This window comes from Streptococcus parasanguinis (genome assembly GCF_009717775.1).
Classification (GTDB): Bacteria; Bacillota; Bacilli; order Lactobacillales; family Streptococcaceae; genus Streptococcus; species Streptococcus parasanguinis_AG.
The window spans coordinates 1-115,343 of sequence record NZ_WMZF01000002.1; the positions used below are offsets into that span (position 1 = coordinate 1).

The window sequence follows — 115,343 nt, forward strand, 5'->3', positions numbered from 1 at the left end:
GTGAAGAAAACAAAGATAGAACCCAATAAAACATTTTGGGCAATGATATAGATCGCCGTAATCAGCGCTCCAAATCCCCAACATGAAATAGTCATATAGCGTTCAAAAAAGTTATCTCCTAAAAATTCCATATCCTGTGTCAGCATGGTAATCTTTTCATCTTCACTATATTTCCTGTCTTCCATTAACTTCTGAAAAAGTGCTGTTCGGATATTCATGTGAATTTCACGTCGAAAGACATTATTTGCATGATTACAAAATAACATTAGACTATACAAAGCGAAATAGACAGAAAAACCAAAGAGAGCAAATTTCCAAATAGAGGAATAGGTAAGGTTATTTTGATCTATTGATAATGCTTTGGCGACAACCAAAGGTTGCCCTAATGCAAGACCCCCATTTGCCAGTGCTCCAATAATGGTTAGGTATTTTGTTTTTTTATCAAGATATTTAAAGATATTAATCATAAATCTCTCCTAGAAAATAGAACCCTATGATTGAGAAATATCAGATATAATCATTAAATCTTATTACATATTATTCTTTGTGATATATTTTACATGCTCATTATACATCTAAAAATAAGTCTGGTCAATGAATATTCAAAAAATTAGAAATGATTAAATCTTTAATAACTAATATTTTAAGATAAGCCTTTGAAAATGCTCTATTTGTCTGTCGGATGAAAATTTACTTTAGTCAATCTTTACAGAAATGAAATAAAAAGCACCCCCAAAGAAAGATATGAAAACATCTAACTCTAGGAGTACTGCTCAGTTTTGAGCCTTTTTTTATTCATCAAAAAATCCAGATAAGTCCAAGCCTCCGAAGGGGTTGGTGGAGAAGCTCTCTTGCTCTTCAAGGAGGGTGCGGCCTTGATCAAATTCGAGGAATTGTTCGTAGACAAGAGCTGTCATGCGGGCGTCCTCTAAGCTATCGTGTGATTTTCCTGCGACTCCCAAAAATTCTGCAACGGTGTGGAGTTGGAGATTTTTAATGCCGTGGAGGTCAGATGGACGACGTTCGAAAGCCTCGTCAAAGACATCGACAGCGTACTGGTCTTCTAGATCCAAGTCATTTTCAAGTAGGATGGGTAGGTCGCTCTTTTTGGCATTGTATCCGATCAAGGGCCGGTCTCCTACAAAGGCCTTGAATTCGCTGAGGACCTGCTCGAGTTGAGGGGCATTTTGGATCTTGTCCTGGGTAATGCCAGTCAGGCCGTTAATAAAGCTTTTTAGGGGCTTATCGGTGTAAACGTAGGAGTCGTAGTGATCGACTTCTTTACCGTTCGTAAAACGTACGGCAGATACCTGGATGATCTGATAGGCCCCTTCGTATTGGTTAAATTCGAGATCAAAGGCGATATAATCTTCTAATGCTTTCATGGGAAATCTCCTGTGGTAGAAAAGAAAAGGGACTGGTAGGATCCAGCCCCGGATTATCGACGGAAAACGCGTGCCCAGAAACCTTTGCTTTCTTGCTCTTGAACTTTTTCGTTGGCTTGTTCGAGTTCAAGTTTCAAGGTATCGCGGTCATTCATTGCTTGTAAAGTCAATTGTTGTTGTTGGTCCAATTGCTTGTCTTTTTCAGCAATTTGAACGTCTTTTACGCGCAACTGTTCATCTTTCTTAGCAAGTTGCTCGTCTTTAGCTTTGAGTTGCTCGTAGAGACGGACGATTTCAGCATTTTTTTCATCCACCAAAATTTCCATCAATTCGCGTTGTTTCACATCATCGCTGACGGGCTCATCTTCAAAAATAGTTTTTTTGTAGATTTCTTCGAGCTTGATCAAGCCACTACGGGTTACAACGGTAACCCCTTTTTCGTTCTTTTGTGTATCTTCTGGAGCCAGCGCTTTGACACGGTTATTGACCGCCTGGCGGCTGACTCCTAAAATTTCAGCAATTTCGCTGACAGTTTTTTCAATCGCCATAACTTCCTCTAATATCTTTTTCTATGAAATACTCTATTAGATAGTAACATAAGTAGGCTAAGCTGTCAAATGAAGCCGAGTAAGGGCAAGCCTTGAGACCACGATTAGCGGGTCTCTGTCATTTCAGGAAGATGGAGGCTGGATTGTGCTAAATCAATGGTCAGTTGGTAATCGGTTTGATCGCGCACAGTGATTTCAAAGTCCGTTGTGTAAAGGACCAGGCGAAGGGTCGCTCCTTTTTCGAGCTTGTAGATGGTTGGTTGAAGATCAAAGTCAAATTCCATCCACTCGCCTGGCGTCACAGCCTCAACCTCTAAGAGGTCATGACGATTTTGGAGGTTGAGATAACCTTTAGAAATGACTCGTTGGCCAGCTTCTTTGAAAGGCAACTCAGTCAAATTGTCTAGCATATGATAGCGACCGTTATCCAGCGTACGGACCGACAAGACAGCAGGATAGGGTTGGAGGTATTTCTTGCTTCCAAGCTCTAAGAGTTGGGCTGAAAGCAGGCCTTTATTGGTGCTGGAGTAAAGTCGCAGGTGAAGGCGAGCTTTCCCATTGAGGTGTAGGTCTTCTTCGATTGGAAGATCAATGGTCACCTGTTGCGCCTTATCCTGGTAGAGGTCCGTTAAGAAGGTCGGATAAGCCTTGCCATAGCGCTCGTAATCTTTTGTCTCGTAGCGGTTTTGGATGACTTTTTCGTCGTCTCCCAGGGAGAAGGTCCGCTGATTTGTTTGGTTGCCAAAATCATCCAAGGAAGTCCAACTTTGTTCTCCTGTATTGTCCTGCCAGATGACAGTAGGCAATTCATAGCTTAAATCGTAGCCCAGCAATTTTTTAGAGAGGAGGGCGTTCATGCTTTCGCGGAAGTCAATGGATTGCCAGTTGTTGAGATAGACATGGGCACCATTGTGATAGAAGAGGTGTTTCTTGATGCTTGTTGGAAGAGCCTGGAACATATTAAAGACGTGAAGAGGTTTCACGTTCCAGTCTTGCGAACCATGAGTGAAGACCACCTCAGCCTTCACCTGATCAGCATGTAAGAGATAATTGCGGTCGTGCCAGAATTGATTGTAGTCTCCAGAAGCGCGGTCCAGCTCTTTTTTCACGATGTCTAGATCGGCTTGGTGGGCTGCATTATGGTGCAAATAGTCTCCACCTAGAAGGTTGCGCGAGTAGGTCAATTCGGCAAGGGAATCGAAATCTTCACCTGGATAGCCACCAGGACTTGTCACGAGGCCGTTTTCGCGGTAGTAGTTGTACCAAGAAGAGATCCCAGCCTCTGCAATGATGACTTCAAGACCGTCCACACCTGTGGTCGCAAGGCCGTTAGACATGGTTCCAAGGTAAGAGATCCCGGTGGTTGCGACCTTTCCATTAGACCAATCAGCTTTGACTTGGCGTTTGCGTGTGTGATCTGTAAAGGCCCGGCAACGGCCATTGAGCCAGTCGATAACGTTCTTGTAGGCTTCGATTTGTTGGTAATTTCCATTGGTCATCAAGCCTTGCGAATCTTTTGTCCCCACTCCAGATACGTAGAGATTAGCGTAGCCGCGTGGAAGGAGGTAGTCGTTGAGGGTATAGCTGGAATTGATATGGGTGAGAGTTTCTTCAGCTTCATCGACTAGCTCAGCTGAACCGACAGGATCCACCAATTCTAATTGAGGTACTTCTACTTGAATGGTATGAGGTTCTTTGACCTCGAGGTCGACATTCATATTGTAGAGGGCCTTGTCGCTGGCCTTATCGTTGGTCCCTTGGTGATAAGGACTTGCGGTCATAACAGCTGGAATCTTGCCTTCATAGCGAGGACGGATAATGCTGACCTTGACCAAGTCTGGCAGACCATCTTTGTCGGTATCGACCCGACTTTCCACATAGACGACCTCGCGGATGGCATCATGGCTCGTAAAGGTTGCGAGGCTCTTGCCGTTAAAATAGTGATACTGGTTATCTTCAGGAATCAAGCCATCGCTGACCAACTGATCGATGAGTAAATTTCCTTTTACTGTTCGAGTATTGAGAAGGTGATAGAGGTTTTCTACCAAGTTTCCATACTCAATCGGAAATTGGACTTCTTTCAAGAAGCTATCCGTATCTTCAAAATCAATAAAATAGCGGAAACCGAGTAATTGGAGGGCTACTGTGTAAAAAATGTTCGGAGACCATTCGCAGTCAGATTGGATATACGTTAAAAAGTCTGTTTTAGAATCCACCACTAGGTTAGAGAGGGGATAATCTGTATCTTTATAGGTGAAGTAAACCTTGCGGACAAACCATTCAAACAGTTCTTTTTCTGGGAGGTGGGTGGGAAGGTCAAACCCAATTTCTTTTAGTTCCTTAAGAATGTCTTTTTGGTCAACAGATAGATAGCTATATTGATTGTATTTCATAGACTGCTCCTTTTATCAGTTTCTTTTTTCTTTACTTCTTATATTATACTTGATAAAATAGTATTTGTCTAAAGACCTTTCGTCTATAAGGAGAAGGAATATTGAAAAAAATATCTTTTGAACAAGTTGCAAGAAGACGGACCTTATTGTTTGGGGTTCTTGCCGTCATTTTTGGGATTCTCATTTTTCGAAACGGCGTTGGTTTCACCAAATTTTCCTTGGATCTATTAGCCATTTACTTTTTAGTTGATGGACTAGGAAGCTTTCTTCTTCGCTTTTTGTTACGTAGCAAGTCTATTTCCTATAGCCACTCTATTTGGTTTATTTTTCTTTCACTTGCGTTGATCTGGTTGAATCGACTGAGTAGTCTGCCCGTAAACTTAGTTGTGATTTGTTTAGGGGCATATCAGTTGGGGAGTGCCATTGTCTATGGGATCACATTTTGGCTTTATAAGGCCAATCGGGTAAAAGGAGGCTGGCTCTATTTATGGGATGCGCTTTTAAACGGTGGGCTTGGTCTAGCAACTGTCTTGGAACCTGGTTCAGATGGGCACTTCCAATTTATCCTCTTGGGGGCTTATCTGGTCTTGTTGGGGATTTCTAATATTCGAGATGGTATTTTATTTGACAAAGACCAACAAGGCCAAGAGTTAAAACGTCGCTTTCGTATTAGCCTACCGGTTATCTTTGCAGCCTTTATCCCTGCTAAGGAGTTAAAACGGTTTAACCAGTTTCTTCAAAAAGGGAGCTCGGCGGGACACACAGGCCCTTATCGATTGGTGAAAAAAGAAGAAGAGGCAAGGGAATTAGAAATTTTGGTTCATACTTCTGACAGCAACTTATTTGGAGCGATTGGGCATGTAGATATTTGTTATCAGGGGAAGGTCATTTCTTACGGAAGTTACGATCCCTTTTCAGAGCGTCTATTTGGGACGATTGGGGATGGCGTACTGTTTAAAGTGGATAAGGAACCATACATCGAACTATGTAAAAAAGAGAGTCAAAAGACGCTGTTTGGCTACAGCCTATCCCTTACCGAAGAAGAGAATCAGGCAGTAGAGAAGCGTCTAGCTGAAATTGATCAGTTGTTAGAACCTTGGGATCCACCTAGGAGGTTACTGGAAGACGGTCAGCCGACCTACGCTTACAAATTGAAATATGATTTAGGGGCTGAGCTATATAAATTTACTTCTTCGCGTTTTAAATCTTACTTTGTTCTGTCTACTAATTGCTGCCTGTTAGCAGATTCCATTGTGGGACAGGCAGGAACGGCTGTATTAGATGTGCGTGGAGTGATTGCACCAGGGACCTATCAGGATTACTTAGAATACGAATTTGAAGCTCCAAACGGGCGGGTCCATACACGAACAGTATACTAAAAAAAGAAAGACAGATTTTTATTTTTGAAAAATCTGTCTTTTTTGCACAAGATTTCTTGTAAAAAGCCAGAAAATCTTTTACAATAAAAAGTGCTTGGAGGAAAGTATGACAGCAAATCAGATCGTAAGAGTGATCCCAGTCTTGAAAGTGAATAACCGAAATGTCAATCAACGCTTTTATGAAGAGACATTGGGAATGAAAGTATTAGTGGAAGAAGGAGCTCTCCTATCTTTAGGAGATGCCTCAAAAGTAGAGAAAATTGTCTTAGAAGAGTCACCGAGTATGCGTTCGCGTAAGGTCGAAGGTCCAAAGAAATTGGGTCGCATCGTGGTGAAAGTGGCACAAGCTCAAGAAATTGATTATTTGTTGGCCCGCCAGCCAGAAACAAGCGCCCTTTACCAAGGAGCTAATGGTCGCGCCTTTGAAGTTGTGTCTCCTCAAGGAGATACCATTTTCGTGCATGCTGAAGAAAATCTTGAAAGCCTAGAACCGTTGGAGAAAGCGCCTCTTGTTGACGTGCCAGAAGATTTCAAAGGTTTGACCAGCTTTGATGTGGACTTTCTTGAGGTCAATGTGGCCGATTTTGCTGAGGCTGAGAAGTTCTATAGCAACTTGCCAGCTTTGGCCCACTTTATCCATTTGCAGGAAGCTCAAGGAGAAGATCTCCAAGTGGAGAACAAGGTGACTTGGGATTTGAGCATGATCAAGGTCGAATTGGCATCTTTTGATGTGGAAGTCGTGAAAGAACGCTTGGGAGAAACTGTCGATTTTGTGCACCGTAAGGGAACTTTCTTGATTGCCAAGGATCCAAGCCAGATTGAACTCTGGTTTGAAGCCAATCAAGATCAGGTCCATATTTCTTATGAAGAATAAGAATGGAGTGATGAGCGTGAATGCAATCATCGAAAAAATTACCGAACAAATCCAAGAAGGCATCTATCCAGGTGCCTCTCTTGCGCTTTACCGCAAGGGTCAGTGGAGTGAGCACTATCTGGGACTAGCGGATCCTGAAAAAGGAGAGTCAGTAGTGGCTGACCTGGTCTATGATTTGGCCAGTGTCAGTAAGGTCGTCGGAGTCGCTACCATCTGTGCTTTTTTGTATGCGAAAGGGGAGCTTCCGCTCGATCGTCCCTTTAAAGAGTTTTACCCGCGTTTTGCTCATGAGAAGACGACCATCCGGGAACTCTTGACCCATACTTCTGGGCTGGATCCTTTTATCCCCAACCGGGATCAATTGGATGCGAGACAGTTGAAAACAGCTCTTGAAAATTTGCAGTTGAAAGAAGACAAGAGTTTTCATTACACCGACGTCAATTTTCTTCTGCTGGGCTTTTGGTTAGAAGACAGGTTTCACCAGCCCTTGGATCGTTTATTTGAAGAGCTGATCTTTACACCTTGGAAGATGACAGAGACACGGTTTGGACCGGTCGAAAAGGCGGTGCCAACGGTCCGTGGCCTTGCTTCTGGAAGTGTTCATGATCCCAAAGCGAGAGTATTGGGCTGTCATGCGGGAAGTGCTGGACTTTTTTCAACTGTTGCTGATCTAGAGCGCTTCTTAGAGCATTATCTGAAGGATGATTTTGCGCGTGACTTGTCTCAGAATTTTGCGCGTGAAGAGGGCAAGACCCGCGCTCTCGGATGGAATCTAGAGGGTGACTGGTTGGATCATACGGGCTATACTGGAACCTTCATCATGTACAATCGAAAGAGGCAGGAAGCTGTGATCTTTTTGTCTAACCGGACCTATGAGAAGGACGAACGGGCCCAATGGATCTTAGACCGCAACTCTTTGATGGACTTGATCAAACAAGAATGTGAAAAATAGAAATGGATGGCTGGGATGACGGATCCCGGCCTTTTCTTGTCTGTCCATAAGAAGGAGCTCTTCTGGGTGATTCATTTTTGGACTCCGTCTTAGGTTGGATTTCCTTCAAAAGCATCGCTTTTTTGGCTGATTTATATTAAAATAGTAATGACCTTAGTAGAGCGAGATGAATATGCATAAAGAGATAGGCGTCGGAAAGGCGCATAGTAAAATTATCTTAATTGGAGAGCATGCGGTGGTTTATGGTTATCCGGCTATTGCCCTGCCACTCCATCATATCGAAGTGATCTGCCAGATCATCCCGGCAGACAGTCCATGGATTTTGTTTGAAGATGACACATTGTCCATGGCGGTTTTTGTGTCTCTTGAGCACCTCGGGATTCGTGAGGCCCGGATTCGCTGTCGGATTCAGTCTATGGTACCGGAAAAACGGGGGATGGGGTCCTCTGCGGCGGTCAGTATCGCAGCTATTCGTGCAGTTTTTGACTATTATCAAGAGGAGCTGGACGATGAGACCTTAGAAATCCTGGTCAATCGAGCAGAAACCATTGCCCATATGAATCCAAGCGGTCTGGATGCCAAGACTTGTCTGAGCGATCAAGCCATTAAATTCATCCGGAATGTCGGCTTTTACCCGCTGGAGCTGGGTATAAAAGCGAGTTTGGTGATTGCGGATACGGGGATTCACGGCAATACCCGTGAGGCGATTCAAAAGGTTGAAGCTAAAGGGCAGGAAGTTTTGTCCCATTTCCATGAGATTGGTCAGTTGACCCAGCAGGTAGAAGCGGCTCTGAAAGAAAAAGATCTCATTGGCCTTGGGCAGGCTCTTACAGCTTGTCATGACCACTTGAGAGCCGTTGGTGTCAGCTGTAAAGAAGCAGATCACCTGGTCGCCGTTGCCCTTGAAAATGGGGCCTTAGGGGCTAAAATGAGTGGGGGCGGTCTTGGAGGCTGTGTGATTGCCCTCGTCAAGGATTCTCGTGAAGCAGAAACCATTGCCCATGCATTAGAAAAAGAAGGAGCGCACCATACATGGATCGAAAACCTGTAAAGGCTAAGTCATATGCCAATATCGCGATTATCAAATACTGGGGAAAAGAAGATGCCAAACAGATGGTCCCTTCGACCAGTTCGATTTCGTTGACCTTAGAGAATATGTATACAGAGACCAGTCTCTCTCCCTTGCCAGCAGATGCGACTGCGCATGAATTTTACATCGATGGGGAATTCCAAAATCCAGCTGAGCAAGCCAAAATTGGAGCTGTGATTGATGGCTTGAAGCCAGCAGATGAAGCAGGATTTGTTCGGGTGGATACCAGCAACAACATGCCAACCGCCGCAGGCTTGTCCTCTAGCTCGAGCGGGCTCTCTGCTCTCGTCAAGGCTTGTAATCGGTACTATGATTTGGGCTTGACCCAGGAGGAATTAGCTCAAAAAGCCAAGTTTGCTTCGGGCTCTTCTTCGCGGTCTTTCTTTGGCCCTTTAGCAGCCTGGGACAAAGAAAGTGGAGAAATTTATAAGGTCCAAACAGACCTAAAACTCGCGATGATCATGCTGGTCCTCAATGACAAGCAAAAGCCTGTTTCCAGCCGCGAAGGGATGAAACGCTGCATGGAGACTTCGACTAATTTCAAAGAATGGATCGAAGAGTCTCGACAAGATTATAAGGACATGCTGGGCTATCTAGTTGCCAATGATTTTGAACGGGTCGGTCATCTGACAGAGCGCAATGCCCTTGCTATGCATGCGACGACTAGAACAGCCACTCCAGCTTTTAGCTACTTGACAGAAGAAAGCCATAAAGCTATGGACTTTGTCCGTGAGCTTCGCGCTGCAGGCCATGCTTGTTACTTTACTATGGATGCAGGGCCGAATGTTAAGGTTCTCTGTTTAGAAGAAGACTTGGATCAGCTGGTACCTTTATTTGATGCCCGCTATCGGACCATCGTATCTAAGACAAAGGACCCTCAAGATGAAGACTAAGTATCAGGTACAGACTGGAGGCAAGCTCTATCTAGCTGGAGAATACGCAGTGCTAACGCCTGGCTATGGAGCCGTGATTCAGTTTATTCCCATTTATCTGTCAGCTACTATCCAAGAATCTAGAAGCTATCAGCTAGTCTCAGATCTCTTTGGTTACCAGGTGGATTTGACCCCAAATAAGGACTACGCCTTGATTCAAGAGACCATTCAGCTCATGGAAAAGTGGCTGAAAGATCAGGGGATAGCCCCTAAACCGTTTGATCTTCACCTAAGAGGGACGTTGGGCGAAGAGAGGAAAAAGTATGGGATTGGTTCCAGCGGAAGTGTGGTCTTGCTCGTGATCAAGGCCGTGGCCGCTCTGTATGAACTAGACCTACATCCGGACCTGCTCTTTCGACTAGCAGCAGTGGTCTTGGTGCAAAGAGGGGACAATGGTTCCATGGGCGATTTGGCTTGTATTGCCTACGAGGACTTGATTTATTACCAATCCTTTGATCGGGCTTGGTTGCATGAAGTCTTGACTTCTCAGCCCCTGTCACAAGTTTTAGACCTGGATTGGGACTACCAGATCTGCTCGATCCAGCCAGCCATCGCTTATGATTTTCTGGTTGGTTGGACCAAGGAACCAGCGATTTCAAGTGATTTGATCCGTCAGGTCAAGGGAGCGATCAAGGAAGAATTTCTTCAGGAGAGCCAGAGCGCAGTGAAGAATCTTGAAAAAGGCCTCCGTGAAGGGAACCAAAAAGAAATTGAGACCAGTATCAAACGTGCCGATAAGAACCTAAAGTCTTTGAACCCTTTGATCTATACCCCAGCTCTGAAAGTTCTGCAAGAAGCGACAGAGGGTCTTTCTGCCTGTGCCAAATCTAGTGGTGCTGGAGGAGGCGACTGTGGAATCGCCCTTAGTTTTGACCCAGTTGAGACTCAGACCTTGATAGACCGCTGGAAGGAAAAGAATATTGAAGTCATTTACCAAGAAAGGATGGGAGATTCGTGAGCGAAAATCGAAAAGACCAGCATATTCGCTATGCCTTGGAGCAAAGCTCCTCCTATAATAGCTTTGATGAGATCGAGCTGATTCACCGATCCCTCCCCCTTGTGGATCTAGCGGAGATTGATTTGACAACCCATTTCGCAGGGCGTGATTGGGAGGTCCCTTTTTATATCAATGCCATGACAGGCGGGAGTAAACGGGCCAAAGAGATCAATCAAAAGTTGGCAGCGGTAGCCGAAGCCTGTGGGATTCTCTTTGTGACCGGCTCTTACAGTGCAGGGCTGAAGGATCCGAGCGATCAATCGTATGCGGTCAAAAAAGTCCACCCTCATCTTCTTTTAGCAACCAACATTGGCATCGATAAAGAGCCAGATTTGGGTTTGCGTACAGTGGAAGAGCTACAACCCCTCTTTCTTCAAGTCCATGTGAATCTGATGCAAGAGTTACTCATGCCCGAAGGGGAGCGGATTTTCCACACTTGGAAAGACCATCTCAAGAGCTATGGGCAGGGCTTTCCAGTGCCTGTAGTCCTGAAGGAAGTTGGCTTTGGTATGGATCCCAAAACAGTTCAGGCAGCGCTAGATGCTGGAATTAAAACCGTCGATATTTCTGGTCGTGGTGGAACTAGTTTTGCCTATATTGAGAATCGTCGTGGTGGCAATCGCGCTTATCTGGATGATTGGGGACAATCAACTGCGCAGTGTCTCTTACAGTTACAGGATCAGATGGATCAGGTTGAGGTCCTCGCAAGTGGGGGCATCCGTCATCCTCTTGATATGGTCAAGGCCTTGGCCCTTGGAGCACGTGGCGTAGGACTTTCCCGCGTTTTTCTTGAGATGGTAGAGACTAAGAGTATTGAAGAAGTAATCGCCATTGTCCAAGGCTGGAAAGAAGACCTCAGATTGCTCCTTTGTGCGCTCGGTTGTCAGAACCTGAAAGAGGTCCGTGAAGTCGACTATCTCCTCTATGGAAAGTTATGGCAAGCTCAGCAACAGAAAAAATGAAGAAAAATCATTTTAGAAACTTTCCTTAGGTGAGTACGGACGTCAGCGAACTTCTACGAAGTTCCATGACTTAGTTTTGAACCTAAGGTTTCAAAACTCCCGAGTGCCTGAAACAAAAACGTTTCAGGCACTTTTCTCACGGCGGAAAGTTTTCGTATATTATGATTCATTTTGAAAATTAGAACTCTTTTATAGTTCTTTGAAGAATCACTTAACTTATTTTACTTAAAAATTAGTTCCTATTCGTTTAGGATTGACAAAATAAGCCAATTTTTTCTTTTTTTTGAAAAAGTTTTCTCCTCAAAAATTCTGATAGTTTACGAATCGTTTACGGTTGCTGGAATCGCTTGCAAAATAGGCTTGTAAAAGAGTATACTAAATAAGGAAAAACATTTTTAAAAAGGAGTTTAGGATGAAGAAGCACTATTTTCGATCAGCTGTAGCAGCCTTGCTTCCGCTTTTGTTGATTGCTCAACCTGTTGAGGCTTGTACAGGGTTCATCATCGGGAAGAAACTGACGGCCGACGGTTCGACCTTGGTAGGTCGTACCGAAGATTTAGAGCCCAACCATAATAAAAATTTTGTGGTCAGAGAGCGTGTCTACAATAAAAAAGGAGCCATCTTTGAGGATGCTGCCAACGGTTTTCAATATCCCTTGCCAGAGATTAGCTATAAGTATACAGCGGTTCCAGATGTCACCCCTGATCAGGGAATTTTTGACGAAGCAGGATTCAATGAATATGGGGTTTCCATTTCTGCCACTGTATCTGCTTCAGCAAATGACAAGATCCAAAAAGTGGATCCCTACGTCAAGGATGGCCTCGCAGAATCGGGCTTGACCAGTATCGTTCTCCCTAGTGTGAAAACCGCAAGAGAAGGGGTTGAACTCATTGCTAAGATCGTCGAAGAAAAAGGCGCTGCAGAAGGAAATATTGTGACCATTGCCGATAAAGAAGGCGTCTGGTATATGGAAATCCTATCTGGCCATCAATATGCAGCGATTCTCTTCCCAGAGGATCGATTTGCGGTCTTTCCAAATACCTTCTTCTTAGGGCATGTCGATCTATCAGATACCGAACGCACGATCGCTTCAAAAGATCTTGAAAAAGTCGCCAAAAAAGCCAATAGCTATAAGGAAGTGGATGAAAAATTCCACGTTTCTCAATCCTATAATCCGCCTTTGCAAGAAGCAGATCGCTCTCGGGTTTGGTCGGGAATCAAATCGCTAGACCCAAGCTCTCCTGTTAAATATGACGATGCGTCCTTTGACCTTCTTCATACAACCGATCGAAAATTAACCCTCCGCGATGCCATGAATCTCCAACGCAATCGTTTGGAAGGAACCAAATATAAACCACAGGATCAAATGGAGTTGGATGGAAAAGGCATTCCGAAAAAAGGAGAGTTTGATGCGGTTTATAAATACCCTATTTCCAATCCAAATGTCATGGAGGCCCATATTTTCCAACTGAAAGATGATGTCCCAGCAAGTGCAGGTGGAGGCACCATGTGGCTGTCGATGGGTAGTCCACGAAATGCTCCATACCTACCCTACTATGGCAATATTCTCAACACCTATCAAGCCTACCAAGAATTAGGGGATCATTACAATGATCGCTCTTGGTATTGGACCATTTCAAGAATCAATGACCTTGTGGCCAAGTATCCAGATTTATTCGAAGATGGGGCGATTCGTACTGAAATGGAACGATTGGAGTCTCAGTGGATGGTCGAACAAGATCTGAGTGATCAGGAACAAATCGCCCTTGCTTCTCAGCCTGAAGAAGCTAGTAAGAAGGCAACAGAGGAAAGCTTGGCGAGAGCTGAGAAAACCTTCGAACGCTTGCAAGAAATCAGAAAAGAAGCAGAACAAAAGGTAGCAGATGAACACGGAAAAAGTGCCCTGCAGGATCTAGATGACGAAGAAGATGCTGCTTATGAAGAAAAGATTGATCTCGTTGATTTTGACTATGATTACATTTTAGCAGCAGGCTTGTTCGGAGCAACCCTTCTAGCGATTGTGATCTACTTGATTCGCTCAAAGAAACAAAAGGGAGGAAAACAAGATGACTAAAATTCAAAGAGCCTCGATCTATCTTTTTCTACTGTTTGCAGGAATTGGCTTGGAGTTTGAACTCGGTCATCTTTCTCAACAAGAATTTAGCCAGTCTGCAGGCAGAGACTTGGTCTTAAACTTGTCTGTTTTAGCTGCTATTATTATCCCGCTCTATCTCTTTTCAAAACGATTGGCCAAGCAGTTGACTGTCCCAACCTATCTCTTATGGATTGCCATGTTTGGAGGAGCCTTCATAGCAGGCTGGTTGAGCTTTTCAGGCAATAGCTTGATTGATATTATGAATAGCCATGTGATCAAGGATGCCACTGTCTTTAACAAGTGGACCGATGCCTTGACGGCCCCATTTTCAGAGGAATTCTTTAAGGCTCTAGTTGCCTTTTGGGTTGTCTTGATGGTTGGCAAGAAAGATCTAAAAGCGATTCTAATTGCAGGCTTGGGCTCTGGCTTTGGTTTTCAAATCATTGAGGATTTAGGGTATGTTGCCCGCCAAACCAAAACCAGCCAATTAGCCGCTGTCACTGAGGCCATCAACCGGATCTCTGGTGGATTAGCTTCACATGCCCTCTATACAGCTGTTGTATCAGTTGGTGTCTTCCTCTTGTTGTCTCAAGTGACCCAGCAAAAGGAAAAACTTTTTGGGCTCTGGTGTGTTCTCTCAACAGTAGCCAATCACTTCTTATGGAACTCTCCGTTTTATGAAACAGACCATCGGATTAATCTTCTCGTCGGACTGCTCTTTGCCGTCCAAGTAGGGACCTTTATCGAAGTGGTGCTCTATACCAAGAAAAAGCCTGATCTGCCATTTTTAAAACAATAAGAAATTTTTTTCAAACACAAAAGAACTAAGACGTGGGTCTTAGTTCTTTTAATGTATACAAACTGTTTTTTACATAAAACAAGCTAAGTGATGCAGAATAATTAAAACTGACACATACCAATAGGCTCATTCAAACATACACTGAAACTTTCCGCAGTGAGAAAAGTGCTAGAAATAGGATTGTTTCTAGCACTCGGGAGTTTTGAAACTTTAGGTTCAAAACTAGGTCATGGAACTTCTTCGAAGTTCGCTGACGTCCGTACTCACCTAAGGAAAGTTTCAAAAATGACTTTGTCTTCAATCTGAAAACGAAAACCTTGTCTTAGTTCTTTATTTTCTCAATTCTTGTAAGAGTGTTTGTGCCTTCTCTAAGTTAAAGGGTTTGTTTTCAAGGAGTTGGCTGACCAATCGGGGAACTTCCTCTTCTTTAGCACCTGCTAGAAGGGCTAGGGAGCGTGCTTGGAGTTTCATATGTCCTGCTTGAATTCCTGTGGTGACAAGGGCTTTGAGGGCCGCGAAATTCTGCGCCAAACCGAGCGAAGCAATGATACCTGCTAATTCAATAGCAGAAGGCTCTCCTAGCAAACGGTGGCTGACTTGAACCGTTGGGTTGAGGCCAATCGAGCCTCCTTTTGTCGCAACCGGCATTGGTAGGGTGATCTCTCCATAGAGTTTTTTCTCTTCCGGCTGACTTGTCCAGTGACTCAAACCCTTGTAAGAACCATTTTGTGCAGCATAGGCATGGGCTCCTGCTTCGATGGCCCGCCAGTCATTGCCTGTTGCAAGGACCAGGGCATCAATCCCATTAAAAATTCCCTTGTTATGAGTGGCTGCACGGTAAGGATCCACTTGGGCTAGTTGGCTAGCTAGCTCCATCCGGTGGGCAATCTCAATGGCTTCCTCAGGATTTCGACTCAGTGCTTTAAAATCGATGGCACACCTTGCACTCACCAAAGAGCGAGTGGCCAAGTTGGATAAAATTGCCATCAAGGCCTGACCACCAGAGAGTTCCTGGATGCGATCAGTCAGAGCTTCTAACATGGTATTGAGCATATTGGCTCCCATGGCTTCTTTAGGATCGACAGCCAAGTAGACAATAAGAAAGTCCCCCTTGTTTTCGACCCAAAGATCTCTCGCTCCACCTCCACGCTTAACGATAGAAGGATAGGCTTTATTAGCCAACTGAAGAAGGGTTTCCTTGTCTTCTAGGATGCGCTTGCTAGCAACTTCCACGTCTTCAACCTCCGTCAGAGCAATCTCTCCGATCATTTGGCGCTGGTGCACCTGGGTGGTGAAGCCGTCTGAACGTTGGATGAGCTTGGCTGCAAAGCTGGCAGCCGCAACCACGGAAGGCTCTTCTGTGACCATGGGAAGTACATAGTCACGACCATTGATCAGGAAATAAGGAGCGAGGCTAAAAGGCAAGTCAAAAGTCGACAAGACATTTTCTGTCAATTGATCTGCAATAGAAAGGGGAAGTCCCTTTTGTTCTTTTAAGATCTGTGCTTCATCCCAAGTTAAGAGGCCTTCCTTCAGTAAGGCCTCTATGCGTTCTGTGGGAGAAAGTTTTGCAAAACCTGGTAATCGTGCCATTATTTTTCTACTTTCTGGTAAGTGCGTTGGTGTTCCTTGATCTCTGTCAAAGCAAAAGTTTGATGCGTAGCAGGCTCAAACACTTGATTGCCACTAGGATCTAGATCTACTTCCTCATAAAAGAGTCGTTCGTAGTCAGCAACACTAAGAACCGTACGTTGGTCCAGTTTTTCCATGCGTTTGTGATCTAAGAGTTGCTCAAAACCAGGAACAAGGTTAGCACTAAAGATCTCAGAAACCGCTCCACTTCCATAGCTAAAGAGGGCGATTCGGTCCCCAGCTTTGAGTTGGGGGTCATTTTCCAGTAGTGATAGCAAGCCTAGGAAAAGAGATCCAGTGTAGATATTTCCCACGCGTTGGCTGTATAGAATCGATTGATCAAAGTTGTATTGTAATTGATCTTTTTTCTCTTCTGATAATGACTTATCCAAGATTTTTTTCAAGCCCTTGAGAGCTAATTTTGGATAAGGTAAATGGAAGCAGACGGACGCAAAGTCTGTCAAGGTAAGGCCAGTCCGTTTCTGGTATTCCGCCCAGGTTGTTTTCAGAGAATCTAGATATTGTTGCGTTGAATAAATCCCATTCACGAAGGGAGTTGTCGCATAATTTGGACGCCAAAAATCCATGACATCGCGTGTTTGGGCAACATTATCATCGTTAAAAGATAGAATACGAGGATTTTGGCTGATCAGCATAGCAACCGCTCCAGCCCCCTGTGTTGGTTCTCCAGGAGTTCCAATTCCGTATTTAGCAATGTCACTGGCAATGACCAAAACCTTACTCTGTGGAAATTTTTCAACATGGAGTTTAGCATAATCCAAGGCAGCAGTCGCAGCATAGCAGGCTTCTTTCATCTCAAAAGAGCGGGCGAAAGGCTGGATATCTAGTAAGCCATGGACAAACACAGCAGCAGCCTTACTCTGGTCAATTCCAGATTCTGTCGCAAGAATCACCATGTCGATCGCTTCTTTATCTTCGTCTGTTAAAATATCATCTGCTGCAGTAGCAGCCAATGTGACGATGTCTTCTGTGATCGGTGCAACACTTTGTTCTTTTAAGAGAAGACCCTTGCTCAGTTTTTCGGGATCAGTATCACGAGCAGCAGCCAAATCTTTTAAACGCAAGACATAAGGACTCGTCGCAAAACCAATCTTATCAATCCCAATTGTCATTCTTAACCTCTTTTTTATTTGATATCTACTAGTATATTTCGTTACTATTTTACCATATTTAAGGGTAAAACTCCCTTGAAAAAGCTAGATCAGCAAGGAAATCATTCTCGGGACCGATTTTGCAATGTTTCATAGAAAAAATAGAAAATCTATAAAAAAAGCCATCCTTAGATGACTTTTCAACTCTTATCCTTGCTTATCTTTTTTAGGATTGCTCATGATTCGTATGAAGAGTTCTTTGCATTTGTCTCTTAGAACTTTTTCGTAGAAGACGATTAAAGCGATGTACACAATCAGAAAGTTCAAGGTCAGATAGAACAAGTCAAATGAATTACGGGCATAGTAAGTCGCTGATTGATAGGAGGGGAAGGCTCCTAGGATCATCCAAGGAAGATACTTGATATACTTGTTTACCATCCTACAGCACCTCGCATCCTTTAAAGGATTTGTTATTTCACTATCATTGTACTACTTTTAAACAAAAATACAAGCGATTACATAGATAAGTTTTGAAAAACCAATGCTAGTTGGCATTGGTCATTTTTCTTTTTTGATGGCGTTGGTAAGAATGGTAGAGTTTCAAGACAACGGAGCCGCTAGCCATCCCGATGGAGATCACCAAGGCCAGAATAACCACCAGTGTCACGCTGGTTACTGCCTGGCGATATTGCCCACTGACAAAGAAGGAAGTGGTTCGATAGGAAATATATCCAGGAACCAATGGGGCTAGAATGGACAACATAAAGACCACGACAGGCGTCTTGAGAATAATACTTAAAATCTGACTGATACAGGAGCCGACAATGGCTGCGATAAAGGTTGCAACGATGACATTGGTAGGCCCTTTCAGGATATAGTAAAGTAGCCAGATGCCCATACCGAGGATTCCTCCAGGAATCAACATGGAGCGCTGCACATTTAGGACGATTAAAAAGGTGATGATGGCAATCAAACTGGCCACCGCTTGGATTAAAAATTCAGTTAGGTTCATCATTTTATTTCATAAGGACGAGGGCGACCGTTGTACCGGCACCAAGTGCAAGAGTAATGAGGAGAGTCTCAAAGAGTTTGCTCATCCCAGAATTGAGGTGGTAATTCATCAGATCTCGGACGGCATTGGTCATAGCGATTCCAGGAACGAAGGGCATGACACAGCCTGCGATAATGAGATCGGTATTGGAAGGAAAACCACTATAGCGCGTCCAGATATGGGCCAAAAAACCAAAGACAAAGGCGGCCGCAAAGGCAGTGGCAAAAGGAATGCGAACGTATTTCTCAACGACAAGAGAAAAAGCAAAGGCAAAGACAGTCGCAATACCCGCTCCAATCGCATCATAGAAATTTCCTCCAAACATGATGGAGAAGAAAGGAGCACTGAGGGTTGCCGCAATGGTCAACTGAAGATTGGTATAAGGAACTCGCTTCATTTTCAACTCGCTCAGGGCTTGGTAGGCTTGCTCGAGATCGATCTCTCCAGAGACGAGTTGACGAGAGATCTGATTGACATCACAGACCTTTTCGATATTGTAATTGGTCCGCAAGATCCGTTTCATGCGCGTGACATTGGCATTCTCAATTGAAAAGAAAATAGCGACTGGCATCGCTAAAACATTGCAATCGACGATTCCCTGTGAATGGGCGATTCGGATCATGGTATCTTCGACCCGGTGAATCTCAGAACCGCTCTCTATCAGGAGGGTTCCAGCTAACATCAGGACGTCGATCACTTGGTTGATCAGTTTTGACTCTTCCATAATATCCTTCTTACTAAATAATCTGTTTCTATTATAGCAAAAAAGGACGAGAGACAGAACTAAAATCTGACAATTCTAGTTTGTTTCTTATCCTTTCTAAATTCATTTAGAATAGCTATTGTTTAGGTTTATCATTCGTTAACTCAGGTGGTGGTGCTGCACGGTGCTATCCTGGACGAGAAGGGTTGCTAAAAAGATCAGTGCAATCAGGATAAAGAGCCAAATAATAGCGAAAATAAATGTTAAAAACATAGGATCACCCCTTCTATCTTATTTACAGCTCTACTATAACACTTGGAGAAAGCGCTGTCAAACCCTATATAGTAAGCTCTTAAACTCTTTCAAAATTCAGAATACTCTTGCGATGGGGATGAAAAAAACCAGCCGTTTCCGACTGGTTTTTTAAGATCTATTTGAATCTTAGTTCAAGGCATCATCCATTGAAAGAACTTCGTGGAAGACACGTTGTGTCAATTCAGTTTTTTGTTCTGGAGTGAGGTATTTAGTGTTTACACAGTATCCAGAGATACGAACGATGACGTCTTCACCTGACATGATCTTTTCGTAAACATCGTTCAAGTCCATAACGTTCAAGTTAACGTGTTGTCCACCGTTTTCGAAGTATCCATCAAGGATGGTTACCAAGTTATCAACTTGTTCGTCACGAGTTTTACCAAGAGCACGTGGTGAAACTTGAGTAGTGAGTGAGATACCGTCAGCTGCATAACCAAAGTCAAGGCTAGCAAGTGAGTTCAAGTTTTGCAACCATCCACCTTTCGCTTTGTTAGATGGGTTAGCACCTGGTGAGAAGAATTCCAATTTAGACAAGTTCACAGAACCATCTTCGTTGAGGTATACCCCTTTGTGGACTGGTGAGTTACCAGTTTGTTTAGAGTAAGCAACGTTAGAAGTGATGGTAAGAAGTGAAACTGTAGCTTCAGCGTTCTTGTAAAGTTTGTGGCTGCGAAGACGAGTAGTGTAAGCTTCGATCAACCATTCTGCCAATTCGTTAGAACGTGGGTCATCTTCACCCCAACGTGGGTATTCACCGATTGTTTCGTAGTCGTAGATGTAGCCATCTTCGTCACGGATTGGTTTAACAGTAGCGTATTTGATTGCTGACAATGTATCAACAGTGTTGGCAAATCCACAGATACCGAATCCCATGTTTGCGCGTTGGTGAGTTGGCAAGAAGGCCATTTGAACTGCTTCGTAGTTGTACTTATCAGTCATGTAGTGGATGATGTTCAAAGCATCTACGTAAGTGTCTGTCAACCAGTCAAGAGATTTTTCGAAGTTTGCTTTAACAGATTCGAATTCAAGAACTTCGTCACGGATTGGATCGATGTCAAATACTTTGTAGTCTTTATGAACATCGTCGTAACCACCGTTCAAACCAGTAAGAAGAGCTTTAAGCACGTTAACACGAGCACCGAAGTATTGGATGTTGTGGCGTTGTTCTTCGTTTTCTGGGTCAAGTGGAGATACACAACATGAGATACAGCTCATTTCACCGTATCCGTCTTTGGCCATTGTTGTTACACCTTCGTATTGGATAGAAGAGTGTTTGTGGCTCATGTGCATACAGTAGCGACGGAAGCTATATGGCAATTTGTCAGTCCAAAGAACTGTCAAGTTTGGTTCTGGAGAGTTACCGATGTTGTCCAAAGTGTTCAAGAAACGGTAGTCCATCTTAGTAACACGGTGACGTCCGTCGTTACCCATACCAGCCATAGAAGTTGTGATGAAGGTTGGGTCACCTGAGTACAATTGGTCGTAAGCTTTTGTACGAGCAAATTTAACAGTACGCAATTTCATAACGAAATCGTCAACGAATTCTTGGATTTCTGATTCAGTAAATGTACCACGAGCCAAGTCACGTTCAGCGTAGATATCCAAAACGATTGGCACACGTCCAAGAGAAGTAGCAGCACCGTTGATCACACGGCAGACAGCCATGAAGGCGATGTTTGTCCATTGGATCGCTTCTTTTGTATCGAAGGCAGGACGACGTACGTCTACACCATAAAGGTCACCCAATTTAACAACTTCTTGAAGTGCTTGGTATTGAAGGTTTACTTCTTCACGAAGACGGATTGATTCTTCATCGATTTCAGTAATAGAGTTCCAGTCGTTTGCTTTTTCAGCCATCAAGTAGTCAGCACCATAAAGAGCCAAACGAGCATAAACCCCGATGATACGTCCACGAGAGTAAGCATCTGGAAGACCAGTTACAGTGTGAGCGTGACGAGCACGACGGATGTTAGAAGTGTAAGCGCGGAAGATACCGTCGTTTACAGTTGTAACGTATTTTGTGAAGATTTCATGAACTGCAGGATCTGGTTCGTATCCATTTTCTTTCAAAGTAGTTTCCGCCATACGGATACCACCACGAGGCATGAAGTTCAATTTGAACAATTCATCATTTTGGATACCGAAGATGACTTCGTTTTCTTTGTCGATATATCCAGCTGCGATATCAGCGATAGATGTTGGACGGTTATCGTATGGGAAACGAGTTTCTTCATAATGAGCTTTTGTTTCTTCAACAATTTTTTTGATGTGAAGAGAACGTTCAGTTGGACCAGCTAGGAAGCTTTCATCTCCATCATATGGTGTGTAGTTAGCTTGAACGAAGCGAGAAACGCTTGCTTTTTCTTTCCAATCTTCACCTTTGAAGCCTTCCCAGGCTTTGTCAAAAATATCTTGTGCTTCAACGACTGTTTTAACAACCATTTTTATTTTCCTCTATTGTCTTTCTAGCAACTATATCTGTTGCACTTACAATAGTAGTATACCATACAGAAATCGGTTACACAAAGGCGAATTGCGAAAAACAACAGATTCTTTTGTAATACAGTTTCAAATCCTCTGTGATACTGTACTATATTTTTGAAAACAAACACAGTTTTTCATCAATTTTCATGTTTTCTGGGGAGTCGATTTTTGCAATTCTGAAATTTTCTTCCTATAATAGAAAGAAAGGAGGGTGAAAAATGCTGATATTTCCATTAGTGAATGATACCAGTCGCAAGATTATTCATATTGATATGGATGCATTTTTTGCTGCCGTCGAAGAAAGAGACAACCCTAGTTTGAAGGGCAAGCCTGTCGTGATTGGCCAGGACCCTCGTCAGTCAGGAGGGAGAGGTGTGGTCTCGACTTGTAACTATGAAGCAAGGAAATATGGCATTCATTCAGCTATGAGCTCTAAAGAAGCGCTGGACCTTTGTCCTCAAGCCATTTTTATCTCTGGAAATTATGAGAAATACCGAGAAGTAGGTGAGCAGGTCCGTGAGATTTTCAAGCGTTATACAGATCTCATCGAGCCGATGAGTATTGATGAAGCCTATCTAGATGTGACGGAAAATAAAATCCAGAGCAAATCAGCTGTCAAAATCGCCCGCTTGATTCAGCATGCTATCTGGGAAGAGCTGCATCTCACAGCTTCAGCGGGTGTTTCTTATAATAAATTTTTGGCCAAGATGGCAAGTGACTACCAAAAACCCCGTGGCCTAACGGTGGTTTTACCGGAGGACGCTAAGGATTTCCTGAGCCAAATGGACATTGCCAAATTTCATGGAGTAGGAAAGAAGACAGTAGAGAGACTACATGAGATGGGTGTCTATACTGGCGCGGATCTTTTAGCCATCCCGGAGATGACTTTGATTGATCGGTTTGGGCGATTTGGCTATGATCTCTTTCGAAAGGCGCGAGGGATTCATAATAGCCCTGTCAAGAGCCATCGTATCCGCAAGTCGATCGGAAAAGAGCGGACCTACCGCAAGCTCCTTTATGCAGAAGATGATATTTTAGAAGAAATTGCCAATCTGTCCAGTAAGGTGGCCCAATCGCTGGAAAAACATGGTAAGCAAGGAAAAACCTTGGTCTTAAAAGTGCGCTATGGAGACTTTACCACCTTGACTAAGCGTATCACCTTGACGGAGCCAACGCGAGATGATGAGCGCATCAATCGTTCAGCGCGTCACATTTTTCAAGAAATCGAATCGATAAATACAGGAATCCGCCTCTTGGGTGTCACCATGACCAACTTTGTTGATCATACTGAACTGTCTCTGGTAGAGGAAGAAAAAGACAACTAGTCTATTCACTAGTCGTCTGAGATTGATGACAAAGTCATCTTAGAAACTTTCCTTAGGTGAGTACGGACGTCAGCGAACTTCTACGAAGTTCCATGACTTAGTTTTGAACCTAAAGTTTCAAAACTCCCGAGTGCTAGAAACCATAGTGTTTCTAGCACTTTTCTCACGGCGGAAAGTTTCAGTTGTATTTGAATGAGTCTTAAAAAATATATTATTTTAATTTTTGGGGTATCAATTAGGTTGTTTGACGTCAAAGAAGGCTGCAATCTCTTCTTCTGTTAGTCCAATCATAGGCGAGATGGCGTGGAGATTGTCTTCTGTTAGTCGATAGACAGTAGGCTTAGACGTCTCTGCTTTCGTTTCAACAGTTTCTTCCTTGCTTCGTGCAGATTCGACTGTAGCAGAAGCCGTTGCAAGGGATGAAGAATAGTCTGTGGTTGCTTCGCCTCCGTCCAGGTCCTTGAAACGTTCAACCAAATAGGTCTTGCGCGCTGTACCTGTATTTTTAGTAGCGAAATCAAAGGCGCTGTATTCTCCTAAGAGAATCAGCTTGCTCTTTGAGCGCGTGATGGCGGTATAGATCAAATTACGCTGCAACATCCGGTGGCTTTGATTGGTAATGGGTAAAATCACCACAGGAAATTCGCTTCCTTGCGATTTGTGAATACTCATCGCATAGGCTAAGCGAATCTTGTACCATTCATTGCGCGGGTAGACGATTTCATTGCCATCAAATTGGATAGTCAATTCATCTTGCTTCGATTCTGTATATTTTCCGGGGAGAAGATCGGTAATGTAGCCAATATCTCCATTAAAGACATTGCTTTCTGCATCATTGACCAGATGGATAACCTTGTCTCCATCGCGGTATTGGCAGTCTGGCGTGTCAAAGACGACCTGATCTTTGATAGCTGGATTGAGAAGGTCTTGCATGAGTGTATTGATGTTGTCAATGCCAGCCTGGCCCTTGTACATAGGTGCCAAGACTTGGATATCTCGAGCCGGGATCTGACTGCGAAGGGCAGCTGAGGTGATCTGTTCGATCATCTTAGGGATGTGTTCGCTTCCGGCTTCGAAATAAGAGCGGTCGGCTTTTCGTTCTGTGAAATCTTGAGGAAGCTTGCCCTGGCGAATGTCTCCTGCAAGTGAGACAATGGTCGAATCTTCACTCTGACGGAAAATATGTTCGAGTTTGGTCTGAGGGATGCTTGGGATCTGCAAGAGATCAGCCAAGACCTGACCAGGGCTGACGGAAGGTAATTGGTCGGCATCTCCCACAATCAAGAGTTTGGTATCTGTTGCGATGTTGCTGAGTAATTGATTAGCCAGCCAGGTATCAACCATGGAAAATTCGTCCACAATGATGAAGTCTGCATCCAGATAGTCCTCTAAGTGGCTGGTGTCATCATCTCCTGTCATCCCCAAATGGCGGTGGATGGTGGCGCTCGGAAGTCCTGTCAGCTCATTCATGCGTCTAGCTGCCCGTCCTGTTGGGGCAGCCAAGAGGATCGGCAGGTCTTGTTTCTTCCGAAGATCCAGCTGGTGGAGTTGGGCATAGACACTGATCATCCCATTGATAACGGTAGTCTTTCCTGTCCCAGGACCCCCTGTGAGGATAAAGACCTTGTTTTGGATCGCTTGGTGAATCGCTTCTTTTTGAATCGCATCGTAGCGAATTCCCAGATCTTTTTCAACCGCCTCAATCGCCTGGTTGATTTTCTCAGGGTCAAATGAAGTCGACTTTCCTTTTTCCAATAATCGACCGATATGACTGCGAATCCCTTCCTCCGCAAAGAAGAGGCTGTTGTCAAAGATCTTGGTGTCCACGTTTTGGACCTTGTCTTCCTCGATGAGGCGTCCTAATTCTTGGGCGACAGTGGAAGGATCCAATTCTACTGGACGAGCGGATTCTAGAAGGTCAATGGTATAGCGCAGGAGGTCCTTGGCTTCGATAAAGGTATTTCCAGTCTCGATAGAGTAGCTAAAAAGGCTGTGGATCAGGCCCGCGCGGAAACGCTCAGGGGCGTCACTTGCAATCCCCAATTCTTCGGCTAGTTGGTCCGCGATTTTAAAGCCCATGCCTTGGATATCTTCCACCAATCGGTAGGGCTGTTGCTCCACGATCTGGAGGGTTTCTTCCTTGTAGAAATCCTGGATCTGAAAGGCCAATTTATTGGGAATGCCATAGTTGGCTAGTTGGGCGAGAATGCGCTCCGTTCCGTAATTCTGACGGAGTTTTTCCACAAAAGCCAGGCGGTTTTTCTTGGAGAGACCTGTGATTCCTTCTAATTTTTCAGGGGCCTCCAAAATTTTGTCAATGGTATCGTCCCCATAGAGGTCCACGATTTTTTGGGCTGTTTTGAGACCAATTCCTTTAAAGTGATCGCTGGAAAAATATTTCACCAAGCCCTTGCTAGAGGGTTTGGCACGTTCATAGCGACTGATTTTGAGCTGCTCTCCGTATTTAGGATGATGGACCAGCTCACCCCAGAAGGTGTAGTCTTCGCCTTCCATGATATCTGCCATGGTTCCTGTCACAATAATCTCAAAATCATCAAAATCTTCGGCATCGGTATCGCTGATGTCGAGCAAGAGGATTCGAAAAAAACTGCTAGGATTTTCAAAAATAATGCGCTCAATAGTACCAGAAAAATAATATTCCATCATTTCTTTCCTTTTTATGAAGCGAGGCTGGGACATACTTGTCTCAGCCTCAGTCTGTTAATCTATACTAATAAGTTTTGAAAGGGTAGATCGGCCAGAGTCTAAAGACGGCTTGCCCTTTGATTTGTTCTTTCTTGAAAGCTCCGACCTGACGGCTATCTTTTGAAACGATCCGGTCATCTCCAAGTAGGAGGTATTCATCGTCGAGCAACTTCAAGGTAAATTTAGGATTGCCATCCTTGTCTACTGTAAAAGCTTGGGCTGTATTGGCCAATTGGCGGAAGAGTTCTCCGTTTTCTTCGAAGCCTTTTCCAGTGTAGGTTGATTGCAATTTATCTTTTTTGAAACGAGCGATGTAGTCTTTCAAATAGGGCTCGTTGGTCTTTTTCCCATTGATGTAGAGGGTATCGTTGTCGTACTGGATAGTATCTCCAGGAAGACCGATGACCCGCTTGACGATGTCCTTGGTTTTGCCGTCGTCGTCTTTTTCATTGGCAACGACAATGTCGAAACGATCAATTGAGAGGTGGTTGACCACAAGGAGATACTCGCTATCTGCTAGGGTTGGATCCATCGAATGGCCATCCACCTTGACCGGAGCCCAAAGGAAGATGCGAGAGGCGATGATGAGACCAACGATGATGCTGAAGAGGCCCCATTCTTTAAGGAATCTCACCACTGGTGAGCTAGATGACTGTTTTGAACTTCTTTTTGACATAACTTATCTTTCTAGTAATTTCTTTGCTTTTTCTGTGTTTTTAAAATGGAGTTTGGCACAATAATCCAGAGCTTTCATCCCGTAGGTCTGAAGCAATTTAGCAGCGACTTGGTCAGATTTAGCCCCTGCTCCACTAGGGAGATTAAAGCCCAGTTCCTTGCCCAGATCTTCCAGATTTTGAAGGAAGAGATTGCGGGCGATGATGGAACTAACTGCAACCGCTAAATATTTGCTTTCTGCTTTTTCTTCCAACTCAATGGCTTGGGTGACCTGATTTTTTTCAGCTTTCACGTATTTTTGGTAGTTTTTAGCCGTCGTAAAGGCATCGATCACAATTCGCTCTGCTTGGACTCCCTTATTTAATAGAAGATAGATGGCCTGATTGTGCAGAGCCACTTTGACCGAAACAGCATTGTAGCCAGAAGCAATGACTTCATTGTACTTCTTTGGAGACAATAAGAGTGCTTGGTGCTGGATGTTTTCCTCAAGGAGAGGAGCCAATTGCTGAATTTTTCGATCATCCAAGGTCTTTGAATCCCCTACACCGAGCTTTTTGAGCCAGTCGTGCTGGTCAGGTGTGACAAAGGATGCAACGACGGTAAGTCCACCAAAATAAGAGCCGTTTCCGACCTCGTCGGTTCCGATCATGGCTAGATCTTGTCCTGCAGATGAAGTAGTAGAACCTTTAGGGTTCCCAGCATCTTGCCCGAAAAAGGCCAGGTAAGGAGTCAGGTCATTGCCCTGAAGCAAGACTTTTCCAGACTTGTAGATCGAAACGGTCGCTCCCTCTAGTCGAAAGAAATAATCCATATGAGGGTTCTTGCTTTGAGAGAGAGAACTGCGATAGGTATGGACAAAATCAAGGATTTGCTCCTGTGTTGGAGTGAGTGTCATACTTTCCATAACCACTATTGTACCACAAATTCAGGGAGAGAGGGAGCAAAAAGAAAGAAAGAATCCACTGGAAAATCCCTGTGAAGAGGGGCTTTGCTACTGACAAAGCTAGCCTTTTTTGGTATAATACCGTGAGGTGATTTTTATGGCGAGCTTAAATAGATATAAATTTACATTTGGAAACAAAGCGCTCACTTTAACAACCAACCATGATAATTTGTTTATGGAAGAAGTCGAACGTGTTGCGAAAGAAAAATACCAAGCAATTAAGGAACAAATGCCAGAGGCCGATGATGAAACCATCGCCATCTTATTGGCAGTAAATAGTTTGTCCATGCAGCTGAATCGCGAGATTGAGTTTGACGACAAAGAAACAGAATTAGATGATTTTCGTCGCAAAGCTTTAGACGACTTAAAGGATAAATCATCTAAATAAGAGGAGATACATGTTAACTTTCTTAATCTTATTGATTTTGGCATGGAGCTTTTATATTGGCTATGCAAGAGGCATCATCCTCCAGTCCTATTACTTTCTAGTGACCTTAGTGGCCCTCTTGATTGCAGGTGGTAGCTACAAGGGACTGGCTAAGGTTTTGTCTCTATGGGTTCCTTTTTCGAGTCCCACCCAGCAATCGGTGAATTATTTTTATGCCAACCGCTACCTGTTTCAATTAGATGACATCTTTTATGCAGGGTTAGCTTATGTGTTGATTTTTGTGCTGGTTTATTTGATCGGCCGCGTGATTGGAATCTTTATGCACTTGGTTCCCCAGCCAGAAAAATTGGAGGATCGCAAGTATCAAATTGGAGCGGGTGTGATCGCCGTCGTGATAACCCTCTTGGTGATCCAGATGGGCTTGACTATTCTCTCAACAGTTCCCATGGCTTCCATCCAAAATAGACTAAATGCAAGTGGATTGATCCGCTTTATCATCCTTCATACCCCGATCAGTTCCAGTCTGTTCCACAACTTGTGGGTGACTGCGATTATCGGAGCTTAAGGAGCAAAAATGAAGAAAGGAGTGAGACAAGTCCGATTCAAGGAAGGACGCTCACTTTTTTTGTAGGAGAAACATGAATAAAAAAATCTTAGATATTCTGGAGTTTGACAAGGTCAAGCAACTTTTTGAACCCTATCTACAGACAGAACAAGGGGAGATGGAGTTAGCAGTCCTTACTCCAACCGATAAAAAAGAAAGCATCGAAACGGCCTTTATTGAGCTAGAAGATATGGAGCAGATCCTCTTGGAAGAGCCTCGCTTTGCCGTGTCGACCATTCAAGATGTCCGTCCAGTGGCCAAGCGTTTGGAGATGGAAGCGGCCCTCAATATCGATGAATTATTAGCGCTAAAAGCAGTCCTTCGGGTGACACATGAGCTCAAGGATTTCTACGACAACTTGGAGAATGTCCGTCTGGAAAGGCTCCATCGCCTCTTTGACAACTTGGTGGATCTGCCCCGCTTACAAGGTGGGCTTCAAGCCATCAACGAAGGAGGTTTTGTCGAGTCTTTTGCCAGTGAAAAATTGGCCAAAATTCGTCGTCGCATCCAAGAGAATGAACACCAGGTCAGAGAGATTCTACAAGACCTGCTGAAAAGCAAGGCCGATATGTTAGCGGATGCTGTGATTGCTAGCCGGAATGGACGCAATGTTTTACCGGTAAAAAACACCTATCGCAACCGGATTGCAGGGGTGGTCCACGATATCTCAGCCAGTGGGAATACCGTTTATATCGAACCTCGTGCAGTGGTCAATCTCAATGAAGAAATCGCCAATCACCGAGCAGATGAACGGTATGAAATCATTCAGATTCTGGAGGAATTGTCTGACAGCCTGCGCCCCCATGCGGCAGAGATTGCTAACAACGCCTGGATTATCGGTCACTTGGACTTGATCAAGGCCAAGTATCGGTTTATGCGCGATTGTAAGGCAGTGGTCCCAGAGGTTAGCAGTAATCGCTCTATTCAGCTCTTGCAACTACGTCATCCCTTGATTGAAAATGCCGTCGCGAATGACCTGCATTTTACCGAGGACTTGACAGAAATCGTGATTACCGGTCCCAATACAGGGGGGAAAACCATCATGCTAAAAACGCTGGGACTAGCGCAAATTATGGCCCAGTCTGGTCTTCCCATCCTAGCGGATCCAGGTAGTCGTGTGGGCATCTTCTCACAAGTCTTTGCAGATATTGGAGATGAACAATCGATCGAGCAGAGCTTGTCGACCTTCTCCAGCCATATGACCAATATCGTATCTATCTTGAATCAAGTGGATACCGCCTCCTTGATCCTTCTGGATGAGTTGGGGGCTGGAACCGATCCTCAAGAGGGGGCTGGCCTTGCTATTGCTATCCTAGAAGACTTGCGCTTACGCGGGATTAAGACCATGGCGACAACCCACTATCCAGAGCTCAAGGCTTATGGGATTGAGACTGCAGGAGTGCAAAATGCCAGCATGGAGTTTGACACAGCGAGTCTGCGTCCGACCTATCGCTTCATGCAAGGAGTTCCTGGACGCTCCAATGCCTTTGAAATTGCCCGCCGTTTGGGCTTGTCTGAGACCATTATCCAGGATGCCATGAAGATGACCAATACGGATAATGATGTCAATCAGATTATTGAAAAACTGGAGGCGCAGACCTTAGAAAGTCGCAAGCGCTTGGATACCATTCAAGAGGTCGAGCAAGAAAATCTCAAATTCAATCGTGCTCTTCGAAAACTCTATAACGAATTGACCAGAGAGAGAGAAACAGAGCTTAATAAGGCGAGAGAAGAGGCCAAGGAAATTGTGGACATGGCCCTCTCAGAGAGTGACCGTATCCTTCAAGGCCTTCACGCCAAATCCCAGTTGAAACCACATGAGATCATTGAAGCCAAGGCTCAGTTGAAAAAACTAGCTCCTGAAACCGTCGACCTTTCTAAAAACAAGGTCTTGAAAAAAGCCAAAAAGGCGCGTGCTCCTAAGGTGGGAGACGAAATCTTGGTTATCAGCTATGGCCAACGCGGAACCCTGGTCAAGCAACTCAAAGATGGTCGCTGGGAGGCGCAAGTTGGCTTGATCAAGATGACCTTGGAAGAAAAAGAATTCAACCTTATCAAGGCTGAAAAAGAAGCAACTCAACCTAAGAAACGCCAGGTGAATGTCGTCAAACGCTCCAACACGAGTGGGCCGAGAGCACGTCTGGATCTCCGTGGAAAACGCTATGAAGAGGCCATGCAAGAGCTAGATGGCTTTATCGATCAGGCCCTGCTCAACAACATGGCCCAAGTCGATATCATCCACGGGATTGGAACGGGAGTTATCCGTGAAGGGGTGACCAAGTATCTCCGCCGCAACAAACACGTCAAAAGTTTTGAATATGCCCCCCAAAATGCGGGTGGAAGTGGCGCAACCATTGTTACGTTTAAAGGCTAATCGAATCCTAGCTGTTTATCAGCTAGGATTTTTAAAATCTGACATAATGAAAATGATTGAAAGTTGTTGAAAAGGATTCACTTTTAAATCTGATTTTCAGTAGGTCCTCCCTTTTAAAAGTGCTATAATAGAGGCAATGAATGATTTGGGAGGATACGCATGCGTAAACGTGAAAGTGCAGATTCGTGTACAACGATTCTAGTCGGAAAAAATGCTAGCTATGATGGTTCGACCATTGTAGCACGAACAGAGGATTCTCAAAATGGCGTTTTTACGCCCAAGAAATTGATCGTGGTCAAACCGGAAGATCAACCGCGTCATTACAAGTCTGTTTTATCAACTTTTGAAATCGACTTGCCAGATAATCCAGTTCGCTATACAGCGGTTCCAGATGCCATTCCTAAAGACGGGATCTGGGGAGAAGCTGGGATCAATGTCTATAATGTAGCCATGAGTGAGACAGAGACCATTACGACCAATAGCCGTGTGCTAGGGGCAGATCCTCTTGTAGAGAGTGGCATCGGTGAGGAAGACATGCTGACCTTGGTCTTGCCTTATGTTAAGACCGCCCGCGAAGGGGTCTTGCGTCTCGGAAAGATCTTAGAAGAGTATGGAACTTATGAATCCAACGGGATCGCCATTTCAGATGTGAATGAAATCTGGTGGTTGGAAACCATCGGAGGTCACCACTGGATGGCGCGCCGTGTTCCAGATGATGCCTATGTGACCAACCCCAACCAACTGGGAAGTGATTATTTTGAATTTGGCAATCCAGATGAGTTTCTTTGTGACCCGGATCTTGAACGTTTTGTCACAGAGCACCATTTGATTTTGGATCAAGAAGGGAAAGGTTTTAATCCACGCTATGCCTTTGGTAGCCAAAAAGACAAGGATCGCCACTACAATACACCGCGGGCTTGGGCCATCCAGCGTTTCCTCAATCCTGAAATCAAGCAGGATCCACGGAGCTTCGAGATTCCTTGGTGTCAAAAACCTTATCGTAAGGTAACGATTGAAGATGTCAAATATGTCTTGAGCAACCACTACCAAGACACCATCTACGATCCTTATGGCCCTGAAGGAGATCACGTGAGTCAGCGGACCTTCCGGACGATCGGGATCAACCGGACCAGCCAGACAGCAATTCTGCAATTGCGTCCCAATAAACCACAAGAAACGACAGGCATCCAATGGATTTCTTATGGCTCCATGCCTTACAATACAGCTGTTCCTTTCTTTACCCAAGTGGATACAACGCCAGACTACTTTGCCAATACGACGGCTAAGGTAACAACGGATTCCTTCTACTGGGCCAACCGGATTATTGCGGGACTGGCAGATCCTCACTATGCTCACCATGTTGGTGATTTGGACGATTACCAAGAAACGACAATGGCCTGGGGACATGCGCGCATCAATAAAGTCGATCGTGCACTTGCAGCAGGTGAAACCGTTGATTTTGAGGCGGAAAACCAAGCTATGAGTGATCAAATCCAGGAAGCGACAGATCAACTCTTGGACAAGATTTTGCTCGATGCTAGCAACCTCATGACCAATCACTTCTCCTTGAGTGATTAAAAAGAGTAAATTTTCAGGTGGTTTGCAAGATGTTTTCAGAAACGATTGACAAACTTTTGAAAATCAATTAAAATAGAGAAAATTACATACGACCGAATGAAGTTTGCAGGAGCGCGAGTGACTGTGAATGGACGGAACTCTGGAGAGACCAGAAATGGCACCGAAGGGGCAAGGTAGAGGATGCATCTACTCAAACTCTCAGGTAAAAGGACAGAGCGAAAGATAGGGAAAGCCCCTATTTTAAGCAGGACCAGAGTACATGTTTGACATGTGCTCTTTCTTTTTCTCTTTTCTGTCGAGCGGTCGATGAAAAAGGAGACAGAAAATGGATCATGTATTGCAGTTTTTTCAGCAGCTCGATAATCTAGTGTGGGGCACCCCCTTATTGGTGCTCTTGGTAGGAACAGGGATCTACCTGACCCTTCGCTTGGGTTTGCTTCAGATACGCTACCTTCCAAAAGCTTTTCGCCTGATCTTTACAGAAGATGAGGGACACGGGGATATCTCGAGTTTCGGAGCCCTTGCGACAGCTCTAGCGGCTACTGTAGGGACGGGGAATATTGTAGGGGTGGCTACAGCGATTCAGACAGGTGGCCCAGGTGCCCTCTTTTGGATGTGGATGGCAGCCTTCTTTGGAATGGCGACCAAGTATGCAGAAGGACTCTTAGCCATTCGTTATCGGACCAAGGATGACAACGGTCATATCTCAGGTGGTCCCATGTACTACATTCTTCACGGGATGGGAGAGAAGTGGCGACCACTGGCTATTTTCTTTGCGGTTGCAGGAGTTTTGGTGGCCCTCTTTGGGATCGGAACCATGACCCAGGTTAATTCCATTACGGGATCTCTTCAAGCCAGTTTTGGAACGGCTCCAGAAGTGGCTAGTGTAGTGATTGCTCTAGTGGTTTCGACCATCATCTTTGGTGGAATTCACTGGATTTCCAAAGTCTCTGAAAAAGTGGTTCCTTTTATGGCTGCTGCCTATATCTTTGCGACTGTCACGATCATTTTCTTGCATCTGGACCAATTGCTTCCAGCCTTGAAATCGGTCTTTTCGGGTGCTTTTACAGGGACTGCAGCCATGGGAGGTTTCGCAGGAGCAACGGTCAAAATAGCTATCCAAAAAGGGGTGGCGCGTGGAGTTTTCTCTAATGAATCTGGTCTCGGATCTGCCCCAATTGCAGCAGCAGCGGCGAAGACCAATGAGCCAGTCGAACAGGGCTTGATCTCCATGACAGGAACCTTTATTGATACCATTATCATCTGTAGTTTGACAGGACTTTCGTTATTGGTTTCAGGTGAGTGGATGGCTAAGGGCAGCACTAGTACCTTGACTCAGGATACGTTTACAGGCGTCTTTGGCCCAGTCGGAGGCATCATTCTGACCCTATGCTTGGTGCTTTTTGCGACCACGACCATACTTGGATGGTCTTATTACGGAGAGCGGTGTTTCGAATTCCTTTTTGGCGTCAAACATATCAACCTCTATCGGACCTTCTTTGTTTTTATGGTTGGACTAGGAGGCTTCCTTAAGCTGGATCTGGTCTGGGTGATTGCGGATATTGTGAATGGGCTGATGGCTTTGCCCAACCTGATCGCCCTTTTAGCTCTCTCCCCTGTCATCATCAAAGAAAGCAAACAATACTTTAAGAAATAAGAAAACCCAGATCGCGAGGTCTGGGTTTTCTTGTCTATTTGAGATAGGCTCATTTAATAGCGTTTTTCTTTTGGCCAGCTACTCATTTCGGCGATGGCGGTGAAGAGCACATCTGTCGAAGAGTTGAGGGCTGTTTCGCAAGAGTCTTGGATGACCCCGATGATAAAGCCGACGCTGACGACTTGCATGGCCAAATCATTGGTGATGCCAAAGAGGCTACAAGCAACAGGGATGAGAAGGAGAGAACCTCCTGCAACTCCAGATGCGCCACAAGCAGAAATAGCCGCTACAACACTCAAGATGAGCGCTGTACCAAAGTCAACCTGAATATGTAAGGTATTGGCAGCAGCGAGCGTCAAAATATTGATCGTTACGGCTGCGCCTGCCATGTTTACAGTTGAACCAAGCGGAATAGAGACAGAGTAGGTATCTGGATTCAGCCCCAATTCTTCACAGAGACGCATATTGACAGGGATATTGGCTGCAGAGCTTCTGGTGAAGAAGGCTGTTACCCCACTGACACGGAGGCATTTAAAAACAAGGGGATAGGGATTCTTGCGGATCATGAAAAAGACGATCAATGGATTGATAACCAGAGCGACAAAAGCCATCGTTCCCACCAATACTACCAAGAGAATCCCGTAGTTACTAAGGGCACTAAGTCCTTGGCCAGCGATGGTCGTGAAGACCAAACCTAAGATCCCAAATGGAGCTAGGTTGATAATCCACTCGACAATTTTTGAAGTGATGTCTGCTAGGGTTTGTAGGAGGTCTTTACTATGTTCACTGGCCTCTCTCATGGCGATCCCAAAGACAGTCGCCCAAGAAAGGATCCCAATGTAGTTGGCTTGTTGCAAGGCGTTGACCGGGTTGTCGACGATCTTGAGCAAGAGGTTACTAATCACTTCACCAATCCCGTTTGGAGAGGATCCTTCAGCGGCCTTTCCAGTCAGAGTGATGGTGATAGGGAAGATGTAATTGACCAAAACAGCGACGAAGGCAGCTGCAAAGGTTCCTAGGAGATAGAGGACGATGACCTTTTTCATATTGGTCTCTGTTCCTTTTTGGTGTTGGGAGAGAGCATTTGCGACGAGTGCAAAGACCAGAAGGGGTGCGATGGCACGGAGCCCTCCAACGAAGAACTCTCCTAGGAGTCCAATCCCAGTTGCTTTCGGAAATACAAGTGCTAGAACGACACCAAGTACAATTCCGATTGCGATTCTTTTCATAAGGTTGGTTTTATTCCAAGTGGTAATCAGTCGATGAATCATGTAAGGCCTCCTTAAAAAATAATTAAGGAATATTATACGATAGTTAGGGGGTAATAGCAATGAAATTTTTAAAAAATAGCCTTATTTCCGAATATTTGATATAATCATACTATTCTTTGTTAGAAAGGCCCGAATAAATGAGTCAAGCTTTCCAACGTTATTTCAGTAAAATAGACTGGACAAAGATTTTTGATGACCTAATTTCAAAATGCATCTCTCTGATTTTTGTCTTTCTCTTATTTTTTATCGCTAAAAAGGTCATCCATAGCCTGGTCAAGCGGATATTAACCCCTTCTTTTAAGTATACGGTGCAGGATGAAGCCCGTAAAAAAACCATTCTCCGTTTAGTAGAAAGTCTCTTGAACTACTGCTTGTATTTTATCTTGATTTACTGGATTTTGTCGATCCTGGGTCTTCCAGTCTCTAGTCTATTGGCTGGTGCTGGGATTGCTGGGGTGGCTATCGGGATGGGAGCCCAGGGCTTCCTTTCCGATTTGGTCAATGGTTTCTTTATCCTTTTAGAACGCCAGCTGGATGTGGGGGACAATGTCCGACTTACCAATGGTTCTATTAAGATTGCCGGCATCGTTAGCAGTGTGGGAATTCGGACAACTCAAGTACGTGATTTTGACGGGACTCTCCACTTTGTCCCAAACCGCAATATCACTGTCGTCAGCAACCTCTCGCGCGGCGATATGCGCGTGCTGGTAGATATTCCGCTAGATGCGAATACCGATCTCGATAAGATCTATCAGGTCATCGCTCAGGTCAATCAGTCTCAACAAGACAAACACCCAGAAGTGTTGACAGGCCCTACCATTTTAGGCCCACAGATTGAAAAAAATGGTCGTTATTCCTTCCGCATTGCGATGACTGCGCAAAATGGAACCCAGACGACTGTCTATCATACATACTATAAACTCTATCATGATGCCTTGATGGAAGCAGGGATTAACCTACCGACAGGAAAGAACGGGATCATGTAAAAAAGAGAGTGGGACAGAAATCGGTCATTCGTTAGAATTCGATTTCGTCGTCCCACCTCCGCACAGTTGAGTAGGGCTGTAAAAGCTGATGAAATCAGCGTAGTAGAGTCCACTCAACCACTGCGTTTTGCTCGACAATCCAAAGACAATTAAGAGGCTAGGACTTTTGTCCCAGCCTCTTTTTTAATCGATGTTACGATCTTAAGTGGCAGTATTTGAAGTCCAGCTTTTTAATCTGGTCCCAATTTTTTCGAGCCTCTGGTGGCAAGACGATGAGTTGCTGGCGTAGCATCGTCGTGATTTCAAGATTTAAGGATTCGATCGGGAGGGCAATGGCTACGGAACTTTTTGCCCTTTGGATCTTGTCCATGCAATATTCAATATGATGGCAAGCTGCGCCGGTCTGTGATTGACGGCTAGCTGCGATTTCTTGTCGCATATTGGAGAGTAATTGGACCAATTCAGACTTAAGGAATTCGATCGTATCTGATTTTTCTTGAGCTAAAAGAAACATAAGCACACCTCCTTTTGCTATAGTTTAATACTAATTTATTAAAAATGCAAGGGGGTAAAGTAAAAAAAATAAAATTTTTTTAGAAAAAGATACAGAAAAATAGAAGGCTCAAATCTCCCCATTAGAGACGGTCGAGTTCCTTATCTAAAAAATGGCTTTCCTCACTTGGGACGGGGTGTCTTGACAGAGGCTTTTAGATATAAAAAAACTCCCGAAACACACTGGATTCAGGAGTTGAGAGGCTTTGACCCGAAGGCCTTAAAGAAAAATATCGATTGATTATACAAGACCTTGTGCAATCATCGCATTTGCAACATTTTCAAAGGCAGCGATGTTGGCACCTGCAAGGTAATCTTTACCAAGTCCGTAAGTTTCTGCAGTTGTTTTAGCAGTATTGAAGATGTTGGTCATGATGTCTTTCAAACGTCCGTCCACTTCTTCGCGTGTCCATGAAAGACGTTGGCTGTTTTGGCTCATTTCAAGAGCAGATACAGCAACTCCACCAGCATTGGCTGCTTTAGCAGGTCCGTAAAGGATACCATTTTCTTTGTATACGTTGATGGCATCGATGTTACTTGGCATGTTTGCTCCTTCAGAGACAACTTTCACACCTTGAGCGACCAAACGTTTTGCAGCATCGCCATCGATTTCGTTTTGAGTTGCACATGGAAGAGCGATGTCATAGTTACCAGCATAAGTCCATACAGAACCTTCGTAGTAAGTAGCAGTTGGTTTTTCAGCAGCGTATTCAGTCAAACGTGCACGACGTTTTTCTTTGACGTCTGTAAGAAGGTCGAAGTCAATACCGTTTTCGTCGATCACGTAACCGTTTGAGTCAGATACAGAGATAACAGTTGCACCAAGTTCAGTTGCTTTTTGAAGAGCGTATTGAGCAACGTTACCAGAACCTGAGATCACGACTTTCTTACCAGCAAAGCTGTCGCCGTTTGCTTTGAGCATTTCTTCAGTGTAGTAAACCAAACCATAACCAGTTGCTTCTGGACGGATCAAGCTACCACCAAAACCAAGAGGTTTACCAGTCAAGACACCAGCATCGAATTGGCGAAGGCGTTTATATTGACCGTAAAGGTATCCGATTTCACGTCCACCAACCCCGATATCACCGGCTGGGACATCAAGAGAAGGACCGATGTGTTTTTGCAATTCAGTCATGAAGCTTTGGCAGAAACGCATCACTTCAGCGTCTGTTTTTCCTTTAGGATCGAAGTCAGATCCACCTTTACCACCACCGATAGGAAGACCAGTCAAGACGTTTTTGAAGATTTGTTCGAAACCGAGGAATTTCAAGATCCCTTGGTTAACAGTTGGGTGGAAACGAAGACCACCTTTGTAAGGACCTACAGCAGAGTTGAATTGAACACGGTAACCACGGTTTACTTGGATGTTTCCTTCACGGTCAACCCAAGGAACACGGAAAGAAATTACGCGTTCAGGTTCTGTAATACGAGCCAAGATGTTTTCTTCGATGTATTCAGGATGTTTTTCAAAAACAGGTTCCAAAGTGCTGAGGAACTCTTCAACAGCTTGAAGGAATTCAGCTTCGTGGCCGTTACGAGCTTTTACAGTTTCGAAAGTGCTTTGGATATATTCTTTAGCAGTTGTCATGTTAATTCTCCTTTGTGAATGAAACGAAAACCAGCAAACCCGCTAGGGGAGTGGCTTTGAGACAGTTGACAAACAATGTCATGTTTTATTACATGGATCATTATAGCAGACTTTTTTTGGCTTGTAAAGAAAAAAGTTGAATTTTCTGAAAATTTTATCGTGACTAGGAAAGTCCGAATGTTTGGAAGAATTTTTAGCTTTGATTGTCCGGAAGCTTCCAAGTGATGGTATAATGAAAGAAGAAAATAGAGAGCATCCCGAACGATTCTGTTGGTGGTGTTTCAAAAAAGGAGTACAAGATGGTATCGACAAAAACGCAAATTGCTGGTTTTGAATTTGACAACTGCTTGATGAATGCGGCAGGTGTAGCCTGTATGACCACTGAGGAATTAGAAGAAGTGAAGAACTCAGCTGCTGGGACCTTTGTGACCAAGACAGCGACCTTAGAATTCCGTGCTGGTAATCCAGAGCCACGCTACCAAGATGTGCCGCTTGGTTCGATCAATTCGATGGGGCTACCTAACCAAGGGTTGGACTATTATTTGAATTACTTATTGGAGTTGCAAGAAACGGATCCTGACCGGACCTTCTTCTTATCTCTCGTCGGCATGTCTCCTGAAGAAACTCATACTATCTTGAAAAAGGTGCAAGATAGTGACTTTAAAGGCTTGACAGAATTGAACCTATCTTGTCCCAATGTCCCTGGGAAACCTCAGATTGCCTATGATTTTGATACGACAGATCGGATCTTGTCTGAGGTCTTTGCCTATTTCACAAAACCTCTAGGGATCAAGTTGCCACCTTATTTTGATATCGTTCATTTTGATCAAGCAGCAGCGATCTTTAACAAATACCCGCTCAAGTTTGTCAACTGCGTCAACTCAATCGGAAATGGCCTCTACATTGAGGATGAATCCGTGGTGATTCGTCCTAAGAACGGATTTGGTGGGATTGGTGGAGAATACATTAAACCAACGGCTCTCGCCAATGTCCATGCCTTTTACCAACGGTTGAATCCAGAAATTCAGATTGTGGGGACAGGTGGTGTCTTGACCGGTCGTGATGCCTTTGAACATATTCTATGTGGGGCTAGTATGGTGCAAATCGGAACCACGCTTCATAAAGAAGGAGTGGGAGCTTTTGAACGCATCACTGCGGAGCTCAAAGCCATCATGGAAGAGAAAGGCTACCAAAGCCTGGAAGACTTCCGTGGCAAATTGCGCTACATTGACTAATCTTTCGAAAAGAACTTCCTCAAGTAGAAACTTGGGGGAGTTTTTTATGAGAGTGGGACAGAAATCGGTCATTCGTTAGAATTCGATTTCGTCGTCCCACCTCCGCACAGTTGAGTAGGGCTGTAAAAGCTGATGAAATCAGCGTAGTAGACCCACTCAACCACTGCGTCTTGCTCGACAATCTAGAAACAATTGAGAGGCTAGGACTTTTGTCCCAGCCTCATTCTGTTCCTAGTTTTAGGAATTTTCCATTTTTATAAAGAGAAAAAGGTGTACAATGGAGGTGAAAAGGAAGGTGATTTCTATGGAAGAAAGGGACGTGATTCAAGAGGCAAGAACGACGGTCAGCCTTCTTCAAACAGCCTTTTTGAAAGGATGCACCCTCAGTCCAGATGCCCTTCGATTTCGAGAAAATCTAGATCAGATGTTGAAAGGTTTACGAAAGGCTAGGCGGGTAGACAATCGCTTGTTGATCGAGTTGGAAAAGTTTTATCATACCGCCAGTCTATTGATTGGTCTGGGCGGGCTAGCATTGAACGAAGAAGCCTTTCAAGCTTGGCGAGCTTATGATCACTGGCATTACGAGGTTGTGAAGCCTCAGTTACAGGTCTATGGACCGACGGTGCTTTTGTAGTTGATGTGCCTGGTGCTTGTCCACAGATATTCAGAGGAGGTGTTGGTCATGGTAGTCCTTCATGATTTTCTACATCAGTTAACCCTATCGTTTTGGAACTTTTATTACTCGCTCTTTTTCTTATTTGAAAAATAAGAAGGATTGAATCCCTTTTACATATAGTAGAAGGGATTTTTGATGCAGAATCCTTGAAAATCTGAGGCTCTTGGATTATGATGGAGCTAATAGATAAGAAGTGTTCCTTTTAGGGAATGCGGAAAGCGAGGAAGAAAGATGGCAGAGATTTATTTAGCAGGTGGCTGTTTTTGGGGCTTGGAGGAGTATTTTTCACGGATCCCCGGTGTAGAACAGACGACGGTGGGCTATGCCAATGGCCAGGTAGAAACGACCAATTACCAACTAATCAAGGAAACGGATCATGCAGAGACTGTACAAGTTATCTACGATCCAGACAAGATCACTCTACGAGCGATTCTGCTCTACTATTTCCGCGTGATCGATCCCTTATCCATTAACAAACAGGGAAATGACCGAGGCCGCCAATATCGAACCGGTGTCTATTATACAGATGAAGGAGATCGTGAGATGATCGCCCAAGTGTTTGCGGAAGAAGAGAAGCAACTGGGCCGCAAAATCGCGGTTGAGTTGGAACCCTTGCGCCACTATATCCTAGCTGAGGACTACCACCAAGACTACCTCAAGAAGAATCCTGGAGGCTATTGCCATATCGATGTGACAGATGCTGAGCAGCCCTTGATTGATCCAGCAGCTTATCAGAAGCCAGATCAAGAAACCCTAAAGGCGAAACTGACAGCAGAGCAGTACCAAGTCACTCAAGAAAGCGCGACGGAACGTCCTTTCCACAATGCCTATGACCAGACCTTTGAAGAGGGGATCTATGTGGATATTACGACGGGGGAGCCTCTCTTTTTTGCCAAGGATAAGTTTGCGTCTGGCTGTGGCTGGCCAAGTTTCTCCCGTCCCGTTGCCAAAGATGTCGTCCACTATTACCAGGACCATAGCCACGGGATGGAGCGGATCGAAGTTCGTTCCCGCTCAGGCAATGCCCATCTAGGCCATGTCTTCACCGATGGACCAAAAGACCAGGGTGGTCTTCGCTATTGTATCAATTCGGCCTCGTTGCGCTTTATTCCAAAAGAAGAGATGGAGCAAGAAGGTTATGGATATTTGTTAAAAGCTTTGAAATAATAGGGTCTTTCTCGCAGATCGAAAAACGGAGTTTATGATGAAAAAAAGAAATTTGTGGCGAACGCTTTTTGCGCTTTCGGCTTTGGTGACTCTAATTGGATTAGGATTTATTGCCTATAATCATTTTGTATTTCATCAACCTTTTATGAATCGGACGACAAAAGGGTTGCTTTCGGCCTTTTTCCTAAGTCTTGTCATGGTTGCGATTAGCTTGTCCAAATCAAACGATAAGAAGTGATTTGCGACCATTTATATGAATCAATCAACTGTGCAAGAGCAGGACGATGAAGCGTTTCTAAACAATGGCGTTTCTGTCCCGCTCTCTTTTTTCTCTTCTTAAAAATTGTGATACAATGAAGAGAAAGTATTTCAATGAAAGTTTAATCTGTTGGTGGATCTGGTGGATCATTGGAGAAACTAGGTAGGAAGAAGAGGTAGGAATGTTAGAGAAGTGGGAGAATGTGAAAGGGACCATCAAAACGGTGGGAAAAGAGTTGTCGGCGGCCTTTGATTGGGTTTTTGATCGTCTCTTTTCAAGAATTCAGCTGACCAATGAACAGTTTGTCTATGTGCTCTTGTCTGTCGTTTTTATCGTGGCCAATGCTATCTTATGGGTGCAAAAGTTTCAAGGCTTTCCGATCACCGCAACCGAACGGCCAGAGGTTGTGTACAAGGCAAATACACCGGCTGACCAGATTCCTCATACAGCGCGGATCATGGCCAATGGAGACCAGCTCTACCACGATCTGGTCTATATGAGCGCGCAAAAAGAAGACGGAAGCTATGATTTTCATGAAAATTATGAGTATGTCAAACCCTGGCTACAAAAAGCGGATATGGCCTTGGGTGATTTTGAGGGAACTATTAACCCGGATTACTATTTGTCAGGTTATCCTCTCTTTAATGCGCCGAGCGAAGTTGTACCAGCCATCAAGGATGCTGGTTATGATGTCATGGATTTGGGACACAACCATATCTTGGATTCAGGCCTTGATGGGGTCTATTCGACAGCCAAGGCCTTTGAAGATGCAGGCATCACACCTGTCGGTGTCTACACGCATGAAAAGAGAGGGCAAGCTCCCTTGGTGATCAAGGAAGTGAATGGCATCAAGATTGCTATTCTAGCCTATGCTTACGGCTTTAATGGGATGGAAACGACGCTCACTCCAGAGGAGCAAGCAGATGTCTTGTCTGATTTGGATGAAGAGCGGATGAAGGCGGAGATCCAAAAGGCAGAGCAAGAGGCTGATATCACCATTGTCATGCCCCAGATGGGAATCGAATACCAGTTGGAGCCGACAGAAGAGCAAAAAGAGCTCTACCATAAGATGATTTCATGGGGAGCTGATATTGTCTTTGGCGGGCATCCCCATGTTGTAGAGCCTGCTGAAGTGGTCAATAAAGATGGTCAAAACAAGCTCATCATCTACTCGATGGGGAATTTTCTTTCTAATCAGCGTCTGGAAACCATGGGGGACGTGGAGACTGCCCAGTGGACAGAGCGAGGAGTCTTGATGGATGTGACCATCGAAAAGGTCGGTCGCAAGACAAAGATTAAGACAGCGACTGCTCATCCAACCTGGGTCAGTCGAACTCCGAAGGGGACCTATTCTCCTGAAGGCTATGAGTTGTACAAGTACCAGACCTATATTTTGGAAGATTTTATCCAGGGTGGCAAATACCGCGACAAGCTGGATGAGGAGACCAAGGAGAGAGTGGACACGGCTTACCGAGAAATGAAGGAACATGTTCACTTGGATTGGCCTCAGAGTGGAAAGGAATAGAGTATGGAAGGAAATGTAAACTGGATTCCGCTTGGGATCCTAGGATTGATGGTGGTGATTTGGGCAACCAAATTTCTCACGGCTATCCGCCTCAAGCAAAAGCTGAAAAAAGCTTGGGATGGAGCGCCTTTCTTTCGTAAGAAAGACACGGAAGAAAGTTTGATAGCCAGTCTGGCTTATCCAGCTAAGGGAAAGACGATCGATAGCCAAGTGGATGATCAGACCTGGCATGATTTGGCTTTGGATGCGGTCTTTGATCAGCTCAATTACACCCAATCGAGCCTTGGGGCAGAAGCCCTCTATCAAAAAATGCGCCTGCTAGAATTCCAGCCTCAGGATCAGCTTCATGACTTAGAAGCCTTCTTTGAAGAGCATCCCGATTTGCGGCTCAAGGTCCAGGTCATTTTCAACCAACTGGGCAAGAAGAACCACAATATGGCGCGTAGCATTGTCGCAAATCCTGGCAAGCATTATGCAGGTTTGCCCCTCTATATAGCCTTGGCCTGTCTTCCAATCCTCTGTCTCTTTGCCATCCCCTTTGAGCCAGTGGGGGCGATTACCCTCTTGGTGATCAGTGTGGTCTTTAATATCGTCTTTTCAAGTTTGCGCAATTGGTCCAATAAAATCCGTCTGGACAATGTTAGTTATCTGGTCCGCATCTTTGCTTCGGCAGAACGCTTGAGCCATCTAGCCTTGCCACAACAAGAAGAACTTAAGCAGGCGGTCAAACCCTTTAAGAAAACGCGGATCCTTGCCAGTGTCTTGCAGAGTCCAACGGGGACTTCTGAGATGGAAATTATTCTCCTCTACCTCAATGTCCTCTTTTTACTCCCGCAGATCGCTCAGGTTTATATTTACAATCAGGTGAAAGCTCATCAAAAAGAGGCCCAGAAACTTCTGGATTTGCTAGGGGAGATGGAAGTTGCTATTAGTCTCTTGCGCCATAAGCGGGATCTAGAAGTGGTCTGTCAGCCAGTCTTTACGGAGACAGGTGGGATTGAAGGCGAGACGCTCTATCATCCCTTGCTGTCCAATCCGATTGCAAATGATGTGCATTTTCAAAAAAATATGGTCATCAGTGGGGACAATGCGTCTGGGAAATCGACCTATTTGAAGACCGTTGCTATCAATGCTATTCTGGCTCAAGGGCTGGGCTTTGCCTATGGAGAAACCTTGGCCCTGCCTTACGGTCATGTCCTAACGGCTATGGATGTAAGCGATGATATTGAAGTTGGAGATAGCTACTTTATCACGGAGAGTAAAGCTATTTTGCGTATGATTCAGCATTTGAAAGAGCCAGGTTTTCACTACTTCTTTATTGACGAGCTCTTTAAGGGGACCAATACCATCGAGCGGATCGGATCAGGCCTTGGGATTGTCCGCTGGTTGGCTGCCCAAAACTGTCTCTACATGATTTCCAGTCATGATATTGAGCTTGTCGCAGCCTCTGGTGAGGTCAATGATAATTACCATTTTGACAGTCGCTATGTGGATGGCAAGATCGTCTTTGACTACCAGATCAAGCCAGGGTCAGCCGTGACCAAGAATGCGGTCAATACTCTAGAAAGTCTGCACTATCCAGAGGAGATTACGCAAACAGCCAAGGACTTAATTGACCAGTATGAAGAGACGGGGCATTGGTCTTTGAAAGAAATTGAAAAAGAATGAAAAATGAACGAAGGAGTTTGTAAATGATCGGTTTAGGGACCTTTTATAATGCCTTAGGAGTTGTATTTGGTGGGCTTTTAGGACTGCTCATCGGTCAACGTTTATCAGAAGATTTTCATGAGACCCTTCTGAAAGTGACAGGAGTTGCTGTTTTTGTCTTGGGTATTGCAGGGACCTTGGAAAAGATGCTGGTGGTGCATGGAAGTCATGTGGAGAGTCACGGCAGTATGATGTTGATTCTGAGTCTAGTAATCGGGACCGTTATCGGGGAACTCTTGAAGATTGAGGAGGGTTTTGAGCGCCTGGGAACCTGGCTGAAGGAAAAGACGGGCAACCAAGGCGATTCCAGCTTTGTTGATGCCTTTATGACCACAGCCTTGACCATTTGTATCGGGGCTATGGCGGTAGTCGGAGCAGTCCAGGATGGCCTGACAGGCGACACCTCGACCTTGTTGGCCAAGGCTATTCTGGATATGGTCATCGTTTTGGTTTTGACCGTTTCAAAAGGAAAGGGTGCCATCTTTGCGGTGGTTCCACTCGTGATCTTTCAGGGGGTGATTACGCTGTTGGCCCATTTGATCGCACCGATCATGACCCCACAAGCGCTGTCGAATCTCTCACTGGTCGGCTCCAGCCTCATTCTCTGTGTTGGGATCAACCTCATCTGGGGCAAACGAATCAAGGTCGCCAATCTCCTTCCGGCAGTGCTGATTGCCATCATTTGGGCCTTTCTTGGTTAAAAAAATAGAAGTAACCGGTAAAGATAGGTTAGCTTTTTTGATTGCCCTTGTGGTCCTGTTAGAAAAAAGGAGGTGCTCCGAAAAGGAGGGAGTTTTCTTTTTGCAAATATGGGAATTCATTTATGGAAAACCTGTTTTTTGGTATGATAGTCGTAATTTCGAATAGGGAGGTTGGAGTCGCCTTGAGTGATTTGAATCAGACAGTTGAATTTATTAAAGAAATCGAGAAATTAAAGTCGGTAACAAGGTTTAATAGAACCCTTGATGGACGGTTTGAAAATAGTGCCGAGCATTCCTGGCAGGGTGCGATAGCTGCGATGGTTTTTCAAGATTATTATCCTGAAAAATTGAATATGGAAAAGGTCATGTTTCTGTTATTGATTCATGATTTAGGTGAGATTTATGCCGGAGATACTTGGGTGTTTGATGATGAAAAAAAGGTTCATGCTCATGATAGAGAGCTAGCATCTATAGAAAAAACAATGAGCCTCCTTCCAGAAGCAACCTATTTGAATATGAAAAATTCGTGGTTGGAGTTTGAAAAAGGGCAGAGTCCTGAGGCAAGATATGCAAGAGTGATTGATGCATTGGTACCACTGATCAATCACTTGGAAGTGTCAGAAGTAAATTATAATCCCGATCATATCCGTTCAGAGATGGTATTAGAAAAGAAAAAATTTATAAAAAGTGAGTCCAAAGCATTATGGAAACTGACGGAAGAGTTGGTTCAGGAAAGTGTAGAAAAGGGATTATATTTATGATATCACTTGGTCTTTAGTAGCAACTTTCAGACTAAAAGTAAACCACCTGTTTTCACGGGTGGTTTTGACTTGCTTGATCTGTGGTATAATGGGAACAGATAGTTTGCACCCTATGAAAGGGAAAAGGTTAGATTGTATGATTAAGTTGATTGCAACAGATATGGATGGAACCTTATTAGATGAACGAGGAGAGGTGGACCTTCCGCGTCTGGAAAGGCTTTTGGACCACTTGGATCAAAAAGGGATTCGCTTTGTCATTGCGACGGGAAATGAAATCCATCGCATGCGCCAGCTCTTGGGTCCCTTGGTCAAGCGGGTGACCCTGGTCGTCGCCAATGGAGCTCGGATTTTTGAGAATGACCAGATGGTTCTAGGAAAATTCTGGGATCGGGAATTGGTGGAGGCGGTTCTTGCTTATTTTAAGGGCCGGGAAATTTCAGATCAGTTGGTTGTATCAGCTGTCAATGGTGGCTTTGTCAAGGAAGGCACGGTCTTTACAGAAGTTGAAAAATTCATGCAGCCGGAAGTGATTGAAGCCTTGTACAAGCGAATGAAGTTTGTTCCGGAATTGACAGCCGATTTGTTTGACCAGGTGCTTAAAATGAGCTTGGTGGTTGGCTTGGATCGTCTTGATCAAGTGAGTCGGGAAGTCCAACAGGCTTTTGGAGATCAGCTCATGGCGGTTTCGAGCGGTTTTGGGAGCATGGATCTCTTACAAGCAGGTATTCACAAGGCTTGGGGACTGGCTCAATTAATGGAGAAATGGCAGCTCGATGCTAGTCAGGTCATGGCCTTTGGGGATAGCGGAAACGACATCGAAATGCTTGAAATGGCTGGTCACTCCTATGCTGTGGCCAATGCAGAAGAAGCTGTCAAGGCTGTTGCCAAACACCTAGCGCCGAGCCATCAAGAAGGCGGTGTCTACCAGGTGATCGAAGAGTATCTAGGATTGACCCCCTGGGAACAAGTGAAAGGAAAAAAGTAGATGGCGGTACAACTGTTAGAAGACTGGCTCTTAAAGGAGCAGGAGAAAATTTTAACAACCTATCGGGAGCTCAATCAAGCCCCTCTTAAAGAGCCTGGTTTGATCTTTGTCGGGGATTCTATCATGGAGTATTTCCCCATTCATGAACTATTACAAAGTCCCAAACACATGGTCAATCGAGGAGTACGAGGCTATAAGACGGATCTCCTTCGTAAGCATCTAGACGCCCATGTTTTTGGAACGGCGGTGGATCAGATCTTTCTCTTGCTCGGGACCAATGATATCGGAAAAGAAATTCCTCAAAAGGAAACCTTAGACAATGTAGAAGCGGTCTTACAAGCGATCATGCGAGATTTTCCGCTGACCCACATCAACCTGATCTCGGTTCTACCGGTGAGTCAAGAAGAGCGCTACAAACAAAAGGTCTATGTGCGGACCAATGATAAAATTCAAGCCCTCAATCAGGCTTATCAAGAATTGGCCCAAGCCTACCACCAGGTCAGCTATGTCGATGTGTATTCGTCTTTATTGGATGAAGTGGGGCAGTTAGCAGAAGCCTATACGACAGATGGCCTCCATCTAAGTGTGGCCGGGTATCGCATCCTAGCCCAAGCTCTGCAGGAGATAGTATAGAGATAAAAATAGGGAGTGAAAAAAGCCCAACCAGACAAATCTTCAAAGGAAGATTTGTTTTTTTTTTTAATTTTTTGGTTGACAAATGTAAATCTTAGGTGTAAAATAACATCATAAGGTTTACGGATGTAGATCATGAAAGGAGGAGCCATGCAAATTTCTAATGCGGAATGGCGCATCATGAAGATTATCTGGATGGAAGGCAAGCAGACCAGCACGGATTTGATCGCCGTCTTGTCCGAGCGCTTTGACTGGTCGAAGTCGACGATTAAGACTCTCTTGACCCGCTTGGTGGAGAAAGGCTGTCTGACCAGAGAAAAATCTGGCAAAGCCTTTGTCTACTCGGCTTTGTTGAAGCAGGACCAGGGTTTAGACTTGGTGGTTGAGGATGTGAAAGACAAGGTTTGCTCAAAAAGAATTGTCCAGGTGCTTGAAAACTTGATTCAGGAGAGTGACTTTACGCTTGCAGATCTTAATCAGCTGCAGCAGGTCCTGGAAGAAAAGAAAGCAGAGGCTGTCGAAACAGTCCCTTGCAATTGTATGTAATAGAAAGAAGGAATTTTAATGTTTGGATTGTTAATTAGTATTGTTTGTTTACTTGGGGTTGCTTTTATTGCTTGGTGGTTCTTTGCAGAGCATGAAAAGGTAAGCGGCCACGCTCGTCAGAAATCAGGTTATCAAGAAATTGAAGTCGAAGTCATGGGGGGCTATTCGCCTGAAACCATTGTCCTGAAAAAGAATGTTCCAGCCCGGATCATCTTTAATCGCAAGGATCCATCTTCATGTCTGGCTCAAGTGATCTTTCCAGACTTTGGCGTTCATGAAGATTTGCCTTTAGGTGAAAAACATGTCATTGAAATTACGCCAGAAAAAGCGGGCGAATATGGGTTTTCATGTGGAATGAACATGATGCATGGTCAAATGATTGTGGAATAAAGGAGTTAGGTATGGTAGAAAAACAAAAAGCAGTTGTGGAAAACGGAGTGCAAAAGATCCGTATTACAGCAGAAAAGGGCTATAGTCCCAAAGAATTTCAACTTCAAAAAGGGATCCCTGCTGAAATCACCTTCCATCGGGTCAATCCTTCCGGCTGTTACAAGGAAATTTTGTTTGAAGATCAGGGGATTTTAGAGCCTTTGGAAGTCGGTGTGGATAAGGTGATATCCTTTACCCCGACAGAAACAGGGGACTTTGAGTTTTCATGTGGAATGAAGATGCAAAAGGGTTCCTACACGGTTGTGGAAAAACGCCGTCGTGTCTTAAGTTTACGGGATCGCTTTTGGATTACTAGTATCTTTACCCTTCCTTTATTAATCTTGATGATCGGGATGTGGGCAGGACTTGTCTCCCATCCAGTCAATCGCTGGGGAAACTTTCTAGCGACAACGCCGATCATGTTGGTAGCAGGAGTACCTTTTATCAAGAGTGCCTGGGCCTCATTTAAGAAGCACCATTCCAATATGGATACCTTGGTAGCTCTTGGAACCCTGGTAGCCTATGTCTATAGTGTATTTGCCCTTTTTACTGGTCAGCCAGTATACTTTGAGGCTGCGGGTTTTATCATCTTCTTTATCCTCTTAGGGCAAATCTTTGAAGAACGGATGCGTAACAATGCCTCCGAGGCTGTGGAAAAGTTGTTGGATTTGCAGGCAAAAACAGCTCAAGTTCTCCGTGATGGGAACTATGTCGAGGTGGCGGCAGAAGATATCCAAATTGGTGACTTGATTCGGGTCCGTCCTGGGGAAAAGATCGCGGTTGATGGGACGATTGTAGAAGGAAGTACGACCATTGATGAGTCGATGGTGACAGGTGAAAGCTTGCCTGTGGAAAAATCAGTTGGTGATGCAGTGATCGGCTCCACTATCAACAGCAATGGGACCATTCTCTTTAAGGCTGAAAAAGTCGGTAGTGAGACCCTCTTATCTCAAATTGTGGACTTTGTCAAAATGGCCCAATCCAGTCGTGCTCCTATTCAAGATTTGACGGATAAGATTTCAGGTATCTTTGTTCCGGTGGTGACGATTTTGGCCATTGCGACTTTCTGGGTTTGGTCCGTGCTTCTGGGCGCGTCGCTTCAAGAGGCCATGCTCTATGCAGTCTCTGTCCTCATTATTGCCTGTCCTTGTGCCCTTGGTTTAGCAACCCCAACAGCCCTGATGGTCGGAACCGGCCGTAGTGCCAAGATGGGGGTTCTGATTAAAAATGGAACAGTTCTTCAAGAAGTGCAAAAGATTCAAACCGTTGTGTTTGATAAGACAGGGACTATTACTATTGGTCAACCACTTGTAACCGATGTTGTAGGAGATGAAGCGCGTGTCTTGACACTGGCTGCTAGTCTTGAAACTTTTTCAGAACATCCACTAGCCCAAGCGGTGTTATCCCAAGCAGAAGAAAAAGGTTTGGTGTTATCCCCTGTGGAAAACTTCCAAGCGATTGAAGGAAAAGGGGTCCAAGGTCAGATCGACCAGCAGTTGGTGACCTTGGGAAATGGTAAACTTCATGACGGGACAGCGATGGATCCGGAGCTTGAAAAACGGATGGTAGAGTTGCAAGAGCAGGCCAAAACAGTGATCAGTTTGTCTGTGGATGGGCAAGTGATTGGCTTGATTGCCATTCAAGATGCTCCGAAGGCCAGCTCAAAAGAAGCGATCAAAAAGCTCAAAGAACGGGGCTTGAAAACGGTCATGTTAACGGGGGATAATGAACGGGTGGCCCAAGCTATTGCTAAGCAAGTGGGAATTGATACCGTCATTGCTGATGTCCTTCCTCAAGAAAAAGCTAGCGCCATCCAAAAACTGCAAGAAGATAGCAAGGTCGCGTTTGTTGGAGATGGGATCAATGATGCTCCAGCTCTCTCGATCGCGGATGTGGGGATCGCTATGGGATCTGGAACGGATATTGCGATCGAGTCCGGTGGCATCGTGCTCACGCAAAATGATTTGCTTGGCGTTGTGCGCGCCTTTGACATGAGTCAAAAGACCTTCCGCAGGATTTTACTCAATCTCTTCTGGGCCTCTATCTACAATCTCCTTGGGCTTCCAATTGCTGCTGGAGTCTTTGTAGGACTGGGATTGACCCTCAATCCAGAACTAGCAGGTCTTGCTATGGCCCTTAGTTCTGTGTCTGTTTTGACTAGCTCACTGCTTCTCAATGTCGCGAAGATTGATTAATGAAAATAAGAAGTGGTACAGAATTCTGTATCACTCTTTTTCTCTTTTTCCTAGAACGACAAGGAAAAGGGATGGGTATAAAACTATAGTAAAATACCCTATTATAGGATAGTTTGTGAAAATTTCTCAAAAAGAGGATCTGTTATGGAATAGGGATTGAGCATCTCTGAGCAGATCCTTATACATGTGAATCTCTTTGTGATAAATTAATACTGTAATCGTTTTGTAAATCGTTTTCATGAGAAAAGTCAGAAAAAACTCATTTTCAAGGCGAGATGATCGCAAAGATGAAGTAGAAGCGCTATGCTGCATTTTAAGGGATCAAAATAGAATTAAAGGAGAGTTAGAATGACTCAAGGAAAAATTACTGCATCTGCAGCAATGCTTAATGTATTGAAAACATGGGGCGTAGATACGATCTACGGTATCCCATCTGGAACACTTAGCTCACTTATGGACGCTTTGGCTGAAGACAAAGATATCCGTTTCTTGCAAGTTCGTCACGAAGAAACTGGTGCTCTTGCAGCGGTTATGCAAGCTAAATTTGGTGGCTCTATCGGGGTTGCAGTTGGTTCAGGTGGACCTGGTGCGACTCACTTGATCAATGGTGTTTACGATGCAGCTATGGATAACACTCCATTCCTTGCTATCCTTGGATCACGTCCAGTTAACGAATTGAACTTGGATGCCTTCCAAGAATTGAACCAAAACCCAATGTACAACGGTATCGCTGTTTACAACAAACGTGTAGCTTACGCAGAACAATTACCAAAAGTAATCGATGAAGCTTGCCGTGCTGCCGTTTCTAAAAAAGGTCCAGCCGTTGTTGAAATTCCAGTAAACTTTGGTTTCCAAGAAATCGACGAAAACTCATACTACGGTTCAGGTTCATACGAGCGCTCATTCATCGCTCCTGCTTTGAACGAAGTGGAAATTGACAAAGCTGTTGAAATCTTGAACAATGCGGAACGTCCAGTGATCTACGCAGGTTACGGTGGTGTTAAAGCTGGTGAAGTGATCACTGAATTGTCACGTAAAATCAAAGCACCAATCATCACAACTGGTAAAAACTTTGAAGCTTTCGAATGGAACTACGAAGGTTTGACAGGTTCTGCTTACCGTGTTGGTTGGAAACCAGCCAACGAAGTGGTCTTTGAAGCAGACACAGTTCTTTTCCTTGGTTCAAACTTCCCATTTGCTGAAGTTTACGAAGCCTTCAAGAACACTGAAAAATTCATCCAAGTGGATATCGACCCTTACAAACTTGGTAAACGACATGCCCTTGACGCTTCCATCCTTGGAGATGCAGGTCAAGCAGCGAAAGCAATCCTTGACAAAGTGAATCCAGTTGAATCTACTCCATGGTGGCGTGCAAACGTTAAGAATAACCAAAACTGGCGTGATTACATGAACAAACTCGAAGGTAAAACTGAAGGTGAATTGCAATTGTACCAAGTTTACAATGCAATCAACAAACATGCTGATCAAGACGCTATCTATTCAATCGACGTAGGTGACACTACTCAAACATCTACTCGTCACCTTCACATGACACCTAAGAACATGTGGCGTACATCTCCACTCTTTGCGACAATGGGTATTGCCCTTCCTGGTGGTATCGCTGCTAAGAAAGACAATCCAGATCGCCAAGTATGGAACATCATGGGTGATGGAGCCTTCAACATGTGCTACCCAGACGTTATCACAAACGTTCAATACGACCTTCCAGTTATCAACGTTGTCTTCTCAAATGGTAAATATGCTTTCATCAAGGACAAATACGAAGACACAAACAAACACTTGTTTGGTTGTGACTTCCCTAATGCTGACTATGCGAAAATCGCTGAAGCTCAAGGAGCTATTGGATTTACAGTTGACCGTATCGAAGACATCGACGCAGTCGTTGCAGAAGCTGTTAAATTGAACAAAGAAGGTAAAACTGTTGTTATCGATGCTCGCATCACTCCACATCGTCCACTTCCAGTAGAAGTACTTGAGTTGGATCCAAAACAACACTCAGAAGAAGCCATCAAAGCCTTCAAGGAAAAATACGAAGCAGAAGAACTCGTACCATTCCGCCTCTTCTTGGAAGAAGAAGGGTTGCAATCACGCGCAATCAAATAATTCCTATCGTCGAAAATCAAATGTAAACTGCGTTATCTTCACCTTGCCGTACTCCAGTACTGCCTGCGGTTCGATGCCTTGTTTATTCTTTGATTTTCTTAGAGCAGAACTTAAAAAGATCGGAGCAATCCGGTCTTTTTGTGGAGGACAGTAAATGAATTTAAATCAATTAGATATTATCGTGTCAGATGTTCCCCAAGTTTGTGCTAGCTTGGAGCGTATTTTGGATAAAAAAGCTGATTATGTTGATGATAGTTTTGCTCAGTTCACGATTGGCAGTCACTGTCTCATGTTGTCTCAAAATCATTTGGTTCCTTTGGAAAACTTTCAGTCAGGAATCATTCTTCATATCGAGGTTGAGGATGTAGACGAGAACTACAAACGGTTGAAAGAGCTTGGTATCCAGGTTTTAAACGGCCCAGTTGTAACCGATTGGGGAACCGAAAGCCTGCTAATTAAAGGCCCAGCTGGTTTAGTGATTGATTTTTATCGTATGAAGTAGGTAATTCTATTATCAAAAAATTTAAACGTTCTTGGAGTGGAACATAAAAAGATCGGAGTTATCCGATCTTTTTTTATTTCCAAGTGCAGGAGTTATCTTAGAATAGGTTTAGTTTTTCATAGGATCTTGTAGGATTTTTGGGAAAGAGAAGGGTATAATAGAACTATCAAATCAAGTGAGGTAGAGAGATGACCGACAAACTTCAATTTCCAGATGGTTTCCTTTGGGGTGGTGCGACGGCTGCTAACCAGTGTGAGGGAGCTTATAATGAAGACGGCCGTGGCTTGGCTAATGTGGATGTGGTGCCGATTGGGCCTGATCGTCACGCCATTATTACGGGTCAGAAAAAGATGTTCGACTTTGAAGAAGGCTATTTTTATCCAGCTAAAGATGGCATTGATATGTACCATCGCTACAAGGAAGACATTGCGCTCTTTGGGGAAATGGGCTTTAAAACCTATCGTTTGTCCATTGCCTGGTCTCGGATCTTCCCTAAAGGAGATGAACTAGAGCCGAATGAAGCAGGTCTACAGTTCTATGAAGACCTCTTTAAGGAGTGCCACAAGTATGGCATTGAACCCTTGGTGACCATTACCCACTTTGACTGTCCCATGCATTTGATTACCGAGTATGGAGGTTGGCGTAGTCGTAAGATGTTGGAATGTTATGAACGACTCTGCCGGACCCTCTTCACTCGCTACAAGGGCTTGGTCAAATACTGGCTAACCTTTAATGAGATCAATATGATCCTTCATGCGCCTTTTATGGGAGCGGGTCTCTGCTTTGAAGAAGGGGAGAATGAGGAGCAAGTCAAATACCAGGCGGCTCACCATGAGTTGGTCGCTTCAGCCATTGCCACTAAGCTAGCCCATGAGATTGATCCAAACAATAAGGTGGGCTGTATGTTGGCAGCTGGGCAAAACTATCCGCATACCTGTGCTCCGCGAGATGTCTGGGCTGGTCTAGAAGAAGACCGCAAGAACTATTTCTTTATCGATGTGCAGGCGCGTGGGGAATACCCTAACTATGCTAAGAAAGAGTGGGAACGTCATGGAATCACGGTTGAGATGACGGAGCAGGACCTTCAATTGTTGAAAGACCATACAGTGGACTTTATTTCCTTCTCCTACTATGCCAGTCGGGTCGCTTCAGGGGATCCAGCTGAAAGGGAAAAAACAGCGGGTAATATTTTTGCCTCTTTGAAGAACCCCTATCTAGAAAGCTCGGAATGGGGTTGGCAGATTGACCCTCTTGGTCTCCGCATTACGCTGAACACCATCTGGGATCGTTATCAAAAGCCGATGTTTATCGTAGAAAATGGACTAGGCGCCGTTGATACTCCAAATGAAGCAGGGGAGATTGAGGATGATTACCGGATTGCCTACCTGGCTGCCCACATCAAGGCCATGCGGGAGGCCATCCATGAAGATGGCGTTGTCCTCTGGGGCTATACGACTTGGGGATGTATTGATCTGGTCTCGGCCGGGACAGGAGAAATGAAGAAGCGCTACGGTTTTATCTATGTCGACCGGGACAACGAAGGCAAGGGAAGCTTGGATCGCTCACGTAAGAAATCCTTCTATTGGTACAAAGAAGTCATTGCGACAAATGGGGCTTCTGTTGAATAAAAGTTTTCGGTACTTGCTGGCCGACTCTCTCCTATAAACGAAAAAGCTTAGAATCCCAATTTCAAGATGGGGGCCTAAGCTTTTTGTATGTTGTTTAGCCAAGTCCTTACGAATTTACTGGTCGTAATCTAAGACATTGTTTTCGATTACAAACTTAGATTCAGCGGAAACGTTGGCTGCTCCTAGTTGCAACTGTGAACTTCCGTCTGGATCTAGGATATGCCACTGACCGTCCTTGTGGGCAAAGATAGCCTCAAATGTGACGTTATTGCTCTTGTCTCGAATGGGTAGAACAAATGCTTGATCTGTATTCTCTAAGAGAATCTCTTCTTTTTTTTCAAAGTTATAGATATAAAATTGCCCAGTTCTTTGTCCCAAACCATGGAGTTCATCGACTTTTTGCCAGTTCTCAAATTTTGTCCGAACCAGGGATTCATTATAAATCTTGTTGAAGGTTTCGTTGCGTTTCTTCGTTTCTTCCTCGTCTAATGATTTCTGAAACTCTGCAACCTTTTTAGTCGTTTGGATGGTTTGCTTGTTTTGCTCCCTGATTTGTTGTCGGTGGATGACTCGCATCATTCTTGCAGCAACGCCCAGGATGACAAGGATGGATACAAGGCTGATTTTAGTTTTGGCATTTTTTTTCATAGATGATTCTCCCTATTGTGTCATTGGTCCTATTATACCCTTTGAAAGAAAGAATCGTCAAGTTCATCTTGTGATGACCTAACATGCAGATCTACCTGGGGGAAATAGAATTTTATCAGATTTTCATTGACGAAGGTCCCTTTATTTGATAGGCTAGGGGAATAGAACTGATTTCGCAAGAAAAGAAAAAAGGAGCGAGGCAAGTGGCACGGATTTTATTAATCGAGGATAATAATGATATCCAAGAAATTTTATACAGTCTCTTAAGTGAAGATCATGAGGTCCTCCAGGCTTTTTCAGGTACAGAAGGGCTACGGGTCTTCCAGCAAGAAGCTGTTGATTTGGTCCTTCTGGATATCATGCTTCCAGGGAAGAATGGGGACCAGGTCCTGGAGGAGATCCGTCTGCAGAGTCAGACACCGGTTATCATGATGACCGCTCTGGGAGACAAACACCTCATTAGCCAGTATCTCCTTGCAGGTGCCAATGATTATATTGTCAAACCCTTTAATCTAGATGAAGTAGCAGCTCGAGTGACGGTGCAGTTGCGAAATCACGTCTCACCAGCAAAGAAAGCTCAAGCGTCGCAAAAGCTCTCCTTTAAAAATCTGGTTCTGAATCCAGAAACCTTTGAACTGGAGTCTGGCGCACAGACGCTTCGATTGGGCAAAAAAGAATTTCAAATTTTTGAGACCTTGCTGGTTCATCCAAAGAAGATTTTTACCAAGGAAGAATTGTATGAAGCGGTCTGGGAAGAAGTCTATCTACCTGGTGACAATACCCTCAATGCCCAATTGAGCAATCTTCGAAAGAAAATTGCCCAGCTTGACCCAGATGAGGACTATATTGAAACGGTCTGGGGCTTGGGTGTTCGCTTGAAAGGAGACAAGTAATGTGGGTTCTAGTTCTAATTCTTGTCGTCCTTGTCCTTCTCTTGGGACTGGGCTACCTTCGCCTACTCTCTGCTCTCACAGATTTGCAGGAGCAGATTCAAAAGAAGCTCCAAAGCGGGAGTGGGGTACGGCTGACCTCTCAGGTCTCAAAAAAAGAATTGGTCGCCTTGACCAAGCAGGTCAGTGATCTCTTTGATCAGATTGAGCGGACCAATCGGATTGCCTTTCAAGAAAAGAAGACCTTGGATATGGCCATCAGTAATATTGCTCACGATATCCGGACGCCTTTGACCATTGCGTCGGGCTATACCCAACAAATCATCAAAGGTGGGACGCAGGAAGAGGAAAAGCTGAAGAAAATTGCTTCCAATCTTCAAGTCGTCTCAAAACGCTTGGAATCTCTCTTGGAATACAGACGCTTGATGGAGGGAGCTATTCAGCCTCGGCTTACAGACGTTAATCTCAGCCAAGTCCTGACCCAGCAGTTGTTCCAGTATTATGACAGCTTGTCCGAAGCGGGGATTGCCTTAGAGGTGGAGCTAGAAGAGCATCTTCATTATGCTACGGATCCGGAACTTTGGGAGCGCCTCTTGCAAAATATGCTCAGTAATGTCCTCAAGCATGGAAAGGATCAGGCTCGCTTGACCTTAATGTCGGACGCGGACACGATTCGAGTCGAGCTGCGCAATATTGTGCAACAACCGATCCAGCACTTAGACCAATTGGCTAGTCGATTCTACTCTGAAAATCTCTCGGATACAGAAGAGTCATCTGGCTTGGGTCTCTATATCATTCAAAATTTTGTAGAGATCTTAGGGGGAGACTTGCAACTGGCAACGGAGGCAGACTGGTTTATCTTGACCATTACACTAAGAAAAAAGGCTTGAGCACTGCTCAAGTCTTTTTGTTATAAATCTTTGTGTTTAAAAGTAGCCAGTCCTAGGAAGCCGAAAACAAGGATGAATCCAAGGGCGATCGAGAGGGTGTTGGTTGTTGCTGTTGTGCTCTGTACCATGGAATATTGGAATTCCAAGTTTAGATAGTGGAGAATATCAATATCTTTAAGGAAGAGCGCAGGAAGGCTTAAGAGGATATTTCCAATGAAGTAGCCAACGAAGGCCAAGGTGATGGATTGGCTGGCATAAAGAAGGAAGGAAATGATGCTGACCCAAGCCAAGGTGGAAAGGAACTGAATCAGCACGGTCAGTCCAAAATGAGCCAAGAAGTGCTCTGGCATGGTGCCAAGTCCATTGTAGAGCGTCGCGATCAAGAAGACGAGACCATAAGAAACAAGAAATTGGAAGAGAGCAATGGTCAGAACAACGGCGCTTTTGGCAAAGTAGTAACTGGTGCGAGAAACGCCATAGGCCAGACTATTCTTGTATAAGTTTTGCGTTAAGTCTGTTCCCAGGACCAAGGTGATGACAATAATGGTAAAGAGGATGGTCACACTGATGCTGGAAGAGTAGTTGGTCAAAGCTTTAAAGCCTGTCCAAACTTCGGTCGCTTGGGGCAATTTGGATTCCGTATTGACGCCGACGTGGCCAGTAGCTCCAAAGATGACTCCAGACAGGATGTTGAGAACGAGAATGGCTTCTGTAATCCAAAAACCTTTGGAGCGAAAAAGTCTGTAAAAATCTGCTTGAATGGTATGCAACATGATAAATCTCCTAAATGAAATATGTGGGATAGGTAATAGAGGAAGACGGTGATTGGACTAGTCTACCAAGTCCGTAAAGAATTTTTCCAGATCTTGGCGGGCATAGTAGATTTCGTCCACGTCAATATCGGCTTGAACGAGGGCTTTGACAATGACTTTAATATCGTGAGTCTGTCCGAAGATATGGATTTCTCCATCCTTATCGATGACCTTGATGCGGTGATGGAGTTGATCCTGAATCAGTTGACTCGCAAGGGCTAGCTGGCTAGTCTTGAGGATGATGTAGTCTTCTCCTTGTTCTTCGAATTCAGCCTTGCTAATTTCTTTGATCAGGCGTCCTTGGTCGACAATACCAAAGCGATTGGCAACCAGATAGAGTTCGGAGAGGATGTGACTGGAAATGAGGATGGTCATGCCGAGTTCATCATTGAGGCGTTTGATCATCTGACGGAATTCCTTGATTCCGACTGGATCAAGGCCATTGATGGGTTCGTCCAGAATAAGGAAATCTGGCTTAGCAATGAGAGCAATCGCAATTCCCAACCGTTGTTTCATTCCTAGTGAGAAGTCACGGAATTTCTTCTTACCCGTATTATTCAGGCCAACATAGTTCAGGGTTTCTTTGATGACCTGGTCGGGATTGGGGATATGGCGAGCCTTGCAATAGTAGACCAGGTTTTGATAAGCGGTCATATGCTTATGGGCCACGGGACTCTCAATGACGGATCCAACCCGTTTAAGCGCTTGGGTCCACTGGGAGCGATTTGTAGAAGCAAAGAGAGAGACGCTTCCATCAGTTTCTTGAATCAGCTGGGTGATGACCTTGATGAGGGTGGTTTTCCCTGCACCATTTTTGCCGATCAGGCCGTAGACGTCGCCTTTGCGAATGGTGAGATTCACATCATTTAAGGCGTATTGATGACCAAATTTTTTACTCAAATGGGAAATTTCTAATACTTTTTCCATGGTTTTCTCCTTCGTCCAAATGACTAGTTGTTTTCTTTACACTCTTAGTATACAGCTTGCTTTTCAAATAACTATCAAGCAATTCTCAAATATTTCTAAAAAAAGAGAGTGGGACAGAAATCGGTAATTCGTTAGAATTCGATTTCGTCGTCCCACCTCCGCACAGTTGAGTAGGGCTGTAAAAGCTGATGAAATCAGCATAGTAGAGCCCACTCAACCACTGCGTCTTGCTCGACAATCCAAAAATAATTGAGAGGCTAGGACTTTTGTCCCAGCCTCTTCATTTTAAAACCCAGCGACAAACTCCTTGATGGCTTGGGCCAGTTCATAGGGTTTCTCGGTATTGAGTAGATGACCTCCGTCTGCGATTTCTTGATAGCGGCCTTTTGGCAGGAGCTTGGCCAATTTTTTAGAAGAAGATTGATTGGCCCAATCTTTGCTGCCACAAATAACCAAGCTAGGGAGAGAGCAAGCTTTAACGGTATCGGTTAAATTGAGCCCTTTTAATTCGGTCAAAATTTGAAGCATCTGTTGTTTATTGGCATCTTGTTTTTCAAAGACATGCTTGGGAAGTAGACGAAAGAGAAGGATCTGGAGCCGATAGAGGGGGTTGGTGTTGAGTTTGTATTGAGTTCCTGCAAGGACCAAGCCCTTGAGTTGCGGGAAGTCTTGTCTGGAGAGATCAAGAGCGAGCACGCCACCTAGTGAGAGTCCTACCAGAATAAAGGGTTCGCTTTCTTGCTGGAGGCGCTCCATCAACCTTTCTTTAACTTCCTGATAGCTTTCTTTTGGATGGGAGAAAATATCAAAAGTTTTGGAGTGCAAGGGTGAAAGTGCAAATTGGACTCCTTGCCAAGAGAGGACATCCTGTCCTAGTCCATGTAAAAAAATCAGTTTCATCAGGAATCCTTTCTTTGAAAATCGAGTTCGTAGAGACCACGAAGAGCATTGCAGGCATAAATACGATCGGCGTCTATTAAATCGTTCAGAGTTAAGAGTTTTTCTTCAACCTGCTGGGTCTCAAGAAGATGGCGCCGGTAGATGCCATCTAATAATGGGAGGTGAGCTGGTGGGGTATAGAGTTGTCCCTCTATCTCCAGCACCAGATTGCCAATCGTCGTCTCTAGCAAGCTTCCGTCTGGCAGATGAAAAATTTGCTCGTGATCTGACTGGCCTAGATGGTCTCTCTGACTCGTTTTGAAATAAGTAAATGGCGTCGCTAAATCAAGCTTCTGCTCGGTCAGTTGGGCCTGTAGATAGCTAGCTGGCAAGTCGGTCAGCTCCGTGATCTCTAGGTGGAAGGTCCCGTTTTTTTGCAAGGCAATCCGACAACGATAGTCAAGGTTGAGATCTAAATGAGCGAGTTCTTCTTGAAGTTCTTTCAGGAGCTTCGACTCATCATAAGGATATGCAAAGTAGCGACTAGCTTCTCTCAAGCGTGTTACATGTTGGTCGAGGAAAGTCAACTCTCCTTGGTGGATGCAGCCAGTCGTCAGGAGCTCAAAGCGAGGTTCTTGCCGGTAGAGGACAGCCGATTTTTGCTTGGTTTCCTGGTATTCACCTTCCCATTTGCTGTCCCAAGTGATGCCTCCTCCCACGCCATAGATGGCTTGATTCCCCTGCATTTGAAGGGTCCGGATGGCTACATTAAAAATCCGTTTCCCTTTTGGAAGAAGGATGCCGATCGTTCCACAGTAGACACCTCGAGGAGACTTCTCCGTCTTTTGGATGATTTCCATAGTGGAGATCTTCGGTGCGCCTGTGATCGATCCACAAGGGAAGAGGGCTTGGAAGGCTTGGACCAGATCGACTTCGGGTCGCAAGCGGCTTTCAATGGTCGATGTCATCTGCCAAACAGTGGAGTATTGCTCGACTTGGCAGAGATGGGTCACCTGCTCACTCCCAATTTCCGAAATCCGATTCATGTCATTGCGCAGGAGATCCACAATCATCATGTTTTCTGCTCGATTTTTGGGATCAGCTTCTAGCCAAGAGGCTTCCTTGAGGTCGGCTTGGTTGGTGAGACCACGACGAGTCGTTCCCTTCATAGGGCGCGTGGTCAGTAGCCGGTCGTCTTGCTCAAAAAAGAGCTCAGGACTGATGGAGAGGATAGAGACATCATCGTGCTGGATGAAGGCATTGTAATGGGCCTTTTGCTCTACCACTAAGCGATTGTAGATGGCCAAAGGATCTGCTTTTAGCTCTTGAGAAAGCTGGACAGTGTAGTTGACCTGGTAGGTATCTCCCTGGCGAATATGGTGATGGATCGTCTTGATGGCTTCTTGATAAGCAGGCGCCTCTACCTCTTCCTTCCAATTGGCTGGAAGATCCACAGCTTCATAGTCCTCTGGAAAAGGAAGGGTTTCGACCTTCTCGTGGATAGTAAAATAGAGGAGATACTCTCCCATAAGAGGTGCTGGATGGACAGCAAACTTCTTCTCAAAAGCAGGAGCAGCCTCATAGCTGACATAGCCAACAGCATAAAAGCCTTGCTCCTGGTAGGCTTCGACTTCTCTAAGAAGATCCTCTACCTGGTCGAGGTTTCTAGTTTTTAATTCCTTTATGGGCTTGGTGAAAAGGTATCGCAATCCAAGCTCTTTAAAATCAATAATGGTTTGTTTATGCATGCTTTGAGTATATCAAAAATAGAGGAAAAAAGGTAGATAAGGATGTAAGATTCCTTGCTTGGCCTTCCCTTTCATGCTAAAATAACCATAGAAACTGCTTTGGGCAAGGAGTAGGACTATGCAAAAGAATCCCCTCTATAACACCTCTAGTATCAGCTTTTTTCAATACCTCTTTGCGATTGCAGTGATTTTGGTGCATAGTGGTCGCTTGACCTCTTATGAGCCACTGCATTTTGGTCTCAAGAGTATGCTCGGCCGGCTAGCGGTGCCATTTTTTATCGTCTGTGCCAGCTTTTTCCTCAAACACTCCCTAGGGAATTCTAAGAAAATGAAGGCCTATCTGGTCAAAATCGTAAAAAACTATTTGTTTTGGAGTTTCGTTTACCTCCCTTATGCCTGGCTCTTTTTCTCTAGTCTCCATCTTCCTGTTTATCTCTTTCCAGCAGGAATCTTGATTGCTCTGGTCTACTTGGGAATGTGCTACCAACTCTGGTATATTCCTGCTTTTTTGCTGGGCTTGTTTTTGGTCAATCAATTGGTCAAACGCCTAGGTATGGTTTGGACGGGGTTGATCACCTTTCTTCTTTACTGCTGGGGCTTGATCGAGACCTATTCGGCTTATCTGGATACCACAAGTCTTCTCAAGGGTTACCAGCTCTACAGCAACCTATTTTTTACAGCGCGAAATGGTCTCTTTTACACGCCCATTTTTATTTATATGGGTTATTATCTGTATGACCATTTTCATGCACAAACTTTTAGAATTCACCGTTGGCAAAAGCTAGCTCTTGCCTTTGGATTGCTCTGTCTAGAAGGGATCATTATTTTTCAACACCAAGGAATTGATAAGAACTTTTTCTTTCTTCTTCCCTTTGTGACCGTTTATTTGGTCAATGCCTGCCTGCGATCGTCCTTTTTGAAAAGCTATGATTTACAGTATTTAAAGCAAATGAGTATAGCCCTTTACTTTTCGCATCCGATCTTTATCGAGTGGGCTCGCTATGGCTTTAGCAGCCTCCCTCTCTCTTATCCAGACAGGGGCAAGCTGATTTTTGTGACTGCCTTGTTTGGTAGTCACCTTTTTGGACTAGCTATGCTGTGGGTACGAGAGAGAAGGGAAAAACAAAAGATTCCTTCAAATGGTGAAGAGTTAGATAAAATAATCAACCAATAGTAGGGTGTACAAAACTCAAGCAGATGTGTTTGAGTTTTTTTGTATGAAGAAAATCAAGGAAGAATAAGAATTGGCAGACTGCTCCTCCTTGTTTATAAATGTTTTATTTTCTTGCCCTTGGATAGAAGAAAGGGGAAATCAGTACCAGATAGTGATTTATAATATAGACATCATTGCAAATAATGTCTATATTATTGAATAGTGATGATTTAATTTGAAAAGCAAAGGATATTTTAAAAAATAAGTGATAAAATTAAAGGGAGGGCCTTTTGGAAGGCTAACAAAAGTAAAGGAGATAAGACATGAAAAAGCTTCGTTCATTATGGAAAGACTTTTTGAAAAAAGGTTTTGCCATTTTAACAATTTTCATGATGCTAGGCCAGCTTGGTCAAGGGGCGATCACAGCCTTTGCCAATGAGCTAGCAGTCGGGGATAATGGGGCCTTGGATGTTACCCTTATGTATGGGGATAAACAGAACCATCCAGATGGGATGTCCTATTACACAGGGGATACCATGTCTGGTTATATCCAGATCACCCCTAAGAATTTGACAACGGATATTAATGAAGTAACGGTGACCTTGAAGGTTCCTGGAAAGTACTTACGAGAAGTTAGTTTCCCTGACTTCAATAGTGCTTCAGAGCATGACAAACCAACGGTTACAAAAGTTGGAGATGATTATCAAGTCACACTTCACTTTAACAATTACCAAAAGTCAGAGGTCCTGACTTTACCATTTATTGGAAAATTTAAAGTCGGTTATGCACCGACCAATTATTCATTGGATATTACGGGTACCTTGAATATCAATGGTCAAGAAGCAAAACTCAATGATATCATTTGGAAACCCAAGTACAATGACTATCGCTTAACCAAGTATATCAACCAAAACTTGAACGAAGCCATGTCCAAGGACTATGCGGAAGCCATGCCTGGTGTTGTCAAAGGGGCTGACGGAAAAAATTATATTGAAACCCCATCATCTGTTCCATTTGCATTTCAATTGGAGGGAATGCAAGGACAGTATGGGGGACAATATCGTCAATTAGAATCAGTAACGCTTACCGATAAGTTGCCAACCTATACAGATAAAAATGGCAATACCCGGACAGCAGTTTTAGATACAGCTAAGTCTGAAGGTTGGGTAGATAATGGAGATGGCACCGTTTCTAAGACGTTTACAGCAGATGCAAACGGTAATCCAGCAGCTTATCACCAAGAATTCATGGCAAAAATCAAGAATACAAGTTACCTTTACTTGAAGTTTCCTGATTTAGTTTTGGAAAAGGACCAGACTCTCAAAGACGTCCTTAGTAAGGATTTGACAAACTCAGGAAGTATTGTGGGAATTCCTGCCAATCGTGGAGAGGGAGAACCGGATATTACAGCTGAAGATTCTCTTATTTTCCGCTTGACCTCTCGTGACCTGGAAGGGGCTGGAAGTTTTGCCAAAAAAGCAGATGGTGATGTCTATGATTCAACTGAATATAAAGCAGCAAACTATAAATGGATCATCGCTTTTGATAACAAAACTCCTTCACCACAAAAGAATTTTGTTTTCTATGATGAGACAGTGGACTCTCGGTTAAAATTTACCAAAATTGATTACGCTCGTCTCATGCAAGGGAATTATGGAAATGGCGAGTTTGTTAGCAAATATGTGAAACGCTTGATCCTTACTTTGGACGATGGTAGTAAAAAAGAAATTCAGCCAGAAACCGATAAAGACGGCAATGGCTTGATCGATTTAACCAAGTATGGAACCGTTGTGGGCTGGCGGATGGAAATGAAGGATGACTTTGTCCTTCAATCTGGTCAAGGAATTCGCCTCAATACCTATACAAGCTTCAAAGATCCAGAAAAGACTCGTTACGATGAAAATGATGCGACCAAGAATGAATTCAAGAATACGGGTCGTGTCACTTATCAAACACAATCAAATGTTGCAAAAGACCAAACATCAAATTGGACCTTTAAGCTGATTCCTTTGAAGGAAAGCTTTGAGATTTCAAAAACGACGGATTATAATAATGTTCGTTATACTGATGGACAAAATATTCGTTTTGGTTTGATGGCAACCAAAGTGGTCTTGGATCCTGATAAGGATTATGGAGACCTGCGAATCATTGATCTGTATGATCCAAATACCCTTAAAGTCGACTATAAAGATTTTGAAAGAAACCTTGCCTCTAATGAAAAAGGTATGAAATTCTTAAAGAGCTACGATGTCATTGAAAACTACCACAATTCTGGACGGACAGCTCTCATCATGCATTTGGATCAAAAAGAGTTTATTAAAGCTTCTCTTAAAGATCTTAATCGCGTGCGTCTACCGTTTATCGTGGCTGATCTGAAAGGGAAAGATGATGGTGGTACCTTCACAAATAAAGTCTATGTCGCTGGAAACGGCATCCACGATCTTGAAAATGCCAACCCTGATCGGGTCACGGAAGATGTGTATGATCTGAACGGAAATGGTTCAACAACGGATAAAATTCCATATGCTCAATCAAACTATACGATTGTTGCGGCTGAAGGAATCTATGCACGCAAATATATCGCTAAAAATGATGACCTGTCAGACGCTTCGATTGTGACACGTACCTTCAAACCAGGTGAAACCTTTAACTACAAACTCACCATTAAAAATAATACGGATAAGGCAGTAGAAGACGGAGTCGTCTATGATGTCCTACCAAAAGTAAAAGACGTTAACACACTAGACGGATCTGGTCGGATGACAGAATACACGGTCAGCCTTCGTGGACCAGTGACAGCTCCAGAAGGATGGACGGTCTACTATACAACTGATACAGGCGTTACGACAGATACCATGGCGCAAGCTGCTGACAAGGATATCTGGACGACAGCTGTGTCTGATTACAGTCAAGTAACAGGAATCAAGTTAGTTGCAAATGCAGGAACCACGATTCCTGCGCGTGGAGAAGCAAGCTTTGGTGTCCCAGTCGTGAATCCAAGTGAATTGACCGATGAAGTCAAGGCCTTGATGCAAAAACGCACCAAAGATAATGAAGACAACGGCGGTCGTTCCGGTCTTGTTCAAGCTCATAACCAGTTTGGTTACAAGGCGAAAGGTCACGAAGGAAATCGTGAGTCTAATACCGTAACTGCACAAATCTTCTCGGCTGCTTTCCAAGTCAAGAAGGTGGACAAGGATGATCCTAAGAAAGTTCTTGAAGGTGCTGAATTTACCTTAACTGATGTAAATGGTGCTGTTGTTGCGACGGCAACTTCTGATAAAAAAGGGGAACTTTCCTTTAACACCTTAACAGAAGGAACCTACACACTTAAAGAAACCAAAGCACCTGAAAACTACAAGTTGGATGAAACAGAACATGCTGTGGTTGTCACCTATAATGCGGACAAACAAATCTACCACGTCACGGTGGATGGAAAAGCAGTTGGCTCAAAAGCAGTCCCAGTTGAGATCGCTAATGAAGCAGATATCAAGTATCTCGATCTTGAAGCTTCAAAAGTTTGGGATGACCAAGACAACCAAGAAGGGCTTCGCCCAGCAAGTGTGGAATTCCAACTCTACAAGAATGGCAAAGCTCAAGGAAAACCAGTCACGGTTTCAGCCGCAACAGACTGGAAAGCTCACTTTACGAATCTTCCAGATAAAGACAGTGATGGCAAACTCAATACCTACACTGTTAAAGAAGTGAAAGTTCCGACTCATTATACGGTCTATACAGAAGAAGCTAGCTTCACAGATGGAAAAGCCACCATCACTAACAAGCGCACTCCTGAGACCACGACGGTTACAGTCAAGAAAGTCTGGGATGATGCACAAAACCAAGATGGTCTTCGCCCATCTACCATCAAAGTTCACCTCTTGGCAAATGGAACAGAGGTTCAAGCTCTTGATCTGACTGGTGAAGGAGATGAATGGACTCATACCTTCTCAGATCTACCAGTCTATAAAGATGGACAAAAAGTTGTCTACACAGTGACAGAAGACAAAGTGGACAATTACACCACTAAGATTGATGGCACTACAATTACCAATACTTACAAACCAGGTAAGACAAGCCTGACTGTTACGAAAAACTGGAAGGATGCCAATAACCAAGATGGCCTTCGTCCAAAAACAATCAAGGTTCAATTGTATGCTGGTGATCAAAAGGTTGGTAAGGCTGTTGAATTGTCAGCAGATAACAAATGGACCCATACCTTCTCAAACCTAGATGAGAAGAAAGCTGGCCAAGTTATCAACTATACAGTCAAAGAAATCGATGTTCCAGAAGGCTACACACAAGCCGTCGAAGCAAGCAATCCAGGTCAAGTAGTCGTGACCAACACGCACGAACCAGAAAAGACCAAAGTAGAAGTGAGCAAGAAGTGGGAAGATGGAGACAACCAAGACGGCCTTCGTCCAGCCAGCATTCAAGTTCAATTGTACAAAGATGGTCTTGCGACCGATCAAGTATTAGAACTTTCAGCTGCGAATGACTGGAAAGGTGCATTTGAAAACCTTGATGCCAAGGCAGCTGGAAAAGCAATTGCATATACAGTCAAAGAAGTAACTGTCCCAGATGGTTACAAAGTAACGGTAAATGATAAGGACAAGGCCAATGTTGTCTTGACCAATACGCATGAACCAGCTTTGACAGAGATGAAAGTCACGAAGAAATGGGAAGATGCCAACAACCAAGATGGTCTTCGTCCAAAATCCATTAAGGTTCAACTCTATGCTGGGGATGAAAAAGTAGGAGACCCAGTTGAATTGTCAGCGGACAATCAATGGACTCATACCTTTAGCAAATTAGCTGAAAAGAAAGCTGGTCAAGCTATCAGCTACCGTGTGGAAGAAGTCTCTGTTCCTGAAGGCTACCAAGTCACTGCCGATACCTCTGACGCTGCTCATACGATCTTGACCAATACGCATACGCCAGCGGTGATCGATATTCCAGTGACCAAGATTTGGAATGACCAAGACAATCAAGATGGTCTTCGTCCAGCAAGTATCGTTGTGAATCTTCTTGCCAATGGTGAAAAAGTTGCTCAAAAAGAACTCACGAATGCGACAGATTGGAAAGAAAGTTTCACAGGTCTACCAAAATTCAAGGATGGAAAAGAAATCGTCTATACTCTTCAAGAAGAGAAGGTAGCTGAATATACGACTACAATTGATCAGGCTGCTTATACCATTACCAATACCCATGCACCTGGTAAGACAAGCGTCACGGTCACTAAGAAGTGGGATGATGAGAATGACAAGGATGGAATTCGTCCGAAGAGTATTCGCGTTCAACTCTATGCCAATGATCAAAAAGTCGGTCAAGAAGTAGAATTGTCAGCTGAAAACAAGTGGACCCATACCTTTGCAGATTTAAATGAAAAAGCAAATGGAAACACCATCACTTATACAGTGAGAGAAGTCAGTGTTCCAAAGGGCTATGAAGCTCGTAACGACGAGGATGGTAAAGGAAATGTTGTGATTACTAACAAGCATGTTCCAAAAGAAACTCCAAAACAACCAACTCCTCCAAGTTCATCTGAACCAAAGAAACCGGGTCAACCTGAACCTAAAAAACCAAGCCAACCAGAGCCGAAGAAACCAGGCAAGATCTTAGGATTCTTACCAAATACAGGTACGACCATCTCTATTATTAGCCTAGTTTTAGCCTTTGTCTTGGCAAGCATTGCAGCTTATATTTTGAAGAAAAAGAAAAAATAAGCTAGTGCTTCCTTTATAAAATGAAACAAACACCAGAGATGGTGTTTGTTTTTTTATAGTGGCCTCTTATAATTGTCTTGCGATCATTCTCATGGGCGCTTGCTCTATTTTTTAATTCCCGAACGTTTTCAAAAAAAATTCAGAAAATTCTTGACTTCTATGAAAATCGGAGTATGATTAGTTGTGAACTGTTGAACAATCATTTTCAAGAAAATCCCTGATGTCGACTAAGGGATCTGTGAAAGGAGAAGCGGTTCAAATCGAAAATCTATAGAGCGTTGCGTCCGAAAGTCTAAACAGACACGGCTCTTTAAAAACAAAAGGAGAAGATTATGAAAACAGAACCGATTCATCGTACCAGTATGTGGAAATTTAAGTTAAGTGCTGCCACCATGACTTTGATTCCCGCTGCCGTGGGGATTAACTATGTTGCCAAAGCCTTGGCGGAGGGGTTAAAGTTGCCCGTTTGGCTGGGGTCTTTGGGAACCTTTCTTGCCAGCATGTTGGCTGGGCCGGTTGCCGGTGCCATCAGTGGTTTCATCAACAACGTGATCTATGGGCTGACCTTATCGCCAATTTCAACCGTGTATGCGATTACCAGCATCGGAATTGGGATTGCTGTCGGAGTTTTGCACGCCAATGGGTGGTTCTCGTCAGCGCGACGAGTATTTGTTTCTGCTATTATTATTGCCATCGTTTCAGCTGCCATTTCAACGCCACTCAACGTCATCTTTTGGGGGGGTCAGACCGGTATCGCTTGGGGTGACTCATTGTTTGCGGTAATGGTCGCCAATCATGCACCAGTGTGGCTGGCCTCATTTACCGATGAGTTTGTCTTGGATATTTTGGATAAAGTCTGCGTGGCCTACCTGGCCTTCTTCATCTATCGTCAGCTGCCGAAGCGGATGGTGCACTTCTTTAGCGGTGATAAATGATGACTGATCAAACATTGATTTCTGGAGCGCCACGGGTCAAGCTCAAGTGGTACCAGGTGATCGATCCGATTACTAAGCTCTTGTTCATCGTGGACATGACGTTGTTGAGCTTTGCCAGTATGAATTTATTGCTTCAGGCCGGATTAATTCTTGTCGCAACACTGCTATTGTTATTTTCCAAATTGAGTTCTACCATCTTTAAGGCGCTGGGATTCAGCTTGTTTCTGATTTGCACCATGCTGATCATCCAAGGATTATTTTACAGTCGGAATCAAACTGTGCTGTTTTCTGTGCTTGGGGTGTCGTTCTACAAAGAAGGCCTGATTTACGCCACCACTCTGGGTTGTCGAGTATTGGTGATTATTTTGACCAGTGGCTTTTTTATGGTGACCACGAGTATTTCAGAAAACGCGGCCTATTTGGAACTGTCCGGATTGTCTTATAAAACCGTCTACGTTCTGATGTCGGTGTGTTATATTTTGCCGGAAATGATGCGCAATATGCGGAAAATCCAGCAGGCACAAAAAGTTCGCGGAACCAATCCGCAAAAAACGTTGATTCAGAAATTAAAGTCAGTCCTGCCGGTTCTAATTCCATTGGTGATTAAGACCTTGGATCAATCGATGGCGCGGTCGATTTCTCTCCAACTGAGAGGTTTTGATAATCCCAACCGGACTGTCAGAACCTCCCAGCGCGTGTATCGCCTGTCGCGGACGCTGCACATTGGTCTGACTGGATTGGCAATTTTATTGATTGGGTGGAAGATATGGACGAAGATAAACGGATTGTAATTGAAAATTTGACCACCCGTTATCCGGGTACTGAGCAACCACAACTGCGTCAGATTAACGCGGAGGTTCATACCGGCCAGGTGGTTGGGATTATCGGGAATAGCCACTCCGGCAAATCGACTTTGTGCCGTGTGCTGGCAGGGGTCATTCCCAAAATGGTGTCTGCTGAGATTGAGGGCGACTGGCACATGTTTGGCCAGCGAGTGTCCGACAATTGGCCCGTTTATAATGCCATGAATGGAGTTGTACTGCAAAATCCAGCTGGCCAACTAAGCGGGTTGGCAGACACGGTTGCCGATGAAATCGCCTTTGACTTGATTAATCAGGGAATGGCTGAAGGACTGATTCAAAAACGGGTTGAAGAAGTTGCAACGCAAATGGGGCTGATTGAACAGCTGAATTTGCGTCCCGAGAGCCTTTCCGGTGGTCAGAGCCAGCGGTTGGCAATTGCCACGGCGATTGCGGCTAACCCGGCTGTTTTGATTATGGATGATCCGACCAGTCAGATGGATCCCCTTGGCCGCCGACAATTTTTCCAATGGCTGGCCCAAGTCAAAGAGACGACTGTCTTCATTGTCACCAGTGAAATTGACGATTTGTGCGAAGTCGCCGACGTTGTGTGGGTGCTGCACGAGGGTCAAATGGTAGCCCAGGGCAGGCCGGGAGAGGTGTTTAATCATTTGGAAGCTGACTGGCAGATTCCAGCCCCGACAATCCAGCAACTTGCTCAAAAAATGGATTGGCACTTGGCTGATGGCCGGTATCCGGTGAATGACGCTGAACTGAAGGAGGTTTGTTATGTCCACAATTGAACTGAACCACCTGACGTTCACTTATCCGGAACGGTCCTTTAGCTTGGATGTTGAAGACAAACTCTTCGCCGATCCGATGGTGGCGATTGTCGGCCAAAATGGTGCCGGCAAATCAACGCTCTTCAAATTGTTGACGGGCTTGCTGACACCACAAACCGGTGTGATTAAGATCGATGGAGAAAATTTTAATGATCTTAAACCAGTCGAAAAGTTACTGAAGGTTGGGATTACTTTTCAGAATCCTGACGATCAGCTTTTCAACCCGACCGTTCAACGAGAGGTGGAGTGGAGTGTCGCGCAGGTCATGGATGACCACGACACGATTACGAGGCGGGCTTTAGCGGCTCTAAAAAGAGTTGGCTTGGATGATAAAACAGCTGAAAGTCCATATGACCTGTCATTGTCGGAACGCAAGCTGTTGAGCGTTGCCACAGTTTTAGCAGTGGATCCGGCGATTTATTTATTTGATGAGCCGATGATGTCGCTTGATTGGGAAAGCCGGCGCAAGTTGACCGCAATTTTCCATCAGTTGGCTGATTCGGGCCACCAAGTTGTGACCATCACCCATGACATGGATTGGGTCGCCACCGAGTTTGAGTCGGTGTATGTTATGGAACACGGGAAGTTTGGCTTCGCCGGCAGTCCACGGGAATTATTCAGCGATCACGAACTTGTCCAGCGAGTGGGATTACTACCACCGCGGATTATGGACATAGCGGAGTCGCTGGGTGATTCACAGACATATTTATCGGTTAATGATTATTGCCAGAAAAATCGAGATGTATAGAAAAAGTCACCTCTGCGGGTTTTCCAGGTTGAAGGATTAACTTCAGCTTCTGGCAAGAACTCACATGGGTGACTTTTGTGTTTAATAACGTTTCATGATCATCGGGTGCTTCCTCAGATCACTCGGTTTGATTTTACTTTGTTTCATGGTCATAATCATATACCATTTCTTTTGGATCTTTTGTTTGACTAATACAAAATAGGTCTTCATAGGTCTTCGCATTTTTAGCGCCCATTAGGATCATCAGTATAATTTTCTGAATTAGGAGACTGTCCCATCACTATTCGAACTTCGTCTCCCAACTTATGCTGTTCCCATTCATCCGTGAATCCTTTAAATCGCAATTCTGGAACTTTCTTTTTAACTGAATCATCTATTTTCGCCATAGTCCCCACCATTTTATTGGTTTTTCTTGATTTACCTTATCAACAGTCTCGTTGGTTGGTACCAATGGACCAAGGCGGCCAAGAAAGGCTACTAGTAACAATTAATAAAATACAAGAGATGGGCATGTTGCTCCGCCTCTTTTTGTGATATACTAGAGTAGTTTTTGAGACCTTGTGGAAAAACGTTCATTTCAAAGAAGTAAAAGGAGAAAACATGGAGATCTTTTTGAGGAGTATATCAGGGATCCTGGTCATTCTAGGTATGATTTTAGTGGGCTTTGTCATAGGTGAAAAAGGCTGGTTTGATGACAAGTCACGTGGCCTGATCGCAAAATTAGTCACTCAAATCGCTCTGCCCTGCTATATGCTTTATACCATTACACAGCGTTTTACAGCGGCTGACCTCCTAAAAATGTTGCCAGAACTGCGTTTTCCTGCCCTGTCTATGGTTATTTTGCTTGGCATCGCGACAGGAGTAGCCAGAATTTTTGCAGTGAGACAGGACCGCCGTGGCCTCTTTATTTCCATGTTTTTTAATTCCAATACGATTTTTGTGGGGCTTCCCATCAACCAGACCCTTTTCGGGGATGCCAGTATTCCTTATGTTTTGATCTATTACATGTGTAATACTACCTTTTTCTGGACTTTGGGGACCTACCTGATCCAGCGAGATGGCGAAGGAGAAGCTCAGTTTGATCTCAAAACGAGTCTGAAAAAAGTCTTTTCTCCTCCTCTCATGGGCTTTCTCTTAGGGTTAGTCTTGGTGATTCTTCATATCAAGCTCCCTACCTTTTTAGCCAGTGATTTGCAGTATCTGGGCAATTTAACAACTCCTTTATCCATGATATTTATTGGTTTATCAGTGTCCAATGCAGGACTAAAACAGCTGACTCTGAAAAAAGACCAATTCTTAATTCTGTTAGGTCGCTTCGTGGTTGCCCCACTCTTGATGGCGACCATTGTTTACTGGGCACCTCTTCCAAGCTTGATGAAGCAGGTTTTTATCATTCAGTCGGCCATGCCGGTGATGACCAATGCGCCAGTCGTTGCCAAACTTTACGGAGCCGATAGCGATTACGCGGCGATCATGGTGACAGAGACGACCCTTGCAACCATGGTGGTGATCCCTATTCTCATGCTGTTGATGGCTTAACAAATAGAAAATACAAAAGCTCAAGTTTTTTGAAAACTTGAGCTTTTCTTATAACAAGGCTAACAAGATGGTAAGGACTAGAGCGATGCCCATCCGAATCAGGTGGTGAGCTGGATGGAAGTTTCCTTTGTGTTTCCCATTCCAATAGGCCCCGTAGCAAATCAAACCACAGCCGATCAGCCAAAGGACTAGAGAGACAACCGGTAAAAAGAAGTAGAGGATGAGTGATAAGGTCGCAAGGCTACTTCCGATGAGGAGAAATGTATTTCCTAGAGTGTGGTTCCCTTTTTTAACTTCAGAAAGAGAAGCCAATAAGTGAAGAAGAGCAAAAACAAGGGCAAAGAAGGCTGTAAAAAAGCCGAGAAGAATGGGGAAGAACATAGGGTTTCCTTTCTAAGATATGATTGCCTGAGTACTATTTTTTATGACTGATTTTATGAAGAATCATAAATGATACTACAAGATTTAAAATAATAACCAATAAGGTAAAAAGAGAGTAACCATAAAGTTTAATTGGAAATTCATTTTTGAGATTGCAAAGAGCAAACAAACTTGTTAAAATGCCCGTTAACAACCCAGGCACATATTTTCGTATAACGATTGTTTGAATCAGATGTCCTAAGACATGGTAGATATAAGCGATTATGATGCTTGCGTAAATGCTATAGTTGTTAAACTGGTAACTAAGATATAGCGATGTCATTAGGATCAGAAATTGCTCCAAGACAATGGCATTGAAAGCAAAAGGAGTGTAATAAGATAGGATTCGATTGTTTGGATACTGGATTGATATTTTTTTGACAAAGGATGGCATCCAAACGATTTCTTCCAGTTCGTGAAGCATGAAGAGTGATGGAAATAGAAAGTAAAATTGCACGCTGGTCATTGAAAATACTCCCTTCTAGTTCGAGCCCACTTTTAAAATCTCCAAATAAAATTGGATCACTTCTTGTTCGGTGTAGGACTTTCCTTTTTTCAACCACCAGCTGAGGGTTTCGATGAAATGGCTGACGACCAAGTGTTTGAGGTAAGAGTGAGGGAGAGTTGGATGGGCTTTGATGAGTTCGTCGGCTACCATTGGGTAGACATCGTGTTCTAGTTCTTTTCGCAGTTGTCGGATGAAATAATCGTTTTTAGAGAGCAAGAGACTGGTCACATGGTCTTGATTTTTCTTGAAATGCTGAAAGATATGGGCCAGGTAGTCTTGTGGTGAGAGGTGTTCAGAACGCTCAAAGAGATGGTGAAAGAGCTTTTGACAGAGTTCATCTAGCAAGAGTTCCTTACTCTCGTAATGGCTGTAAAAGGTCGAACGCCCCACATCAGCAAGGTCTATGATTTCTTGAACAGTGATGGCCTCGTAGTCTTTTTGGTTGAGTAAGTGTAAGAAAGCTTGATAGATAGCTTTTCGAGTTTTGGTGATGCGACGATCCTGTGCTGTCATATGGACACTTAGAACAAACTGTTCAGTAACGGACACCCTAAACAGTTTGCTCCTATCCTTTCTGTTGTGAATGTTAGATAATGATAATGAACATGATGTTCATGAATCTATTATAACAAAGGATTAAGGATTATGAAGACAAAACATGCGGTCTGGATCGCTTTTTTCTTGAATTTGAGTTATGCCATTGTTGAGTTTATTGCAGGAGGGATTTTTGGATCCAGCGCTGTCCTTGCGGATTCGGTCCATGACTTGGGAGATGCGATCGCTATTGGGATCTCCGCCTTTTTGGAAAGTATCTCCAATCGCGAAGAAGACAGCCGCTATACCTTGGGCTACAAGCGCTTTAGCCTTTTAGGGGCCATGGTAACGGCAGTGATTCTCATGACAGGGTCCGTTCTGGTTATTTTGGAAAATATAACGAAAATCTTTCATCCACAACCTGTCAACGATGAGGGAATCCTTTGGCTAGGAATCATAGCCGTCAGCATCAATGTGCTAGCGAGTCTCGTCATTCGCAAGGGGCAAACCAAGAACGAATCCATTCTCAGCCTGCATTTTCTGGAAGATACTCTGGGCTGGGTGGCTGTCATCCTAATGGCCATTGTCCTCCGATTTACCGACTGGTATATTCTGGATCCGCTCTTATCTCTTGCCATTTCCATCTTTATTCTGTCAAAAGCCATTCCACGTTTTTGGAGCACGCTCAAGATTTTCTTGGATGCCGTGCCAGAAGGAGTAGATATCCAGCAAGTCAAGAGTGATTTGGAGCGGTTGGACCATGTCGCTAGTATCAATCAGCTCAATCTTTGGACCATGGATGGTTTGGAAAAAAACGCCATTGTCCATGTTTGTCTGGAGCATGTCAAGCATATGGAGGTCTGTAAAGAGTCTATCCGCACCTTGCTCAAAGAGAGTGGATTTCAAAATGTTACCATCGAAGTGGATGAAGACTTGGCGACCCACCGCGCCCACAAGCGAAATATCGAAGAACTGGAAGTGGATCAAGGTCATGGGCATGATCATCACCATCATTAATGACGAGTTGGTACGAGCAGAAGCCTAAGAAAAAGTGTATACTGTAGGTAAGTAAGCAATAGAAAGTAGGTTGTTCCTATGAAGAAAACAGTTTATACAAAAGCTGGGCAAGTGGGTCTAGTAGAAGTAGAACGTCCACGCATCGAAGCGCCAGATGATGTCATTCTCCGCATCGTTCGCACCTGTGTCTGTGGATCCGATCTCTGGAGCTACCGCAATCCGGATATTGAAGCAGGTCATCAAAATAGTGGCCACGAAGCTATTGGGATCGTGGAAGAAATCGGTGAGGCCATTACAACGGTTAAGCCAGGAGACTTTGTCATTGCGCCTTTCACCCATGGTTGTGGGGAGTGTGATGCCTGTCGTGCTGGCTATGATGGGACTTGTGACCGCCATATTGGCACCAACTGGTCTGACGGGGTGCAAGCAGAGTACATGCGCTTCGAATACGCCAACTGGGCTCTTGTCAAAATTCCAGGGCAACCTTCTGATTATACAGAAGCTATGCTTAAATCCTTCTTGACACTAGCAGATGTCATGCCGACGGGCTATCATGCGGCGCGTGTAGCAGATGTGCAAAAAGGTGACAAAGTCGTGGTCATTGGGGACGGTGCCGTTGGTCAATGTGCAGTGATCGCAGCTAAGATGCGTGGTGCATCTCAAATCGTCCTTATGAGCCGTCACCAAGACCGTCAACAGATGGCCTTGGAGTCAGGCGCGACAGCGGTTGTGGCTGAGCGTGGTGAAGAAGGGATTGCCAAGGTTCGTGAAATCCTTGGAGGCGGAGCAGATGCAGCTCTCGAATGTGTCGGTACAGAAGCAGCTGTTGAGCAAGCTCTCGGAGTCCTCCATAATGGAGGACGCATGGGATTTGTCGGTGTGCCTCACTACAATAACCGTGCCCTTGGTTCGACCTTTGCCCAAAATATCTCAGTGGCAGGTGGAGCAGCCTCAGTTACTACTTATGACAAACAAGTTTTGTTAAAAGCAGTTCTTGACGGCGATATCAATCCAGGACGTGTCTTTACCACAAGTTATAAATTGGAAGAGATTAATCAAGCTTATAAAGATATGGATGAACGTAAGACGATTAAGTCTATGATTGTGCTTGAGTAATGAAAAAGTCTAGTAGAAATGAAACTACTAGACTTTTCTTTTATTGTGAAATAAATTCTTATTTCAAATCCGACATCACTTGTTTCTTGGTGAAGGTGCGCTCTTGTTTGTTAGCTAAGGCTTTGATGCGCGCATCAAGGAGAATGGCACGGCCTTCGGCACTTCGGGTATAGACGAGGTCATACTTGCCCAGACTCTTTCGAATTTGCGCCACAAAGGCTTGAGCATCCTCTTTCCGTTTGTCAAAGAGGCTTGGTACAGCGAAATATTCTGTCTGATCGGATACTTTTTCCTGTGCTTTCAGGATATAGCGCTGATTTTCAATCGGCGCGAAAAACTCGATCATGGTTTGCGAGAAGAGTTCCTTCTCCCGCATGGTTCCGCCCTTCAAATAGATCAGCGTGTTGATGGCATCCTTTCTGTCTCGTACGACTTGGATACGGGTCTCCTGGGTCTGGATCTGGCCAGAAAGGAGCAGGGCTTGGTGAATAGCCTGGCCAAAGATTTCTAGCCGTTTATAAGGACTCTTATAGAGATAGTAGCGGAGCCAAGCAAGGAGAGCGAAAACAGCTAGGAAGAATAGAAGAATTAGAGACGCTTTATTCCCTCCTCCTCTATGTGAATAGTAAAAAAGGTTGGCGAAAGCATCGGTCAAAGTGGCGGCCGTCAGCCAACGAGCTAGCTTCCTGGCGTCAAAAAATAGGGCTAGGGGCAGGAAGTGTTTATCCACTTGGACCTCATTTGCAATCTCCATATTCTCCAGAATCGGAAGGGCTTTTTGCCAGCCGTCTCGGAGCTCTTGGCGATGGGTGGAGCGCTCTAAGGTTTCCTCATTGAGTTTTTGCAGCTGTTTTTTGGTATAGCGGATATTGTCAAAGGCTAGGCGTTCGATACCGGATTCGATGAAGGGCTCCTTGTAATGGAGGCCTAAAAATTGCTTCATCCGTCTTTCTAAGAGCTCCAGATCAGGACTGTATTCTTTCAGTTGATCAGTGATAGCCTCGATTTCTTCCTTTTCAAGATCGGACTTTTCATACCATTTCTTTAGAGAAAGATTGATGGAGACTAGGTGCCAGATGTTACTGGTCTTGTCTGGATCCTCAGGCCACACTCGGATGGCACGACCTCGCATTTGGTTACTGAGCATAAAACTGCCGACAAAGCTCGCTAGGATCAGGGAATTAACGCAAGGTGCATCCCAGCCTTCCCCTAGAAGAGACTTGGTTCCAATGACGACTTGAATGAGCCCCTCTTGAAAGAGCTGGGTTACGGCTGTCACCAAATCATGTTGAGAACCAACCAAGCGAACCTTGAGAAAGTCATCAGGAGATAATTGGCCGACGCTTTGGTAATTCAGTCGATTCCCTCCTAGAAGGTCTTCTAATCTTGGCTTAGCGACCGTTGGTATGATGACGATGCTACCGGTCAATACAGCGATGGCAGGAGAAGTTGCTTGCTCTATGCTTTCCCTGCGAATAGATTCAAAATAGGAGAGAACTCCCAACTGAGTGAATTGGGCATCTTTATCTCCGAGATGAACTTCGAAATCTTGACGAATATAGTCTGTTAGGACCAATTGGCGCAGTCGACTTCCAAGCGCCTTGTATTCCTCCTTGAAAATCTCTCGAACCGCATTGAGTTTTCCGAGGGATTGGTTGAGCAGAAGGTCTTGTTTTTTGTTGCGGACTAGTTTAACTTGTTTTCGATCGATTAAGCTGGCTGCTTTTAGTTCATGGAGGACTTGTTTCTCGTATTCCTCTGGTAGATTGTACCAGTGAGGTACCTGAAAGAGCAGACCTTGCAGGAGAATTTCAAGCCAATCCATGGTGAAAGCAGGGAGTTTTTTAGCTCCTAAGAGGTCCTGGAAACGTTTGGGAAAGACGATTCCCTTGCTTCGAAGAAAGATCAGGGTAGCAGAGAGATACTTGGGATCATTGAGCAATTCATCATCGCTGATCTGACCCGATAAGGCTTGGCAGTTTTGGAGGTATTGGCAAAAGAGGGGATCGGAAGTCAGTTGCTGCAAGAAAGCATTCTTTTGTTGGCTAAAGGCGTCCAACTGCTCTTGCTCTTCCTTGGTTGGAAAGGCAAAGTAAACATAGTCTTGATGGGGACAAAGGGTGTCTTCTTTGACCAATTCGGGGACGGTGATTTCCTCATCGATCTCACCACACATGCGGATATAGCGATCCCAAAGGGCAGGATCCCCCTCATAGGGAGGGGTAGCGGTGAGCGAGATCATCTTTAAGTCAGGAAAGGCCTGACGAAAGGCTTCTAGACTTTTCCACCATTCATTGCGCAGGTGGTGACACTCATCTAAACAAAGGGTCCCAAGTGAGATGGCTTTGAAAGTAGAGAAGATATCAAAACCTTTGAAATCAAACGTTTCAATCTCTGCCTGGTCATCAGTATCTTCAGCTTGCGATTGACCGACGACTTGGTTCATGGCGCTGTGTAGGGCCTGATAGGTAGCCACTGTAATCAGCTTAGGATGTTTGAGGTCCTGAGAGATCAATTGCTCCGCTTGGCTTTCATCACTCAAGAATGCCTGGATAATCCGGTCCACCCATTGTTGACGAATGGTGACCGTTGGAGCCAAGATCAGGGTTGGCTGGCCGAAGCGTCTGATAAATTCGATTCCCAGGGTTGTTTTTCCAGAGCCAGGAGCTGCTACCAAATGCAGGTGGCCATCCGCCATAAAAGCGTCACTCTTATCGAGAACGCGTTTTTGATAGTGTCTCCATTGCCCTGTAAAGGCTAGTTCTTGTAACATTGGTTTCCTCCCTCTATCAGGATTATTATATCATAAATGAGGTGGGTGACCGATTCCTTCAGGCCCTAGAGTGACTCAATCACCTGACACAAGGCCTCTACATCTTCCTTCCGAGTGGACCAGGAGGTCGCAAAACGAATGACGGTTAGTTCATCATCATACTTTTCCCAGAAGGAGAAGACCACTTTTTCAGAGAGTTTTTCCATTTGCTCTTTAGTTACTAAGCAAAAAATCTGGTTGGTTGGATTTTCAAAATGGAGAGGGAGTCCCGCTTTTTTACAAGCCTGACGGATCTGATTGGCACAGGTGATGGCATCTTGGCCGATGTTGTCATATAAATGATCCTTGAACAATTCATCAAATTGAATCCCTAACAGTCTGCCTTTGGCTAAGAGTGCACCGTGTTGCTTGATAATGGTGGTCATATGAGGAAGAAGATGAGGATTGGGAATGACAACAGCCTCTCCAAACATGGCCCCACACTTGGTGCCTCCAATGTAAAAAGCATCACAGAGGCGCGCGAGATCAGCTAGAGTCACATCATTTTCAGGGCAGGCCAGCGCATAAGCCAGACGGGCTCCATCGACAAAGAGTTTAACGGTGTACTCTTTGCAGACTTGTGAAATAGCCTCCAGCTCTGCTTTGCTGTAGAGCGTTCCTAGTTCCGTTGGTTGTGAGATATAAACCATGCCTGGCATGACCATGTGTTCGTGATTGCCATCTGCCCAGTAATCTTCAATGGTTTCTTTGATTTGTTGGGCGGTCAATTTTCCGTCTTCTGTATCGAGTTCTAGAACCTTATGGCCACCAAATTCAATAGCCCCAGCCTCATGGACACTGACATGACCAGTTTTTGCAGCGATCACCCCTTGATAGGATTGCAGGAGACTATTAATCATGATTTGATTGGTCTGGGTCCCACCTATGAGAAAGCGGACTTCCGCTTGGGGACAGGCACAGGCCTCGCGAATTCGTTCGATGGCACTTTGGGTAATGGGGTCCGTCCCGTAACCTGTCATTTCCACTTGGTTGGTTTCCACCATCCGTTTGAGAATGTTCGGATGTGCTCCTTGTAAATAGTCGTTGGCAAAATTCAGTTGTTTCTTCATTTGAATGTTTCACTTTCTTTGTTGATGGTAATAGTTTAAAATAAATTTTGATATAACACAAATGGCAAAAACTCACCTTATCTATGATATAATGGAATGGATAAAATGAAGGAGAAACTTATGGACGCTAGTAAATGCCAGGCTGTCATAGTAGCAAGTGAGACCGGCTCTTTTTCAGCAGCTGCAGAACAGCTAAACTATACCCAGTCAGGGATTACACGAATGATTTCGAGTTTAGAGGAGGAGTTGGAGTTTCCGATTTTCATCCGTAATAAAAAGGGCGTTCGCTTAACGGAAAACGGTCAATTGATGCTACCCTATTTTAGAGAGATTGTGGCTGCCAATCAGGTAGCTTTCGAAGTCAGTGAGGACATTAAGGGAGTCATTCGAGGGTCCATCACGATTGGCTGCTACTTTAGCGTGTCCTCTATGTGGATGCCTAGCCTCTTAAAGGTATTCTCAGAAACCTATCCATCCATTCAGATCACTCTCTTAGAAGGTGGTAATAAGGAGATTGCCAAATGGCTAGCCGAGAAATCTGTCGATATTTGTCTATGCGCGGAGCCTCAGGATAGTGGAGAGTACAGCTGGAAAGAATTGTATCGAGACCCCTTGGTGGTTTGGCTACCCAAAGAACATCCCAAGGCCAAACAAAAGAATTATAAGATTAAAGATCTGGAAGCAGAAGACTTTATCCATACCTTACCTGGTCAAGATACAGACCAAGACCGCTTAATACAGCAAGAAGGCCTTAATTTGCAGACCAGATTCACCACCAAGGACGGCTTTACGACCTATCAGATGGTCAAGGCTGGTCTAGGAGTCAGCTTTAACCAAGCCATGATTGCAAGAGACTGGAAAGAAGAAGTGGCACAAGTTCCTCTTAGTCCCAAGCGCTTCGTTTCCCTTGGGATGGCCCTCCCTAAAAAAGAGAAAGTGTCACCAGCTGTCCAACGATTTATGGATTGTCTCGAACAATGGATGGTAGAGTTTTTGAAATAGAGATTGAAAAAGGCCTAATCATTTGATTAGGCTTTTTTACGAGGGTTGCAGATAGTAGAAGTCGTATCAGTATTGCCTGTTTTAGTATCAAAAATAACTAATTTGTTTGATTTCCTTCGATGACATCCTTTTCAAAGTGTCCCACACCATCTTCAACAACAAATGGGCAAGTAACTTTCTTTTTTATTCCATTTTCATCATAAGAACAACTGATGTTATAGATTCCATCGGAAAATGAATTTTTTGGTAAAGATAAGATTTTTTCCTTAAAGGTATCTAAAGGACTACCATTTTCTGCCTTGATTTTCGTAAGGTCACAATCAAAATCGAGAGTAAGTCCCTTGTTTTTCATGAGATCTTTTGTTGTAATATTATAAAAGCCAGCTGCGTCAAAATCTCCTTTTTCTCGATTGCTGACAGCCTGCGCCATAATTGCAACATAGTAGTTTTCTATTGGATATTTTCCAAATTTAAAACTAGAAGTTATTGGTGTCGTAAAGAGTTTATCTATTTTTTCAGCAGTAGCATTTTTGATACGCTCTTCTTCTTGTTGGAAATTCGGCCTTTCTTTGTATACATCTAGTAAGAAACTGAATTCATCTTGTTTGACAGTGTGAAACAGTGCCTTTTCTTTATCATTAAGAAGTGTTTCAAGATCTGTTCCTGAAAGAAGAAAGAAATTTGATAAATGTTCTCCGCTTATTTTATGAATTTTTGCGGTAGTATCTTCTTTTAAAATAGTTCCGTCAGATAAATGTTCAGTATATGTTAACTTGTATACTGTTCCATTAAAGGCTTCGATCTCTCTGTGTTGGTCAATTAACTCAACTTTACCCTTTAGCCCAAGCGATTGAAATTCTTGTCTGAATGAAGAAGTAGAGTATTTGGCTATTGGAGAAGGAGTGGTGAGTAGTACTAGGTTAGAGAGAAAAAGAACTGTAATTCCAAAGACAAAACCAAGTATAGATGAAACATCTTTATCTTGCTCAAGTATGACTTTCTGATAAATTCCGATAATGAGGATAATAGAGTAGACAATACTGGCGCTAGCTAGTAGGGAATAGTTTTCGATGTAATTAAGGGGAAAACCTATTATTTGTATGAAAGCTCCAATTGTAGCTAGAACTAACTGTATAGTAGAAGTCTTTTGAATAAACCCATCATCTTCGACGGATGATTTTATTTTTGAGAGATCTCTAAAGATAAAAATATTTCCTAGCAGAATCATCACAAAGGATAAGTAATATATCGGCCACAAAATGGTAAAAGCAAATCCTGCAGAGTTATAAATGATAGAATAAACATAATTAAAAATAAAATACGCTGGTAAGAGCATACCAAGTCGGAATAAGCTGATTTTATAGGAATTCATAGGAGAACCTCCTTGTTACTATTAACTAGATTATAGCACATCTAGAGTTGGAGATAGAGCGTTTACATGGAAGCCCAAATTCAAGAACAACACTTAGTTGAGAATAGAATTCAATCAGATGAAGGATCTAAGATTTGAAAGGTTTACCCCATATTTTTTGATTGCTTTTTTAGTTCATAGATTGGGATTTGATCTTTATAACTAAATCTCATAATAAAACACCCCAAAAATTAGAATTTTTCTGTCTAACTTTTGAGGTGCAGTTCATCAACTAATTAGGCTTTTCGCTTTAGTCTTTTTTTGTTTTACGAGAGAGGCCGAAGGCAGCACCCATGCTAAGAAGACCAAGGCCAAGAGTTGTCAAGGCAATTGAGGTCTTGCTTCCTGTATTTGGAAGACTTGCTTCTTTTTGAGGAAGAGCTGCTGGTGCGATATAAACTTCCGTTTTCACAGGCTCGTTTTTAGCAGGTGTAAATACGGTCGGTTTCGCAGGTGTTACAACAGCCGGTTTTTGAGGAGTAGGAGTCGGTGTTGCAGGCGTTTGGATGCTAGATGTTTGTGGTTTTGCTTTCGCCACACGATGAGATTTTGAGATCAACTCATACTTGTCTGTTTGGACTTTGAAGACACGACCTTTTTGGACAGTTTCAACGACTTTATTGGCAAATTGAACGTTCAACAAGTTAGCAAAGTTTTTGTCGATATCTAGGTAGAGACCATTTGTTCCATTGACCAATGGATCAAAGTCTTTTTTTTCACGTGTTTCACCAACCACTGTCAAAGAGATACCAGCATCTTGAAGGGCTTTCAGTGTCGCTTCTTTGGTTGGTGTATCCTTTGTAAGATCAATGTCCTCATCTGTAATCAAGAAAGCAAAGCGATGGTTGTTTGCCCCAGTCCCCCAGTTGTAGTCTCCTGAAGTAGCGATATGATGCAATGGAACAGTAGCATTTTCATAGTAGCCTTTAGTTTTGATGGTTTTCAAAGCAGAAATGAAACTTTCTGGATCACTTGTGAACTTAGATCCATTGAAATCATGGTATTTAACTTCACTAGCTCTTTCGTATTCAACCAATCCTAAACGAGCTTGAATATTTTTTGCCGATAGATTGCGAACGAAGGTCTCGACATTCTTCATCGTATCCCTGATGTGAGAATCCATTGAAGTTGATTTGTCAATGACAAAGACGATGTCTGATGTTGCTTGAACTTCTTTTTTATTGACCACATCGGCTTCTTTTGTCACTTCGACTACAGTTGTTTTATTAACTGTTTCAGTTGTTGTCTCAGTGTAGTCCGCTGTTTCCTTGGTTGATGTAGCTGTCTTAGTAGATGAGACCGGTTTTGAAGTGCCAACAGGTGTGTTTGGATCTGCTAAGCTAGTCGTTTTGATGGTTGCTGTTGAAGTAGTGGTGGTGTCTGCACCGTCTGTTTTAGCAGATGGGCCAGTTTTTTTGACGTCCACAGCGATGATATCCCCAGTTTTTGCTTTATCAGCAGGAACAACTGGTGTATTGGCTTTGGCGTTGATTTCTTCTGTTGCAGCCGTGATAGGTGATTTTGCTGCTGTAGTGGCTGCAGGAGCAGCTTGGGTTGTGCTAGGTGCAACGTCATCAGCAGAAGCAATAGTCGTTCCTGTGAAGACAGTTCCTAAAACAACGGAAGCTAAAGTTAAAGTTTGTTTACGTGAAATAGTATATTTTTTCAAAATACGTCCCCTTTTTAATAAACTTTTTTCTATCATACAGGTTTTTGAAAAACTTGTCAACGGTATAATAATCAAGGGTTTCCGAGCTTTTTATATCTCTAATTATTAATAAAAAGTCGAATAAGTGGAATATACACAAAATAATTTAATTATACAATACATGCGAAAGAAAATAGGATTCCTAGCAATTTGCAGGAATCCTTATTTTATCGGCATTTCTACTCTATTTTTTAGTCGTAAAAAATACTAGCTAGTCACTTTATTTATGTTTCTGCATTAGCACTAAGAACAAAGACTACGACTAGTTTAGTAATTTTTCAAAGAATTGGATGACCTCCGGTTTGAGATTACTTTCCTTCGGTTCAACTAGTGAAACGTAAAAGCTGATCCGTTCATTTTCTGCCATCGGAATCGCGATCAGTTCTTCTTCACCATCTGTTAGTGCAAGATCTGCTAGTAAACTGATCCCCACTTGTTTACGAAGGAGTTGTTTTAGAAGCTGAATATCATCCGTCTGAAAGAAGGGCGTAGCCTCATGGTGATAGCGCTCATTCAACTGTTCAAAGGCTTTTAAATGAACAAAGTGCTCGTCTGGAATGATAAAATCTTCATCGATGACGTCTGAAAATTGTAATACTTTTTTTGAGGCTAGTGGATGGTTGTGATGAAGGATATAGAAGAGATCTCGTTTGGCCATTTCTCTTACCTGGAAGCGATGATCTTTAATCGGTTCTAAACTCCCTAAAAAACTAGCATCTAGTTCTCCTTTGGAAAGCATTTCTAAAAGTTCAACAGATCCTTCTTGGACAGGATGGATACTTTGAAGAGCTGCAACATTACTGATAAAGGCGGGTTGTTTTCGGACAAGATAGTCAATGATGATTGGTGGGAAACCAACCGTATTGAATTGAGAGAGACTCCGGAGGATCTCTTTTTTGGCCCCTTGAATCTCAGGTAAGACCTTTTGAATATGTCGTAGCAAGATTTCTCCTTGGGGCGTCAATTTGAAAGTACGATGAGAAGGATCGTGCGCGATTAATGGACAGTGAAATTCCTTTTCTAGTCGTTTAATCGCATAGGAAACGGATGGTTGACTGATCCCGTGTTTTTGGGCAACCCCAGTAAAGGATTGCTGTTGACTAAGATCAAGAAAATAATAAAAGTCCTTAAGATTCATTGGGCTCCCTCTTCTAAATAGACAGACATGGATAAGCAAAAATTATCCGTGATAGCTAATTTGACTATATGATTTTTTGTTTGTTACAATCTGAGGTGAGTCAGAGGACCATTAAAGGCTATCTAAAAGATCTTCGAAAATCGTTAGGATCTTCTCCCTTTTTCCAACTGGAAGTTGCTTAATTTTCATATTTACTCTCTTAAGTGAAAGGCTGTCAGTAGGATCTGAAGACGCTTCGAGTGAATCAAAATTGAAGAATTCTTCAGGCGTTAACTCAAGAGCAGAAATGACTTTTTCAAGACTGTGAATGGTCAGATTCACGTTTTGATTTTCCAATTGATTGATGTATTTTAATCCAAGATCTGCCCGTTCCGATAGCTCCTCTTGACTCATGTTTTGTTTTTTTCGCAAATATTTGACCTTTTGCGCTATATACCGTTGTAAATAATGTTTTGTTTTCATGTAACCAGAATACAAGTTTTAAATGACAAAAATAACACCTTAAACAAAACAAAGTATTTTATAACAAACATATTTTAGATTTATTATCTATGGTTTTTATAGGTATTGATCATCATAAGTGGAAAAAAGAGTACCTGAAAACAGTGGATCTTTTGATGAGAATAACCTTCTAAAAGGTGGAAAGGAACAGGCTTTTTTAAGAGATGACCGTGACTATCTAGGAAGTGATGGATAAACCTATTATTTTGTTATCTTTTGAAATCGCATCATTTTCGGTTGCATCGCCTGAACATTCATTGCCTGATTCATTCATATTGTATCATATACATAACAAAGTGTCATTTAAAGAAAATAAGTGTTATAATAGAATAAAATAAATAAGGAGGTCACATGATGACTGCACATGATATTTTAAACAACCCTTTCCTTAACAAGGGAACTGCCTTTACTTTAGAGGAACGTAAGCAACTAGGTCTCATTGGCCTCCTACCACCTTACGTTCAAACCATTGAAGAACAAGCAGCGCAAACTTATGCGCAAATGCAAACAAAGGTTAATGATTTGGAAAAACGTTTGTTCCTAATGGAAATTTTTAATACAAATCGTACTCTATTTTACTACCTATTTGCTCAACATTTGGAAGAATTTAATCCCATTGTCTATGACCCAACCATTGCTGATACCATTGAAGGGTATAGCGATCTCTTTGTAGATCCACAATATGCCGCATATCTTGATATCAATCATCCTGAAAATATCGAAGCAACTTTGAAAAATGCAGCAGGGGACCGTGAAATTCGTCTTATTGTTGTGACAGATGCAGAAGGTATTCTCGGTATTGGTGACTGGGGTACAAATGGTGTTGATATTTCTGTTGGGAAATTGATGGTCTATACTGGAGCTGCAGGAATCGATCCTTCAACGGTGCTTCCTTTGGTCATTGATGCAGGTACCAACCGTGAAGAATTGCGTAACAATCCTAATTACTTAGGAAATCGTCACGAACGTGTGCGTGGAGATCGTTATTATGATTTTATCGATCAATTTGTTCAAACTGCAGAACGCCTCTTCCCTAAACTCTATCTGCACTGGGAAGATTTTGGTCGCTTAAATGCTGCTAACATCCTTGAAAAATACCGGAAGCAAATCCCAACCTTTAACGATGATATCCAAGGAACTGGTATTGTTACCCTAGGTGGGATCTTTGGGGCATTGGATATTACAGGTGAAAAATTAACGGATCAAGTTTATCTCTGCTATGGTGGTGGGACTGCTGGTGCAGGGATTGCTTCTCGTGTCCTTCGTGAAATGGTTAGTGAAGGTCTACCTGAAGAAGAAGCTTATAAACGCTTCTTTATGGTCGACAAACAAGGTCTCCTTTTTGATGATATGGATGACTTAACGCCGCAACAAAAACCATTTGCTAAGAAACGTTCTGATTTTGCCAATGCAGATCAGTTGACGGACCTTCTTGAAGTAGTGAAGACTGTGAAGCCAACCATTCTTGTAGGAACTTCAACTCAACCTAATACCTTCACTAAAGAAATAGTAGAAGCTATGTGTGAAAATACAGAACGTCCGATGATTTTCCCTTTGTCAAATCCAACCAAACTAGCAGAAGCTAGTGCCAAAGATTTGATTGAATGGTCAGATGGCAAAGCTTTTGTCGCAACAGGAATTCCTGCTGATACAGTTTCTTATAAAGGTGTCGACTATGTGATTGGTCAAGCCAATAATGCCTTGATTTACCCAGGTCTTGGTCTAGGTATGCTGGCTTCTGAAGCAAGTCTTTTGACTGATGAAATGATTGGAGCAGCAGCTCATTCATTGAGTGGTATTGTCAATCCAGGCCAACCAGGAGCTCCTGTCTTGCCACCATTCAAGTATGTAGCAGATGTTTCTATTAAAGTAGCAGAAGCAGTCGCTAAAAAAGCACAAGAGCAAGGTCTTGCGCGTGCTAAGGAAACAGATATGGCCAAAGCAGTTCGTGATTTGAAGTGGTATCCAGAGTATAAATAAGTAAATTTAATTGGGGTGTACGAGTGCGGCTGGATGCCTCGTACGCCTTTTGCTGTATGTCCTATTATATAGAAAGGGAGACTATGGAAATCTTTATAACGTCAATTCAGAGTATTGTACCCATTATTGTCATCATCATTCTTGGTTATTTCTTGCAAGTCCGCGGTTGGTTCCAAGAGAGTTTTGGAAATGACTTATCTAAACTGATTATGAACGTGGCCATGCCTGTTGCAATTTTTACCTCTGTTCTTAAATATTTAACTTTAGATAAATTGATTAGCTTGTCTGGCGGTTTGTTGTATACCTTTATCGCCTTCATTCTTGGTTACCTAGCGGCCTTTATCGCAGTGAAAGTTTTTAAAGTGCGCCCGGGTCGTCGAGGAACCATGATTAATACCTTTGTTAATGCCAATACCATATTTATTGGTTTGCCTTTAAATATCGCTTTGTTTGGAAATCAAGCCCTTCCTTACTTCTTGGTTTATTATATTACAAATACAGTATCTACTTGGACATTAGGTGTCTATCTAATGACTTCTGATAGTAAAGAAGGGGCTTCAAAACAGGCTCAAAAATTTAATTGGAAGAAGCTTTTCCCAGCTCCTTTATTAGGTTTTCTCGTAGCCCTCGTCTTTTTGGTGTTACGTATTCCTGTTCCAAGTTTTGCGGAAAGCACCTTGACTTATATTGGTAGTTTAACAACGCCCTTATCTCTTGTCTATATCGGTATCGTCCTAGCTAAGGCAGGTTTGAACACCATTCGCTTTGATAAAGATACCATTATCACACTGGTTGGTCGTTTTATTCTTGCACCGGTCATCATGCTCTTGGTTCTGAAGTTCTTCTCTCCAAATATGGTGGCACCAGAATTTAGAACCTTTATGATTCAATCAGCAACACCAGCCTTGGCAGTTCTTCCTATCCTTGCCAATCAAGGTAAAGGCGATGTTGAGTTTTCAACGAATGTGGTCACTCTCAGCACAGTCTTATTTGTGATTGTGGTTCCAATTCTGCAGACATTGTTGGGATAGCATTTATATGAAAATGATGTAGTTTTAGTGCTATACATTCGTCAAAAAGGACGTCGGGTATTATACTCGACGTCCTTTTTAAACGGATGACTAGATCAACACATAGGTTTCAACCGCTTGCCCAGCCCCGTTTTCATTATTGTCCTTTGTCACGACTGCTGCTTCGTCTTTCACCTCTTGAGGAGCGTTGCCCATAGCGACACCGATGCCTGCTTTTTTGAGCATAGGAAGGTCATTGAAGTTGTCCCCCATGGTGAGGACTTCTTCTAAGCTCAAGTGGTAGTGGTTGGCGAGTTCAACCAGAGCATCCTCTTTAGAGACGTGCTTAGCAGTAACTTCTAGGTAGTTGGCTTTGGAGAGATAAAAGGCGGTAGAAGGGAAGTCATCGGCAGAAATAGCACGATAGAGGGCTTGGATCTCTTCTGCTTCTCCAATTAAGAGCAATTTGTGGAGAGGCTTTGTCGGATCCAGCAAAGGATCCAATAGGGGGAGAATGAGAGGTTTTTCTCCTGTAATCCGGGCCTCCTCTTGACTCCATTGGTCAAGGCGGTCGGTCATCCAGTCTTTTCCGCTATAGAGGTTGATCGAAACTTGAGGGAAGTGTTGGTTGGCCCAGTCGATAAACTGACGAGCTTCATTCTTGTCTAAGGGATGCTCAAACAGAACCTGCTCGCCTTTTTGAATCAAGGCCCCGTTGTAGCAGGCCATGGGGCAGTCTTCTATACCGAGCTCTTTGGCAATAGGAGCCATCCCTTTGGGAGAACGAGCAGAGGCCAGAACGAAAGGAATCTCTTCGCGTTTCAAATCTGGGATGAGAGTCAGTAAATCAGAATCGATCTGGTGTAGATCATTTAAGATGGTGCCATCGATATCGCTGATGATGAGACGGATGTGAGACATAAAATTACCTCCTAGTAAAGAATAGTGGTTTCGTTGCCAACTTGTTTTAGGATTTCCGGGCTTGGTTTTTGGTCGGTAATCCAATAGTCAAATTGCTTGAGATGAGCGAGATAGTAGTTGGCATTTTGGGAGAACTTGATGCTTTCTGCCACCAGCACCTTGGTACGAGCTCGTTCAAAAACGAGAGACTTGACGGCAACGTCTTCGGCATCCTCAAAGGTGACTTCACCATTGGCTAAGCTACTCGCTCCAAAAAAAGCGAGATCAAAGCGAAGATTGTCCAGTATTTGTGCTTGATTCGCGTCATAGTAAAAGCGGTTTTTAGGGTAGAATTTTCCTCCTAAAAGATGAAAGTCAACCTGAGAATGGCTACTGAGCTGGATGGCATTGTCAAGGGAATGCGAATAGACTGTAAGATCTCCATCAAGCAGGCCTGCCAGCAAAGTGATTGAGGTAGAGGCATCGAGAAAGATCACTTGGCCATTTTGGATCCATTGCAAGGCTTTTTGAGCCATGGCAGTCTTTTCCTTGTTGGCCTTTTGACTGCGGTCTAGATAAGAAGGGCCAGGTTCTTTGTTTAAGGGAAGGAGACCACCGTGTGTCCTGCGAACCAGCTGGCGTTGGCTAAGGAGAGCGAAGTCACGACGGATGGTATCTTTTGAGACCTTGAAGTAGTCGACCATTTCTTTGGCCGATAGTTGTTTTCGCTCTTCTAAAAGTTCTAGGATTTTTTCGAGTCGCTGTTCCTGATACATGAGCTTGCTCCTTATTTCTGTTCTTGCCTATATTTTACATTATCTATTAAGCCAATGCAAGTGTTTTTAATTATTTTTAAGCGTTTGTGATCTTTTTTCTTGCAAACCCTTATTCTGACGTTTGTTTTAAAGGGGGAATTCTGCTATAATATGTCAAAATAACGTGGAGGTTTCCTTATGGCCAGTGAATATGAAAAAATGATTGCGGGTGACTATTATAGACCTGCGGACCCTGAATTACGGGCTTTGGCAAAAGCCTCTCGGGAGAAACAAGAGGCCTTTAACCAAGAGGTGGATCCCAAAAAAGGGGCATCCATCATCAAAGAGTGGTTTGGATCAACCGGTGAAAACCTCTATCTTAATCGACAGGTTCTTGTAGATTATGGGGTCAATATCCATCTGGGAGAAAATTTCTATGCCAATTACAATTTGACCATGTTGGATATCTGTCCCATTACGATTGGAAAGAATGCCATGATTGGTCCCAATTGCCAATTTTTGACGCCCTTGCACCCACTGGATCCAGACGAGCGCAATTCTGGTCTCGAGTACGGGGCGCCGATTACGATAGGAGATAACTTCTGGGCAGGAGGAGGGGTCACCATTCTTCCTGGTGTGACGCTGGGTGACAATGTGGTTGCTGGCGCAGGAGCAGTGGTCACCAAGTCCTTTGGAGACAATGTGGTCCTTGCAGGAAACCCAGCCCGGGTCATCAAAGAAATACCCGTCAAAAAGGAGAAACAATGATCCATAAACATGAAATTCCTATTTTAGAGTTTGATGACAATCCACAGGCAGTCATTATGCCGACCCATGAGGGGTTAGACCTGCACCTACCTGAAAAATGCATCTATGCTTTCCTGGAGGATGAGATTGATCGCTTTGCGGAAGCTGTTGGAGCCAAACAAGTAGCTAGCTTTGTCTCAGCTACCAAGACTTATCCAGTTTATGTCATGGAGGACCAAGGAGAGAAGATTTGCTTGGCCCAGGCGCCAGTTGGATCTGCAGCTGCTGCGCAATTCATGGATTGGTTGATTGGCTATGGGGTGAAGAAGATTATATCGGCAGGTAGCTGTGGGGTCTTGGTGGACATAGAAGAAAATGCTTTTTTAATCCCGACCAAGGCCTTGCGAGATGAAGGAGCCAGTTATCATTATGTCGCGCCTTCGCGTTATATAGAGGTGGACGGCCGCGCACTGACTGCTATTGAAGCAGTTCTCAAACAAGCGTCCATTCCTTATCAAGAGGTCATGACCTGGTCGACCGATGGCTTTTATAGGGAGACACCTGACAAGGTGGCCTATCGCATCGAAGAAGGGTGTAGTGTGGTGGAGATGGAATGTGCCTCTCTTGCTGCAGTGGCCCAGCTTCGTGAGGCGGTTTGGGGCTTGCTCCTATTTACCGCAGATTCTCTAGCAGATCTGGAACATTATGACCAGCGTGACTGGGGCTCAGAAGCTTTTGAGAAGGCCTTAGAATTATGCCTAGAAATGGTTCATTACTTGTAGGTCTATTCTCTTTTTATGATACAATGAAGTTATGTTAGTCAAATCATATTTTAAACGATGGCAGTCCAAGATCAAAGGTCTGTCTCCAGCAAGGCGGATCTTTTTCAGCTTTGCCTTGGTTATCCTGATGGGCTCTCTCTTACTGAGTTTGCCCTTTGTCCAGCAAGTAAGCTCAACAGCAGGCTACATCGACCACCTCTTTACCGCGGTCTCTATGGTCTGTGTGACAGGGCTCTTTACCCAGTCGGTGGCTTCGACCTATAATGGCTGGGGGCAATTGATTTGTATGCTCTTGATTCAGATTGGAGGCCTAGGGATTTTGACCTTTATTGGTCTCTTCTTTATGGAAAGCCGCCAAAAGCTCAGTTTCAAGGACCGGCAGACTATTCGGGACAGCTTTAGCTTTAGCAATAATCAAAGCTTGACCCGTTTTGTGCGCTCTATTTTCATTACCACCTTTACCATCGAAGGACTGGGAGCCTTGTTCCTCATGATTCGCTTCATTCCTCGCTTCGGCTGGGGCCATGGAATCTTTAACTCTATCTTTGTCGCGGTTTCCGCCTTTTGTAATGCGGGCTTTGATAATTTTGGGGGCGATAGTATGATGAGCTTCCAGACCGATTGGTTGGTCAATCTGACTTTGTCTGCCCTTATTATTACAGGGGGTTTGGGCTTTATGGTTTGGTTTGACCTGGTCACCAAGGCCCGTAACCAATCCGGACGACGGACTCTTCGCTTTCACACCAAGGTGGTTCTCTGGTTAACAGCTGCGATTCTCCTCTTTGGGACAGTAACCAGCCTCTTGACCGAGTTTAATAATCCGGCAACCATTGGGTCCCTGCCATTGGGAGAGAAGGTCTTGGTCAGCTTTTTCCAAACTGTCAGCATGCGGACGGCCGGTTTTGCCTCCTTAGATTATACAGCAGTTCGGCCAGTGACACTTTTTATCTATCTCTTGCAGATGTTTCTAGGTGGCGCACCTGGTGGGACAGCAGGGGGCATGAAAATTACGACATTCCTGGTCTTAGTTCTTTTGGCTCGCAAGGAATTACTTGGATTACCACATACCAATTTGGGTAAGCGTACCATCGCACCAGACTTGGTGCAACGCTCTTTGGGCACAGCAGTGATTTTCCAGTTGACCTTTATCCTGGGGCTCTTTGGCCTTTGTCTTGTGACGCCGGATGGTCAACGTTTTCTGTACTTGGTCTTTGAGGTGGTATCGGCTTTAGCGACAGTGGGCGTAACGGCCAATGTGACCTCGACTTTAAATGGAGCAGGGCTGGGGATCATCATGGTGCTCATGTTTATCGGTCGGATCGGCCCCTTGACCCTTATGGTCAGCTTGAACAATTACAAAGCCAAAAAAGCAGATGCCTTGCAATATGCCAAGGCAGACATCATTATCGGATAGGAGAGACTTATGGCAAATCGAACCATTGGAATTCTGGGATTAGGGATTTTTGGACAGAGTGTCTTAAAAACTCTGCAGGACCAGGATGTGGATATCATTGCAATTGACGATCATGAAGATGTGATCAACCAGTATGAATCTATGATTACAACTGGAATTGTTGGAGACATTACGGAAATGGACCTCCTGGATGCGGCAGATATTGGGAACTGTGACACAGTTGTCATCGCAACAGGTGAAAATCTGGAATCAAGTGTCCTGGCGGTCATGCACTGTAAGGCACTTGGCGTCGAGCACGTCATTGCCAAGGTCAAGAATGAAGTGACCAAGGAAGTTCTTGAAAAGATTGGGGCTGATCTGGTCATCCTGCCGGAGGTAGAAGCAGGCATGTCCCTCGCTAAAATGATTCTTTTCCAACACCGGATTGAAGTTTTCCAGTTGGATGATGAGGTGGTCGTGGTTGAGTTTACCGTTCCATCTGCCTGGGTTGGAAAGAGTATTCGAGAGTTGGCGGTCAGAGACCAGTATCAACTCAATATCATTGGCTATCGAGATGCAGAAGAGCAGCCCCTGCGGAGCCAGTTAGGACCAGATTTTGTATGGCCAGCGGAGGTACGCGTGATGGCAGTGACGGACAACCAATATCTGGATAGAATCCAAGATTTGTTAGACTAATTGTGTAATGGAAACGGCCGAAAAGTTGTTTCAGAATGTTGATAACCTATGTTTTAAATAAAATAGGTTAAGTGATTCTGCAGAAAAATGATTTTTAATTTTTAAAATGAATCAACAATATACTGAAACTTTCCGCTGTGAGAAAAGTGTTTGAAACATGATTGTTTCAAACACTCGGGAGTTTTGAGACTATAAATTAAAAAGCGAAGAGGCTCAAAACTAAGTCATGGAACTTCAAAGAAGTTCGCTGACGTCCGTCCTCACCTAAGGAAAGTTTTTAAGATGACGTTGTCTTCAATATAAAATAAAACGGCCAAAAGGTCGTTTTTTTCTCTAGGTTAACTCTTCTTTAAGCAATGATTGCTAAAGTAAGAGAAACAAAAATACTTCCATGGTGGGAATAGAAGGATGAAAGATGATATTTTTTAACAGAATACGACCCAAACAGCCCTTAAAAGAGCTCAAATGGTTTGATATTGGCATTGTGACGGCCATTCTCTTTGGGCAATTCATTGTCCGCTCGACCCAGCTGTTTTTAGCCAGTTTTCAGCCAGTCGCGCAGACTGCAGTAGCCACAAACAGTAGCAATACTGCAAGTGAAGGAGCTGCTTATTCCAGCAATATGACCTTGCAGTTGATCTTGCTGGCTCTAGCTCTTCTTTACTTGCTACTCCGTCGCTTTGATTTTAAACAATTGCCGATCCGCTTCAAGTGGTCCACCTTGATCTGGGTGCCTTTGCTCTTTGCAGCGATGGGACTTTTTGGGGATGTTATCTCAACAGTCTCGGGTGAATACAATTACCTAAGTCCGAGTCTTTGGCCTTATATCGATCCCATGCAGATCCTCCATAAGTTCATGGCTTTGAGTCCCATGGCGATTGCTTATGGTTTGCTCAATGGATTTTATGAAGAATTTTTCTTTTTGGGCTTAATGACTTCGGTGAGTGAGAAGAACAAGTGGAAGGCGCTGGCCTTTTCAACCCTGATCCGTTTTTCTTTCCACACCTATCAAGGGCTTCTCTGGGCCCTTGTGATTGGCGTCATTTATGGACTCTTTTATTACTTCATGTACAAGAAGGTCGTCAAGAATCTCTTGCCATTTTTCCTCATGCATGCCTTGGCAGATATGTTTGGCTCGAGTCTCATGTATCTCTTGATCAATTGGGGAAGTTGATCTTATAAAATTTTAGGAAAGGCTCTGTCAAGTGTTGACAGGCCTTTTTTTGAGTGCTATAGTAAAATCGTAAGCGTTTACCTAGTGAAGCGAAGCAGATGAAAAGAGGGCGAGTCAGATGCCCTATAAAAAGAGGAGGACAGACAAATGGCAGGACCAGTCATAGAGGGAGAAAACTATCGGATATCCGTATTAACGGAATCTTTGGTGCGCTTGGAATACTCTGAAGATGGTGTTTTTGAAGATGGTCAGACGCAAGTTGTACAACATCGAGATTTTGGACCTGTTGCCTGTGAGGTCGTAGAGACAGAAGCTGTTCTCGATCTTCATACAGAGCATCTCCACCTCCATTTTGAAAAGGGACCTTTTGCCCCGGATCGGCTTTTTATCGAACTCAAGGGTCAGTATGCAGTCTATGGGAGCCGGTGGCATTATGGAGATCAGCCGGAGACCTTAAAGGGGACCAGTCGGACGCTTGACGAGGTCGATGGGGCTATGGAGTTGCAAGATGGGATCTTGAGCAAGGCCGGTTATGCTCTTTTAGACGATTCCGCTTCCTATTTGTATGATGACGAAAGCGGTTTTAGAGCACGGCCCTATCCAGAAGTGGATCTGTATTTCTTCGGTTATGGACGCGATTATCTAGGTGCCTTGAAAGATTTTTACCATCTGACAGGACAGCCACCCCTCTTGCCACGTTATGCTCTGGGAAACTGGTGGAGTCGCTATTGGCCTTATACCAGTCAGGAGTATACAGATTTGATGGATCGTTTCAAAGCAGAAGGGGTGCCTCTTGCTGTCAGTGTGATCGATATGGACTGGCACAAGACGGCGATTCCTGCTCGCTTTGGAAGTGGTTGGACGGGTTATAGTTGGAACCGGGATTTGATTCCTGATCCAGCTGCCTTCTTACATGGTCTTCATGAGCGTGGTTTAAAGGTGACCTTAAATGTCCATCCGGCAGATGGAATTCGTGCTTTCGAAGATGCTTATCCCATGGTCGCAAAACGCTTGGGATTAGATGCTGAAAAAGAAGAAGCGGCTAGCTTTGACTTTTATAGTCCAGCTTTTCGCGAAGCTTATTTTGAAGATGTCCACCATCCTTTGGAAGATCAAGGAGTGGACTTTTGGTGGATTGATTGGCAGCAAGGTAGTCATGGCAAGATGGATCCCCTTTGGTTGTTAAATCACTATCATTATCTAGACAATTGTCGAACAGGCCAAGCTGGTCTCATCTTATCGCGTTATGGGGGTCCTGGCAGCCATCGGTATCCGATTGGTTTTTCAGGGGATACTATTGTGACTTGGGAATCTCTAGCATTTCAACCATATTTTACCAGCACAGCTTCCAATATCGGCTACACCTGGTGGAGTCATGATATCGGTGGCCATATGCGGGGCTACTATGATGAAGACTTGGCTCTGCGCTGGTTGCAGTTTGGGGTCTTTAGCCCGATCAATCGTCTTCATAGTTCCTGTAATGCCTTTAACAGTAAGGAACCGTGGTTTTACTCGTCTGAGACCTGTCGCTTGATGAAGCGGTATTTGCGCCTGCGCCATAGCTTACTGCCTTATCTCTACACCATGAATGTGGCGACGCACGAAGAAGGACTGCCTTTGGTTCAGCCTCTCTATTACCATTACCCAAACGAAGAAGAGGCTTATGAGGCTAAAAATCAATATTTCTATGGCAGTGAACTCATGGTGGCCCCAATTACCGAAGCGCTGGATCCTGTCTTTCATAGTGCTTCTGTGAGTGTTTGGTTCCCAGACGGCGTTTGGTACGATTTCTTCCATGATTGGAAGTATGAAGGAAGAGGCAAGCTCACGGTCTTTAGGACCAGCCAGGATATTCCAGTCTTTGCACGTGCAGGAGCCATCATCCCTATGGATGCACAACCACAGACAGGAGTGGACCTTCCAGAAATGCTAGACTGGCATCTCTTCCCAGGTGACAATCGTTCCTTCGTACTCGTTGAAGGAGAAGGAGCTGGCAAGGTTGAAACCCGCCTAACAGTCGATTGGGATGAAAGAAAGATTAGGCTGGATCTATCAGGTGATCTAGCGCTGCTTCCTGAAAAGAGACAGCACCGTTTCTTGCTCCATACCTTTGAGACGGACCCTATCATAGTGGACAATCAAAGTCAAGAAATTGCGATGGGTGAGCTGCAATCGCATCCGATTGCCAAAGAAGATCGGATGTTTGAGCTCTTAAAATCTGCCAACCTGGCCTACGATAGGAAAAACGAATTATTTGCGGCTTGTTCAAAAGCCAAGGATTGGAAACAGTTGATGAAGGTCATCACGCCTTTGGAGGAAGGCTTGCGCCAACGTCTCTTTGAAGTGATTTATTCCAGTGAAGAGAATGAATACTTGTAAACTCTTGCAATTTCACCCCTATTTTTGTATGATGAAAATGATTTCACAATCATAAAGGAGAAGAAAAAATGGAACAAAAATGGTGGCATAATGCCGTAATTTACCAAGTTTATCCAAAAAGTTTCAAGGATAGTAATGGCGATGGCATCGGGGATCTCAAGGGGATCACGAGCAAGCTAGACTATCTGGAAAAGCTAGGGATTACAGCCATCTGGCTCTCACCAGTCTACAAGAGTCCCATGGATGATAACGGCTATGACATCTCGGATTACGAGGATATTGCTTCCATCTTTGGTACCATGGAAGATATGGAAGAATTGATCGCAGAAGGTCATAAACGCAAGATCAAAATTATCATGGACTTGGTGGTCAACCATACCTCTGATGAGCATGCTTGGTTTATCGAGGCGCGTGAACATCCAGAAAGTCCAAAGCGGGATTTCTATATTTGGCGCGATGAGCCTAATGGTATTATTTCTGCTTTTAGTGGCTCTGCTTGGAAGTTTGATGAAGCTTCAGGTCAATACTACCTGCATAACTTTAGTAAGAAGCAACCAGATCTCAACTGGGAAAATGAGGAACTCCGTCATCAGATCTATGACATGATGAATTTCTGGATTGATAAGGGAATTGGTGGCTTCCGTATGGATGTGATCGATATGATCGGTAAGATCCCAGATCAGGAAATCATCAGCAATGGTCCCATGCTCCATCCTTACTTGAAGGAAATGAATCAAGCGACCTTTGGTGATAAGGATCTGCTCACGGTGGGAGAAACTTGGGGGGCGACTCCAGAGATTGCCAAGCAATACTCCAATCCGAAAAATCAAGAATTGTCCATGGTTTTCCAATTTGAACACATTGGCCTTCAATACCAACCGGGTCAACCAAAGTGGCACTACGCGAAGGAATTGGATGTGCTTAAATTGAAGGAAATTTTCACCAAGTGGCAGACGGAATTAGGAGAAGAGGAAGGCTGGAATTCCCTCTTTTGGAACAACCACGATTTGCCACGGATTGTGTCCACTTGGGGGGATGATGGGAACTATCGTGTCAAATCTGCCAAGGCTTTAGCGATTCTGCTTCACTTGATGAAGGGAACTCCTTATATCTATCAAGGGGAAGAAATCGGGATGACCAATTATCCATTTAAGACCCTTGAGGACGTAGAAGATATCGAGTCGATCAACTATGCTCATGAAGCCTTAGAAAAAGGTGTGCCGCTCGAAGTGATCATGGATCAAATCCGCCATATTGGTCGGGACAATGCTCGGACACCGATGCAGTGGAATGATGAAGCAGAAGCTGGCTTTACGACAGGTCGTCCATGGCTTGCGGTCAACCCAAACTACAAAGAGATCAATGTGGAGGCTGCCCTAGCAGATCCAGACTCTATTTTCTATACCTACCAAGCCCTCATTGCTTTGAGAAAAGAGTACCCTTGGCTTGTGACCGCTGATTATGAATTGGTGGACGCAGCAGACAAGGTTTTTGCCTACAAGCGGGTAGAAGGAGAGCAAGCCTATCTGGTGGTTGTCAATCTCTCCAGTCAAGAGCAAGACTTACCGCTCGTCAATGGGGTTGAAGAGGTTCTCATTGCCAATACCAAGGTAGAACAAGTCCTCGAATCAGGCAAGTTAGCCCCTTGGGATGCCTTCTGTGTTAAATTAGCCTAATACAATTAAGGAAAATAGAAGAAATTACTTCCTCGTAGAAGCAGGTCTTTCTCAGTAGAGAAGGCCTGTCAGAATGAGGACGAAGTCATCTAAAAAACTTTCCTTAGGTGAGTACGGACGTCAGCGAACTTCTACGAAGTTTCAAGACTAAATCAAGATACAAAGGGCGACTGTGGATAAAGGCAAAATAGGAAGTTTGACGCAGAATCTTTTGATTCTAGAAAAACTTATCTTTTTGACACAATCCGCAGCCCGTGTTCAATTCGTATTGAGCCCCTTCGCTCTTTAATTTCTGGGCTCAGGCTAAAACAGTTTCCCAAACTGTTTTACTCTCAAAACTCCCGAGTGCTAGAAACAATAGTGTTTCTAGCACTTTTCTCACGGCGGAAAGTTTCAGTAGTTGATAGAATCATTCTAACGAACACATTTTTATAGAATTTCTTAGATTTGTAAACAGAAGCAGTTTGTTTATGCTTGCACAGGTCTTTCTCGATAGAGAAGGCCTGCTTTACTTTTTAGAGGCCGTCCTTCTAGCGGAATCCGCTCAAAATCTGCTCAAAAATGGTTTAGGGACGCTTGGGCTATAGGAAATATTTATAAGGAGTCCTAGTTTTTGCTTTTGAGCTCTGGTCTCAAGGCCCATTAAATCTGTGTTATAGTTTTTGGCTATATCAAAATTCGTGTAAAAGCAATTATACAAGATGCCTATCTTCTGATATGATAGTGTCAATTAGAATTTTTGGAGGACACAACATGTCAACTACAATTATCGGTTTCCCACGTTTGGGTGAATTCCGTGAATTAAAATTTACAACTGAAAAATACTTTAGAAAAGAAATCTCAGCAGACGAGCTCTTGGCAGCTGCTAAAGACTTGCGTGCTAAACACTGGAACATTGTTAAAGAACAAGGCATCTCAGAGATTCCTTCAAATGACTTCTCACACTACGACAATTTCCTTGATGCAGCCTTCCTTTTCAACGTCGTGCCTGCATCTGTTCAAAACTTGGATTTGACAGACCTTGAACAATACTTCGCTTTGGCGCGTGGTTACCAAGGTGAAAAAGGGGATGTGCGTGCCCTTCCAATGAAAAAATGGTTCAACACCAACTACCATTACATCGTTCCTAAATTTGAAAAAACAACAGAAGTGAAATTGGCTGGTCACAAGATTTTTGATGAGTACCAAGAAGCTAAAGAATTGGGGATCAACACTCGTCCAGTAGTCGTTGGACCATTCACTTTCCTTCAATTATCTGACTTTGAAGATGGTGTGAAAGCGGAAGACTTCGTTGACAGCTTGGTTGCTGCTTACCAAGAAGTCTTTGCTAAATTGGCTGAGCTTGGTGCGACTCGTATTCAACTCGATGAGCCAGCTCTTGTTAAAGATTTGACAGCTGAAGAAAAAGCTCTCTTCTTGAACCTCTACAACAAACTCTTGGCTGACAAGAAAGGTCTTGAAGTCTTGATCCAAACTTACTTTGGTGATGTTCGTGATGTCTACAATGACCTTGTAAACTTGCCAGTAGATGGTATTGGTCTTGACTTTGTTGAAGGCAAGAAAACACTTGAATTGGTGAAAGGTGGCTTCCCAGCTGATAAGACCCTTTATGCAGGTATTGTGAATGGGAAAAACATCTGGCGCAACAACTATGAAAAGAGCTTGGAAATCTTGGATCAAGTTCCAGCTGAAAAGGTTGTCTTGACGACTTCTTGCTCCCTTCTTCATGTGCCATTTACAACGGCTAACGAAGATTTTGAACCAGCTATTTTGAACCACTTCGCCTTTGCAGTTGAAAAATTGGGTGAATTGCGTGACTTGGATGCCATCCGCAATGGTCAAGGGGCAGAAGCTCTTGCTGCTAACAAAGAACTCTTTGCAACAGAACGCGTTGGAGCAAATGCTGAACTTCATGCTCGTATCGCAGCTTTGACAGAAGCAGACTACACTCGTTTGCCAGCTTTCGCGGAACGTGAAGAAATCCAAAAAGAAGCCTTCAAGCTTCCAGCACTTCCAACAACTACCATCGGTTCATTCCCTCAAACTAAGGAAGTACGTGCCAAACGTTTGGCCTTCCGTAAGGGTGAATTGACACAAGAAGAATACGATGCCTTCCTTGCTGAAACGATCGACGAATGGATCAAATGGCAAGAAGAAGTTGGATTTGACGTGCTTGTACACGGTGAGTTTGAACGAAACGACATGGTTGAGTACTTCGGTCAAAACTTGTCTGGCTACCTCTTCTCTAAGAATGGATGGGTACAATCATACGGTATGCGTGGGGTGAAACCACCAATCATCTGGGGAGATGTGACTCGTCTTAACCCAATCACTGTGAAATGGTCTAGCTACGCACAAAGCCGTACAGATAAACCTGTTAAAGGGATGTTGACTGGACCTGTTACCATTCTTAACTGGTCATTCCCACGTGAAGACATCTCTATCAAGGATTCTACTCTTCAAATCGCTCTTGCTATCAAGGATGAAGTTCTTGACCTTGAAGCTGCAGGTGTGAAAATCATTCAAATCGACGAGGCTGCTCTTCGTGAAAAATTGCCACTCCGTCGTAGCGACTGGTACGAAGACTACCTTGACTGGGCGATTCCAGCCTTCCGTTTGGTACACTCAACTGTCGCACCAGACACACAAATTCACACTCACATGTGTTACTCAGAATTTACAGATATCATCCCAGCGATCGACAACTTGGATGCTGACGTTATCTCATTTGAGGCAAGCCGTTCAAACCTTGAAATCTTGGATGAGTTGAAAGCGAAAAACTTCCAAACAGAAGTTGGACCTGGGGTTTACGATATCCACTCACCACGTGTCCCACAAGACGGTGAAATTGATCATACTATCGAAGCAATCTTGGCCAAAGTACCAAGTGGCAAAGTTTGGATCAACCCTGACTGTGGTTTGAAGACTCGCGGAATTAAAGAAACAAAAGAAAGCTTGATCAAGCTGGTTAATGCCGCTAAAGAAGCGCGTGAACACTTGTAAGAAATGTTTCGAGGACCTTCTATCATCGTGTAGAGGGTTTTCGAAGCGTTCCCTTATCCTAGAAATAGTGGCTCAGAGTTCTTGATCAACGAAACAAAAGAAAAGGATAGAATATGTCACAACACACACCGTCTCTGTCATTTGAAGTTTTTCCTCCAAATCCTGAAGTAGGCAATGCCAAACTCTTACGTGCCTTGGCAAATATGCAGGAGCTAGCTCCCCACTTTATTAGTGTGACCGCTAGCAATAATAAATACAATATCAAAGAGACGACGGTTGCTTTAGCCAATTACATTCAAAATGAATTGTCTATTCCGACGATTGCTCACTTGCCAGCCGTTTATTTGAGCAAGGAAAAAGTGGCCGATACTCTTCATGAGTTAGATGAAGTCGGGGTTCATCGGATTTTGGCTCTGCGTGGGGATATTATCCCTGGTGTGGAACCTTTAAAAGACTTTCGTTATGCAACGGATCTGATTGAATTTATTAAAACAGAAGCTCCCCATTTTGAGGTGATTGGTGCTTGCTATCCTGAGGGACACCCAGATTCTCCAAACCAAATTTCAGATATTCAAAATCTTAAAAAGAAGGTAGATGCAGGGTGCTCTAGCTTGGTCACTCAACTTTTCTTTGACAATGAGCGTTTCTATGATTTTCAAGATAAGTGTACCTTGGCTGGGATCGATGTTCCCATTCATGCAGGAGTGATGCCGATTCTCAATCGTAATCAGGCCCTTCGTCTCCTTAAGACTTGTGAAAATGTTCATATTCCACGGAAGTTTAAAGCGATTTTAGACAAGTATGAGCATGATCCAAAGTCTCTTCGCGCAGCTGGCTTGGCTTATGCAGTCGATCAAATTGTTGATTTGGTTACTCAAGATGTGGCTGGAGTCCACCTTTACACCATGAACAATGAAGATGTCGCTTACCACGTCTACCAAGCAACAAAGGCGTTATTTGATCATCAACCGAATTTTGAAGGGAATTAATCAACACTTTTAGTAGAAAGTGTAGAGATTGAGAAAGAATCGTTCTCAATCTCTTTTTATTTGGATAAATCACTTGCTAAAAGCCAACTTTTTTTTTATAGTATTAATATGAAGTTTTTGGAGGCGCTTGCAATGAAGAAAGATCTCACGTTAAAGTTATTTGGACCCCCTAAGGTTGTTTTCAATCAGAAAGATATTCGGTTTTCTTTCTCAAAGATGGAGGCCTTGCTTTATTATTTAGCGGTCATGGGCCAAGTCAACCGTGATGAAATAGCCGGTATCCTTTGGGGAGATAAGGAAAACCAAGTGGCTCGCAAAAACTTACGGAATACGGTTTACCAAGCCAATAAAATCTTTGAAGGAGATATCATTGCCTCACCAAGCCGGAGTAGTTTGGCCCTTAATCCCGACTTGAGTCTTTCGTTGGATGTTCAGCTCTTTGAAAGAGATCCACTAAGTGCCTTGGATCTCTATCAGGGAGACTTTCTAGAGGGCTTCTATGTCAAGGATGATGAAGACTTTGACCAGTGGGCTTCTCGCAAACGAGATGCTTATAGGAAGCTCTATGTCGAAAGTTGCTATCAAAAAATTGAGCAGGTCGGTTTTGCAGATCCTAGTATAGAACTCTTGCTCCATCATTTGGTAGAGCTGGATGAATTTGAAGAGAAAAACTACCAGCTCTTGATGGAGTATTATAGCTTCCACCACCAGCTAGGAAAATTTTTCGAGACCTATTATAAGCTAGTCGATTTATTGGATCGCGAGCTCAGTGTGCGTCCCAGTCGAGCGATTGAGGAACTTTATCACTCCGTTTTGGAAGCCAAACGAACTCATAAACTGACCAATCGCTTGAATATCCGTGAACTTTCCTTTTTTGGTCGGAAACAAGAACTCTCGCAACTCGAGGAATACCTTTCCTTAGTCGAGACAGGTGAAGCGGTAGGTCCTTTTCTCGTGATGGGGCAATCTGGAACAGGTAAGAAACGTCTGTTGCGACAGTTGGTCTTGATGTCCAATCGCAGTTTTAACTTTATCAAGGTGGAAGGAAAAGCTACCAGTCAGCGCTATGAAGGAAGCGCCTGGAATGATCTCAGACAAGCGCTAGAGAAACTGGGGGATGAGATGGGGCTTTCCCTTCTGGAAGAGGAGGATGATCTCATTTCGGTATGGAATCAGCTTCAGAGCCTTAGCAAAGAAAAACCGCTCCTGATCCTACTTGAAAACGCCCAGTGGTTCGATGCAGTGTCTCTAGAAAAAGTGAAACAACTAGAGGAGAGAAGAAACCAGGAGAAATGGCAACTAATTTTCACAGCGGAAGAGCCTCTGCCAGCTTCCTTCGTCAACTTCTTGGGGGGCTTGAAGGTAGAGAAACGCTTGTCCCAACTAGAGTTGACCAATTTTGCCCCAAGTGAAAGTCGTGCTCTCTTGAAAGGGGAACTGGGGGCGATAGAGCCGGCAGTGATGGAGCAGATGGTCGAATGGAGTGAAGGCAGTCCGTTCTTACTATCCAGCTATATCGAAGAGTGGAAAGAAAATGAAAATTTAGAGCCCTTGCCGGATATCATTCAAGCTTATCTTACTCAGGAGCTTGGGGATATGAGCAGCGAGGAAGAGGCTCTTCTACACTACCTATCTTGTTTTCATAAGCCAATTTCTCTGTCTATCTTGGCAGAATTGACGGCTACAGAGCTTCCTGTTTTGACAGAATTAATCGAGCCTTTATCTGAAAGAGCGATCGTCTCAATCGTAGAAGAAGGAGAGGCTCTCATGGTTCAATTTTGCAAGCAATTGGTAGCCATGTACTTTTACCATCTCCTCTCGCCTGCTAGACGGCGACTCTTCCACCAACAAATTGCGCAAAAATTGGAAGAAAGCTTAGAAGATGCGACGGACCTTCTTCTTTATAAGGAAATTGCCTACCAATATAAGCAATCGCAAAATCTTTTGCGTTCCATATCTTTTGAGTTGACCTACTTAGAAGAAATTCTTCAGCTGGAGCATGAGCTGTTTCCGATTTATTCCAAGGTAGATGAGGGGTTCCTATCAGATGGTACAAATAGCCATTTGGACATTTTTGGAGAGCTATCCCGCATTCGCCAAGAATTAGATAACCTCTTTTCAAGGCACCAAAGAGATAGAGAATACAAGCATTTACAACTGCGTTACTTGTACTTAGAAGGTCGCTATTTTATTCGAAGTGGGGAGTATCAAAAGGGGATTCATGATATCCAAAAAGTCATCTCCTATGCGCGGGAACTCAAGCAATCCGACTTCCTCTTAGAGGGTTATCGGCAAATCATTTATTATTGCATTCAAACGGAAAATATCTCTGAGATGGCCTATTATACAGATTTAGCTTTGGAAGATGCCATCCAAGCTAATAATCATGAGGTCATCGCGATCCAGTTGCGTTTGAAGGGCTTGTATCACCTGATGGTTGGGGATGAGGAGCAGGCAACCCGGCATCTGTATCGCTCCATTGATTGCTTTAGTTTGACCAATAGCATGCAGGCCAAGTATGCCATTCAAATTGCGGCTTCTTTGGCCTATCTCGCTGAAATCGAGCAAATTAGGGGCCATTTCCAAGTAGCTGTCACCCACTTAGAAGAGGTTCTGCGTTTGGTGGGAGATCAAGCTGTTGATTCCGTCCGTGTCGTCTTTGATATTGATCTTGGGATCGCCTATTATTGGAAGGGAGATTTGATCCAAGCTCGCCGCTGTTTTGACAGAGCTCAGAAGATTTTGTCCAGTGTTCGCTTCCCTTGGAAGGAAGAATTGCTCGAATTTTACCAATCCTTAATTGCTTGTCAGCAAGGGGATCAGGAGAAGGTTGCGGATTATCTGGCTCGAAAAGAAAGGACGATGAATCCATCTGCCAATTCACGGGATAAGGGGATGGTTCATTATCTATTAGCTTTCTTATCTGATCAAAAGGAGAAGGGAATAGAGCTTGCTCCTGCCCTGAGAACCTTTTTGAAAGAAGATAAGAATTACTACAAGAAGGTGGCAGAACAACACTTGAATCCTTACAGAGATCGTCAGTTTCTTAAGAAATTAAAAGACCTGTAGTGTCTCTTATCTAAATCATAAGTGAAGGATAAGAGGCCATGCCTCCTTTCAGGCAAAGATCATTGTGCTGAAAATGAAAAAAGCATAGAAATACCCAAGCAATGAGTGTTTCTATGCTTTTTACGTGTGTAGAAATCTTCTTAGTTCAGTTTTTGTTGCGCCAATATTTGGGTCAAGTAAAAGATAAAGGTCGCAGCAAGGTTTGAAGTATGATTGTCAATGTCATGAGGAGGAGAAACTTCCACGACATCAAATCCGATTAGCTTACCACTAGCAGCAATGTGTTGGAGAAGCAGGAGGGCTAGTTTAGGATCGACACCAAGTGATTGGATGGCGCTAACACCAGGAGCAGAGCCGACCGCAAAGCAATCCATATCAATAGACAGATAGATCGCGGTTTGGTTTTCTAAAAATTGATCGATTCGATCCAGAATGGCTTGGTGGCTCATCTGGAAGAGATCTTGGCCAGTTAAAAAATCAATGCTTGGTGTTTTAGCAACGTAATTAAAGAGGAAGAGGTTATTATTGTGCTCTTGGATCCCCAGGATGAGGTAAGGGAAGTCCTGACCTTTTTCTTTAGCATGATCAGCCATTTGACGAAAACCTGTTCCAGAATTGGGACCGGTTTGGTCGTAAGGTCGCAAATCAAAGTGGGCATCCAGATTGATCACAGCCAGTTGTTCATCTTTTTCTAAACTGGATTGAATCCCTAGATAGTGGCCGTAAGCAGTTCCGTGACCGCCTCCTAGGACAATGGGTTGGATCCCTAATTGGTACATGCGCTGGATCGCTTGTGAGAGGCTTTCTTGGAGTTCTTCTAGTGAATGGTTAGGCCCGTCAATATTTCCCACATCATACACTGTCACATTGGTTCCCCAGTGCCATGGAAGTTTAGCGATTTGAGAACGGATGGCTGTAGGACCCTCGACTGCTCCTACACGCCCATTATTGATATAGACTCCTTTGTCACTCTTAAAGCCGATGATCCCAAAGGTCATACCCTCAAATGGAGTGAGGGTCTCGTCGTTTAGGTCTAAAAATTTGGTGACCATTCCCCATTTGGCCGTGTAGGGATTGTCCTCGATGCTACCTTGGTAGTAGCTGTAGGTCATTGGATAGTAGTTTGTGAGCAAGCTTGTCGCCTCCCTTATTTTTCTGAAAGCAGGCAGAGGCTGAGAAGATCGCCAGCCTCTGTTTTGCTTTATTCTTACTGTATCAGTATTGAATGCTTAAGTCAACTGCTTTTTCGATGGTTGCTAAGAATTCTTCGCTTTCGACAACAGCAGATGCTTTATTAAGTTCTTCAAAGATTTCGATATCTTTGTCAAATTCAATGAAGTTCAGTTTTTGACGAATCAGCTCATAAGCTGGTTTTGTACCTTTACCAAGTTCATGATTTTCTGGCTTGAGATCCAAGGCTTGGCAAGCTGCCATGATTTCAGTAGCAACGATGCGACGTGAGTTTTTAAGAATTTCTGCTGCTTTACGAGCGGCAGTCGTTCCCATGCTGACGAAATCTTCTTGGTTTTCACAAGATGGAATAGAATCGACACTAGCAGGGTGAGCCAAAATTTTATTTTCCGATGCAAGGGATGCACAAGCATACTGGGTAATCATGAAGCCTGAGTTGAGTCCAGGGTGTTTGACCAAGAAGGATGGTAATTTACTGAGTTGGCTGTTGACCAAGCGTTCCACCCGACGTTCAGATACGTTCCCAATTTCAGAAAGGGCAATGCCTAAGAAGTCAAATGGTTGCGCCATTGGTTCACCGTGGAAGTTACCTCCTGAGATGACGTGTCCTTCTTTGGTAATGATTGGGTTATCTGTGACAGAGTTGATTTCGATTTCAACTTTTTCTTTTACGTAAGCAATAGAATCCTTGCTGGCTCCATGGATTTGAGGGATACAGCGAAGTGTATAAGGATCTTGTACCCGTTGTTGAGTCGCAACAGTGGTATTCTTGCTTCCTTCAAGAAGGTTACGGATGTTGCGAGCAGTTGCCAATTGTCCACTTTGTGGGCGGATGGAATGAAGGTCTTCTTCGAATGGACTGGTAATTCCATTGTGAACTTCCATTGAGAGAGCACCAGCGATATCAGAGAGTTTGAGCAATTGGATACCATCATAAGTCGCAAGAGCACCGATACCGGTTAGGACAGTCGTACCATTGATCAAGGCAAGCCCTTCTTTAGCAGCTAATTGGATCTTCTCAATTCCAGCACGATCTAAGGCTTCTTGACCACTGAGAAGTTCTCCTTTGTAGTAGGCGCGTCCAAGACCCAACATTGGTAAAACCATATGAGCAAGTGGTGCTAAGTCTCCAGAAGCTCCGAGAGAGCCTTTTTCAGGGATATAAGGAGTGACTCCTTTGTTGAGCAATTCTAACAGTTTTTCAACAGTTGACAGACGAATGCCAGAATAACCTTTCAAGAGTGAGTTGATACGGATCAGCATGATGGCACGAACGGCATCTTCAGGAAGTGGATCACCGAAGCCAGATGAGTGAGTTCGGATCAGGTTTTCTTGCAGTTGAACAGTATCTTCTGGAGAGATGCTGACATTACAGAGGGAACCAAAGCCAGTGGTTACACCATAGACGACTCGTTTTTCACGGACAATGTCATCAACGATTTTACGGGATGCGATAACGGCTTCTTTGGCTTGTTCATCAAGCTCACATTGGGCACCGTGCCGAGCTACAGCGATGACTTCTTCGAGTGTTAAGCTATTACCATCTAAATGAATCAATTGAGTCATATAAAACCTCCGATTATGAATAGTTGTTCTGTGGAAGTAGTGTTGTTTACTTCGGTTTGAATACCAAACATGAGCCCATTGTCTATTGATCTTAAGAAATTTGAGAAGAGTCTTAGAGAAAAGGGCTCAGGTTTGACATTCGTGGAGTCCTAGATGGGTTAGGGAGCAAAACCGAGCTTCGCTCCCGTCTCTGTTCCCATCTACTGTGTAAAGAAAATTAGTGAGGAAGGGTTTTAGATTTGTGTAGTTTATCACCGTGGAAAACAAAGTAGAGTCCACTTGCGATCACTAGGCCGATGGCACCCCAAACAAAGTTCATCATGTTGTCCCCTGCAATCATCAAGATACTGATCACAACGGCTAGAACTGGGATAACGGGACCAAATGGTACTCGGAAGGTAACCTTTTTGTCTGGGTACATTTTTCTGAGTTTGATGGCTGCCAAAGCAGTTGGAATGTATTGGAAGAAACGGAAGACAACACTGAAGGTTGCTAATGTTTCGAAAGAGCCAGATAACAAGAGTAAGAAGGCGAAGATACCAGAAATGATAATGGCAATGACAGGGGCATTCTTAGAGTTTGTTTTTCCAAGCCCTTCTGGCAAGAGTTTTTCAGTTGCTAATGCGGCACCAAAACGAGGGACCATGATGGATTCACCGATGTTTAGACCGGCGATTGAAATGAGGGCTCCGTAAGAAACGAGTGGAGCTCCGATAGGGCCAATCATTTCGACAAATGCGTCTTGTACCGGTGCACCGGTTTGCATAATGCGACCACCAAGCATGGCGATTGTTCCAGCGATGATCAACATGTAGAGAACAGATACAATACTGATAGAACCTAGAATAGCGCGGGGAACGTTCTTTTCAGGGTTGCGCATTTCCCCTGCAACGATAGACATGGTTTCAAATCCGATGAAACCGTAGAAGATGTAGACGGCTGTACTAGAAATAGAACTGAAGAGACTTGTTCCACTTTCCAATTGAAGGAAAGGTGTGAAGTTGCCCTTGCTTATCCCGCCAGAAATGAAGAAGATGGCAAAGAGTGAGAAGAGGACAATGGGGATTAATTTTGCAACAGTAGCTGTCAGAGTGAACATCTTAGAGGTTTTCAGACCGGCGATGTTCATCAGACTCAAGAGAATCAGCATACCGACACTGATCGGAAGGTTGTAGCCTTCAAATGCTGGGAAGGTAATGATGAAGATCTTAGCAAAGCCGGCTAACATGGCAGCCCAGGCGATAACAGTAACGGCCCAACCGAGAATCCCAACGTTAAAGCCAACGAAATCTCCAAAAGCGGCTTTTGAGTATTGCATAGCTCCACCGTTTTTATCGAAGTAGCCAGCCGTTTCAGCCAGACAGGCTGATAGTAGCATGACGAGAATGGCTACTCCGAACATGACAGCTAGAGAAGCTGGTCCAAGGCCAGAATATATTTTTTGAGGGAGGAGGAAGATACCAGATCCGATTACGGCGTTGATACCGTATAGAGTGGCACCACTAAAGCTGAATTTCGCTTTTTCTTGTTCCTCAATCGACTGTTTATGTGCTCCGTTCATAATGTTTCTCCTTTGTGAACATTATTGTAGTCCAGTCCAGATAGCAATCGGTTGCTCCCCAGACTGATGGGGTAAAAACGTGATTGTCATCTCTTGAAGAGGAGATGCTTGTTCGATCACCAGGAGCTCGTGAGTTTGGAGGGTTTGAGAATGATTGGTTCCCCATTCGAGTGTTAGTAGACAGAGAGCGTAGATCAATTGATAGCGACTCTGACTTTTGACACTCTCTTTTGGGGATACAGCACTCATATGCCCCTGATAGGAAGGTTTGTAGATCAGATTAAAATCTTGGCAGGTCCCTTGACTAGATACAGGATCTCCCCCATCAAAGAAGTAGCTTTGAAAGGGGTTCAAAACCACTTCTTTATGGTGATGGGTGAGCCTAATGGAGGCATTCAAGGGCATCAAGATTCGGTGGTAGCCCGTGAGATCGGTAAAGTTACTTTTTTCAACCTCTACCGTTGCAGTAGAGAGGCGGAAGTCAAAGGTCCGATCTGGATAGCTTCCTCCCTCTGGGAAGAGAAAGAGTTGGGTGGTTTGGCCACCGGACCAGGTAGAAATTTGATAATCTGCGGGGGTAAGATGAAGGAGAGTCACCATAGGACGCCTTCTTTCTTAAAAGAGACCAGTGATATTGCCGTGGGCATCGATATCAATCTTTTCACTGGCAGGAACTTTAGGTAGCCCAGGCATGGTCATAATGGTACCAGTGAGAGCTACGATAAAGCCAGCTCCGGCAGCCACCTTAAGGTTACTGATTTTAACTGAGAAATCTTTTGGTGCTCCCATTTTCTTCGCATCATCCGAGAAGGAATATTGCGTTTTGGCCATACAGATTGGGTAGTTCGAGAAGCCAAGAGCTTCTAATTCTTTCAGTTCGCGTTTGGCCGCTGGTGTTAAGCTGATGCCTTTACCACCATAGACTTTTGTGACGATCTTGGTCAATTTTGTTTCAATGCTGTCTTCTTCGTCATAGACATAAGAGAAGTGGTTTTCTTCTTGAGCCAGTTGAATGACTTTTTCAGCCAAGTCACGACCACCAGCTCCACCATGTGCCCAGACATCTGAAATGACCACATCTACATGGCGTTTCTTACAAGATTCATAGACAGCTTCTAGTTCAGCCTCTGTATCCAGTGGGAATTTGTTAATGGCAACGACCACTGGTAGACCATAGACTTCTTGAATGTTGGCCAAGTGTTTGTCTAGGTTTGGTAGTCCATCGATAACGGCTTGGACATTTTCGGTAGCCAAGTCTGCTTTGGCAACTCCACCATGCATCTTGAGAGCACGGATGGTTGCGACGAGGACAACGGCAGCGGGTTTGAGCCCGGCCATGCGGCACTTGATATCGATGAATTTTTCAGCACCGAGGTCTGCTCCAAAACCAGCTTCTGTTACGACATAGTCTGCATATTTGAGAGCTAGTTTAGTAGCTAGCACACTGTTACAGCCATGAGCAATATTGGCAAATGGTCCGCCGTGGATGATAGCCGGAGTATGCTCCAAGGTTTGTACCAAGTTTGGATGGATGGCATCTTTGAGAACAGCTGCCATGGCACCTCCAGCCTTGAGGTCTTTGGCTGTCACTGGTTGTCCTTGGTAGTTGTACCCAATAATGATGCGATCGAGGCGTTCTTTGAGGTCAAGGATATTTTCTGAGAGACAGAGAATGGCCATGATTTCAGACGCCACTGTGATGTCAAAACCATCTTCACGAGGAACTCCGTTTGTCTTTCCTTGAAGGCCATCGACAATATGACGGAGTTGACGGTCGTTCATATCGACCACCCGTTTCCAGGTAATGCGACGAGAATCGATGCCCAACTCATTGCCGTGGTGAATATGATTGTCAATCAAGGCTGCAAGGAGGTTGTTGGCAATCCCAATGGCATGGAAGTCTCCGGTAAAGTGAAGGTTGATATCTTCCATTGGAACCACTTGGGCGTACCCGCCACCGGCAGCTCCACCCTTGATCCCAAAAACAGGGCCAAGAGAAGGTTCGCGCAGGGCAATGACGGCTTTTTCACCAATAGCTGAAAGAGCATCGACCAAGCCAACAGAGGTGGTTGTCTTTCCTTCTCCAGCAGGTGTAGGAGAGATGGCTGTCACAAGGATCAGCTTTCCATCTTCCTTATCCTTGAGTTGTTCCAGTTGGTTGCTATCAATTTTTGCCTTGTATTTTCCGTAGAGCGAAATATCGTCTTCGGTCAATCCAAGTTCAGCAGCAATATCGGTGATGGGCTTCATTTGGACAGAATTGGCAATTTCAATATCCGATAAAACCATAGAATCCCTTCTTTCTTTATTTTTATTTGCTAGGTTTAAGATAGACTTTCTAAAATGGTTTGGTAAATATTGTCTGCAAGATCAGAACCGGTTTGGAGAAGTTTGAGTCCCTTACCGTGGTATTCTTGAACGAAATCTTGGTCCTTGATTCCTGAAATGTTGATCAAGACATTGAGCCAAGCCCCTTGAAGGCCAGCTTTAAGATTCAGAGCAGCTACCCCTAGGTCACTAGCCGCATTGGTGTTGGACTTGCTAACAGCTTCTTTGGTGGTTTCAAGAGCCTCAACGATGAGCTCCATCATAGAGAAAGGAGATTCAGTTGCCTGTTTCAAGGCTTGTTGCATAGCTTCGCGACGAGCGGCTTTCTCTTCTTCGGTTTCTTTTGGAAGATCAAAGACAGCTGATACGACGTTGAAAGCTTCTGTATCTTTATCGATGGCTTCTAGTAATTGGTCTTGGAGTTGAGCGCTTTTTTCATGAACCCCTTTGATGTGGTCTTCAAATTCTGCGTATTTTTTCTTTCCAATGGTCAGTTCACAGACCATTTTTGTAAGGGAAATCCCATTTGCAGCGGATAGGGCAGCAGCAGAACCACCACCTGGAGCTGGAGCATCCGAACCAAGGACCTTGGCAAACTCCGTAATACTTAAGTCAACTAGTTTCATAGAACTCCCTTTCTAACCCAACAAGTGATTTTCCAAGACTTGTTTGCTGTAGTCAAAGTCTTCTAATTGTAAGTAGTATTCAGCAGAGTCGATCAAAGCCTTAGCAGGAGCCAGTCCAATGAGTTCTGTTCCGATGATGCGAACACCATAGCGTTGCGCTTCGAAACGAACGGTTTCCACAACACGATACAATGGGAATTGTTCCAAGTTGACCATGTTGATGGAGACTTGGGCGATGTTGCGATCTTCTAGCATGACACCGATCGCTTTACAGTATTTGTATCCACCGCTTGATCCACGAATGATTTTAGAAATCTTATTGGC

At 44.0% G+C, this 115,343-nt stretch carries 96 protein-coding genes, 1 pseudogene and 1 riboswitch (1 of these 98 running past the window's edge); of the genes and pseudogenes, 56 read left to right on the top strand and 41 right to left on the bottom strand.

Annotation, left to right across the window (positions count from 1 at the left end; translation table 11 throughout):
* The 4 genes and pseudogenes from GMC92_RS04235 to GMC92_RS04250 form a co-directional block, all read right to left on the bottom strand.
* Positions 1-467 (bottom strand): annotated as a pseudogene (locus tag GMC92_RS04235) (ATP-binding cassette domain-containing protein); the annotation flags it as partial.
* A gap of 324 nt (positions 468-791) precedes the next feature.
* Positions 792-1,385 carry a 3'-5' exonuclease gene (locus GMC92_RS04240; RefSeq protein ID WP_049483326.1) on the bottom strand — a complete coding sequence of 198 codons (594 nt, stop codon included), beginning with the start codon at positions 1,383-1,385 and terminating at the stop codon, positions 792-794.
* 53 nt (positions 1,386-1,438) lie between these two features.
* Positions 1,439-1,933 carry a DUF536 domain-containing protein gene (locus GMC92_RS04245; RefSeq protein ID WP_003008835.1) on the bottom strand — a complete coding sequence of 165 codons (495 nt, stop codon included), beginning with the start codon at positions 1,931-1,933 and terminating at the stop codon, positions 1,439-1,441.
* Positions 1,934-2,037: 104 nt separating this feature from the next.
* Positions 2,038-4,326: a Xaa-Pro dipeptidyl-peptidase gene (locus tag GMC92_RS04250; RefSeq protein ID WP_155199833.1), complete on the bottom strand. Its 2,289-nt coding sequence runs from the start codon at positions 4,324-4,326 to the stop codon at positions 2,038-2,040.
* Positions 4,327-4,427: 101 nt separating this feature from the next.
* Between GMC92_RS04250 and GMC92_RS04255 the strand changes: the two genes are divergently transcribed.
* The 9 genes from GMC92_RS04255 to GMC92_RS04295 all read left to right on the top strand — a co-directional run bounded on the left by GMC92_RS04255 (position 4,428) and on the right by GMC92_RS04295 (position 14,406).
* Positions 4,428-5,705, top strand: a complete 1,278-nt coding sequence (locus GMC92_RS04255) for an HdeD family acid-resistance protein (RefSeq protein ID WP_023919173.1) — start codon at positions 4,428-4,430, stop codon at positions 5,703-5,705.
* A 106-nt stretch (positions 5,706-5,811) separates the two neighbouring features.
* Positions 5,812-6,579: a CppA N-terminal domain-containing protein gene (locus tag GMC92_RS04260; RefSeq protein WP_024055030.1), complete on the top strand. Its 768-nt coding sequence runs from the start codon at positions 5,812-5,814 to the stop codon at positions 6,577-6,579.
* A 10-nt stretch (positions 6,580-6,589) separates the two neighbouring features.
* On the top strand, positions 6,590-7,531 hold the full coding sequence (locus GMC92_RS04265) for a serine hydrolase domain-containing protein (protein ID WP_037613944.1): 942 nt from the start codon (positions 6,590-6,592) through the stop codon (positions 7,529-7,531).
* A gap of 172 nt (positions 7,532-7,703) precedes the next feature.
* Positions 7,704-8,582: a mevalonate kinase gene (gene mvk, locus GMC92_RS04270; protein WP_173019410.1), complete on the top strand. Its 879-nt coding sequence runs from the start codon at positions 7,704-7,706 to the stop codon at positions 8,580-8,582.
* Positions 8,564-9,514: a diphosphomevalonate decarboxylase gene (mvaD, locus tag GMC92_RS04275; RefSeq protein ID WP_023919167.1), complete on the top strand. Its 951-nt coding sequence runs from the start codon at positions 8,564-8,566 to the stop codon at positions 9,512-9,514. Before mvk ends, mvaD begins: the two co-directional genes overlap by 19 nt.
* Positions 9,504-10,511 (top strand): phosphomevalonate kinase, encoded by a 1,008-nt coding sequence (locus GMC92_RS04280; RefSeq protein ID WP_023919165.1) that lies wholly within the window; start codon positions 9,504-9,506, stop codon positions 10,509-10,511. Before mvaD ends, GMC92_RS04280 begins: the two co-directional genes overlap by 11 nt.
* A complete protein-coding gene (gene fni / locus GMC92_RS04285) occupies positions 10,508-11,512 on the top strand; it encodes a type 2 isopentenyl-diphosphate Delta-isomerase (RefSeq protein WP_049483323.1) in 1,005 nt (334 codons plus the stop codon). Before GMC92_RS04280 ends, fni begins: the two co-directional genes overlap by 4 nt.
* Before the next feature lie 412 nt (positions 11,513-11,924).
* Positions 11,925-13,586 (top strand): C69 family dipeptidase, encoded by a 1,662-nt coding sequence (locus tag GMC92_RS04290; protein WP_045759881.1) that lies wholly within the window; start codon positions 11,925-11,927, stop codon positions 13,584-13,586.
* Positions 13,579-14,406: a PrsW family glutamic-type intramembrane protease gene (locus tag GMC92_RS04295; protein ID WP_155124626.1), complete on the top strand. Its 828-nt coding sequence runs from the start codon at positions 13,579-13,581 to the stop codon at positions 14,404-14,406. The genes GMC92_RS04290 and GMC92_RS04295 overlap by 8 nt, the downstream gene beginning before the upstream one ends.
* Before the next feature lie 330 nt (positions 14,407-14,736).
* Here the strand turns inward: GMC92_RS04295 and GMC92_RS04300 are convergent, their stop codons facing one another.
* The 6 genes from GMC92_RS04300 to pflB form a co-directional block, all read right to left on the bottom strand.
* Positions 14,737-15,999: a hydroxymethylglutaryl-CoA reductase, degradative gene (locus GMC92_RS04300; protein WP_031576301.1), complete on the bottom strand. Its 1,263-nt coding sequence runs from the start codon at positions 15,997-15,999 to the stop codon at positions 14,737-14,739.
* Positions 15,999-17,171: a hydroxymethylglutaryl-CoA synthase gene (locus GMC92_RS04305; RefSeq protein WP_031576299.1), complete on the bottom strand. Its 1,173-nt coding sequence runs from the start codon at positions 17,169-17,171 to the stop codon at positions 15,999-16,001. The genes GMC92_RS04300 and GMC92_RS04305 overlap by 1 nt, the downstream gene beginning before the upstream one ends.
* 186 nt (positions 17,172-17,357) lie before the next feature.
* The gene (locus GMC92_RS04310; protein WP_101770620.1) at positions 17,358-17,588 is read right to left on the bottom strand and encodes a hypothetical protein; all 231 of its coding nucleotides are present in this window, start codon (positions 17,586-17,588) and stop codon (positions 17,358-17,360) included.
* Between the two features lie 106 nt (positions 17,589-17,694).
* Entirely contained in the window at positions 17,695-18,162 is a 468-nt protein-coding gene (locus GMC92_RS04315) for a threonine/serine exporter family protein (protein WP_003005049.1), read from the bottom strand.
* A 4-nt stretch (positions 18,163-18,166) separates the two neighbouring features.
* The gene (locus GMC92_RS04320) at positions 18,167-18,925 is read right to left on the bottom strand and encodes a threonine/serine exporter family protein (protein WP_031575570.1); all 759 of its coding nucleotides are present in this window, start codon (positions 18,923-18,925) and stop codon (positions 18,167-18,169) included.
* Between the two features lie 420 nt (positions 18,926-19,345).
* Complete coding sequence (gene pflB, locus GMC92_RS04325) at positions 19,346-21,661, bottom strand: formate C-acetyltransferase (RefSeq protein ID WP_031575567.1); 2,316 nt, start codon at positions 21,659-21,661, stop codon at positions 19,346-19,348.
* A gap of 260 nt (positions 21,662-21,921) precedes the next feature.
* Between pflB and dinB the strand changes: the two genes are divergently transcribed.
* The gene (dinB, locus tag GMC92_RS04330) at positions 21,922-23,028 is read left to right on the top strand and encodes a DNA polymerase IV (RefSeq protein WP_155199835.1); all 1,107 of its coding nucleotides are present in this window, start codon (positions 21,922-21,924) and stop codon (positions 23,026-23,028) included.
* Between the two features lie 231 nt (positions 23,029-23,259).
* Here dinB and recD2 read toward each other — a convergent pair whose 3' ends face one another.
* The 3 genes from recD2 to rnhC all read right to left on the bottom strand — a co-directional run bounded on the left by recD2 (position 23,260) and on the right by rnhC (position 27,313).
* Entirely contained in the window at positions 23,260-25,692 is a 2,433-nt protein-coding gene (gene recD2, locus GMC92_RS04335; RefSeq protein ID WP_155199836.1) for an SF1B family DNA helicase RecD2, read from the bottom strand.
* Positions 25,693-25,759: 67 nt separating this feature from the next.
* Positions 25,760-26,410 carry a signal peptidase I gene (gene lepB / locus GMC92_RS04340; protein ID WP_155199837.1) on the bottom strand — a complete coding sequence of 217 codons (651 nt, stop codon included), beginning with the start codon at positions 26,408-26,410 and terminating at the stop codon, positions 25,760-25,762.
* A 3-nt stretch (positions 26,411-26,413) separates the two neighbouring features.
* Positions 26,414-27,313 (bottom strand): ribonuclease HIII, encoded by a 900-nt coding sequence (gene rnhC, locus GMC92_RS04345; protein WP_070846226.1) that lies wholly within the window; start codon positions 27,311-27,313, stop codon positions 26,414-26,416.
* 136 nt (positions 27,314-27,449) lie between these two features.
* Between rnhC and GMC92_RS04350 the strand changes: the two genes are divergently transcribed.
* The 5 genes from GMC92_RS04350 to GMC92_RS04370 all read left to right on the top strand — a co-directional run bounded on the left by GMC92_RS04350 (position 27,450) and on the right by GMC92_RS04370 (position 33,953).
* The gene (locus tag GMC92_RS04350) at positions 27,450-27,740 is read left to right on the top strand and encodes a hypothetical protein (protein WP_049471900.1); all 291 of its coding nucleotides are present in this window, start codon (positions 27,450-27,452) and stop codon (positions 27,738-27,740) included.
* A gap of 10 nt (positions 27,741-27,750) precedes the next feature.
* Positions 27,751-28,305 (top strand): CvpA family protein, encoded by a 555-nt coding sequence (locus tag GMC92_RS04355; protein WP_049506576.1) that lies wholly within the window; start codon positions 27,751-27,753, stop codon positions 28,303-28,305.
* Positions 28,306-28,378: 73 nt separating this feature from the next.
* The gene (locus tag GMC92_RS04360; RefSeq protein WP_155199838.1) at positions 28,379-30,718 is read left to right on the top strand and encodes an endonuclease MutS2; all 2,340 of its coding nucleotides are present in this window, start codon (positions 28,379-28,381) and stop codon (positions 30,716-30,718) included.
* 159 nt (positions 30,719-30,877) lie between these two features.
* Complete coding sequence (locus GMC92_RS04365) at positions 30,878-32,296, top strand: C69 family dipeptidase (RefSeq protein ID WP_155199839.1); 1,419 nt, start codon at positions 30,878-30,880, stop codon at positions 32,294-32,296.
* A 129-nt stretch (positions 32,297-32,425) separates the two neighbouring features.
* A riboswitch (glycine riboswitch) is annotated at positions 32,426-32,520 on the top strand.
* Between the two features lie 101 nt (positions 32,521-32,621).
* Positions 32,622-33,953 (top strand): alanine/glycine:cation symporter family protein, encoded by a 1,332-nt coding sequence (locus tag GMC92_RS04370; protein ID WP_155199840.1) that lies wholly within the window; start codon positions 32,622-32,624, stop codon positions 33,951-33,953.
* A 53-nt stretch (positions 33,954-34,006) separates the two neighbouring features.
* On the opposite strand, the gene sstT is transcribed toward GMC92_RS04370, so the two are convergent.
* Positions 34,007-35,224, bottom strand: coding sequence for a serine/threonine transporter SstT (gene sstT, locus GMC92_RS04375; protein ID WP_155199841.1), 1,218 nt, complete (start codon positions 35,222-35,224; stop codon positions 34,007-34,009).
* Positions 35,225-35,361: 137 nt separating this feature from the next.
* Here sstT and GMC92_RS04380 point away from each other — a divergent pair, with 137 nt between their 5' ends.
* Entirely contained in the window at positions 35,362-36,210 is an 849-nt protein-coding gene (locus tag GMC92_RS04380) for a mechanosensitive ion channel family protein (protein ID WP_155199842.1), read from the top strand.
* Between the two features lie 193 nt (positions 36,211-36,403).
* Here GMC92_RS04380 and GMC92_RS04390 read toward each other — a convergent pair whose 3' ends face one another.
* Together GMC92_RS04390 and gdhA are read right to left on the bottom strand one after the other, a co-directional pair.
* Positions 36,404-36,724 (bottom strand): hypothetical protein, encoded by a 321-nt coding sequence (locus GMC92_RS04390; protein WP_155199843.1) that lies wholly within the window; start codon positions 36,722-36,724, stop codon positions 36,404-36,406.
* 279 nt (positions 36,725-37,003) lie between these two features.
* A complete protein-coding gene (gdhA, locus tag GMC92_RS04395) occupies positions 37,004-38,350 on the bottom strand; it encodes an NADP-specific glutamate dehydrogenase (RefSeq protein ID WP_003004977.1) in 1,347 nt (448 codons plus the stop codon).
* 299 nt (positions 38,351-38,649) lie between these two features.
* On the opposite strand from gdhA, the gene GMC92_RS04400 reads away from it, so the two are divergent.
* From GMC92_RS04400 to GMC92_RS04480, 16 genes are all read left to right on the top strand, one after another.
* Positions 38,650-39,585, top strand: coding sequence for a dihydroorotate oxidase (locus GMC92_RS04400; RefSeq protein WP_155199844.1), 936 nt, complete (start codon positions 38,650-38,652; stop codon positions 39,583-39,585).
* A 277-nt stretch (positions 39,586-39,862) separates the two neighbouring features.
* Entirely contained in the window at positions 39,863-40,219 is a 357-nt protein-coding gene (locus GMC92_RS04410) for a helicase BlpT (RefSeq protein WP_155199845.1), read from the top strand.
* A 273-nt stretch (positions 40,220-40,492) separates the two neighbouring features.
* Positions 40,493-41,428, top strand: coding sequence for a peptide-methionine (R)-S-oxide reductase MsrB (gene msrB, locus GMC92_RS04415; protein ID WP_155199846.1), 936 nt, complete (start codon positions 40,493-40,495; stop codon positions 41,426-41,428).
* Between the two features lie 34 nt (positions 41,429-41,462).
* A complete protein-coding gene (locus tag GMC92_RS04420) occupies positions 41,463-41,666 on the top strand; it encodes a hypothetical protein (RefSeq protein WP_422070968.1) in 204 nt (67 codons plus the stop codon).
* A gap of 202 nt (positions 41,667-41,868) precedes the next feature.
* Positions 41,869-43,212, top strand: a complete 1,344-nt coding sequence (locus GMC92_RS04425) for a CapA family protein (protein ID WP_155199848.1) — start codon at positions 41,869-41,871, stop codon at positions 43,210-43,212.
* A 3-nt stretch (positions 43,213-43,215) separates the two neighbouring features.
* A complete protein-coding gene (locus tag GMC92_RS04430; protein ID WP_155199849.1) occupies positions 43,216-44,880 on the top strand; it encodes a MutS-related protein in 1,665 nt (554 codons plus the stop codon).
* Positions 44,881-44,903: 23 nt separating this feature from the next.
* Positions 44,904-45,620 (top strand): DUF554 domain-containing protein, encoded by a 717-nt coding sequence (locus tag GMC92_RS04435; protein WP_155199850.1) that lies wholly within the window; start codon positions 44,904-44,906, stop codon positions 45,618-45,620.
* 143 nt (positions 45,621-45,763) lie between these two features.
* On the top strand, positions 45,764-46,381 hold the full coding sequence (locus GMC92_RS04440; protein WP_422070970.1) for an HD domain-containing protein: 618 nt from the start codon (positions 45,764-45,766) through the stop codon (positions 46,379-46,381).
* A gap of 136 nt (positions 46,382-46,517) precedes the next feature.
* Positions 46,518-47,366 carry a Cof-type HAD-IIB family hydrolase gene (locus GMC92_RS04445; RefSeq protein ID WP_118227834.1) on the top strand — a complete coding sequence of 283 codons (849 nt, stop codon included), beginning with the start codon at positions 46,518-46,520 and terminating at the stop codon, positions 47,364-47,366.
* Complete coding sequence (locus GMC92_RS04450; protein ID WP_155199851.1) at positions 47,367-47,999, top strand: SGNH/GDSL hydrolase family protein; 633 nt, start codon at positions 47,367-47,369, stop codon at positions 47,997-47,999.
* Between the two features lie 150 nt (positions 48,000-48,149).
* The gene (locus GMC92_RS04455) at positions 48,150-48,545 is read left to right on the top strand and encodes a CopY/TcrY family copper transport repressor (protein WP_003013309.1); all 396 of its coding nucleotides are present in this window, start codon (positions 48,150-48,152) and stop codon (positions 48,543-48,545) included.
* Positions 48,546-48,563: 18 nt separating this feature from the next.
* Positions 48,564-48,935, top strand: coding sequence for a cupredoxin domain-containing protein (locus GMC92_RS04460; RefSeq protein ID WP_003013285.1), 372 nt, complete (start codon positions 48,564-48,566; stop codon positions 48,933-48,935).
* 11 nt (positions 48,936-48,946) lie between these two features.
* A complete protein-coding gene (locus GMC92_RS04465; protein WP_155199852.1) occupies positions 48,947-51,169 on the top strand; it encodes a heavy metal translocating P-type ATPase in 2,223 nt (740 codons plus the stop codon).
* A 348-nt stretch (positions 51,170-51,517) separates the two neighbouring features.
* The gene (gene spxB / locus GMC92_RS04470; protein WP_155199853.1) at positions 51,518-53,293 is read left to right on the top strand and encodes a pyruvate oxidase; all 1,776 of its coding nucleotides are present in this window, start codon (positions 51,518-51,520) and stop codon (positions 53,291-53,293) included.
* A 154-nt stretch (positions 53,294-53,447) separates the two neighbouring features.
* Positions 53,448-53,795 carry a VOC family protein gene (locus GMC92_RS04475; RefSeq protein ID WP_155199854.1) on the top strand — a complete coding sequence of 116 codons (348 nt, stop codon included), beginning with the start codon at positions 53,448-53,450 and terminating at the stop codon, positions 53,793-53,795.
* Between the two features lie 188 nt (positions 53,796-53,983).
* A complete protein-coding gene (locus GMC92_RS04480; RefSeq protein ID WP_155199855.1) occupies positions 53,984-55,423 on the top strand; it encodes a 6-phospho-beta-glucosidase in 1,440 nt (479 codons plus the stop codon).
* Positions 55,424-55,537: 114 nt separating this feature from the next.
* On the opposite strand, the gene GMC92_RS04485 is transcribed toward GMC92_RS04480, so the two are convergent.
* Positions 55,538-56,071 carry a hypothetical protein gene (locus GMC92_RS04485; protein WP_155199856.1) on the bottom strand — a complete coding sequence of 178 codons (534 nt, stop codon included), beginning with the start codon at positions 56,069-56,071 and terminating at the stop codon, positions 55,538-55,540.
* Positions 56,072-56,274: 203 nt separating this feature from the next.
* Between GMC92_RS04485 and GMC92_RS04490 the strand changes: the two genes are divergently transcribed.
* Together GMC92_RS04490 and GMC92_RS04495 are read left to right on the top strand one after the other, a co-directional pair.
* Positions 56,275-56,964 carry a response regulator transcription factor gene (locus tag GMC92_RS04490; RefSeq protein ID WP_302992679.1) on the top strand — a complete coding sequence of 230 codons (690 nt, stop codon included), beginning with the start codon at positions 56,275-56,277 and terminating at the stop codon, positions 56,962-56,964.
* Positions 56,964-57,851, top strand: a complete 888-nt coding sequence (locus GMC92_RS04495; RefSeq protein WP_155199858.1) for a sensor histidine kinase — start codon at positions 56,964-56,966, stop codon at positions 57,849-57,851. The genes GMC92_RS04490 and GMC92_RS04495 overlap by 1 nt, the downstream gene beginning before the upstream one ends.
* A 20-nt stretch (positions 57,852-57,871) precedes the next feature.
* On the opposite strand, the gene GMC92_RS04500 is transcribed toward GMC92_RS04495, so the two are convergent.
* The 4 genes from GMC92_RS04500 to pabB all read right to left on the bottom strand — a co-directional run bounded on the left by GMC92_RS04500 (position 57,872) and on the right by pabB (position 62,217).
* The gene (locus GMC92_RS04500) at positions 57,872-58,624 is read right to left on the bottom strand and encodes an ABC transporter permease (RefSeq protein WP_006595651.1); all 753 of its coding nucleotides are present in this window, start codon (positions 58,622-58,624) and stop codon (positions 57,872-57,874) included.
* A gap of 57 nt (positions 58,625-58,681) precedes the next feature.
* Positions 58,682-59,590, bottom strand: coding sequence for an ABC transporter ATP-binding protein (locus GMC92_RS04505; RefSeq protein ID WP_070505273.1), 909 nt, complete (start codon positions 59,588-59,590; stop codon positions 58,682-58,684).
* A gap of 285 nt (positions 59,591-59,875) precedes the next feature.
* On the bottom strand, positions 59,876-60,490 hold the full coding sequence (locus tag GMC92_RS04515; RefSeq protein WP_049506328.1) for an alpha/beta fold hydrolase: 615 nt from the start codon (positions 60,488-60,490) through the stop codon (positions 59,876-59,878).
* Complete coding sequence (gene pabB, locus GMC92_RS04520; protein WP_155199859.1) at positions 60,490-62,217, bottom strand: aminodeoxychorismate synthase component I; 1,728 nt, start codon at positions 62,215-62,217, stop codon at positions 60,490-60,492. The genes GMC92_RS04515 and pabB overlap by 1 nt, the downstream gene beginning before the upstream one ends.
* 118 nt (positions 62,218-62,335) lie before the next feature.
* On the opposite strand from pabB, the gene GMC92_RS04525 reads away from it, so the two are divergent.
* From GMC92_RS04525 to GMC92_RS04550, 6 genes are all read left to right on the top strand, one after another.
* Positions 62,336-63,391 (top strand): acyltransferase family protein, encoded by a 1,056-nt coding sequence (locus GMC92_RS04525; RefSeq protein ID WP_049490427.1) that lies wholly within the window; start codon positions 62,336-62,338, stop codon positions 63,389-63,391.
* Positions 63,392-63,693: 302 nt separating this feature from the next.
* A complete protein-coding gene (locus tag GMC92_RS04530) occupies positions 63,694-69,093 on the top strand; it encodes a Cna B-type domain-containing protein (RefSeq protein ID WP_155199860.1) in 5,400 nt (1,799 codons plus the stop codon).
* Between the two features lie 332 nt (positions 69,094-69,425).
* Positions 69,426-70,028: a hypothetical protein gene (locus GMC92_RS04535; RefSeq protein WP_023919079.1), complete on the top strand. Its 603-nt coding sequence runs from the start codon at positions 69,426-69,428 to the stop codon at positions 70,026-70,028.
* A complete protein-coding gene (locus GMC92_RS04540) occupies positions 70,028-70,819 on the top strand; it encodes an energy-coupling factor transporter transmembrane component T (protein ID WP_173019373.1) in 792 nt (263 codons plus the stop codon). Before GMC92_RS04535 ends, GMC92_RS04540 begins: the two co-directional genes overlap by 1 nt.
* Positions 70,795-71,631, top strand: a complete 837-nt coding sequence (locus GMC92_RS04545; protein ID WP_045759846.1) for an ABC transporter ATP-binding protein — start codon at positions 70,795-70,797, stop codon at positions 71,629-71,631. The genes GMC92_RS04540 and GMC92_RS04545 overlap by 25 nt, the downstream gene beginning before the upstream one ends.
* Positions 71,618-72,418, top strand: coding sequence for an energy-coupling factor ABC transporter ATP-binding protein (locus GMC92_RS04550; RefSeq protein ID WP_155199861.1), 801 nt, complete (start codon positions 71,618-71,620; stop codon positions 72,416-72,418). The genes GMC92_RS04545 and GMC92_RS04550 overlap by 14 nt, the downstream gene beginning before the upstream one ends.
* Before the next feature lie 81 nt (positions 72,419-72,499).
* Here the strand turns inward: GMC92_RS04550 and GMC92_RS10890 are convergent, their stop codons facing one another.
* Entirely contained in the window at positions 72,500-72,628 is a 129-nt protein-coding gene (locus GMC92_RS10890) for a hypothetical protein (RefSeq protein ID WP_002878297.1), read from the bottom strand.
* A 14-nt stretch (positions 72,629-72,642) separates the two neighbouring features.
* Complete coding sequence (locus tag GMC92_RS10730) at positions 72,643-72,804, bottom strand: hypothetical protein (RefSeq protein WP_020903529.1); 162 nt, start codon at positions 72,802-72,804, stop codon at positions 72,643-72,645.
* A gap of 214 nt (positions 72,805-73,018) precedes the next feature.
* On the opposite strand from GMC92_RS10730, the gene GMC92_RS04555 reads away from it, so the two are divergent.
* Complete coding sequence (locus GMC92_RS04555; RefSeq protein ID WP_155199862.1) at positions 73,019-73,957, top strand: AEC family transporter; 939 nt, start codon at positions 73,019-73,021, stop codon at positions 73,955-73,957.
* 48 nt (positions 73,958-74,005) lie between these two features.
* On the opposite strand, the gene GMC92_RS04560 is transcribed toward GMC92_RS04555, so the two are convergent.
* The 3 genes from GMC92_RS04560 to GMC92_RS04570 are packed head-to-tail and all read right to left on the bottom strand — an operon-like array spanning position 74,006 to position 75,398.
* Positions 74,006-74,338: a glucuronide permease gene (locus GMC92_RS04560; protein WP_155199863.1), complete on the bottom strand. Its 333-nt coding sequence runs from the start codon at positions 74,336-74,338 to the stop codon at positions 74,006-74,008.
* Between the two features lie 34 nt (positions 74,339-74,372).
* A complete protein-coding gene (locus tag GMC92_RS04565) occupies positions 74,373-74,843 on the bottom strand; it encodes an HXXEE domain-containing protein (protein ID WP_155199864.1) in 471 nt (156 codons plus the stop codon).
* Between the two features lie 15 nt (positions 74,844-74,858).
* Positions 74,859-75,398 carry a TetR/AcrR family transcriptional regulator gene (locus GMC92_RS04570; protein WP_155199865.1) on the bottom strand — a complete coding sequence of 180 codons (540 nt, stop codon included), beginning with the start codon at positions 75,396-75,398 and terminating at the stop codon, positions 74,859-74,861.
* A 132-nt stretch (positions 75,399-75,530) separates the two neighbouring features.
* Here GMC92_RS04570 and GMC92_RS04575 point away from each other — a divergent pair, with 132 nt between their 5' ends.
* Entirely contained in the window at positions 75,531-76,436 is a 906-nt protein-coding gene (locus GMC92_RS04575; protein ID WP_155199866.1) for a cation diffusion facilitator family transporter, read from the top strand.
* Positions 76,437-76,514: 78 nt separating this feature from the next.
* Complete coding sequence (locus GMC92_RS04580; protein ID WP_155199867.1) at positions 76,515-77,552, top strand: zinc-binding dehydrogenase; 1,038 nt, start codon at positions 76,515-76,517, stop codon at positions 77,550-77,552.
* Positions 77,553-77,610: 58 nt separating this feature from the next.
* On the opposite strand, the gene GMC92_RS04585 is transcribed toward GMC92_RS04580, so the two are convergent.
* On the bottom strand, positions 77,611-80,325 hold the full coding sequence (locus tag GMC92_RS04585) for a DEAD/DEAH box helicase family protein (RefSeq protein WP_155199868.1): 2,715 nt from the start codon (positions 80,323-80,325) through the stop codon (positions 77,611-77,613).
* A 65-nt stretch (positions 80,326-80,390) separates the two neighbouring features.
* The gene (locus GMC92_RS04590; protein ID WP_155199869.1) at positions 80,391-81,434 is read right to left on the bottom strand and encodes a threonine aldolase family protein; all 1,044 of its coding nucleotides are present in this window, start codon (positions 81,432-81,434) and stop codon (positions 80,391-80,393) included.
* Between the two features lie 120 nt (positions 81,435-81,554).
* Here GMC92_RS04590 and GMC92_RS04595 point away from each other — a divergent pair, with 120 nt between their 5' ends.
* Positions 81,555-82,436: a LysR family transcriptional regulator gene (locus GMC92_RS04595; protein ID WP_049483781.1), complete on the top strand. Its 882-nt coding sequence runs from the start codon at positions 81,555-81,557 to the stop codon at positions 82,434-82,436.
* Between the two features lie 97 nt (positions 82,437-82,533).
* On the opposite strand, the gene GMC92_RS04600 is transcribed toward GMC92_RS04595, so the two are convergent.
* The 4 genes from GMC92_RS04600 to GMC92_RS04615 form a co-directional block, all read right to left on the bottom strand.
* The gene (locus GMC92_RS04600) at positions 82,534-83,808 is read right to left on the bottom strand and encodes a hypothetical protein (RefSeq protein ID WP_155199870.1); all 1,275 of its coding nucleotides are present in this window, start codon (positions 83,806-83,808) and stop codon (positions 82,534-82,536) included.
* Positions 83,809-84,097: 289 nt separating this feature from the next.
* Positions 84,098-85,516, bottom strand: a complete 1,419-nt coding sequence (locus GMC92_RS04605) for a VWA domain-containing protein (RefSeq protein ID WP_241672890.1) — start codon at positions 85,514-85,516, stop codon at positions 84,098-84,100.
* 301 nt (positions 85,517-85,817) lie between these two features.
* Positions 85,818-86,693, bottom strand: a complete 876-nt coding sequence (locus GMC92_RS04610; RefSeq protein ID WP_049490394.1) for a LysR family transcriptional regulator — start codon at positions 86,691-86,693, stop codon at positions 85,818-85,820.
* Positions 86,694-86,804: 111 nt separating this feature from the next.
* Positions 86,805-87,155: a helix-turn-helix domain-containing protein gene (locus GMC92_RS04615; RefSeq protein ID WP_023919061.1), complete on the bottom strand. Its 351-nt coding sequence runs from the start codon at positions 87,153-87,155 to the stop codon at positions 86,805-86,807.
* Between the two features lie 393 nt (positions 87,156-87,548).
* Between GMC92_RS04615 and GMC92_RS04620 the strand changes: the two genes are divergently transcribed.
* Both GMC92_RS04620 and GMC92_RS04625 read left to right on the top strand, forming a co-directional pair.
* The gene (locus tag GMC92_RS04620; RefSeq protein WP_155199980.1) at positions 87,549-89,174 is read left to right on the top strand and encodes a malolactic enzyme; all 1,626 of its coding nucleotides are present in this window, start codon (positions 87,549-87,551) and stop codon (positions 89,172-89,174) included.
* 83 nt (positions 89,175-89,257) lie between these two features.
* Positions 89,258-90,205: an AEC family transporter gene (locus GMC92_RS04625; RefSeq protein ID WP_173019404.1), complete on the top strand. Its 948-nt coding sequence runs from the start codon at positions 89,258-89,260 to the stop codon at positions 90,203-90,205.
* A gap of 90 nt (positions 90,206-90,295) precedes the next feature.
* Here the strand turns inward: GMC92_RS04625 and GMC92_RS04630 are convergent, their stop codons facing one another.
* Both GMC92_RS04630 and GMC92_RS04635 read right to left on the bottom strand, forming a co-directional pair.
* On the bottom strand, positions 90,296-91,105 hold the full coding sequence (locus GMC92_RS04630) for a Cof-type HAD-IIB family hydrolase (RefSeq protein ID WP_155199873.1): 810 nt from the start codon (positions 91,103-91,105) through the stop codon (positions 90,296-90,298).
* An 11-nt stretch (positions 91,106-91,116) separates the two neighbouring features.
* Positions 91,117-91,860 carry a DeoR/GlpR family DNA-binding transcription regulator gene (locus GMC92_RS04635; protein ID WP_070675302.1) on the bottom strand — a complete coding sequence of 248 codons (744 nt, stop codon included), beginning with the start codon at positions 91,858-91,860 and terminating at the stop codon, positions 91,117-91,119.
* A gap of 177 nt (positions 91,861-92,037) precedes the next feature.
* Between GMC92_RS04635 and GMC92_RS04640 the strand changes: the two genes are divergently transcribed.
* From GMC92_RS04640 to GMC92_RS04685, 10 genes are all read left to right on the top strand, one after another.
* The gene (locus GMC92_RS04640; RefSeq protein WP_155199874.1) at positions 92,038-92,607 is read left to right on the top strand and encodes a sugar O-acetyltransferase; all 570 of its coding nucleotides are present in this window, start codon (positions 92,038-92,040) and stop codon (positions 92,605-92,607) included.
* Positions 92,604-93,368: a nucleoside phosphorylase gene (locus GMC92_RS04645; protein WP_155199875.1), complete on the top strand. Its 765-nt coding sequence runs from the start codon at positions 92,604-92,606 to the stop codon at positions 93,366-93,368. The genes GMC92_RS04640 and GMC92_RS04645 overlap by 4 nt, the downstream gene beginning before the upstream one ends.
* Before the next feature lie 31 nt (positions 93,369-93,399).
* The gene (locus GMC92_RS04650) at positions 93,400-94,782 is read left to right on the top strand and encodes a TrkH family potassium uptake protein (RefSeq protein ID WP_049497958.1); all 1,383 of its coding nucleotides are present in this window, start codon (positions 93,400-93,402) and stop codon (positions 94,780-94,782) included.
* A gap of 9 nt (positions 94,783-94,791) precedes the next feature.
* Complete coding sequence (locus GMC92_RS04655; RefSeq protein WP_049490379.1) at positions 94,792-95,457, top strand: potassium channel family protein; 666 nt, start codon at positions 94,792-94,794, stop codon at positions 95,455-95,457.
* Between the two features lie 415 nt (positions 95,458-95,872).
* Entirely contained in the window at positions 95,873-96,631 is a 759-nt protein-coding gene (locus GMC92_RS04660) for a CPBP family intramembrane glutamic endopeptidase (protein WP_049497959.1), read from the top strand.
* A gap of 147 nt (positions 96,632-96,778) precedes the next feature.
* Positions 96,779-99,010: a glycoside hydrolase family 31 protein gene (locus tag GMC92_RS04665; RefSeq protein ID WP_155199876.1), complete on the top strand. Its 2,232-nt coding sequence runs from the start codon at positions 96,779-96,781 to the stop codon at positions 99,008-99,010.
* Between the two features lie 68 nt (positions 99,011-99,078).
* Entirely contained in the window at positions 99,079-100,686 is a 1,608-nt protein-coding gene (locus GMC92_RS04670; RefSeq protein ID WP_155199877.1) for an alpha-glucosidase, read from the top strand.
* A 753-nt stretch (positions 100,687-101,439) separates the two neighbouring features.
* Positions 101,440-103,689 (top strand): 5-methyltetrahydropteroyltriglutamate--homocysteine S-methyltransferase, encoded by a 2,250-nt coding sequence (gene metE, locus GMC92_RS04675; RefSeq protein ID WP_049497962.1) that lies wholly within the window; start codon positions 101,440-101,442, stop codon positions 103,687-103,689.
* Between the two features lie 113 nt (positions 103,690-103,802).
* Positions 103,803-104,678, top strand: coding sequence for a methylenetetrahydrofolate reductase [NAD(P)H] (metF, locus tag GMC92_RS04680; RefSeq protein ID WP_155199879.1), 876 nt, complete (start codon positions 103,803-103,805; stop codon positions 104,676-104,678).
* A gap of 132 nt (positions 104,679-104,810) precedes the next feature.
* Complete coding sequence (locus GMC92_RS04685; protein WP_155199880.1) at positions 104,811-107,747, top strand: ATP-binding protein; 2,937 nt, start codon at positions 104,811-104,813, stop codon at positions 107,745-107,747.
* 140 nt (positions 107,748-107,887) lie between these two features.
* Here the strand turns inward: GMC92_RS04685 and hutG are convergent, their stop codons facing one another.
* From hutG to ftcD, 7 genes are all read right to left on the bottom strand, one after another.
* A complete protein-coding gene (gene hutG / locus GMC92_RS04690) occupies positions 107,888-108,880 on the bottom strand; it encodes a formimidoylglutamase (protein WP_024054987.1) in 993 nt (330 codons plus the stop codon).
* An 82-nt stretch (positions 108,881-108,962) separates the two neighbouring features.
* Positions 108,963-110,504 carry a histidine ammonia-lyase gene (hutH, locus tag GMC92_RS04695; protein WP_003008651.1) on the bottom strand — a complete coding sequence of 514 codons (1,542 nt, stop codon included), beginning with the start codon at positions 110,502-110,504 and terminating at the stop codon, positions 108,963-108,965.
* A gap of 217 nt (positions 110,505-110,721) precedes the next feature.
* Positions 110,722-112,065, bottom strand: a complete 1,344-nt coding sequence (locus tag GMC92_RS04700; protein WP_155199881.1) for an APC family permease — start codon at positions 112,063-112,065, stop codon at positions 110,722-110,724.
* Between the two features lie 21 nt (positions 112,066-112,086).
* The gene (locus GMC92_RS04705) at positions 112,087-112,665 is read right to left on the bottom strand and encodes a HutD/Ves family protein (RefSeq protein WP_155199882.1); all 579 of its coding nucleotides are present in this window, start codon (positions 112,663-112,665) and stop codon (positions 112,087-112,089) included.
* A gap of 15 nt (positions 112,666-112,680) precedes the next feature.
* Positions 112,681-114,354: a formate--tetrahydrofolate ligase gene (locus GMC92_RS04710; RefSeq protein ID WP_155199883.1), complete on the bottom strand. Its 1,674-nt coding sequence runs from the start codon at positions 114,352-114,354 to the stop codon at positions 112,681-112,683.
* A 35-nt stretch (positions 114,355-114,389) separates the two neighbouring features.
* The gene (locus GMC92_RS04715; protein ID WP_155199884.1) at positions 114,390-115,019 is read right to left on the bottom strand and encodes a cyclodeaminase/cyclohydrolase family protein; all 630 of its coding nucleotides are present in this window, start codon (positions 115,017-115,019) and stop codon (positions 114,390-114,392) included.
* Between the two features lie 12 nt (positions 115,020-115,031).
* Positions 115,032-115,343 carry the 3' end of a glutamate formimidoyltransferase gene (gene ftcD / locus GMC92_RS04720; RefSeq protein WP_003008641.1) on the bottom strand. The gene runs 588 nt beyond the window's last position, so 312 of the gene's 900 nt are visible here — the last part of the coding sequence; its start codon lies beyond the right edge, outside the window; its stop codon occupies positions 115,032-115,034.

Coding starts and splice junctions, on each gene's coding strand:
- GMC92_RS04600 (WP_155199870.1), bottom strand. CDS start 83,808: ATGAATTCCTATAAAATCAGCTTATTCCGACTTGGTATGCTCTTACCA.
- sstT (WP_155199841.1), bottom strand. CDS start 35,224: ATGATTCATCGACTGATTACCACTTGGAATAAAACCAACCTTATGAAA.
- spxB (WP_155199853.1), top strand. CDS start 51,518: ATGACTCAAGGAAAAATTACTGCATCTGCAGCAATGCTTAATGTATTG.
- GMC92_RS04370 (WP_155199840.1), top strand. CDS start 32,622: ATGGATCATGTATTGCAGTTTTTTCAGCAGCTCGATAATCTAGTGTGG.
- GMC92_RS04585 (WP_155199868.1), bottom strand. CDS start 80,325: ATGTTACAAGAACTAGCCTTTACAGGGCAATGGAGACACTATCAAAAA.
- GMC92_RS04250 (WP_155199833.1), bottom strand. CDS start 4,326: ATGAAATACAATCAATATAGCTATCTATCTGTTGACCAAAAAGACATT.
- GMC92_RS04540 (WP_173019373.1), top strand. CDS start 70,028: ATGACTGATCAAACATTGATTTCTGGAGCGCCACGGGTCAAGCTCAAG.
- GMC92_RS04550 (WP_155199861.1), top strand. CDS start 71,618: ATGTCCACAATTGAACTGAACCACCTGACGTTCACTTATCCGGAACGG.
- gdhA (WP_003004977.1), bottom strand. CDS start 38,350: ATGACAACTGCTAAAGAATATATCCAAAGCACTTTCGAAACTGTAAAA.
- dinB (WP_155199835.1), top strand. CDS start 21,922: ATGCTGATATTTCCATTAGTGAATGATACCAGTCGCAAGATTATTCAT.
- GMC92_RS04635 (WP_070675302.1), bottom strand. CDS start 91,860: ATGTATCAGGAACAGCGACTCGAAAAAATCCTAGAACTTTTAGAAGAG.
- pabB (WP_155199859.1), bottom strand. CDS start 62,217: ATGCATAAACAAACCATTATTGATTTTAAAGAGCTTGGATTGCGATAC.
- GMC92_RS04630 (WP_155199873.1), bottom strand. CDS start 91,105: ATGTCTCACATCCGTCTCATCATCAGCGATATCGATGGCACCATCTTA.
- GMC92_RS04705 (WP_155199882.1), bottom strand. CDS start 112,665: ATGGTGACTCTCCTTCATCTTACCCCCGCAGATTATCAAATTTCTACC.
- GMC92_RS04380 (WP_155199842.1), top strand. CDS start 35,362: ATGAGTCAAGCTTTCCAACGTTATTTCAGTAAAATAGACTGGACAAAG.
- GMC92_RS04360 (WP_155199838.1), top strand. CDS start 28,379: ATGAATAAAAAAATCTTAGATATTCTGGAGTTTGACAAGGTCAAGCAA.
- GMC92_RS04575 (WP_155199866.1), top strand. CDS start 75,531: ATGAAGACAAAACATGCGGTCTGGATCGCTTTTTTCTTGAATTTGAGT.
- GMC92_RS04555 (WP_155199862.1), top strand. CDS start 73,019: ATGGAGATCTTTTTGAGGAGTATATCAGGGATCCTGGTCATTCTAGGT.
- GMC92_RS04485 (WP_155199856.1), bottom strand. CDS start 56,071: ATGAAAAAAAATGCCAAAACTAAAATCAGCCTTGTATCCATCCTTGTC.
- GMC92_RS04280 (WP_023919165.1), top strand. CDS start 9,504: ATGAAGACTAAGTATCAGGTACAGACTGGAGGCAAGCTCTATCTAGCT.
- GMC92_RS04535 (WP_023919079.1), top strand. CDS start 69,426: ATGAAAACAGAACCGATTCATCGTACCAGTATGTGGAAATTTAAGTTA.
- GMC92_RS04355 (WP_049506576.1), top strand. CDS start 27,751: ATGTTAACTTTCTTAATCTTATTGATTTTGGCATGGAGCTTTTATATT.
- GMC92_RS04435 (WP_155199850.1), top strand. CDS start 44,904: ATGATCGGTTTAGGGACCTTTTATAATGCCTTAGGAGTTGTATTTGGT.
- mvaD (WP_023919167.1), top strand. CDS start 8,564: ATGGATCGAAAACCTGTAAAGGCTAAGTCATATGCCAATATCGCGATT.
- GMC92_RS04240 (WP_049483326.1), bottom strand. CDS start 1,385: ATGAAAGCATTAGAAGATTATATCGCCTTTGATCTCGAATTTAACCAA.
- GMC92_RS04390 (WP_155199843.1), bottom strand. CDS start 36,724: ATGTTTCTTTTAGCTCAAGAAAAATCAGATACGATCGAATTCCTTAAG.
- GMC92_RS04615 (WP_023919061.1), bottom strand. CDS start 87,155: ATGAAAACAAAACATTATTTACAACGGTATATAGCGCAAAAGGTCAAA.
- GMC92_RS04425 (WP_155199848.1), top strand. CDS start 41,869: ATGTTAGAGAAGTGGGAGAATGTGAAAGGGACCATCAAAACGGTGGGA.
- GMC92_RS04440 (WP_422070970.1), top strand. CDS start 45,764: ATGATAGTCGTAATTTCGAATAGGGAGGTTGGAGTCGCCTTGAGTGAT.
- GMC92_RS04565 (WP_155199864.1), bottom strand. CDS start 74,843: ATGACCAGCGTGCAATTTTACTTTCTATTTCCATCACTCTTCATGCTT.
- GMC92_RS04365 (WP_155199839.1), top strand. CDS start 30,878: ATGCGTAAACGTGAAAGTGCAGATTCGTGTACAACGATTCTAGTCGGA.
- GMC92_RS04445 (WP_118227834.1), top strand. CDS start 46,518: ATGATTAAGTTGATTGCAACAGATATGGATGGAACCTTATTAGATGAA.
- GMC92_RS04610 (WP_049490394.1), bottom strand. CDS start 86,693: ATGAATCTTAAGGACTTTTATTATTTTCTTGATCTTAGTCAACAGCAA.
- GMC92_RS04640 (WP_155199874.1), top strand. CDS start 92,038: ATGGCCAGTGAATATGAAAAAATGATTGCGGGTGACTATTATAGACCT.
- GMC92_RS04495 (WP_155199858.1), top strand. CDS start 56,964: ATGTGGGTTCTAGTTCTAATTCTTGTCGTCCTTGTCCTTCTCTTGGGA.
- GMC92_RS04410 (WP_155199845.1), top strand. CDS start 39,863: ATGGAGGTGAAAAGGAAGGTGATTTCTATGGAAGAAAGGGACGTGATT.
- lepB (WP_155199837.1), bottom strand. CDS start 26,410: ATGTCAAAAAGAAGTTCAAAACAGTCATCTAGCTCACCAGTGGTGAGA.
- GMC92_RS04450 (WP_155199851.1), top strand. CDS start 47,367: ATGGCGGTACAACTGTTAGAAGACTGGCTCTTAAAGGAGCAGGAGAAA.
- GMC92_RS04515 (WP_049506328.1), bottom strand. CDS start 60,490: ATGAAACTGATTTTTTTACATGGACTAGGACAGGATGTCCTCTCTTGG.
- GMC92_RS04580 (WP_155199867.1), top strand. CDS start 76,515: ATGAAGAAAACAGTTTATACAAAAGCTGGGCAAGTGGGTCTAGTAGAA.
- GMC92_RS10730 (WP_020903529.1), bottom strand. CDS start 72,804: ATGGCGAAAATAGATGATTCAGTTAAAAAGAAAGTTCCAGAATTGCGA.
- GMC92_RS04320 (WP_031575570.1), bottom strand. CDS start 18,925: ATGGAAGAGTCAAAACTGATCAACCAAGTGATCGACGTCCTGATGTTA.
- GMC92_RS04480 (WP_155199855.1), top strand. CDS start 53,984: ATGACCGACAAACTTCAATTTCCAGATGGTTTCCTTTGGGGTGGTGCG.
- GMC92_RS04665 (WP_155199876.1), top strand. CDS start 96,779: ATGGCAGGACCAGTCATAGAGGGAGAAAACTATCGGATATCCGTATTA.
- GMC92_RS04245 (WP_003008835.1), bottom strand. CDS start 1,933: ATGGCGATTGAAAAAACTGTCAGCGAAATTGCTGAAATTTTAGGAGTC.
- GMC92_RS04620 (WP_155199980.1), top strand. CDS start 87,549: ATGACTGCACATGATATTTTAAACAACCCTTTCCTTAACAAGGGAACT.
- GMC92_RS10890 (WP_002878297.1), bottom strand. CDS start 72,628: ATGAAGACCTATTTTGTATTAGTCAAACAAAAGATCCAAAAGAAATGG.
- GMC92_RS04545 (WP_045759846.1), top strand. CDS start 70,795: ATGGACGAAGATAAACGGATTGTAATTGAAAATTTGACCACCCGTTAT.
- GMC92_RS04315 (WP_003005049.1), bottom strand. CDS start 18,162: ATGAACCTAACTGAATTTTTAATCCAAGCGGTGGCCAGTTTGATTGCC.
- recD2 (WP_155199836.1), bottom strand. CDS start 25,692: ATGGAATATTATTTTTCTGGTACTATTGAGCGCATTATTTTTGAAAAT.
- GMC92_RS04660 (WP_049497959.1), top strand. CDS start 95,873: ATGATATTTTTTAACAGAATACGACCCAAACAGCCCTTAAAAGAGCTC.
- GMC92_RS04595 (WP_049483781.1), top strand. CDS start 81,555: ATGGACGCTAGTAAATGCCAGGCTGTCATAGTAGCAAGTGAGACCGGC.
- mvk (WP_173019410.1), top strand. CDS start 7,704: ATGCATAAAGAGATAGGCGTCGGAAAGGCGCATAGTAAAATTATCTTA.
- GMC92_RS04455 (WP_003013309.1), top strand. CDS start 48,150: ATGCAAATTTCTAATGCGGAATGGCGCATCATGAAGATTATCTGGATG.
- GMC92_RS04420 (WP_422070968.1), top strand. CDS start 41,463: ATGATGAAAAAAAGAAATTTGTGGCGAACGCTTTTTGCGCTTTCGGCT.
- GMC92_RS04700 (WP_155199881.1), bottom strand. CDS start 112,065: ATGAACGGAGCACATAAACAGTCGATTGAGGAACAAGAAAAAGCGAAA.
- GMC92_RS04530 (WP_155199860.1), top strand. CDS start 63,694: ATGAAAAAGCTTCGTTCATTATGGAAAGACTTTTTGAAAAAAGGTTTT.
- GMC92_RS04500 (WP_006595651.1), bottom strand. CDS start 58,624: ATGTTGCATACCATTCAAGCAGATTTTTACAGACTTTTTCGCTCCAAA.
- GMC92_RS04590 (WP_155199869.1), bottom strand. CDS start 81,434: ATGAAGAAACAACTGAATTTTGCCAACGACTATTTACAAGGAGCACAT.
- GMC92_RS04560 (WP_155199863.1), bottom strand. CDS start 74,338: ATGTTCTTCCCCATTCTTCTCGGCTTTTTTACAGCCTTCTTTGCCCTT.
- GMC92_RS04465 (WP_155199852.1), top strand. CDS start 48,947: ATGGTAGAAAAACAAAAAGCAGTTGTGGAAAACGGAGTGCAAAAGATC.
- GMC92_RS04715 (WP_155199884.1), bottom strand. CDS start 115,019: ATGAAACTAGTTGACTTAAGTATTACGGAGTTTGCCAAGGTCCTTGGT.
- GMC92_RS04265 (WP_037613944.1), top strand. CDS start 6,590: ATGAGCGTGAATGCAATCATCGAAAAAATTACCGAACAAATCCAAGAA.
- GMC92_RS04310 (WP_101770620.1), bottom strand. CDS start 17,588: ATGGTAAACAAGTATATCAAGTATCTTCCTTGGATGATCCTAGGAGCC.
- GMC92_RS04430 (WP_155199849.1), top strand. CDS start 43,216: ATGGAAGGAAATGTAAACTGGATTCCGCTTGGGATCCTAGGATTGATG.
- GMC92_RS04670 (WP_155199877.1), top strand. CDS start 99,079: ATGGAACAAAAATGGTGGCATAATGCCGTAATTTACCAAGTTTATCCA.
- GMC92_RS04295 (WP_155124626.1), top strand. CDS start 13,579: ATGACTAAAATTCAAAGAGCCTCGATCTATCTTTTTCTACTGTTTGCA.
- metE (WP_049497962.1), top strand. CDS start 101,440: ATGTCAACTACAATTATCGGTTTCCCACGTTTGGGTGAATTCCGTGAA.
- GMC92_RS04625 (WP_173019404.1), top strand. CDS start 89,258: ATGGAAATCTTTATAACGTCAATTCAGAGTATTGTACCCATTATTGTC.
- GMC92_RS04350 (WP_049471900.1), top strand. CDS start 27,450: ATGGCGAGCTTAAATAGATATAAATTTACATTTGGAAACAAAGCGCTC.
- GMC92_RS04685 (WP_155199880.1), top strand. CDS start 104,811: ATGAAGAAAGATCTCACGTTAAAGTTATTTGGACCCCCTAAGGTTGTT.
- rnhC (WP_070846226.1), bottom strand. CDS start 27,313: ATGGAAAGTATGACACTCACTCCAACACAGGAGCAAATCCTTGATTTT.
- GMC92_RS04290 (WP_045759881.1), top strand. CDS start 11,925: ATGAAGAAGCACTATTTTCGATCAGCTGTAGCAGCCTTGCTTCCGCTT.
- GMC92_RS04305 (WP_031576299.1), bottom strand. CDS start 17,171: ATGACAATTGGGATTGATAAGATTGGTTTTGCGACGAGTCCTTATGTC.
- GMC92_RS04475 (WP_155199854.1), top strand. CDS start 53,448: ATGAATTTAAATCAATTAGATATTATCGTGTCAGATGTTCCCCAAGTT.
- GMC92_RS04525 (WP_049490427.1), top strand. CDS start 62,336: ATGCAAAAGAATCCCCTCTATAACACCTCTAGTATCAGCTTTTTTCAA.
- GMC92_RS04460 (WP_003013285.1), top strand. CDS start 48,564: ATGTTTGGATTGTTAATTAGTATTGTTTGTTTACTTGGGGTTGCTTTT.
- msrB (WP_155199846.1), top strand. CDS start 40,493: ATGGCAGAGATTTATTTAGCAGGTGGCTGTTTTTGGGGCTTGGAGGAG.
- GMC92_RS04505 (WP_070505273.1), bottom strand. CDS start 59,590: ATGGAAAAAGTATTAGAAATTTCCCATTTGAGTAAAAAATTTGGTCAT.
- GMC92_RS04300 (WP_031576301.1), bottom strand. CDS start 15,999: ATGGCACGATTACCAGGTTTTGCAAAACTTTCTCCCACAGAACGCATA.
- GMC92_RS04570 (WP_155199865.1), bottom strand. CDS start 75,398: ATGACAGCACAGGATCGTCGCATCACCAAAACTCGAAAAGCTATCTAT.
- GMC92_RS04260 (WP_024055030.1), top strand. CDS start 5,812: ATGACAGCAAATCAGATCGTAAGAGTGATCCCAGTCTTGAAAGTGAAT.
- pflB (WP_031575567.1), bottom strand. CDS start 21,661: ATGGTTGTTAAAACAGTCGTTGAAGCACAAGATATTTTTGACAAAGCC.
- hutH (WP_003008651.1), bottom strand. CDS start 110,504: ATGACTCAATTGATTCATTTAGATGGTAATAGCTTAACACTCGAAGAA.
- metF (WP_155199879.1), top strand. CDS start 103,803: ATGTCACAACACACACCGTCTCTGTCATTTGAAGTTTTTCCTCCAAAT.
- GMC92_RS04655 (WP_049490379.1), top strand. CDS start 94,792: ATGGCAAATCGAACCATTGGAATTCTGGGATTAGGGATTTTTGGACAG.
- GMC92_RS04645 (WP_155199875.1), top strand. CDS start 92,604: ATGATCCATAAACATGAAATTCCTATTTTAGAGTTTGATGACAATCCA.
- GMC92_RS04710 (WP_155199883.1), bottom strand. CDS start 114,354: ATGGTTTTATCGGATATTGAAATTGCCAATTCTGTCCAAATGAAGCCC.
- GMC92_RS04650 (WP_049497958.1), top strand. CDS start 93,400: ATGTTAGTCAAATCATATTTTAAACGATGGCAGTCCAAGATCAAAGGT.
- GMC92_RS04400 (WP_155199844.1), top strand. CDS start 38,650: ATGGTATCGACAAAAACGCAAATTGCTGGTTTTGAATTTGACAACTGC.